Annotated in this window: 115 protein-coding genes and 4 tRNA genes (1 of these 119 running past the window's edge); 56 read left to right on the forward strand and 63 right to left on the reverse strand. The window is 71.6% G+C overall.

Features of this window, described 5'->3' with window-relative positions:
• Positions 1-446: 446 nt before the first annotated feature.
• Together K4B79_RS17580 and K4B79_RS17585 are read right to left on the reverse strand one after the other, a co-directional pair.
• Entirely contained in the window at positions 447-2,468 is a 2,022-nt protein-coding gene (locus K4B79_RS17580) for an FtsX-like permease family protein (protein WP_232027625.1), read from the reverse strand.
• Positions 2,469-2,783: 315 nt separating this feature from the next.
• Positions 2,784-3,467, reverse strand: a complete 684-nt coding sequence (locus K4B79_RS17585; protein ID WP_232027626.1) for an ABC transporter ATP-binding protein — start codon at positions 3,465-3,467, stop codon at positions 2,784-2,786.
• A 272-nt stretch (positions 3,468-3,739) separates the two neighbouring features.
• Between K4B79_RS17585 and K4B79_RS17590 the strand changes: the two genes are divergently transcribed.
• Entirely contained in the window at positions 3,740-4,609 is an 870-nt protein-coding gene (locus tag K4B79_RS17590; RefSeq protein WP_232027627.1) for a hypothetical protein, read from the forward strand.
• A gap of 57 nt (positions 4,610-4,666) precedes the next feature.
• Here K4B79_RS17590 and K4B79_RS17595 read toward each other — a convergent pair whose 3' ends face one another.
• Positions 4,667-5,569, reverse strand: a complete 903-nt coding sequence (locus K4B79_RS17595; RefSeq protein WP_232027628.1) for an NmrA family NAD(P)-binding protein — start codon at positions 5,567-5,569, stop codon at positions 4,667-4,669.
• 49 nt (positions 5,570-5,618) lie between these two features.
• Complete coding sequence (locus K4B79_RS17600) at positions 5,619-6,686, reverse strand: helix-turn-helix transcriptional regulator (RefSeq protein ID WP_232027630.1); 1,068 nt, start codon at positions 6,684-6,686, stop codon at positions 5,619-5,621.
• Between the two features lie 97 nt (positions 6,687-6,783).
• On the opposite strand from K4B79_RS17600, the gene K4B79_RS17605 reads away from it, so the two are divergent.
• The gene (locus tag K4B79_RS17605) at positions 6,784-7,188 is read left to right on the forward strand and encodes a hypothetical protein (RefSeq protein WP_232027631.1); all 405 of its coding nucleotides are present in this window, start codon (positions 6,784-6,786) and stop codon (positions 7,186-7,188) included.
• Between the two features lie 88 nt (positions 7,189-7,276).
• Complete coding sequence (locus K4B79_RS17610) at positions 7,277-8,023, forward strand: response regulator transcription factor (protein ID WP_232027632.1); 747 nt, start codon at positions 7,277-7,279, stop codon at positions 8,021-8,023.
• A gap of 18 nt (positions 8,024-8,041) precedes the next feature.
• Here the strand turns inward: K4B79_RS17610 and K4B79_RS17615 are convergent, their stop codons facing one another.
• The 4 genes from K4B79_RS17615 to K4B79_RS17630 form a co-directional block, all read right to left on the reverse strand.
• Positions 8,042-8,404, reverse strand: coding sequence for a hypothetical protein (locus K4B79_RS17615; protein ID WP_232027633.1), 363 nt, complete (start codon positions 8,402-8,404; stop codon positions 8,042-8,044).
• Between the two features lie 62 nt (positions 8,405-8,466).
• Complete coding sequence (locus tag K4B79_RS17620) at positions 8,467-9,345, reverse strand: glycine betaine ABC transporter substrate-binding protein (RefSeq protein WP_232027634.1); 879 nt, start codon at positions 9,343-9,345, stop codon at positions 8,467-8,469.
• Positions 9,346-9,381: 36 nt separating this feature from the next.
• Entirely contained in the window at positions 9,382-10,032 is a 651-nt protein-coding gene (locus K4B79_RS17625) for a hypothetical protein (RefSeq protein WP_067435718.1), read from the reverse strand.
• Positions 10,033-10,227: 195 nt separating this feature from the next.
• Positions 10,228-13,974 carry an nSTAND1 domain-containing NTPase gene (locus K4B79_RS17630; RefSeq protein WP_232027635.1) on the reverse strand — a complete coding sequence of 1,249 codons (3,747 nt, stop codon included), beginning with the start codon at positions 13,972-13,974 and terminating at the stop codon, positions 10,228-10,230.
• A gap of 115 nt (positions 13,975-14,089) precedes the next feature.
• Between K4B79_RS17630 and K4B79_RS17635 the strand changes: the two genes are divergently transcribed.
• A complete protein-coding gene (locus K4B79_RS17635; RefSeq protein WP_232027636.1) occupies positions 14,090-14,254 on the forward strand; it encodes a hypothetical protein in 165 nt (54 codons plus the stop codon).
• 145 nt (positions 14,255-14,399) lie between these two features.
• Positions 14,400-15,365 carry a sigma-70 family RNA polymerase sigma factor gene (locus tag K4B79_RS17640; protein ID WP_232027638.1) on the forward strand — a complete coding sequence of 322 codons (966 nt, stop codon included), beginning with the start codon at positions 14,400-14,402 and terminating at the stop codon, positions 15,363-15,365.
• Here K4B79_RS17640 and K4B79_RS17645 read toward each other — a convergent pair.
• Complete coding sequence (locus K4B79_RS17645; protein ID WP_232027640.1) at positions 15,348-15,761, reverse strand: ATP-binding protein; 414 nt, start codon at positions 15,759-15,761, stop codon at positions 15,348-15,350. The two genes, K4B79_RS17640 and K4B79_RS17645, sit on opposite strands and share 18 nt — an antisense overlap.
• A 155-nt stretch (positions 15,762-15,916) precedes the next feature.
• Here K4B79_RS17645 and K4B79_RS17650 point away from each other — a divergent pair, with 155 nt between their 5' ends.
• Genes K4B79_RS17650 through K4B79_RS17660 form a run of 3 tightly spaced genes read left to right on the forward strand, consistent with a single transcriptional unit; the run spans position 15,917 to position 17,180 of the window.
• A complete protein-coding gene (locus tag K4B79_RS17650) occupies positions 15,917-16,780 on the forward strand; it encodes a helix-turn-helix domain-containing protein (RefSeq protein WP_232027642.1) in 864 nt (287 codons plus the stop codon).
• Positions 16,777-16,980 (forward strand): DUF397 domain-containing protein, encoded by a 204-nt coding sequence (locus tag K4B79_RS17655; RefSeq protein ID WP_232027644.1) that lies wholly within the window; start codon positions 16,777-16,779, stop codon positions 16,978-16,980. The genes K4B79_RS17650 and K4B79_RS17655 overlap by 4 nt, the downstream gene beginning before the upstream one ends.
• Positions 16,977-17,180 carry a DUF397 domain-containing protein gene (locus K4B79_RS17660; protein WP_232027646.1) on the forward strand — a complete coding sequence of 68 codons (204 nt, stop codon included), beginning with the start codon at positions 16,977-16,979 and terminating at the stop codon, positions 17,178-17,180. Before K4B79_RS17655 ends, K4B79_RS17660 begins: the two co-directional genes overlap by 4 nt.
• Here the strand turns inward: K4B79_RS17660 and K4B79_RS17665 are convergent.
• The 3 genes from K4B79_RS17665 to K4B79_RS17675 all read right to left on the reverse strand — a co-directional run bounded on the left by K4B79_RS17665 (position 17,166) and on the right by K4B79_RS17675 (position 21,347).
• A complete protein-coding gene (locus K4B79_RS17665; RefSeq protein ID WP_232027648.1) occupies positions 17,166-19,316 on the reverse strand; it encodes an MMPL family transporter in 2,151 nt (716 codons plus the stop codon). The two genes, K4B79_RS17660 and K4B79_RS17665, sit on opposite strands and share 15 nt — an antisense overlap.
• 91 nt (positions 19,317-19,407) lie before the next feature.
• Positions 19,408-20,082, reverse strand: a complete 675-nt coding sequence (locus K4B79_RS17670) for a response regulator (RefSeq protein ID WP_232027650.1) — start codon at positions 20,080-20,082, stop codon at positions 19,408-19,410.
• The gene (locus K4B79_RS17675; RefSeq protein WP_232027651.1) at positions 20,079-21,347 is read right to left on the reverse strand and encodes a sensor histidine kinase; all 1,269 of its coding nucleotides are present in this window, start codon (positions 21,345-21,347) and stop codon (positions 20,079-20,081) included. Before K4B79_RS17675 ends, K4B79_RS17670 begins: the two co-directional genes overlap by 4 nt.
• 176 nt (positions 21,348-21,523) lie before the next feature.
• Between K4B79_RS17675 and K4B79_RS17680 the strand changes: the two genes are divergently transcribed.
• From K4B79_RS17680 to K4B79_RS17690, 3 genes are all read left to right on the forward strand, one after another.
• Positions 21,524-21,955 carry a hypothetical protein gene (locus tag K4B79_RS17680; RefSeq protein WP_232027653.1) on the forward strand — a complete coding sequence of 144 codons (432 nt, stop codon included), beginning with the start codon at positions 21,524-21,526 and terminating at the stop codon, positions 21,953-21,955.
• A gap of 73 nt (positions 21,956-22,028) precedes the next feature.
• Complete coding sequence (locus K4B79_RS17685) at positions 22,029-22,898, forward strand: DUF72 domain-containing protein (protein WP_232027654.1); 870 nt, start codon at positions 22,029-22,031, stop codon at positions 22,896-22,898.
• Between the two features lie 43 nt (positions 22,899-22,941).
• Entirely contained in the window at positions 22,942-23,223 is a 282-nt protein-coding gene (locus K4B79_RS17690) for a hypothetical protein (protein ID WP_232027655.1), read from the forward strand.
• Between the two features lie 38 nt (positions 23,224-23,261).
• On the opposite strand, the gene K4B79_RS17695 is transcribed toward K4B79_RS17690, so the two are convergent.
• The 5 genes from K4B79_RS17695 to K4B79_RS17715 form a co-directional block, all read right to left on the reverse strand.
• Positions 23,262-25,046 (reverse strand): copper resistance CopC/CopD family protein, encoded by a 1,785-nt coding sequence (locus K4B79_RS17695; protein ID WP_232028323.1) that lies wholly within the window; start codon positions 25,044-25,046, stop codon positions 23,262-23,264.
• A gap of 141 nt (positions 25,047-25,187) precedes the next feature.
• Positions 25,188-25,952 (reverse strand): SDR family NAD(P)-dependent oxidoreductase, encoded by a 765-nt coding sequence (locus tag K4B79_RS17700; protein WP_232027656.1) that lies wholly within the window; start codon positions 25,950-25,952, stop codon positions 25,188-25,190.
• The gene (locus tag K4B79_RS17705; protein WP_232027657.1) at positions 25,949-26,428 is read right to left on the reverse strand and encodes a cupin domain-containing protein; all 480 of its coding nucleotides are present in this window, start codon (positions 26,426-26,428) and stop codon (positions 25,949-25,951) included. The genes K4B79_RS17700 and K4B79_RS17705 overlap by 4 nt, the downstream gene beginning before the upstream one ends.
• Complete coding sequence (locus tag K4B79_RS17710; RefSeq protein ID WP_232027658.1) at positions 26,418-27,053, reverse strand: GNAT family N-acetyltransferase; 636 nt, start codon at positions 27,051-27,053, stop codon at positions 26,418-26,420. Before K4B79_RS17710 ends, K4B79_RS17705 begins: the two co-directional genes overlap by 11 nt.
• Positions 27,046-29,181, reverse strand: coding sequence for a penicillin acylase family protein (locus K4B79_RS17715; RefSeq protein WP_232028324.1), 2,136 nt, complete (start codon positions 29,179-29,181; stop codon positions 27,046-27,048). The genes K4B79_RS17710 and K4B79_RS17715 overlap by 8 nt, the downstream gene beginning before the upstream one ends.
• 84 nt (positions 29,182-29,265) lie before the next feature.
• Here K4B79_RS17715 and K4B79_RS17720 point away from each other — a divergent pair, with 84 nt between their 5' ends.
• The 4 genes from K4B79_RS17720 to K4B79_RS47790 all read left to right on the forward strand — a co-directional run bounded on the left by K4B79_RS17720 (position 29,266) and on the right by K4B79_RS47790 (position 31,188).
• Positions 29,266-29,988: a siderophore-interacting protein gene (locus K4B79_RS17720; protein ID WP_232027659.1), complete on the forward strand. Its 723-nt coding sequence runs from the start codon at positions 29,266-29,268 to the stop codon at positions 29,986-29,988.
• A gap of 25 nt (positions 29,989-30,013) precedes the next feature.
• Positions 30,014-30,607, forward strand: coding sequence for an HhH-GPD-type base excision DNA repair protein (locus K4B79_RS17725; RefSeq protein ID WP_232027660.1), 594 nt, complete (start codon positions 30,014-30,016; stop codon positions 30,605-30,607).
• Between the two features lie 78 nt (positions 30,608-30,685).
• The gene (locus tag K4B79_RS17730; protein ID WP_232027662.1) at positions 30,686-31,009 is read left to right on the forward strand and encodes a hypothetical protein; all 324 of its coding nucleotides are present in this window, start codon (positions 30,686-30,688) and stop codon (positions 31,007-31,009) included.
• A gap of 56 nt (positions 31,010-31,065) precedes the next feature.
• Positions 31,066-31,188: a hypothetical protein gene (locus K4B79_RS47790; protein ID WP_269463635.1), complete on the forward strand. Its 123-nt coding sequence runs from the start codon at positions 31,066-31,068 to the stop codon at positions 31,186-31,188.
• Positions 31,189-31,216: 28 nt separating this feature from the next.
• On the opposite strand, the gene K4B79_RS17735 is transcribed toward K4B79_RS47790, so the two are convergent.
• Entirely contained in the window at positions 31,217-32,842 is a 1,626-nt protein-coding gene (locus K4B79_RS17735) for a helicase HerA-like domain-containing protein (protein ID WP_374208488.1), read from the reverse strand.
• A gap of 105 nt (positions 32,843-32,947) precedes the next feature.
• Between K4B79_RS17735 and K4B79_RS17740 the strand changes: the two genes are divergently transcribed.
• Together K4B79_RS17740 and K4B79_RS17745 are read left to right on the forward strand one after the other, a co-directional pair.
• Entirely contained in the window at positions 32,948-33,244 is a 297-nt protein-coding gene (locus tag K4B79_RS17740) for a type II toxin-antitoxin system VapB family antitoxin (RefSeq protein ID WP_003999914.1), read from the forward strand.
• A 105-nt stretch (positions 33,245-33,349) separates the two neighbouring features.
• Positions 33,350-33,994 carry a LytR C-terminal domain-containing protein gene (locus K4B79_RS17745; RefSeq protein WP_232027664.1) on the forward strand — a complete coding sequence of 215 codons (645 nt, stop codon included), beginning with the start codon at positions 33,350-33,352 and terminating at the stop codon, positions 33,992-33,994.
• A 102-nt stretch (positions 33,995-34,096) separates the two neighbouring features.
• Here K4B79_RS17745 and upp read toward each other — a convergent pair whose 3' ends face one another.
• Positions 34,097-34,732, reverse strand: a complete 636-nt coding sequence (gene upp, locus K4B79_RS17750) for a uracil phosphoribosyltransferase (protein WP_067445585.1) — start codon at positions 34,730-34,732, stop codon at positions 34,097-34,099.
• Positions 34,733-34,826: 94 nt separating this feature from the next.
• Between upp and K4B79_RS17755 the strand changes: the two genes are divergently transcribed.
• The 4 genes from K4B79_RS17755 to K4B79_RS17770 all read left to right on the forward strand — a co-directional run bounded on the left by K4B79_RS17755 (position 34,827) and on the right by K4B79_RS17770 (position 36,574).
• Positions 34,827-35,006, forward strand: a complete 180-nt coding sequence (locus K4B79_RS17755; protein ID WP_232027665.1) for a hypothetical protein — start codon at positions 34,827-34,829, stop codon at positions 35,004-35,006.
• 404 nt (positions 35,007-35,410) lie between these two features.
• Positions 35,411-35,941: a tRNA adenosine deaminase-associated protein gene (locus tag K4B79_RS17760; RefSeq protein ID WP_232028326.1), complete on the forward strand. Its 531-nt coding sequence runs from the start codon at positions 35,411-35,413 to the stop codon at positions 35,939-35,941.
• 68 nt (positions 35,942-36,009) lie between these two features.
• Complete coding sequence (gene tadA / locus K4B79_RS17765) at positions 36,010-36,435, forward strand: tRNA adenosine(34) deaminase TadA (protein WP_232027667.1); 426 nt, start codon at positions 36,010-36,012, stop codon at positions 36,433-36,435.
• Positions 36,436-36,489: 54 nt separating this feature from the next.
• Positions 36,490-36,574 (forward strand) — tRNA-Ser (locus tag K4B79_RS17770).
• Positions 36,575-36,629: 55 nt separating this feature from the next.
• On the opposite strand, the gene K4B79_RS17775 is transcribed toward K4B79_RS17770, so the two are convergent.
• Positions 36,630-37,085, reverse strand: a complete 456-nt coding sequence (locus K4B79_RS17775; protein WP_232027669.1) for a hypothetical protein — start codon at positions 37,083-37,085, stop codon at positions 36,630-36,632.
• Between the two features lie 284 nt (positions 37,086-37,369).
• Here K4B79_RS17775 and K4B79_RS17780 point away from each other — a divergent pair, with 284 nt between their 5' ends.
• Both K4B79_RS17780 and K4B79_RS17785 read left to right on the forward strand, forming a co-directional pair.
• Complete coding sequence (locus tag K4B79_RS17780) at positions 37,370-38,167, forward strand: peptidoglycan-binding protein (RefSeq protein WP_232027671.1); 798 nt, start codon at positions 37,370-37,372, stop codon at positions 38,165-38,167.
• Positions 38,164-39,060, forward strand: a complete 897-nt coding sequence (locus K4B79_RS17785; RefSeq protein WP_232027673.1) for a helix-turn-helix domain-containing protein — start codon at positions 38,164-38,166, stop codon at positions 39,058-39,060. Before K4B79_RS17780 ends, K4B79_RS17785 begins: the two co-directional genes overlap by 4 nt.
• Here K4B79_RS17785 and K4B79_RS17790 read toward each other — a convergent pair.
• Positions 39,049-39,261, reverse strand: a complete 213-nt coding sequence (locus K4B79_RS17790; protein WP_232027675.1) for a PLDc N-terminal domain-containing protein — start codon at positions 39,259-39,261, stop codon at positions 39,049-39,051. The genes K4B79_RS17785 and K4B79_RS17790 overlap by 12 nt on opposite strands.
• Before the next feature lie 188 nt (positions 39,262-39,449).
• Here K4B79_RS17790 and K4B79_RS17795 point away from each other — a divergent pair, with 188 nt between their 5' ends.
• From K4B79_RS17795 to K4B79_RS17815, 5 genes are all read left to right on the forward strand, one after another.
• The gene (locus K4B79_RS17795; protein ID WP_232027676.1) at positions 39,450-39,626 is read left to right on the forward strand and encodes a hypothetical protein; all 177 of its coding nucleotides are present in this window, start codon (positions 39,450-39,452) and stop codon (positions 39,624-39,626) included.
• Positions 39,627-39,678: 52 nt separating this feature from the next.
• Positions 39,679-39,972 (forward strand): Dabb family protein, encoded by a 294-nt coding sequence (locus K4B79_RS17800; protein WP_232027677.1) that lies wholly within the window; start codon positions 39,679-39,681, stop codon positions 39,970-39,972.
• Between the two features lie 178 nt (positions 39,973-40,150).
• Complete coding sequence (locus K4B79_RS17805) at positions 40,151-40,996, forward strand: RNA polymerase sigma factor SigF (RefSeq protein ID WP_232027678.1); 846 nt, start codon at positions 40,151-40,153, stop codon at positions 40,994-40,996.
• 303 nt (positions 40,997-41,299) lie between these two features.
• On the forward strand, positions 41,300-42,181 hold the full coding sequence (locus tag K4B79_RS17810) for an RNA polymerase sigma factor SigF (protein ID WP_232027679.1): 882 nt from the start codon (positions 41,300-41,302) through the stop codon (positions 42,179-42,181).
• Between the two features lie 54 nt (positions 42,182-42,235).
• On the forward strand, positions 42,236-42,976 hold the full coding sequence (locus tag K4B79_RS17815; RefSeq protein ID WP_232027680.1) for a hypothetical protein: 741 nt from the start codon (positions 42,236-42,238) through the stop codon (positions 42,974-42,976).
• A 15-nt stretch (positions 42,977-42,991) separates the two neighbouring features.
• Here K4B79_RS17815 and K4B79_RS17820 read toward each other — a convergent pair whose 3' ends face one another.
• Entirely contained in the window at positions 42,992-43,189 is a 198-nt protein-coding gene (locus tag K4B79_RS17820) for a hypothetical protein (RefSeq protein ID WP_232027681.1), read from the reverse strand.
• A 195-nt stretch (positions 43,190-43,384) separates the two neighbouring features.
• Between K4B79_RS17820 and K4B79_RS17825 the strand changes: the two genes are divergently transcribed.
• The 3 genes from K4B79_RS17825 (at position 43,385) to K4B79_RS17835 (ending at position 47,384) form a co-directional block, all read left to right on the forward strand.
• Complete coding sequence (locus tag K4B79_RS17825) at positions 43,385-43,909, forward strand: MarR family winged helix-turn-helix transcriptional regulator (protein ID WP_232027682.1); 525 nt, start codon at positions 43,385-43,387, stop codon at positions 43,907-43,909.
• 14 nt (positions 43,910-43,923) lie between these two features.
• Complete coding sequence (locus K4B79_RS17830) at positions 43,924-46,473, forward strand: MFS transporter (protein ID WP_232027684.1); 2,550 nt, start codon at positions 43,924-43,926, stop codon at positions 46,471-46,473.
• An 89-nt stretch (positions 46,474-46,562) separates the two neighbouring features.
• On the forward strand, positions 46,563-47,384 hold the full coding sequence (locus tag K4B79_RS17835; protein ID WP_232027685.1) for a YceI family protein: 822 nt from the start codon (positions 46,563-46,565) through the stop codon (positions 47,382-47,384).
• Positions 47,385-47,399: 15 nt separating this feature from the next.
• Here the strand turns inward: K4B79_RS17835 and K4B79_RS17840 are convergent, their stop codons facing one another.
• The 3 genes from K4B79_RS17840 to K4B79_RS17850 form a co-directional block, all read right to left on the reverse strand.
• Complete coding sequence (locus K4B79_RS17840; protein WP_232027686.1) at positions 47,400-47,789, reverse strand: hypothetical protein; 390 nt, start codon at positions 47,787-47,789, stop codon at positions 47,400-47,402.
• A 66-nt stretch (positions 47,790-47,855) separates the two neighbouring features.
• Positions 47,856-48,572 (reverse strand): GAF and ANTAR domain-containing protein, encoded by a 717-nt coding sequence (locus tag K4B79_RS17845; RefSeq protein ID WP_232027687.1) that lies wholly within the window; start codon positions 48,570-48,572, stop codon positions 47,856-47,858.
• Between the two features lie 77 nt (positions 48,573-48,649).
• Positions 48,650-49,372: an ANTAR domain-containing protein gene (locus K4B79_RS17850; protein ID WP_232027688.1), complete on the reverse strand. Its 723-nt coding sequence runs from the start codon at positions 49,370-49,372 to the stop codon at positions 48,650-48,652.
• Positions 49,373-49,590: 218 nt separating this feature from the next.
• On the opposite strand from K4B79_RS17850, the gene K4B79_RS17855 reads away from it, so the two are divergent.
• Positions 49,591-49,956 carry an STAS domain-containing protein gene (locus tag K4B79_RS17855; protein ID WP_232027689.1) on the forward strand — a complete coding sequence of 122 codons (366 nt, stop codon included), beginning with the start codon at positions 49,591-49,593 and terminating at the stop codon, positions 49,954-49,956.
• Between the two features lie 9 nt (positions 49,957-49,965).
• Positions 49,966-50,439: a PPOX class F420-dependent oxidoreductase gene (locus K4B79_RS17860; RefSeq protein ID WP_232027690.1), complete on the forward strand. Its 474-nt coding sequence runs from the start codon at positions 49,966-49,968 to the stop codon at positions 50,437-50,439.
• A gap of 20 nt (positions 50,440-50,459) precedes the next feature.
• Here the strand turns inward: K4B79_RS17860 and K4B79_RS17865 are convergent, their stop codons facing one another.
• The 7 genes from K4B79_RS17865 to K4B79_RS17895 form a co-directional block, all read right to left on the reverse strand.
• Positions 50,460-51,227, reverse strand: a complete 768-nt coding sequence (locus K4B79_RS17865) for a TetR/AcrR family transcriptional regulator (protein ID WP_232027691.1) — start codon at positions 51,225-51,227, stop codon at positions 50,460-50,462.
• A gap of 143 nt (positions 51,228-51,370) precedes the next feature.
• Positions 51,371-52,870 carry an MFS transporter gene (locus K4B79_RS17870; RefSeq protein ID WP_232027693.1) on the reverse strand — a complete coding sequence of 500 codons (1,500 nt, stop codon included), beginning with the start codon at positions 52,868-52,870 and terminating at the stop codon, positions 51,371-51,373.
• Positions 52,871-53,063: 193 nt separating this feature from the next.
• Complete coding sequence (locus tag K4B79_RS17875) at positions 53,064-55,289, reverse strand: ArnT family glycosyltransferase (protein WP_232027695.1); 2,226 nt, start codon at positions 55,287-55,289, stop codon at positions 53,064-53,066.
• Entirely contained in the window at positions 55,286-56,704 is a 1,419-nt protein-coding gene (locus tag K4B79_RS17880) for a bifunctional glycosyltransferase family 2/GtrA family protein (RefSeq protein ID WP_232027697.1), read from the reverse strand. Before K4B79_RS17880 ends, K4B79_RS17875 begins: the two co-directional genes overlap by 4 nt.
• Positions 56,705-56,718: 14 nt before the next feature.
• A complete protein-coding gene (locus K4B79_RS17885) occupies positions 56,719-58,362 on the reverse strand; it encodes a sensor histidine kinase (protein ID WP_232027698.1) in 1,644 nt (547 codons plus the stop codon).
• Positions 58,359-59,099: a response regulator transcription factor gene (locus K4B79_RS17890; protein WP_232027699.1), complete on the reverse strand. Its 741-nt coding sequence runs from the start codon at positions 59,097-59,099 to the stop codon at positions 58,359-58,361. The genes K4B79_RS17885 and K4B79_RS17890 overlap by 4 nt, the downstream gene beginning before the upstream one ends.
• Before the next feature lie 129 nt (positions 59,100-59,228).
• Entirely contained in the window at positions 59,229-59,831 is a 603-nt protein-coding gene (locus tag K4B79_RS17895) for a hypothetical protein (RefSeq protein WP_232027700.1), read from the reverse strand.
• A gap of 312 nt (positions 59,832-60,143) precedes the next feature.
• On the opposite strand from K4B79_RS17895, the gene K4B79_RS17900 reads away from it, so the two are divergent.
• A complete protein-coding gene (locus K4B79_RS17900) occupies positions 60,144-61,085 on the forward strand; it encodes an NAD-dependent epimerase/dehydratase family protein (RefSeq protein ID WP_232027701.1) in 942 nt (313 codons plus the stop codon).
• Between the two features lie 278 nt (positions 61,086-61,363).
• A complete protein-coding gene (locus K4B79_RS17905) occupies positions 61,364-62,302 on the forward strand; it encodes an RNA polymerase sigma-70 factor (RefSeq protein ID WP_232027702.1) in 939 nt (312 codons plus the stop codon).
• Between the two features lie 472 nt (positions 62,303-62,774).
• Here the strand turns inward: K4B79_RS17905 and K4B79_RS17910 are convergent, their stop codons facing one another.
• Positions 62,775-63,674: a DUF2797 domain-containing protein gene (locus tag K4B79_RS17910; RefSeq protein ID WP_232027703.1), complete on the reverse strand. Its 900-nt coding sequence runs from the start codon at positions 63,672-63,674 to the stop codon at positions 62,775-62,777.
• Positions 63,675-63,734: 60 nt separating this feature from the next.
• Positions 63,735-64,121 (reverse strand): HGxxPAAW family protein, encoded by a 387-nt coding sequence (locus K4B79_RS17915; RefSeq protein ID WP_232027704.1) that lies wholly within the window; start codon positions 64,119-64,121, stop codon positions 63,735-63,737.
• An 83-nt stretch (positions 64,122-64,204) separates the two neighbouring features.
• Between K4B79_RS17915 and K4B79_RS17920 the strand changes: the two genes are divergently transcribed.
• The 4 genes from K4B79_RS17920 to K4B79_RS17935 all read left to right on the forward strand — a co-directional run bounded on the left by K4B79_RS17920 (position 64,205) and on the right by K4B79_RS17935 (position 66,782).
• Entirely contained in the window at positions 64,205-64,732 is a 528-nt protein-coding gene (locus tag K4B79_RS17920) for a MarR family winged helix-turn-helix transcriptional regulator (RefSeq protein ID WP_232027706.1), read from the forward strand.
• Between the two features lie 46 nt (positions 64,733-64,778).
• A complete protein-coding gene (locus tag K4B79_RS17925; RefSeq protein WP_232027707.1) occupies positions 64,779-65,207 on the forward strand; it encodes a hypothetical protein in 429 nt (142 codons plus the stop codon).
• A gap of 240 nt (positions 65,208-65,447) precedes the next feature.
• Entirely contained in the window at positions 65,448-65,969 is a 522-nt protein-coding gene (locus tag K4B79_RS17930; RefSeq protein WP_232027708.1) for a GtrA family protein, read from the forward strand.
• A gap of 84 nt (positions 65,970-66,053) precedes the next feature.
• Positions 66,054-66,782 carry a hypothetical protein gene (locus K4B79_RS17935; protein WP_232027709.1) on the forward strand — a complete coding sequence of 243 codons (729 nt, stop codon included), beginning with the start codon at positions 66,054-66,056 and terminating at the stop codon, positions 66,780-66,782.
• A 10-nt stretch (positions 66,783-66,792) separates the two neighbouring features.
• Here the strand turns inward: K4B79_RS17935 and K4B79_RS48295 are convergent, their stop codons facing one another.
• The 3 genes from K4B79_RS48295 to K4B79_RS17950 form a co-directional block, all read right to left on the reverse strand.
• Entirely contained in the window at positions 66,793-67,584 is a 792-nt protein-coding gene (locus K4B79_RS48295; RefSeq protein ID WP_232027710.1) for a phosphotransferase family protein, read from the reverse strand.
• Between the two features lie 58 nt (positions 67,585-67,642).
• A tRNA-Arg gene (locus K4B79_RS17945) sits at positions 67,643-67,715 on the reverse strand.
• A gap of 188 nt (positions 67,716-67,903) precedes the next feature.
• Positions 67,904-67,994 (reverse strand) — tRNA-Ser (locus K4B79_RS17950).
• Between the two features lie 231 nt (positions 67,995-68,225).
• On the opposite strand from K4B79_RS17950, the gene K4B79_RS17955 reads away from it, so the two are divergent.
• Entirely contained in the window at positions 68,226-68,705 is a 480-nt protein-coding gene (locus tag K4B79_RS17955; protein WP_232028327.1) for an SSI family serine proteinase inhibitor, read from the forward strand.
• A gap of 372 nt (positions 68,706-69,077) precedes the next feature.
• Positions 69,078-73,925 (forward strand): PAS domain-containing protein, encoded by a 4,848-nt coding sequence (locus tag K4B79_RS17960; RefSeq protein WP_232027711.1) that lies wholly within the window; start codon positions 69,078-69,080, stop codon positions 73,923-73,925.
• Positions 73,926-73,953: 28 nt separating this feature from the next.
• On the opposite strand, the gene K4B79_RS17965 is transcribed toward K4B79_RS17960, so the two are convergent.
• On the reverse strand, positions 73,954-74,535 hold the full coding sequence (locus K4B79_RS17965) for a TetR family transcriptional regulator (RefSeq protein WP_232027712.1): 582 nt from the start codon (positions 74,533-74,535) through the stop codon (positions 73,954-73,956).
• Between the two features lie 129 nt (positions 74,536-74,664).
• On the opposite strand from K4B79_RS17965, the gene K4B79_RS17970 reads away from it, so the two are divergent.
• Complete coding sequence (locus K4B79_RS17970; protein WP_232027714.1) at positions 74,665-75,858, forward strand: MFS transporter; 1,194 nt, start codon at positions 74,665-74,667, stop codon at positions 75,856-75,858.
• A gap of 109 nt (positions 75,859-75,967) precedes the next feature.
• Here K4B79_RS17970 and K4B79_RS17975 read toward each other — a convergent pair whose 3' ends face one another.
• The 7 genes from K4B79_RS17975 to K4B79_RS18005 all read right to left on the reverse strand — a co-directional run bounded on the left by K4B79_RS17975 (position 75,968) and on the right by K4B79_RS18005 (position 82,620).
• The gene (locus K4B79_RS17975; protein WP_232028328.1) at positions 75,968-77,611 is read right to left on the reverse strand and encodes a long-chain fatty acid--CoA ligase; all 1,644 of its coding nucleotides are present in this window, start codon (positions 77,609-77,611) and stop codon (positions 75,968-75,970) included.
• Between the two features lie 267 nt (positions 77,612-77,878).
• A complete protein-coding gene (locus K4B79_RS17980) occupies positions 77,879-78,505 on the reverse strand; it encodes a superoxide dismutase family protein (RefSeq protein ID WP_067435882.1) in 627 nt (208 codons plus the stop codon).
• 203 nt (positions 78,506-78,708) lie between these two features.
• The gene (locus K4B79_RS17985; protein ID WP_232027716.1) at positions 78,709-79,266 is read right to left on the reverse strand and encodes a SigE family RNA polymerase sigma factor; all 558 of its coding nucleotides are present in this window, start codon (positions 79,264-79,266) and stop codon (positions 78,709-78,711) included.
• A gap of 157 nt (positions 79,267-79,423) precedes the next feature.
• Positions 79,424-80,590 (reverse strand): lipid-transfer protein, encoded by a 1,167-nt coding sequence (locus tag K4B79_RS17990; RefSeq protein ID WP_232027718.1) that lies wholly within the window; start codon positions 80,588-80,590, stop codon positions 79,424-79,426.
• On the reverse strand, positions 80,587-81,039 hold the full coding sequence (locus K4B79_RS17995) for a MaoC family dehydratase (protein WP_232027719.1): 453 nt from the start codon (positions 81,037-81,039) through the stop codon (positions 80,587-80,589). Before K4B79_RS17995 ends, K4B79_RS17990 begins: the two co-directional genes overlap by 4 nt.
• Positions 81,026-81,988, reverse strand: a complete 963-nt coding sequence (locus K4B79_RS18000; protein WP_374208496.1) for a bifunctional MaoC family dehydratase N-terminal/OB-fold nucleic acid binding domain-containing protein — start codon at positions 81,986-81,988, stop codon at positions 81,026-81,028. Before K4B79_RS18000 ends, K4B79_RS17995 begins: the two co-directional genes overlap by 14 nt.
• 305 nt (positions 81,989-82,293) lie before the next feature.
• Complete coding sequence (locus K4B79_RS18005; protein WP_232027721.1) at positions 82,294-82,620, reverse strand: hypothetical protein; 327 nt, start codon at positions 82,618-82,620, stop codon at positions 82,294-82,296.
• Positions 82,621-82,981: 361 nt separating this feature from the next.
• Between K4B79_RS18005 and K4B79_RS18010 the strand changes: the two genes are divergently transcribed.
• From K4B79_RS18010 to K4B79_RS18020, 3 genes are all read left to right on the forward strand, one after another.
• Positions 82,982-83,851, forward strand: a complete 870-nt coding sequence (locus tag K4B79_RS18010; RefSeq protein ID WP_232027723.1) for a bifunctional DNA primase/polymerase — start codon at positions 82,982-82,984, stop codon at positions 83,849-83,851.
• A gap of 146 nt (positions 83,852-83,997) precedes the next feature.
• Positions 83,998-84,429: a hypothetical protein gene (locus K4B79_RS18015; RefSeq protein WP_232027724.1), complete on the forward strand. Its 432-nt coding sequence runs from the start codon at positions 83,998-84,000 to the stop codon at positions 84,427-84,429.
• Positions 84,430-84,507: 78 nt separating this feature from the next.
• Positions 84,508-85,047, forward strand: coding sequence for a DinB family protein (locus K4B79_RS18020; protein WP_232027725.1), 540 nt, complete (start codon positions 84,508-84,510; stop codon positions 85,045-85,047).
• A gap of 142 nt (positions 85,048-85,189) precedes the next feature.
• Here the strand turns inward: K4B79_RS18020 and K4B79_RS18025 are convergent, their stop codons facing one another.
• The 13 genes from K4B79_RS18025 to K4B79_RS18085 form a co-directional block, all read right to left on the reverse strand.
• Positions 85,190-86,368 (reverse strand): tyrosine-type recombinase/integrase, encoded by a 1,179-nt coding sequence (locus K4B79_RS18025; RefSeq protein WP_232027726.1) that lies wholly within the window; start codon positions 86,366-86,368, stop codon positions 85,190-85,192.
• Positions 86,368-86,577, reverse strand: a complete 210-nt coding sequence (locus K4B79_RS18030) for an excisionase family DNA-binding protein (protein WP_232027727.1) — start codon at positions 86,575-86,577, stop codon at positions 86,368-86,370. The genes K4B79_RS18025 and K4B79_RS18030 overlap by 1 nt, the downstream gene beginning before the upstream one ends.
• Before the next feature lie 2 nt (positions 86,578-86,579).
• Positions 86,580-87,992: a replication initiator protein RepSA gene (gene repSA, locus K4B79_RS18035; protein ID WP_232028330.1), complete on the reverse strand. Its 1,413-nt coding sequence runs from the start codon at positions 87,990-87,992 to the stop codon at positions 86,580-86,582.
• 11 nt (positions 87,993-88,003) lie between these two features.
• The gene (locus K4B79_RS18040; protein WP_232027728.1) at positions 88,004-88,216 is read right to left on the reverse strand and encodes a hypothetical protein; all 213 of its coding nucleotides are present in this window, start codon (positions 88,214-88,216) and stop codon (positions 88,004-88,006) included.
• A gap of 5 nt (positions 88,217-88,221) precedes the next feature.
• Positions 88,222-88,401, reverse strand: coding sequence for a hypothetical protein (locus tag K4B79_RS18045; protein WP_232027729.1), 180 nt, complete (start codon positions 88,399-88,401; stop codon positions 88,222-88,224).
• A 94-nt stretch (positions 88,402-88,495) separates the two neighbouring features.
• Positions 88,496-88,798: a SpdD protein gene (locus K4B79_RS18050; protein ID WP_232027730.1), complete on the reverse strand. Its 303-nt coding sequence runs from the start codon at positions 88,796-88,798 to the stop codon at positions 88,496-88,498.
• Between the two features lie 23 nt (positions 88,799-88,821).
• Complete coding sequence (locus K4B79_RS18055; protein WP_232027731.1) at positions 88,822-88,977, reverse strand: hypothetical protein; 156 nt, start codon at positions 88,975-88,977, stop codon at positions 88,822-88,824.
• 11 nt (positions 88,978-88,988) lie between these two features.
• Positions 88,989-89,177 (reverse strand): mobile element transfer protein, encoded by a 189-nt coding sequence (locus K4B79_RS18060; RefSeq protein WP_232027733.1) that lies wholly within the window; start codon positions 89,175-89,177, stop codon positions 88,989-88,991.
• Between the two features lie 18 nt (positions 89,178-89,195).
• Entirely contained in the window at positions 89,196-89,852 is a 657-nt protein-coding gene (locus K4B79_RS18065) for a DUF2637 domain-containing protein (RefSeq protein ID WP_232027735.1), read from the reverse strand.
• A gap of 77 nt (positions 89,853-89,929) precedes the next feature.
• The gene (locus K4B79_RS18070) at positions 89,930-90,109 is read right to left on the reverse strand and encodes a pRL2-8 (RefSeq protein WP_232027737.1); all 180 of its coding nucleotides are present in this window, start codon (positions 90,107-90,109) and stop codon (positions 89,930-89,932) included.
• 31 nt (positions 90,110-90,140) lie between these two features.
• The gene (locus K4B79_RS18075) at positions 90,141-90,311 is read right to left on the reverse strand and encodes a hypothetical protein (RefSeq protein WP_232027738.1); all 171 of its coding nucleotides are present in this window, start codon (positions 90,309-90,311) and stop codon (positions 90,141-90,143) included.
• A 5-nt stretch (positions 90,312-90,316) separates the two neighbouring features.
• The gene (locus tag K4B79_RS18080) at positions 90,317-91,636 is read right to left on the reverse strand and encodes an FtsK/SpoIIIE domain-containing protein (protein WP_232027740.1); all 1,320 of its coding nucleotides are present in this window, start codon (positions 91,634-91,636) and stop codon (positions 90,317-90,319) included.
• Between the two features lie 2 nt (positions 91,637-91,638).
• Entirely contained in the window at positions 91,639-91,965 is a 327-nt protein-coding gene (locus K4B79_RS18085; protein WP_232027742.1) for an SCO3933 family regulatory protein, read from the reverse strand.
• A gap of 131 nt (positions 91,966-92,096) precedes the next feature.
• Here K4B79_RS18085 and K4B79_RS18090 point away from each other — a divergent pair, with 131 nt between their 5' ends.
• On the forward strand, positions 92,097-92,870 hold the full coding sequence (locus K4B79_RS18090; protein WP_232027744.1) for a GntR family transcriptional regulator: 774 nt from the start codon (positions 92,097-92,099) through the stop codon (positions 92,868-92,870).
• A 13-nt stretch (positions 92,871-92,883) separates the two neighbouring features.
• Complete coding sequence (locus K4B79_RS18095; protein ID WP_232027747.1) at positions 92,884-93,396, forward strand: GNAT family N-acetyltransferase; 513 nt, start codon at positions 92,884-92,886, stop codon at positions 93,394-93,396.
• A gap of 1,418 nt (positions 93,397-94,814) precedes the next feature.
• Here K4B79_RS18095 and K4B79_RS18100 read toward each other — a convergent pair.
• Positions 94,815-94,901, reverse strand: a tRNA-Ser gene (locus tag K4B79_RS18100).
• A 144-nt stretch (positions 94,902-95,045) separates the two neighbouring features.
• Between K4B79_RS18100 and K4B79_RS18105 the strand changes: the two genes are divergently transcribed.
• A complete protein-coding gene (locus K4B79_RS18105) occupies positions 95,046-95,387 on the forward strand; it encodes a hypothetical protein (protein WP_232027748.1) in 342 nt (113 codons plus the stop codon).
• Between the two features lie 24 nt (positions 95,388-95,411).
• Here K4B79_RS18105 and K4B79_RS18110 read toward each other — a convergent pair whose 3' ends face one another.
• Positions 95,412-96,920, reverse strand: a complete 1,509-nt coding sequence (locus K4B79_RS18110; RefSeq protein WP_232027750.1) for a S1C family serine protease — start codon at positions 96,918-96,920, stop codon at positions 95,412-95,414.
• A gap of 279 nt (positions 96,921-97,199) precedes the next feature.
• Here K4B79_RS18110 and K4B79_RS18115 point away from each other — a divergent pair, with 279 nt between their 5' ends.
• From K4B79_RS18115 to K4B79_RS18125, 3 genes are all read left to right on the forward strand, one after another.
• Complete coding sequence (locus K4B79_RS18115) at positions 97,200-98,027, forward strand: glycerophosphodiester phosphodiesterase (protein ID WP_232027752.1); 828 nt, start codon at positions 97,200-97,202, stop codon at positions 98,025-98,027.
• 239 nt (positions 98,028-98,266) lie between these two features.
• A complete protein-coding gene (locus tag K4B79_RS18120; protein WP_232027754.1) occupies positions 98,267-98,905 on the forward strand; it encodes an ATP-binding protein in 639 nt (212 codons plus the stop codon).
• A 169-nt stretch (positions 98,906-99,074) separates the two neighbouring features.
• On the forward strand, positions 99,075-100,040 hold the full coding sequence (locus K4B79_RS18125; RefSeq protein WP_232027756.1) for a DUF5926 family protein: 966 nt from the start codon (positions 99,075-99,077) through the stop codon (positions 100,038-100,040).
• A 267-nt stretch (positions 100,041-100,307) separates the two neighbouring features.
• On the opposite strand, the gene K4B79_RS18130 is transcribed toward K4B79_RS18125, so the two are convergent.
• Positions 100,308-100,928: a hypothetical protein gene (locus K4B79_RS18130; protein ID WP_232027758.1), complete on the reverse strand. Its 621-nt coding sequence runs from the start codon at positions 100,926-100,928 to the stop codon at positions 100,308-100,310.
• 54 nt (positions 100,929-100,982) lie between these two features.
• Positions 100,983-101,648, reverse strand: a complete 666-nt coding sequence (locus tag K4B79_RS18135; protein WP_232027760.1) for a bifunctional DNA primase/polymerase — start codon at positions 101,646-101,648, stop codon at positions 100,983-100,985.
• Positions 101,649-102,141: 493 nt separating this feature from the next.
• Between K4B79_RS18135 and K4B79_RS18140 the strand changes: the two genes are divergently transcribed.
• The 4 genes from K4B79_RS18140 (at position 102,142) to K4B79_RS18155 (ending at position 108,064) form a co-directional block, all read left to right on the forward strand.
• Positions 102,142-103,653, forward strand: a complete 1,512-nt coding sequence (locus K4B79_RS18140; protein WP_232028331.1) for a PP2C family protein-serine/threonine phosphatase — start codon at positions 102,142-102,144, stop codon at positions 103,651-103,653.
• A 94-nt stretch (positions 103,654-103,747) separates the two neighbouring features.
• Positions 103,748-105,217, forward strand: a complete 1,470-nt coding sequence (locus K4B79_RS18145) for an aminopeptidase P family protein (protein WP_232027761.1) — start codon at positions 103,748-103,750, stop codon at positions 105,215-105,217.
• A gap of 61 nt (positions 105,218-105,278) precedes the next feature.
• Entirely contained in the window at positions 105,279-106,625 is a 1,347-nt protein-coding gene (pdxR, locus tag K4B79_RS18150; protein ID WP_232027762.1) for a MocR-like pyridoxine biosynthesis transcription factor PdxR, read from the forward strand.
• Positions 106,626-106,723: 98 nt separating this feature from the next.
• The gene (locus tag K4B79_RS18155) at positions 106,724-108,064 is read left to right on the forward strand and encodes an MFS transporter (protein WP_232027763.1); all 1,341 of its coding nucleotides are present in this window, start codon (positions 106,724-106,726) and stop codon (positions 108,062-108,064) included.
• Here K4B79_RS18155 and K4B79_RS18160 read toward each other — a convergent pair.
• The gene (locus K4B79_RS18160; protein WP_232027764.1) at positions 108,027-108,533 is read right to left on the reverse strand and encodes an ATP-binding protein; all 507 of its coding nucleotides are present in this window, start codon (positions 108,531-108,533) and stop codon (positions 108,027-108,029) included. The two genes, K4B79_RS18155 and K4B79_RS18160, sit on opposite strands and share 38 nt — an antisense overlap.
• Before the next feature lie 230 nt (positions 108,534-108,763).
• Between K4B79_RS18160 and K4B79_RS18165 the strand changes: the two genes are divergently transcribed.
• Positions 108,764-109,268 carry the 5' portion of a hypothetical protein gene (locus K4B79_RS18165; RefSeq protein ID WP_232027765.1) on the forward strand. Its footprint extends 365 nt past the window's final position, so only the first 505 of its 870 coding nucleotides appear in the window; it begins with the start codon at positions 108,764-108,766; the stop codon falls past the right edge of the window.

Below are 109,268 nucleotides of genomic sequence, written 5' to 3' on the forward strand. Positions count from 1 at the left end.
CAGCGACCATCCGGTGCCGCCAGGACCGGCGACAGCACCCCCCGGATCATCAAGGACAGGGGCAACGAGTCATACCGGCCCCGAAGGCCACGAGCCCGAACCGGGCTCTACAACGAAGGTAATGGGCGGCCGGTATGTGATGCCGCGCAGGTTCCTCATCGGGGTGGTCGGGGGTGCGACCGCTGTCACGGCTCTCTTCGGTGTGGGTACGCACGCGTTGGCCGGGACGGAGTCGACCACCAGGCTGGACGAGTACAGCGCGGTGTCCGTCGGTGGCCACAGGGCGCCGGCCGCCAGTCAAGGCCACGAGTGACTCCGTCACCTGGAGGTTCGAGCGGTAGGAGGCCAGCGATCACGGGCCCGCCCGGGTGCCCGCCCGAGTCTTTGAGCACGCACGATGGGCTCCGCCGGTGATCGGTGGAGCCCATCGTGCGTGTTCAGGGTCGTCAGTCCGCCGCCGTCTGTGGGGCGTCGGTCGTCACCTTTCGTAGGAGGGGTCTGCTGCAGCCGATCGCGGTGAGCATGGCCAGGGCGCCGACGGCGACGCAGACGGCGAGTTGGACGGCGCCGGAGGTGTTCATCGAGACGCCGGCCACCTGGTTGAACTGGTACGCGCCGTAGACGCCCATGCCGGTGGTGCCGCCGGCCAGGACGACCAGGGGGAGGACGGTCTCGCGGACCCGCGCGCGGTCCAGCAGGCGCAGCGGGGTGCCGGCCAGGCGCAGGAGGCCGTAGACGCGGCGGCGGTCGAGGACGTTCGCGGCGGCGGTGAGACCGGCGGAGGCGGCCGCGACGAGGAAGCTCATGACCAGGGTGGCGATGCCGACCACGCCGATGCGGTCCGCGATCACGTTGTCGGGGGCGCTCACGTAGTCCTGGGTGAACGGCAGCCGGCCCGCTCCGAGGGGGGTCAGCGCGGTGACGGCGGTGTCCACCTGTTCCTGGCCCCCGGAGACGTGGGCGATCAGGCCCGGACTGCCACTCAGTACGCTGTCGAAGTCGTCCTCGGAGGGGACGTCGACCTTGGCGGTGACACCCGCTTCGCGGAGCAGGGTGCGGGCCTCGGTGGCCGCGTGCCGGGCGGCGGCGCTGTCCGCGGTCACCACGGCGACCTGGCCCTGGTGGGCGGAACCGTCGATGTCGAGTCCGATGACGGCGAAGAAGCCGGCCACGAATCCGGCCAGGACCAGGCCGCTGACGGTACGCCAGGCGCCGCGCGGGTCGTCGCTGAGCCGGCGGGCCGCCAGCAGCGTCGCCGGGCTGCGGGCGAAGCGGCCCGCGATCCGGCCCAGCCGGTCCACGACCCACGGGCCGAACAGCCAGAACGCTCCGTAGAACAGCGCCAGCAGGGCGATCAGCTGCCGGGTCGTGAGCCCGCCGCCCTGCGTGGAGATCAGGACGTACCCCAGCACCACGGCGAACAGCACGAGGCGGATCATGCGGGTACGGCGCGGGTTCGCCTGCTGGGCGACGCCCAGGGGGGAGGTGGCCACCTGGCGCAGCATCGACACCGCGCTGACCGTGATGAGCGCGGTGACCGCCGCCACCACCGCCGTGAACCAGGGCAGTCCCACCCACAGGTGGCCCGTGTACCAGCCGCCGATGCCGTAGGGGATCCGTGCGAGGGCGGGCAGCAGGGCGGCGTAGGCGAGAGCGCCTGTCAGTGCTCCGGCCGCGCCGACGGTCGCCGACTCCGCGGCGGTCATCGCGAGGATCTGGCGCGGGGTGGCCCCGGCCAGCCGGAGCGCGGCGAGGCGCTGCTCGCGCCGGGCGGCGCCCAGTCGGCCGGCCGCCGCGGACAGCACGATCACGGGCGCCACCAGCAGTGTCACACCCATCAGCGCGGTCTGCTGGTCGCTGCCGGTGAAGATGCTCGGCCTCGGCTTGGCCGCGGAGAACCCGGAGACCAGGGCCCGCTCGGTCTGCCCCTCGTCGAACCAGTTGCCGCCGCCTGCCGCCTCGGACATCGCCGGGTCGGACGGCGCCCGGCCGATCACGGCGACCAGTTCGTCCGGGGAGGCGAGTCCGGCGGCCTCGATGGTGCCGTAGCGCGCGGGCTTCGGGAGGCGGTCGGCCAGTTGGCTCGCGGGGAGCTTGTGGATCAGGTCGGCCAGGGCGGGGGAGAGATACACCTCGCCCTTCTTCGGGAAGGTGCTCAGGCCGGGCGGGGCGGGGGTCGCCGCGCGGCCGGGCAGCTGGGCCAGTGACACCACGGAGACGGGGTCGTGGCGGACGTAGGTCGTGGTCAGGGCCTGGACGGCGGTCGCCCGCCCGGCGGGCACGGCGGCCGGGGTGCGCCAGGTCGTGTGGTCGGCGCGTTCGCCGGAGCCCAGGCTGACGGCGATCATGACCAGCAGGACGAAGGCGCCGACCGCGGCGGCGCCGGCCGCCAGCAGGTGGCTCTGGAGGCCGCGGCGGCCGGAGGATCTGGTCAGGTGCCAGGTCAGGGGCAGGACGGGGGAAGGCATGGGGGTCTCCGGGGCGCTGGGGTAGATCAGACGCTGGGGTAGATCAGACGCTGGGGTAGGCCAGGCGCTGGGGTAGGCCAGGCGCTGGGGTAGGCCAGGCGCTGGGGTAGGCCAGGCGCTGGGGTAGGCCAGGCGCTGGGGTAGATCAGACGCTGGGGTAGATCAGACGCTGGGGTAGATCAGACGCTGGGGTAGATCAGACGCTGGGGTAGATCAGACGCTGGGGTAGATCAGACGCTGGGGTAGGCCAGGCGCTGGGGTAGGCCAGGCGCTGGGGTAGATCAGACGCTGAGGTAGGTCAGGCGCTGGGGTAGGTCAGGCGACGGTGTACTGGCTGTGGCCGCTGATGCGGCCGTCGCGGACGTGGAGGATCCGGTCGCAGTGGGCGGCGACGTCGGCGTCGTGGGTGACCATGACCAGGGCGGCGCCCTGCTCGCGGGTGACGGAGGTGAGCAGGCGGACGACCTCGGTGCTGGTGGTCTGGTCGAGGGCGCCGGTGGGTTCGTCGGCGAAGACCACGTCGGGCCGGACGGCCAGGGCGCGGGCGATGGCGACGCGCTGGGCCTGGCCGCCGGACAGCTGGCCGGGCCTGCGCTGCTCCAGTCCTGCGAGGCCCAGGGGTGCGAACCAGCGGCGGGCCTGTTCGACGGCCTGTCGGCGCGGGGTGCCCTCCAGCATCAGCGGCAGCGCGGCGTTCTCCTCGGCGGGCAGTTCGGGCAGCAGCTGGCCGGACTGGAAGACGAACCCGAAGCGCTTGCGGCGCAGGGCGCTCAGCTTGTTCTCGCCGAGCTTGTCGATGCGCTCGCCGCGCAGCAGCACCTCGCCGCCGTCGGGGCGGATGATCCCGGCGAGGGTGTGCAGCAGGGTGGACTTGCCGGACCCGGACGGGCCCATGATCGCGAGGGAGTCCCGTTCGCCGACCTGGACGTCCACCCCGGCCAGCGCGGTGGTGGAACCGTACGTCTTCACCAGGCCATGACCGGCCAGAACGATGCTCATGATGGGCTACTCCGAGGTCGGTGTCGGCGCTGGAAGGTCCAGGAACCGGCTCCAGCCTCGCCCGCGGACACCGCCGCCCGCCTCGGTCGAACGGTCGGCTTCCGCACCGGGCTCCTCGTCCATTCGGCCGACCGGCCGGGTCGGCCTGTGTACGGAGGGGATCGGCCACTGGATCATGGGCGCACCCGGGGGTTACGGGGATGACGAGGGTGACGGGGGCTATGGGGGTTATGGGGATGGCAGGGGTTATGGGGACGGCAACGCGTGGTTCCGTGCCGCGCCGAGTCGCGGGCGTGGTGTTCGCCGTCGTGGTGCTCGGTGGGGGGACGGTTGCCTGTGGGGAGGGTTCCGCGAGTGAGGGCCGGGCCGCGGTGACTCCCGGGGCGGCCGTGGCGGAGGCGGCGAGGCATGCCGGGGACATCTCGTCGCTGCGCTATCGGGTCACCGGGGTCCTTCCGGAGAAGGGCCGGGTGGAGGCCGAGGCGTCCATGGGCACGGAACCGTCGGTCATGGGTATGCGGATGACCACGACCGAGCAGGGCGCGGAGCACCGGCTGGAGATCCGGTTCGTCGGCGACGCGATGTATGTCGGAGGGAGTGCGCTCGCCTCCGAGAAGCTGGACGGCAAGGGGTGGTTCAGTGCCGAGCCGGCCGCGTGGGGCCGGGGCTCGTGGGACAACAACTCCTACGGTGTGCTGCCCAGGCAGCTCGAAGGGAACCCGGCCGTGCAGTCCACGTTGCTGACCGGCTCGAAGGACCTCCGGGAGACCGGGACCGAGACGGTCGAGGGCACCAGGACCACCCACTACCGGGGGACCGTCACCCGTAGCGGCCTGGGCGCCGCCCGTGACGCGGCCGCCGACAAGGAGACCCGGCTGCACCGGATCGAGAGCCTCGATCAGTTCATCGGGCTGTACCTCGCCGACACGCTCACCATGGACCTGTGGGTCGACGACGACCACCACACGAAGCGGTTCCGTCTGCGGGGCGACGTCCGCGCCTCCCGGGGTGTCGCCGAGGGTGAGCGACTGGACCTGACCTTCACCTTCCTCGACGTCGACCGGCCGGTGACCGTCGAGGCCCCGCCGGCCGAGGACACCGCCGACCTCGCCGCGGCGGCGGACGAGGCGGCGGCGGGCTGAGCGACGTCGGGGAGAGCCGAGCGACATCGAAGAGAGGTGAGTGCCCGGCCGTGGTCGTCAGGCGGGCTGAGTCGTGAACGCCTCCGCGTGTTCCGTCGCCCACTGGGTGAACGTGCGGGCGGGGCGGCCGGTGACCTTTTCGACCGTGTCGACGACCGTGCGGCCGACCTCCGGGGTGTTGCCGTAGGCCTCCAGGAGGAAGGCGACAACTTCCTCGGGGTGGCCGGAGGCGCGCCACTGGGCGACGGCCTGGTCCTCGGTGAGTTCGGTCAGGGTGATCCGGCGGCCCCGGGCCTGCGCGATCGTCCGGACCTTGTCCTGAACGGTGAGCAGGTCGGGGCCGGTGATGACGTACTCCTGGCCGGCGTGGCCCGGCTCGGTGAGGGCGACCGCGGCGACGGCGCCGATGTCGGACTCGTGGACCATGGCACTGAGGCGGGTGACGAAGGGTTCGCGGACCTCGTCCGAGGCCACGATCCCCGGCGCCCATTCCAGGGCGTTGGCCATGAACTCGACCGGCATGAGGATCGTCCAGTCGATGTCCGCGGTGGCGCGTACGGCGTCCTCCAGCAGGGTCGGGCCGCCGCCGTGGAGCACGGTGACACGGCATACGCCCGCCTCGCGGGCCAGGTCCAGGATGCGGGGGCCGGTCTCCAGGGGCGCGAAGTACGGGCCGCCGAAGGTGATCAGGTGGAGGCCGGTGACGTCCTTCAGGGCCGGGATCAGGGTGTCGGGGTCCGTCAGGTCGCCCTGGACGACCTCGACCTCCGCCGGGAGGCCGGCCTTCGCGGCATCCCTGGTGAGGGCGCGGACCGCGTGGCCCCGGGCCAGCAGTTCGGCGACCACCCGACGGCCCACGGTGCCGGTCGCGCCGGTCACGAGGACCCTCTGCGGAGGTGCCTGCCTTGCCTGTGTCGTCCGCTCTACCTGCGTTGTCTGCGTCGCCTGTGTCTGCGTCATGGGACGACCGTAGGAAGGCTTGCGGTCAGCTACTGTCCGCAAGCCGTTCTCAGGCTCCCAGGGCCCTGGCCAGCAGCATGCCCCTGGTGTTCGTCGACGTCTTGGCGAAGACGGACTTCAGGTGGTCCTGGACGGTGTGCTCGGACAGGGACATGTCGCGGGCGACCGTGTGGCTGTCGCTGCCCTTGGCCAGGTGGCCCAGGACGTCGGCCTCCCGGGGGCTCAGGGCGAAGGCTCTGGTGAAGAGGGTGAGGCGTTCCGCCGGAGAGGTCTCCTCGATGGTGACGGCGATGGTGTTACGGCGGCCGGAGGGGAAGGCGTCGCCTATGCGGGCGGCGCTGAGGGTGAGCCAGAGGCCGTCGGCGAGGTGGACGCGGGAGCGGGGCGGGCCGGGGTCGACGCCCGCCTCGACGGCCAGGAGCTGGGCGGCCACGTCGTAGACGCTCGCGTGCACCGCCGGGCGGCCGGGCTCGGGCGGGGTGAGCAGGCTCAGGCAGGCGTCGGTGTCCGGGGTCTGGGCGAGGACGCGCAGGTCGGGGGAGAGCAGCAGGGCCAGCGGACTCGTGCGGCGCGTGTGGGGCGGTCGTACGACGAAGGTGCCGGCCTGGCTCCGGCGCAGGGCCGCGGTCACGGGGGCGGTGAGGTGGGCCAGGTGGGCGGCTTCGGCGGAGGTGAAGGGGCGGTCGTAGCGGTAGAGGTCGAGGTGGCCCCAGCAGCCGAAGCGGTCCTTGAAGACCAGGGAGGCGATGTCGCGGACGCCGTGGGCGTGGAGGAGGTCGTGCCACAGGAGGTGGCGGGCGGGGTCGGGGAGGTCGCTGAGGAGGGCGATGCCGTCCAGGGCCGTCCAGCGGTGGACCGCGGTCAGGTACTTGAGGCGGGTCATCCTGGGCAGCTCCCGCGGGCACGGGATGTCGGCGAGCGGGGAGCAGCCGACCGCGGTCTCCGGGTCGGTGAGGAGGAAGGCGTGGGCGTCGAAGGGGACGGTCGCGCGCAGTACGCCTAGGAGCCGTCTGCGCAGGTCCCGGGTGTCGCCGCCGGTCTCGCAGAGGCGGATGACCCGCTCGTGCGACCGTGCGTACGAGACGGCAGGGCCGGCAGGAACAGCGGGAACGGCCATGATTCGAGCGTACGTCGCAAATCCCCACATTTCTGGGATGGGCTGTGCTCCGCACCAGGTCAAGCATGGAGACATGCATCGGACCTAGGAGCCACCGATGAGCATCAGAACAGCATTCCCCGTGGTCGCGGCCGCCGCGGCGCTCGCCTTCGCCACCGCCGCCCCCACCGCCGCGGCTCAGCCCACCGCCACCCAGCAGGGCACGGTCTACGCGTGGATCAGCGACGGCTGGGGCGGCGGGACCGTCACCAGCAGCCCCGCCGGGATCACCTGCCATACGACCGCATGGGACCCGTACGCCGAGAACGCGAACGCGCCCTATCCGGCCGGCTCGTGCGAGGCGAGTTTCCCGGTCGGTACGCGGGTCACCTTCACCGCCACGCCCGACCCGGGGTCGTACGTCAACGGTGAGCCCTACCCCACGTCGTTGACGGTGGTGGCCGGCTACAACTCCGTGTGGGTCATGTTCTGCCCGGACGAGGGTCTGTGCACGAGTTGGTGACGGGCCGCCCCGATCGCGGGCCCGGGGGATTGTCTTCGCTGGTCGGGAGGGCTTCGTAGACAACGGTCCGGTCGTCAGGGTGGGTCCCGTGACCTACGACTCGTGTGTACCCGACCATCCGTACGTGCTCGTCGGCCAGGAGGCGATCGAGGCATCCGAAACGCTCGTCATGGCGTTGCGCTTCCTCGGCTTCGACGCGCACGTCGCGGCCACGGGGGCCGATCTCCTGCGTGAGGTGTCCCGCCGCAGGCCCGACGCCGTCCTGCTGGACACGACCCTGCCCGACGGATGCGGGGTCGAGGTCTGCCGGCGGCTCCGGGCGGCGGGGGTCGACGCCCCGGTGATGTTCCTCAGCTCCCGGAGCGACATCGAGGGCAAGTGCCAGGCGCTCGCCATGGGCGGCGACGACTACGTCACCCGGCCCGCCGATCTCACCGAGGTGAGCGCGCGGATCCGGGCACTGGTCCGCCGTTCCCGGGCCGGGGGCCCGGCCCCGTCACCGGCCGCCCACAAGCTGCGCGCGGCCGGCGTCGAGCTGGACGAGAACACCCGGGACGTGTCGCTGCACGGGCGGGCCGTGCGGCTGTCCGCGACCGAGTTCGCGCTGCTGAGGCTCCTCATGCGCAACGCCGGGCGGGTGATCTCCAAGGGGGAGATCCTGGACAGCGTCTGGAACTACGGCTTCCAGGGCGAGTCGGGGGTCGTGGAGACGTACGTCTACTACCTGCGGCGGAAGCTGGGCGACTCCCGGCAGTCCGTGATCCGCACGGTGCGCGGGGCGGGGTACATGGTGTGCGCCGGGGATCCGGCGCACACCCACGGCACCGTGGCCTGAGGAGCAGGGCCCGTCACGCTAGCCGATGTGCAGCGTGATCGTGCTGCCGTTCTTGTTGCCGTTGGCCGGCAGCACCCGCGGCTCCCAGCGCCAGCCCGTGCTGGGCTTGCGGTGGTGGAACTCGACCGAGCGGCCCAGCGTCCACCAGTAGTCGGAGGCCGTGGTGCAGCCGTGCGGCGCGATCTCCCAGAACCGGGAGCCGGCCCAGTCGCCGTGCTGGTTCTCGCCGACGAGGAAGAACTTGACCGTCTCGTTCGAGCCGCTGCACACCCGGACCTGGCCGTACTTGGTCGCGGCCGAGGCCGTCGCGGGCATCGCGATACCGCCGAGCGTGGCGGCCGCGGCCAGCACTCCCACGGTGACTTTCCTGCTGAGCTTCATGAGCTACCACCATTTCTTGGATGAGCTTGGATGAGCTTGGATGAGTGACGCGCTGGTGCGCGTCAGTGGGTCGTCCCGGCACGCAGCCACGCGCGTGCCGTCTTCGAGGGGTCCTGGCCCGCCGCCACGGACGAGGCGAGGCTCGCCAGTTGTCCGGTGGTCAGCGCGCTGTCCAGGCGGGCCAGGGCGTTCCTGCCGTCCACGTCCGCGCACGCGGCGCTGATCAGCGGGAAGACGTGTTCGGGCGGGACGACGCCCCGGGAGTCGGTGAGCACCACCAGGTGCTCCCGGGCGATCAGGGGGTCGGTGCCCCGCAGGACCAGCACGTCCGCCGTGTTCGACGTGCCGGCCGGGGTGAGCGTGACGCCGTAGACGCGCCGAAGTGCGGTCGCCGTCGGGGCGTCGGGGTGGCCTGCGGCCGATCCGCCGAGCCGGAGGCCCTTGATTCCCCCGAGGTCGGTGAGATCGCGCAGTCCGTGGCGGTGGGCCGTGGCCGGGGTGACCGCGAGGACGACACCGTTCTGGGCCGCCGCCGGGGGCAGTGCGTCGATCCCCGGCGGCAGGGCCATGCTCAGCGTGGTCGCCAGGTCGCCGGGCACGGTCTGGCCGCCCGGCAGGGCCCGCAGTGTGGTCGTCTCGTACGCCGGGGCCAGGTCGAGCCTGCCCTCGACCACGGCACGGGCCGTGTCCGCGGGGGACGCGTACCGGGTGTCCGAGATCCGCACCCGCTTGCCGGCGCCCGTGAGCAGCTCGCCGTAGAGGGCCCCGACGACCCGGCCCTCGGCCGAGCCGTCGGTACCGATCACGGCCGGCGTCGAGCAGTCGGATCCGGCACCGGAACCGACCGGAGAGCCGGATCCGGAGCCCTCGTCACCGCCGCCGATCGTGCAACCGGCCGCCCCGCCGATGAGCAGGACGAGCGAGCCGACGGCGATGACCAAGGGCTTCAGCGAAAGGGAATTCCCTGGCATGACGGGTCAGCGGTGGCAGTGTTCGTTGCGTTCCTGCCGTGTCATCGGCTGGCTGTGCATGTTGATGTAACCGCCGCCCGGATTACCGACGTCCCAGCCGGACTCCGTGTAGTTCTTGACGTACCAGACGAAGTGGCCGTAATAGCGCTTCTTGAACTGGATCTCGTACCAGCCGGTGGCCTGCCGCTTGGGCGTGCCGCGTTCCATCCAGCCCTTGTCCCAGGGGTTGAGGTGCTTCTTGCGCTCGACGGTGTCGGTGTGGCTGCGCTCCCAGGTGCGGTTGTAGCTGGTCTCCAGGCCCACCTCGAAGACCTTCGCGAACCCGGCGCTGGCGGTGATCGTGATACCGACGTTGTCGGAGGAGCCGGTCGTGTCCTGACCGCCGACGCTGAGTTCGCCCGCGGTGTTGTCGCAGTTGTAGGTGGGTTCGCCGACCCGGTGTGCCGGTCCGGTGTAGGTGCGGAACGACTGCGGGTGGAAGGCGCAGAAGCTGCTGGTGGTGTTGCACTGCTGCAGCAGCTCCCGCACGGAGGGCTTGTCGGCCGCGGAGGCCTGCGGGGCGACGAGCAGAGTGGTGCCGACCGCTACGGCGGCGACCGCTCCGGCGGTTCGCGCGAATCTCTTCTTGTTCTCGGGCCGACGGCGCTCGAATACCATGGCCAATTCCTTCCAGAGGTGGGGTGCCGGTGGAATTCCCCAGCGACTGGAACAAGTACACAGTCAGCGCCTGGATCGGCCATCAATGTTCTCTCAGAGAACAGTTCAGAATTTACTGTGCGAGTGATCGGCGTTCGATCGTATTCAGATCGGAGTCGGATCGGAGTCGGATCGGAGTCGGATCAGAAAAGCCGGTCAGTTCCCGCACACCGTGCGGTAGGGCGCGTCCGGGACGTACGCCTTCCACTGGGCCCTCGTCAGGTTCGTGCCGCCCAGCCGCGCGCAGATCAGCTCCACGGCCCTGGCGGGGTCGACGGTGTAGCGCTGGAGCGGGACGTGGGTGCCGGCCGCGTAGAGGGTGCTGCTGTCGGCGGAGAAGGCGAGGGAGGTGATCGCCTCGCCGGGGGTGGGCAGCGGGCCGCCGAGGGGCTGTTGGGTGGCGGTGTCCCAGAGCTGGAGGGTCCCGGCGTCGCCGCCGACGGCGAGGGTGCTGCCGTCGGGGCTGATCGCGAGGGCGCCGACCGCCTCGGGGGCGTCGCCGAGCGGGGTGGGGAAGGCGTTGCGGAGCACACCGGCGCGTTGGCGTACGTCCTTGTCCCACAGGCTGACCCGACCGGTCAGGTCGCCGGCCGCGAGGCGGGAGCCGTCGGGGGCGAAGGCGAGGGCACCGACGCCCCCGCCCTGCACGAGGTCGGAGCCGGTCGTGGTGCCGGAGGGCAGGCGTACGGCGCTGTCCTCGGCGACGAGCAGCCGTCCGTCGGGGCGCAGGGCGATGTGGACGCTGTCGGTCCGGTACACGGCGGTCCGCCGGCGGCTCACGGTGTCCCACACCTCGGTGCTCAGCCGGCCCAGGCCGGGGACCCGGACCGCGTACAGCGTGCGGCCACCGGCACCGAGCGCCAGCCCGGCCACGGATCCGGGGGTCGAGCGTGGGGACAGGCCCAGTGTGGCGCTACGACGGTCCAGGCGCCGGTCCCAGACCGTGACGCGCTGGATGAGGCCGTCCCGGCCGGGGACGGAGACGCCGTAGGCCAGAGCCGTGCCGTCGGCGGTGAACGCCAGCAGGGGCAGCATGTCGGGAGGGTCGACGGTCGGACCGGAGGGATCAGAAGGACCGGACGGGACAGGAAGCGGCGGAGTCGGCAGCGTGCGCACCACCCTGCCCGAGCGGGTGTCCCGGAGTTCGACGCGGTACGTCGCGCCCGTGCGCCGCGCGGTGGCGAGCGCGCGACCGTCCGGGCTCAGCACCGCCGCGGTGAGCGGGTGTCCGGACCAGGGCGCGGTGACGGTGGTCGTGAGGTCCAGGGTGTGCACGGTGCTGCCTTCGAGGTAGCGCAGCAGCGGGCGGTCGGGGTCCCAGACGGGGAGGTCGGAGAGGTGCTGGTTGTTCAGGGCGTGCCGGAAGACCGGGGTGCCCGGGTCCGACAGCCGCCAGATCTTGATGTCCTCGGCGTCGGTGGTCGCCAGGAAGGCGCCGTCCGCGCTGAAGGCGGCCGTCGAGAGCCGGGGAACGTCGAGGTCGGCGATCCACCGTCCCGTGCGGATGTCCCAGACCCGCACCCCACGCGCGGACGCGACGGCGAACCGCCCGTCGGCGCCGAACTCCAGCAGCGTGTGGTCGTCGTCGCAGACGCCGTCGCTCTCCTCCTCCCATGGCCCGGCCACCGCTCCCCCGCCGCCGACCTCGTAGACCCGTGGGCTCTCCCCGGACGGGCAGACCGCCACCAGCCGTCCGTCCGGGCTGGCCGTCACCTCCGTCAGCGTGGGCAGATCCGTCTCGAAGCGCACGCGGCCGTCGGTGGTCGAGCGCAGGCGGACGCGGTCGCCGTCCATGTCGTTCTCGGAGTAGAGGCCGCCGCCGGTGAAGAGTTCCAGGCTGCCGGGAGGCAGGGCGGGGGTGGGGGCCCAGTGGCCGGTGGTCGTGTCCCACAGGCGGGTGTCGCCGTCCGGGCCGAGGACGGCGAGCAGTCGGCCGTCCGGCGCTGCCGTGGCGACCCGGCCGCGCGGCAGCCGGCCGGAGCCGAGGGGGCGGTGGGTGGCCACGGACCAGGTCCGCCAGGTCCGGCCCTCGACGCCGAGGAGCGTACGGCCGGAGTCGACGAGGTACCGCGAGGGCTCGTGGCCCTGGGCGGGGGCGGTGAAGGTGTCGGTCTCGGGCTGGCCGAGGGCGCCGATCAGGGCGCGGCGGGTCTCGGGCAGCCGGGAGACGCGCCAGGCGGCGACGCCGAGGAGCTGGGCGGTGCGCGGGTCGGTGGTGCGCAGGGCGTCGGCGACCTCGGCGACCCGGCGGGCGGCGTCGTCGGTGGTGCGGCGCCGGTTGTCGGCGTGCTGCTGCCAGGCGACGAGCCCGGCGACCAGGGCCACGGCCAGCACCGCGGACAGCGTGGTCAGCAGGGTGCGGGCCCGGCGCCGGGTCCGGGCGGCGGCCCGTGCCTCCGCGTCCCGGGCCTCGAACGCGGCGATCAGGAAGGCCCGTTCGGTCGCGGTCAGCGCGGGGTCGTCGAGGTGGCCCGGGAAGAGGTCCCCGGCGCGGGCGAGCCGGCTGCCCCGGTACAGCGCGCCGGGGTCGCGGTCGTGCTCCCGCCACACCCGGGCGGCCTCGGTCAGAGCCCGGTGGTGGCGCAGCCGTTCGCGGTCCTCCTCGATCCAGTCGTGCAGCCGGGGCCAGCAGGTGATCAGGGCCTCGTGGGCCAGCTGGACGCCGTCGTCGTCGCCGGTCAGCAGCCGGGCCCGGGTCAGCCCCTCCAGCACCACCCGTACGTCCGGGTCGGACCACTCCTCCAGCTCGGCGCGGGGCAGCGGGCGCCGGGTGTCGGGGGTGCCGCGCCCCGGTGCGATCATCCGCAGCAGCAGGCGCCGGGCGGCCCGCGCCTGCGCGGGCGTCAGCCGCCCGTACGCGTCCTCCGCGCTGGCCGCGATCGCGCCCCGCACCCCGCCGGCCGCCTCGTACGCGGCCAGGGTCAGCATCCGGCCGCGGCGCCGCCGCCAGGTCTCCAGCAGGGCGTGGGAAAGCATCGGCAGACCGCCGGGCTCGTCCAGCACCTCGTCCACGATCCGCGCGGTCAGCTCCCGCTCGACGATCAGTCCGGCCGTCTGCGCGGGCCTGATCACCACGTCCCGCAGCTCGTCGGCGCTCATCGGCCCGACCAGCAGCCCGGCGCCGCGCAGGACCGCGGCCAGTTCCCGGTGCTCGCCGCAGCGGGCGTAGAAGTCGGCGCGGACGGCGATCAGGACGCGCAGCCGGGAGCCGGGGTCGCGGGAGGTGAGCAGCAGGTCGATGAAGCGGGCCCGCTCCGCCCGGTCGCGGCAGAGGGTGAAGACCTCCTCGAACTGGTCGACCACGGCCCAGACCTCCGGCTCGCCCTCGGCCGGGGTCAGCAGATCCGCGTACGTCTCGGCGGGCCGGGGGCCCGGGGTGAGCACCCGCAGCACCGCCGACTGCCTCCGGCCGCCGATCTCGTCCCGCAGCCGGGGGATCAGCCCGGCCCGCAGCAGCGAGGACTTGCCGCTGCCGGACGCCCCGAACAGCACCGCGAACCGGTGATCGCACACCAGTTCGTGCAGCTCCTCGATCAGCCGGTCCCGGCCGAAGAAGACCTCGCGGTCGTCCGGCTCGAAGCGCGCGAGGCCGCGGTACGGCGGTGCCACGTCCGCCGCGTCCTCGCGCGGTACGCCCGCGGCCTCGGTCTCGGCCTCCTTCCACCGCGGCTCCCACTCGGCCGGATCGCCGCCGCAGGCCCGCACATACCCCTGGAGCACGTCGAGCGAGGGCAGCCGCTTGCCGGCGGCGGCCTGGGCCAGGGCGGCGGTCGAGAAGTGGGCGCGCTCGGCCATCACGCGGTAGGTCGGCCGTCCGGCCTGTTCCCGCAGCACCCGCAACTCGTGGGCGAGCCGCTGCACGGGACCGGCCGTCGGATCGACCGGCCTCTCCGGACGCCCCACCGGCACACCCACTTCCACGCATGCTCGACACAGCGAACAAAAACGACACTCGGGACGAGCAAGATACGTTTCGCCCCGATCGAACGTCATGCGAATCCTGCGGAATGTGGCCTTGATGACAGGGGGCGTCCGGGATGCGGGCATCGTCCTGTGGCTCCCGCGCCCGGGCCTCACGGTGGCCCTGCCGTGGTTCTACGACGATCAGGACCGGGGACTCGACATGCGCGAGCACGGTCCGCCGCCGGCCGGGGCTGCGATGCGGGCGCCCGGCGACGCGTGAGGCGCCGGGCGGCCTCCTCGTCGCCCGGCGGAGTCCGGCGAGGCTCGCGCCCGCCACGGGCGACACCGCCCGCACCACCACCGCGGCGGTCCGCCTCCGGCTCGACCGGTTCCCCCGGAGCCACGGCTGAGTACAGTGCCGTGGCATGGGGGATGTCACCACGACCGATGATCAACTGGAGACCTACCGCTCCGAGTTGACCGGCTACTGCTACCGGATGCTCGGCTCGGTCTTCGAGGCGCAGGACGCCGTGCAGGAGACCATGGTCCGGGCCTGGCGGAGCCTCGACCGGTTCGAGGAGCGGTCCTCGCTGCGGTCGTGGATGTACCGCATCGCCACCAACGTCTGCCTGGACGCCCTGGCGGCGGGCAAGCGGCGGGCGCTGCCGATGGACCTGTCCGGCCCCACCTCCGGCGCCGTCTCGCCGGGCACTCCGCTGGACAGCGGCACCTGGATCGAGCCGTGCCCGGCCGGCCTGACCGGCGCGGACGGTGACGACCCGGCCGCGGCGAGCGTGGCCCGCGAGTCCGTCCACCTGGCCTTCGTCGCCGCGCTCCAGCTCCTGCCGCCCAAGCAGCGGGCCACGCTTCTCCTGCGGGACGTGATGGCCTTCTCCGCCCGCGAGGTCGCCGACCTGCACTACACGACCGTCGCCTCGGTCAACAGCGCGCTCCAGCGGGCCCGCGCCACCCTCGCCGCCCACCGCGCCGAGCGGGCCGACCCCGCGCCCGATTCCGCCCAGCGCGTCCTGGCCGACCGGTACGCCCAGGCCTTCTCCCGCTTCGACATGGTCGAGCTGAGCATGCTCCTCCACGTCGACGCCACGCTCTCCCTGCCGCCCTACGCCCTCTGGATGCGGGGCGCCTCCGACATCCAGGCCTGGCTGAACGGCCCCGCCATCGGCTGCAAGGGCTCCCGCCTCCTCCCCACGATCGCCAACGGCTCCCCCGCGTTCGGGCAGTACCGGCCCCGCCCCGACGGTCCCGGGTACGACCCCTGGGCCCTGCAGGTCATCGAGTACGGCCCCGACCGCATCACCGGGATCAACGCCTTCCGCGACACCGACCGGCTGTTCCCCCTGTTCGGGCTCCCCTCACACCTCCCCGACTGACAGCTCCGCCCACACCGTCTTGCGCGGGCGCGGGCCGTGGCTGACGCCCCACTTCTCGGCCAGCGCTTCCACGAGGACGAGCCCCCGGCCCGACTCCGCGTCCACGTCCGGGACTTGGACGCGCGGCTCCCGGTCACCGCACGTGTCGGTCACCTCGATCCGCAGGGTGCCTCCCACGACGTAGAGCGTCAGCCGGAAGTCCCTCCCGGGGATACGGCTGTGCGTCGCCGCGTTCGTCGCCAGCTCGGCGACGATCTGGCGTGCCGGGTCCAACGGGATGTGCCAGGTGCGGAGTTGTTCGGTGGCTAGGAGTCGGGCGAGGCGGGCGGCTCGGGGGGTGGGGGAGAGCTGGACGCTGTAGTTGCGGATGTGGGTGGGGGCGGATTTCTGGATCACGTCACTCAGAGTGGCGGTGGATGTTTACCGTGAACAGTGACGAATCCGTTGCGTACGGTGACTGTCCGGACATTGTCCAGTGGTGTCCAGTCTGTCGAGACCGGCCGTACGGGTAAGGGGCGTCGAGGCACGGTCGTACGACGGAGGGGTACGGAATGCAGCAACAGCAGCTGAAGACCGAGGCGGACGAGCCGGGTTGGGAGGTCGACCCGGACGACGACTGGGGCGTGGCGGTCATCGCGACGGTGGGGCGGCAGCTGAAGCTGCGGCGCGAGGCGGTGGGCATGCGGGCCGGCGCCTTCGGCGAAGCGGTCGGGTACGGCGAGGACATGGTCTACAAGATCGAGGGCGGCAAGCGGATCCCCCGGCCCGAGTATCTGGACATGGCGGACGAGGTGTTGGGGGCGGGCGGACTGCTGGCCGCGATGAAGGAGGACGTGGCGAAGGTCCGGTACCCGAAGAAGGTGCGGGATCTTGCGCAGTTGGAGGCGAAGGCGGTCGAGCTTCAGCTGTACGACCCGCTGAACATCCATGGGCTGTTGCAGACGCCGGAGTACGCGCGCGGGCTGCTGCTGATGCGGCGCCCCGCGTACACCGCGGACGAGGTGGAGCGCTTCATCGCCGCGCGCGTGGCTCGGAAGGCGATCTTCGAGCGGGATCCTGCGCCCGAGCTGAGCTTCGTCCTGGAGGAGTGGACGCTGCGGCGCCCGCTCGGCGGGAGGGAGGCGCTGCGGAGCCAGCTCGAACATCTGCTGACGGCAGGGCAGTTGCGGAACGTCGAGCTTCAGGTGATGCCGATGGACCGTGAGGAGCACGCAGGGCTGGCCGGTGGCATCGAGGTACTGAAGTTCGCCGACGGGTCGGCCGTGGGGCGTTCCCCAGCCGTGGCCAACGGACGCCCGGTGCCCGATCCCAGGCAGCTCCGTATCCTTGAGCTGCGCTATGGCATCATCCGGGCGCAGGCTCTCACGCCCCGTGAGTCAACCGCCTTCATCGAACAACTGCTGGGGGAAACATGATCCGCGACGCCTCTGAACTGGCGTGGTTCAAGAGCAGCTACAGCAGCAGCAGCGAAGGTGACTCCTGCGTCGAACTCGCCATCACGCCCCGCACCATCCACGTCCGGGACTCCAAGCACCACATCACAGGCCCCCAACTCGCACTCACGCCAGAGGCCTGGGCCGACTTCGTGGCGTACGCCTCAGGTCAACGCTCGTGATCCACAAGGCCGCCTCTGAGCTGGCGTGGTTCAAGAGCAGCTACAGCAGCGGCAGTGAGGGCGACTCCTGCGTCGAACTCGCCCTCACCCCCCACACCATCCACATCCGCGACTCCAAGCACCGCACCACAGGCCCCCAGCTCGCACTCACGCCAGAGGCCTGGGCCGAGTTCATCTCCTACGCCTCAACCACCCGCTGACGGCGTACGCCCCTCCAGGGCCACCCGCGGCAGGCGGCGGGACAGGGACCCCGGGAGCCACCAGGCCCGGGGTCCGAGGAGTTGCATCACCGCCGGGACGATCAGGCAGCGGATGACGACCGCGTCGAGCAACACCGCCACCGCCAGGCCCAGGCCGAACTGTTGGAGCATGCGGCTCGGGCTCAGGATGAACGCCGCGAACACCACGATCATGATTGCTGCCGCGGCCGTGATGACCTGGCCCGTGGCCGCGAGGCCCTCGCGGACCGCGTGGGCGTGGTCGCGGGTGTGCTCCCACTCCTCGTGGATGCGGGAGACGAGGAAGACCTCGTAGTCCATGGAGAGCCCGAAGACGATGGCGAAGATCATGACCGGGATGAACGCCTCCACCGGTCCCGGCTGGACGCCGAACCAGCCCTCCTGGAAGACCAGCGTGATCACGCCCAGCGCGGCGGAGATCGACAGCAGGTTGAGGAGCGCCGCTTTCAGAGGGATCAGGAGCGAGCGGAAGACCAAAAGGAGGAGCAGGGTCGACAGGCCTACGACGATCGTGAGGAACAGCGGGATCCTCGACGACACCGCGTCCGCGAAGTCCTGGGCCGCCGCTGTCGGGCCGCCGATCAGGTAACGCGCGCCCGTGCTGTCCGCGAGGGGCGGGAGGATGTCGTCGCGGAGGGTGTGGACGAGGTCGGCGGTCCGCTCGGACTGGGGCGCGGTCGTCGGGTAGGCGATGAGGGTCCGCAACTCGCCGTCGGAGGACGGGAAGGGCGGGGTCGTCGCCACGATGCCCGGCGTTGAGTCCAGCGTCTCGCGCAACTGCGCCGCCGCTGCCGTGTCTCCCTCGGTGACCAGGATCAACGGGCCGTTGAAGCCGGGCCCGAAGCCCTCCGCGAGGAGGTCGTAGGCCTTGCGACTCGTGGACGTGGGCGAGTCGTTGCCCGCGTCGGCGAAACCGAGGCGCATGCCCAATGCCGGGGCGGAGAGCGCGAGGAGGGCGACGACCGCGATCAACAGGGCCGGGAGCGGGCGGCGTTGGACCGCCGTGGCCAGGCGGCGCCAGCGGTGGCCCTCCTCGCGGCCGCTCTTCGCCGCCCGCTTGCGGACGTGGCGCTGGATGCGGGGGCCGAAGAAGGAGAGCAGGGCGGGGAGGAGGGTCAGCGAGGCGGCCATGGTTACCAGGACCGTCAACGCCACCGCCAGGGCCACTCCCTGCAACGAACCCAGGCCCAGGGCTACCAGGCCCAGCAGCGCGATGATCACCGTGCAGCCCGCGAAGAAGACCGTGCGGCCGGCCGCGTCGAGGGCGGTGCGGGTGGCGGCCTGGGGTTCCGCGCCGCGCATCAGCTCGTGGCGGTAGCGGTAGAAGATCAGGAGGGCGTAGTCGACGCCGACGCCCAGGCCGACCAGCATCATGATCGGCGGGGTGAAGTCGGCGACCGTGAAGACGTGCGAGGCCAGGCCGATCAGACCGATCGCGCCGCCGACCGCGAACAGGGCCGTGATCAGGGGCAGTGCGGCGGCGACCAGGGAGCCGAAGAGCAGGACGAGGATGACCAGTGCGGCCAGCATTCCGGCGCCCTCGGACGCGCCGCCGCCCTCCTCCTCGGCGCCGCGGACCGGGTCTCCGCCCAGCTCGACGGTCAGGCCGTTCCCCTCGGCGGCGCGGGCCGTGTCGATGAGCCGGGTGACGTCCTCCCGGGGCACCTCCTCCGCCTTGCCGTCCAGGACGACGGTGGCGTAGCCGACGGTGCCGTCGTCGGAGAGGGCGCCGGGACCGTCGTAGGGACTGCGGACGTCGGTGACGGAGGGGAGGGTGCGGACGTCGGCGAGGAGGCGGTCGACGGTCGTGCGGTCGGCGGCGAGGCCCCCGTCGTCCTGGAGGACGATCTGCACGCTGTCGCCCGCCTGCGTCGAACCGTGCTGTTTCAGCAGGTCGGTGGCGGCCTGGGAGTCGGTGCCCGGGAGGGAGAAGTCGTTGCGGTAGGCGCTGCCCGCGCTCTGCGCGCCGGCCGTGACGGCGGCGACCACGACGACCCACAGGAGGAGGGCACGCCAGCGTCGGCGCTGGGACCAGGCGGCGAGGCGGAGGAGGAGGCCCCGGGGGTGTTCGCGGGTGGTGGTAGTGAGGGTGGTCATGTCCGGCAGCGTCCGGCCCCGGTGTGCCCCACGGCATCGGCCCTGGGCGGACACCTGGCGTACCCCAGGAGTTGCGAGGCGCCGCGCCCGGCTACTTCCCGGGTTGCAGCCAGCCCGGGGTGACCATGCCGGACTCGTAGGCGAGGACGACGAGTTGGGCGCGGTCGCGGACGTCGAGCTTGGTCATGATGCGGCTGACGTGGGTCTTGGAGGTGGCCGGGCTGAGGACCAGGCGGGCGGCGATCTCGTCGTTGGACAGGCCCGCGGCGACCAGGCGCATGACCTCGCGTTCGCGGTCGGTGAGGGCGTTCAGGCGGGGGCTCGGCCCGGGGGCGCGCACCCGGTCCGCGAACTCGGCGATCAGACGGCGGGTGACGGACGGGCTGATCAGCGCGTCGCCCCGGGCCGCGACCCGGATCGCGTGCACCAGCTCCTCCGGCTCGGTGTCCTTGACCAGGAACCCGGCCGCACCGGCGCGCAGGGCGGCGTACACGTAGTCGTCGAGGTCGAAGGTGGTGAGGATGACGACCCGGACGGCGTCGAGACGGGAGTCGGCGGCGATGTCCCGGGCCGCCTGGAGGCCGTCGACGCCCGGCATGCGGATGTCGAGGAGGACGACGTCGGGGAGGCGGTCGCGGCAGACGGCGAGGGCCTCGGCGCCGTCGCCCGCCTCGCCGACGACCTCGAAGTCGTCCTCGTCCTCCAGGATCGACCGGAACCCGGCCCGCACCAGGCGCTGGTCGTCGGCCAGCACGACCTTGATCATGACAATCCCCCGGGCGACCCTACGGACGGCGCTCCGGGCGGACACGGCAGACAGGCCCGGACCGTGAAGCCGCCCTCCGGTCCCGGACCCGCCGTCAGTTCGCCGCCCAGCGCGCGGGCCCGCTCCCGCATGCCGGTGATGCCGCTGCCGGACGGTCCTCCGGTGGCCGCGGGCCCCCGGCCGTCGTCGGTGATCTCGACCGTGAGCCGGTGCGGGCCGCGCTCGGTGCGGACGGTGACCCCGGTGGCGCGGGCGTGCCGGGTCACGTTGGTCAGGGACTCCTGGATGATCCGGTAGGCGGCCAGGTCGAGTTCGGCGGGCAGCGGCCGGTCACCGTCGCCGGTGGATTCCAGTCGTACGTCGAGACCGGCCAGGCGGGCGGACTCCACCAGGTCGCCGAGCCGGTCGAGGCCGGGCGCGGGCGCGGTGGGTGCCGCCTCGTCGACCTGGCGCAGCACGCCCAGGGTGGCCCGCAGCTCGCGCAACGCCTCCCTGCTGGTCTCCTTGATCGCGCCGAGCGCCTCCTCGGCCCGCTCGGGGCCGCCCGCCGGGTCCTTGCGCAGGCGGCGCAGGGCGGCGGCGGACTGGACGTTGATCAGCGAGATGTGGTGGCCGACCACATCGTGCAACTCCCGCGCGATCCGCAGCCGTTCCTCGCTCGCCGCCCGCTGCTCCGCCTCCCGGGCCAGCGCCAGCCGGTTGTGCCGCACCCAGCCGAGGGCGACGACTCCGACGAGCCAGCCGGCCAGCATGAACAGGGCGACGCCGTTGACGTCGTGGTTGCCGCGCAGGGTGCCCGCGCCGGTCAGCGCAAGCGCCAGAGCGGCCAGGACGGCCGCGGCCCGGATCCGGCCGGCGGCGGCGACCGCGTACAGGGCGACGACGAACGCGAGCATGAGGGGACCGTCGTAGAGGCTGGTCAGGTAGTAGGCGATGGTGAGGACCAGGACCAGGCTCGCGACGGCCACCGGGCGGCGGCGGCACAGGTACAGCGCCCCGCAGGCGGCCGTGAGCAGGGCCCAGTCGACCGCCACGGCCTGCCAGGGCTCCGTCCCCCCGCCGACCAGCGAGCGCATGCTGCCGATCGCGACCAGCACGAAGACGGCGGCGGCGAGGGCGGCGTCCGCCGCGTGCCCGCGCGGGCGGCGCGGCCGGCGGGACTGCCACGGCCGACGCCGCCCGCGTGGGCCGCGCGGCTCGCGCGTCTTTCGCGGCCCGGGTGAGAACACCGGCCGCAGCCGACGGGACACCGTGACCGACACCATGCCGCCAGCGTAGGCAGACGGCGTCCACCTCGCCGTCCTCCCGGCGGTGGAGGACCGGACGGGCCACCTCGCAACTTCAGGGGTACGAGGGGCTCGGCGCCCGCAACCTACGGGGTACGCCAGGTGTCCGCCCCCGGCCGACGCCCGCCCGGCGACCGGCCGCCCACCCTGGGGCCATGACCACCGACCTCAGTCCCCCGCTCGCCCTGGCCCGGCGGCTGCGCCGGGTGAACCGGCCGCTGGTGGCCGCGCTGACCGCCACCGCGCTGATCCGGCCGCTGTTCTCGGTCACCGGTCTGAGCGACGCCCTCGGCCGGCCCGTCACCGCGCTCGTCCTGACCGCGGTCATCGCGCTGACCTGGATCCTCGCCGTCGGCCTCACCCGCGTACCCGAACCCCTGCTCACCCTCGTGCTGGTCGGGGTGGCCTACGCGCTGGCCGTCCTGGTCGGCAGCGCGGTCCTCTCCCCGCTCCTGGACGGGGAGCTGCGCGGCCCGGCGGCCAAGCCGTACGCGATCGTGCCGCTCTTCGTCGTCAACGGGTTGTGGGGGGCGTTCTGCGGGGTGTGCGCGATGGGGGTGCGCGCGCTGCGGAGGATCGGTCGGTGAGGAGGGCCGGTCGGTGGGGGGGGATCGGCCGGTGAGGGGGATCGGTCGGTGAAGAGCGGGTAACCGGTGCCGCATGGCTGAGCGGATCCTCGTCGGCACGTGCTCCTGGACCGACCGCGCGCTGGTCGGCAGCGGCTGGTATCCGGCCGGGCGGCGGGACGCCGAAGGGCGACTCAGGTACTACGCCGAACGGTTCGGGGTGGTCGAGGTCGACGCGAGCTACTACGCCCTGCCCGGCGAGCGGAACAGCCGGCTGTGGGTGGAGCGCACCCCGGACGGCTTCGTCTTCGACGTGAAGGCGTTCTCGCTGCTCACCGGGCATCCGACCCGGGAGGCGGTGATGCCGGGCGGGCTGCCCGCCGATGCCCGGGACCCGGCGGTCCTGGACGAGGTGTGGGCGCGGTTCGCCGACGGGATCGCACCGATCCGGGCGGCCGGACGCCTGGGCTGCGTGCTGTTCCAGTTCCCGCCCTGGTTCCGGCCGGGGGCGCGGGCGGAGGCGTTCCTGACGGAGTGCGCGCTGCGGACGGACGGGTGGCCGGTGGCCGTGGAGTTCCGGCACCCGGAGTGGTGGGCCGAGCGATCGGCGACCGAGGTGCTGCTGACACGGCTCGGCTTCAGTGCCGTGGCCGTCGACATGAACCGGACCCTGCCCTTCTCCGTCCCGCCCGTCACCCCGGTGACCTCGCCCCGGCTGTCCGTCGTGCGGTTCCACGGGCGCAGTATTGCGTGGGGGACGGGGAGCAAGGAGGACCGTTTCCGGCACGACTACGCCCGGGCCGAACTCACCGAGTGGGTGCCTCGCTTACGGTCCCTCGCCTCCCAAGTCGACGCTCTCCACGTCCTGTTCAACAACTGCTGCGGCGACTCGGCGGTACGCGCCGCCGAGGAGATGGCACGCCTCCTCCAGGGCTCCCCTGCTACGATCGATCACAAGAATTGAACGTGTTCAGTACTGGAATACGGGCAACCGCAGGGGGAAACGCATGTCCGGAACCGCCACACCTCGCCAGGACGACTCACCCGCCACCGCGCTCGGCCCGGTCGCCCTGTTCCTCGGCCTCGTCGCCGCCACGGGAGCCTGGCCCGCGCTGATGGCCGCGACCCTCCCGTGGTCGGTCATGGCCGGCGGGCTCGCCGTCACCTTCGGCGCGACCGGCATCCACTACGCCCGCCAGGGCATCGGCCGCATGTGGACCGCCGTGACCGGAACGACCCTGGGCGCGGTCGGGCTGGCCGGCGTGTACACCCTCGTAGGGTTCGCCTAGGTCTAGGTCTAGGTCTAGGTCTAGGTCTAGGTCTAGGTCTAGCCGATCCGTACCGTCTTCGTGACGCTGACCTGGTCGATGTCCGACACCCGCACGGTCACCTTCATCTCCCAGTCACCGGCGATGGGCAGCGTGAGCGCGTTCGTGCCCCAGTAGCCGCCCTTGTCGGTGACCTCGGCGTCGATCGGGCCGATGTCCTGGGCGGGGAGGGTGAAGGACAGCCGCAGTTCGGGGACGGTGGCGATACCGCCGTCGGGGGTGAGGACCACGGCCTCCACGGCGTTCTCGCCCTTGCGGCCGGGGTCCAGGGTGACCTGCACCTTGCCGCTGGCCCGGCCCACCTGGAAGGGCACGTACGACACGGACGCGGTCGGCAGGCCTGTCGCCGAGGCGTCCTTCGCCGCCTCCGCCGCGGCCCGGCCCGGCAGGGTACCGGCGAGGATCGTGCTGAACACCAGCACCGCGACCGCGATGACCACTTCCACCAGCACGGACCGGCGCAGGCCGCGCCGGAAGGGGTCGTCCGAGGGCGGACCGGTGGACTCGGGGGGCGGGGTCGGCGCGCTCACGGGAGCTGACGGTCCGCCCACCGTCTCCGGCACCTTCTCTGACACCTTTTCCGGCGCCTTCTCCTCGACGACGGCCCCTGCCGGCTCCTCCGTCACCAACCGTGCCGTCCACTGCCGGGACAGTCCCGCCATCCCCAGCAGCAGCACCACGGCGACCAGCTTCAGGAGCAGGAGCCTGCCGTACGTCGAGTCGGTGAAGGCGGACAGGGAGCCCAGGCCCCGCCAGGACTGGTAGACGCCGGTGACGACGAGGACGGTCACGCAGGCGAAGCCAAGGCGGGAGAAGCGGGTGACCATGGCGACCGGGGCCTCCGACGCCGACGACGATCGGGACAGCGTGATCAGCAGGGCCGTGAGCCCGCCCAGCCAGACCGCCATCGCCAGCACGTGCAGCACGGACGAGGTCATCGCCACCGGCACCTGGATCCCGGCGGACGCGTGCTCGGCGGCGGCCCAGGTCAGCGCCAGGGCCACGGAGAGGACGGCACCGCCCGCGAGCCAGGCCCGCGACGACGCCCCGCGCCGCAGCAGTCGTACGACGAGGAAGGCGGCCACCGGCAGCAGGGCCAGGCGGAACAGCAGGGCCTCGCCCGGGCGAGTGGTCAGGATGCGGGTGAAGGACGAGAGGTCGAAGGCCGCCGCCGGGCTCTCGCCCGACTCGTACGGTGCGCGCAGCACCAGCAGGACGAGCGTGGCGCCGCACAGGGTCCACAGCCCCGCCCACAGCGGCCTGCGCAGCGGGCCGGAGTCCGGCGGGCGGCAGACCGCGACGAAGGCGGCCGTGCCGATGAGCAGGGCGGCGCCGAGATGGGCGAGCCAGCGGGCGATGTTGTAGAGGCCGCCGGTCGCCGGGTCCTCCACCGGGCCCGTGTCGATCGTCGCCGTCGTGGGGGAGGGCTTGCCGACGGAGAAGGTGAAGGCACCCGAGACCGGGTGGCTGTCGGCGGACACCACCCGCCAGGCCACCACATAGGTGCCCTCGCCGAGCTTCCCGGGCAGGGTCGCCCGGATCGTGTCGCCACCCTCCGGACCGTGCGCGACCTTCGTCGGACGCAGCCGCCGGTTCTCGGGGTCCAGGACCCGGAAGGAGTCGTCGAGCAGGCCGACGGACTCGGTGAACGTCAGGGTGATGTCACGCGGGGCGGTCTTGAGGACGGTTCCGTCCCGGGGGTCGGTGGCGCGGAGGGCCGCGTGCGCGGACGCCGTTCCCGCGCCGCCGCCGAGGAGCAGGACCAGCACGGTGCCCAGCAGCACCAGCCCTTGAAGTCCCCGGTGCCGTCGCCCTGCGCCGCGCTCACCCTCACGCTCCACGTGTGTACTCCGTATCCGGAACCGCCGCCTTCCCGAGTGGTACGGACGCGAGGGCCACCGTGCTCACCGGCGGGTCCGTGGCGTTCACCACGTCGGGCGCGCCGACACGCCCCCGTCCACGACCAGGTCGTGCCCGGTGATCCAGGAGGCGAGCGGCGAGGCCAGGAAGACACACGCGTCACCGATGTCCTCAGGGCGCCCGAGACGCCCGAGGGGAGCCGCCTCCCGCCACCGCCGTACCCCGTCCGGCCAGGCGTCCTCCAGGCCCTCCCGGTCGACGAGCCCCGGCGAGACCGTGTTCACGCGGATGCCGAGCGGGCCGTACTCCAGCGCCGCGGACCGGGCGTGCATCACGACGGCCGCCTTGGACGCGGAGTAGTGGGCGTGGTCCGGGGCGGGCCGGCTCGCCTCGATGGAGGCGATGTGGGTGATCGATCCGCCCCGGCCCCCCTCCCGCATGACCACCGCCGCAGCCTGGGTGCAGGCGAAGACGCTCGACAGGTTGGTGTCCACGACCTCCCGCCACTCGGCGACCGTCATCCCGGGCAGCGCCCGCGTCGGCTGCACCCCCGCGTTGTTGACCAGGGCGGTCAGCCGCCCGCCGCCCCACTCGGCCGCCTCCCGCACCAGGCGGCGGCACGCGTCCTCGTCGGTGAGGTCGGCTTCCCGTACGACGGCCCGGCCGCCCAGGTCACGGATACGGCCCGCCACTTCCCGCGCGGAGCCGGAGGACGTACGGCAGTGCACGGCCACCGCCGCCCCCTCCCGCGCGAACCGCAGCGCGATGCCGCGTCCGATGCCGCCGCCCGCGCCGGTGACCAGCGCGACCTGTCCTTCCAGAAGTCTCATGGACGGCACAGTCCCGCGATCCGCTCGGCGTGTGCCGGATAACGCGCCGTCAACTCCCGGGCGTCCCCGTGCTCGTAGCCCTCGTAGGTGAACCCGGGGGCCATGGTGCAGCCGAAGAAGGTCCACGCGCCGCCGGCCACGACCCGGCCGCCCATCCAGGTGCCCGCCGGGACGGTGAGCTGGAGGTGCTGGCCGGCGAGGACGTCGGGTCCCAGGACGGGCGTCGAGGACGTGCCGTCCGGGGCGAGCAGGAGGAGCTGGAGCGGGTCGCCGAGGTAGAAGTGCCAGATCTCGTCCGTGGGCAGGCGGTGCAGGGCCGAGAAGTCGTCCGGCGCGGCGGTCAGGAGGGCGACGATCGCGGAGCCCTCCGGTCGTCCGTCGGGCCGTTCGGGTCCCGCCCAGGTGCGTCGGAAGAGCCCGCCCTCACGCGGGATGGGCTCCAGACCGTAGTGGGCGACCAGATCGTCAGGAGTCACCCGGGAAGGCTACCTCCCGGCGCAGGAACGCCAGTTGGGCGTGCTTCTCGGGCAGGTACACGTCCGGGAGGTCGATCTCCGGCAGGACGACGGCCTCCCCCGCCTCGAAGCCCTGCTTCAGGAAGCGGGCGATCGCCTTGTGGTTGCGCACGTCGGGGTCGACCACGACCCGTCTGCGGTCCAGGCCGAGCAGGACGTACGAGGCGACGGCGCGGAGCAGCGCGGACGACCAGCCGGGCCGGGCCGCGCCCTCGTCCGCGGGCGCGAGCAGCAGGTGGACGCCGATGTCGCCGGGCTCGACCTCGTAGCACTCGCTGACGCGGTCGGCGTCCGGCTCGTAGGTCTGGAGGAGGCCGACCGGGTCGGCGTCCTTCAGCAGCAGGAAGGCGTGATGGGTGTCGAGGGTGTCCAGGTGCGCGTAGATCTCGGCGACCTGGTCCCGGGTCAGCCCGTTCATGCCCCAGAAGGCCGCCCGCTCCTGGCTCACCCAGGCATGGACGGTCCCGGCGTCGGCGTGCGCGTCCAGGGGCAGGACGCGGACGGTGCCGTAGCCGTCGACGGTCTGCTCGTGGACGGGTTCACGGGTGGGGGTGGAGGTCTGGGCGGGGGCGTGGGTGTCAGACATCGCTTTCCTTCTCGAGCCGGTCCCAGTCGGTGACGACCGGGACGAGGTCCCCCTCGGTCCACAGGGGGAGTTGATCACGGTGATGGGCCGATCCGGGCACGCCCGAGGCGCCGAAGGGCACCACCCACAGGCTGTCCTCGCGGCGGGCCAGGTCCCACACGTACCGGGCGGCCGGACCGCGCGCGCTCACATCGCTCCAGCCGGGCACGGCCGAGGTGCACAGCACGCAGTCGTGGTCGCCGGAGAGCCCGGGCTCGTCGTCCGTGGCGCCGGGCAGCGCGCGCCAGGGGTGGAGGCGGTGGGTGTCGCCCCAGGTGGCGTTGGATTCGGCCTTTTCGGCGGCCACCCGCTCGGCGGCCACCTCCTCCACGGCCGCGCGGACGGCCTCGGCCCGGTCGACGCCGTACAACTCCTCGGCCCGCAGCAGGTGTTCGAGCGCGAAGCCGATGCGCGGTACGAGGTTCATCCAGGGGAGGAGCACCTCCGGATAGGCGGGCGGGGTCGTCAGCGCGGCGAACGCGGGGTGCGCCGCGAGCTGTCGTACGACGGCACCGCGTACGGCCGCGTACAGCGCCGCGTCCGTGCTGTCCGCGTCCATGTGGCGGTCCCAGCGCAGCAGGGTGTCCCGCACCCCGGCCGCCTCGGGAGACAGGCCGTCCAGTTCCGCCAGGCGGTCCAGCAGCGGTACGGCGGAGGCGAGTCGGGTGTCCGTGTGGATCACCGGCATGTCGGCGGGCGACCAGCGGTCCTTGCCGTCGAGCAGGGCCGCGATGCGGTCGGCGCGGTGGGTGGGGGCGAACTCGACGCCCAGCGGGGCCGAGGGTCCGCGCTGGTTGGCCATCACCGCGATGCCGTCGGTCAGGCCCGCGCGGGGCATCTCGTGCCAGCCCCGCCACTCGTGCCCGGGCTCCCACGCGGGCACCGGACGGACCCGGTTCGCCTCGGCCCGCTCCGGCACCCGGCCGGCCACCCGGTGCAGCAGGCCGCCCTCGGTGTCGGCGGCCATCACGACGTTGACCGGTTCGGCCCAGACGTCGAAGGCCCGGTCCACGTCGGCGACCGTGCGGGCCCGCAACAGCGGGAGCAGGGCGCCGAAGCCGAGGTCCTCGGTGACGCGGGGCGGGTAACGGAGGCTGACGGCGAGCGGGGCGAGGACCTCCTCGCCGCTCTCCGGGACACCGCCGTCGAGCCCCTCCGGGCCGCCCACGATCACGGGGCCGCGCTCGGTCTCGATCACCTCCACCTCGACCGGCTTCCCGCCCGCGCACTCGACGGTCTCCGTGTGCCGGGCGGCCCGGCGCCAGACGCCGTCCGGGCCGAGGGACTCGACACCGGCGCCGGTGCGGCGCAGGCGCTCGCGGTAGAGGTCCTGGTAGTCGGCCATGGCGTTGGTGATGGCCCAGGCGACCGTGCCGGTGTGGCCGAAGTGGGCGATGCCGGGGACGCCCGGGACGGCCAGGCCGACGACGTCGAACTCCGGGCAGGACAGGTGGATCTGCTGGTAGACGCCGGGTTCCTCGATGAAGCGGTGCGGGTCGCCGGCGACGACCGCCCGGCCGGTGGTCGTGCGCTCACCGCTCACCAGCCAGCCGTTGCTGCCGGAGGTACCGGGCCCGTCGGTGGCGAACAGGCCGACGGCCTCGGGGCCCAGGTGGCGGACGGCCTGCTCGCGCCAGAGTTTGGCCGGGAAGCCGGCGAAGAGGATGTGGGTGGAGAGCCAGACACCGAGGGGGGTCCAGGGCTGCCAGCGGCCGGGGGTGAGACCGGCCCGGGCGAATTCGGGAGCGTCCGGTGCGAGCCCCTCGTCAGCGTCCGGTGTGAGCCCCTCGTTGACGCCGTCGACGTAGGCCCGGACCCAGTCGGCGGTCTCCGGGTCCCGTCTCTCCAGGGCCGTGAAGCAGCGTCTCGCGGTGTCGTCCAGGCGGGCCTGTCTCGCGAATCCGTCCCAGGCCAGGGCGTCGGCGCCGAGGAACGCTGCCGAGGTGCCCCGGGCGCGGTGCCGCTCCACCTCCAGCTGCCAGGCGCGGTCTCGGGCGGTCACCAGGCCCTGGGCGCGGGCGAGTTCCCTCGCGCTGCCCGCACGGAGATGGGGTATCCCCCAGGCGTCGCGGTAGATCCCTGTGATCACCCTGTATCCCTTCACGTTTTTAGGTTAGGCTCACCTAACTAGAGGCTCGATGTGTGGGAATCGTACGTGAAGGGTGAAAACGCCATGGCGCAGGGGCACGGCTGGGAGGGCGCGGTCCTCAAACTGCTGCGTGCGAAGGACTTCGTCCTCACCGTCACGGGCGCCGAGGACGTCACCGAGCACTACCGCCGCGTCCACCTCACCGACGGCGGCATGCTCGCCGAGACCGGCATCCACCCGACCATGTGGGTCCGGCTCTGGTTCGACAACGCCGGCAAACCCCACCAGCGCGCCTACACCCTGGTCGACCCCGATCCGGCGGCCGGCACCTTCTCCCTGGAGTTCGCGCTCCACGAGGGGTGCGCCAGTGACTGGGCGCGGGCGGCGAAGCCCGGGGACACGATCGAGGCGACCGTGCACGGGACGGGCTTCCAGCGGCCCCGGCCCGAGCCCTCGCACGTCTTCGCGATCGGAGACCCGGCCTCGCTGCCCGCGCTCAACTCCCTCCTGGACGAGCTGGGCGGGGCCCCGGCCACCGTCTGGTTCGAGTCCACCCTCGACGACCTCCCCTTCCGCACCGACCCCACCCGCCACGACGTACGGCCCGTCCCCCGCCAGGACTCCGGCGCCCATCTCGTCGCCGAGGTGAAGCAGTCCCTCCCGGACCTGCTCAAGGCCAGCCCCGAGCCGTACGTCTGGATCGCCTGCGACACGGCCACGACCCGCACGCTGTCGTCGTACGTCCGCAAGGAACTGGGCGTGCCGAAGCAGCGGGTGCACGCGCTGGGGTACTGGCGGGCGGGCTGAGCCGGCAGACGGCATGATCGGGGGCATGGACGTCACGCTTCACCTCGCCCAGGACCCCGAGGCCGACGCACTGCTCGGCCGGTCTCCGCTCGCCGCGCTGGTCGGGATGCTGCTGGATCAGCAGGTCCCGATGGAGTGGGCGTTCAAGGGCCCCCGCACCATCGCCGACCGCCTCGGCGCGGACGACCTGGACGCGCACGACATCGCCGCCCAGGACCCCGAGGCCTTCGCCGCCCTGCTCTCCGACAAGCCGGCCGTGCACCGGTACCCGGGGTCCATGGCCAAGCGGATCCAGCAGCTGTGCCAGTACCTCGTCGAGCACTACGACGGGAACGCCGAGCTCGTCTGGAAGGGCGTCACCGACGGACCCGAGCTCCTGCGCCGCCTGGAGCAGCTGCCCGGCTTCGGCAAGCAGAAGGCCCAGATCTTCCTCGCCCTCCTCGGCAAGCAGCTCGGCGTCCGGCCCCAGGGCTGGCGCGAGGCCGCCGGCCCCTACGGCGAACCGAAGTCCTACCGCTCCGTCGCCGACATCACCGGCCCCGAGTCCCTGACCAAGGTCCGCGCCCACAAACAGGAGATGAAGGCGGCGGCGAAGGCGGCCAAGGCAGCGGGGTCGTAGCCGCCCCCTGTCCGCCGAACGGGCGGTTCTCGGCGTCGACCGCCGGGCGCCCGGCGGGGTGCGGGGAGATCACCTCGTATGAGCACCGCACCCAGCCCGCCGCGCCGTCGTCGCGCCTGGCTGCGGGTGCTGGTGCTGCTCGTCGCGCTGGTGCTGCCGGGCGCGCACACCGGGACGCACGCGGCACCCGTGCCGCCGCCGGCCGGTGAGGCGGTCGAGTACGACCTGCTCGACACCGCCCTGCGGCTCCCGGGGCGTGCCGCCCAGCGGCCCGTCGTACCCCTGCGTCCCGCGCCCCGGCCCGAGCCGGTGCCCGGCGTCCCGGCGGGCGCTCCGCTCCCGGCGCCGCCGAGGCCGTCGTACGCCTTGGTCGCCCTGCGGACGGTGGTCCTGCGCTGCTGAGGGGACCGGCCCTCTCCGGTCCCCCGGTTCATCAGCACGACGCAAGGAACACAGACATGGCCATTGACCCGTACGCGGTCCTGCGCGCCCTGCTGCGCGCCGAGGCCGCTCGCAGCGCGCCGAAACCGCAGGTGAAGGAAGCGAGGCCGCAGCAGCCCGGCAAGGAGCACGGGCGCTGATCCGCCGGCGGGGGCGGGGCCCCAGGGGTCACCGCCTCCGCCGGGCCGTCCCGAAGAGCGAGCGGGTGATCTCACGGCCGATCTGGGTGCCGAGGGAGCGGGCGAGGGACTTGAACATGCCGCTTCCCACGACCTGCTCCACGACCGAGGGCTCCCGGCGGGGGGCGTCGGGGGTGTCCCCCGAGGGGGCCAGTTCGTCCGGGTCCTTCGCGCCCCGGGACCCGGCCCCGGTCAACCGCTCGTACGCCGACTCCCGGTCCACAGCCTGTGCATAACGCGCGTGGAGCGGGGACGCCGTCACCGCCCGGTCCAGGACCGCCGGGTCGACCGGGCCCATCAGGGACTCCGGCGCGCGCAGCCGGGTCGCGGCGACCGGGGTCGGGGCGCCCTTCTCGCCGAGGACGGTGACGACGGCCTCGCCGGTGCCGAGGCCGGTGAGCAGCTCCTCCAGGTCGTAGGACGAGTCCGGGAAGGTCCTCACCGTGGCCTTGAGGGCCTTCTGGTCGTCCGGGGTGAAGGCGCGCAGGGCGTGCTGGACGCGGTTGCCGAGCTGGGCGAGGACGTCGGCGGGTACGTCCTTCGGGGTCTGCGTCACGAAGAAGACGCCGACCCCTTTCGAGCGAATGAGGCGCACCGTCTGCGTGATGGAGTCCAGGAACGCCTTCGAGGCGTCGTGGAAGAGCAGATGCGCCTCGTCGAAGAAGAAGACCAGCTTCGGCCGGTCGACGTCCCCGACCTCGGGAAGGTCGTGGAAGAGATCGGCCAGCAGCCACATCAGGAACGTCGAGAACAGCTGCGGTCTGTCCTGTACGGCGGGCAGTTCCAGGACCGAGACCATCCCGCGGCCGTCCCGCGCCGTCCGCAGGAACTCGGCCGTGTCGAACTCCGGTTCCCCGAAGAAATCGGCCATTCCCTGGGCCTCGAAGGCGGTCAGCGACCGCAGGATCACCCCGGCCGTCGCCGTCGACAGCCCGCCGATGTCCTTCAGCTCGCCCTTGCCCTCGTCCGAGGTCAGGAAGGCGACGACGGCCCTGAGGTCCTTGAGGTCGATCAGCTCAAGACCCTTGGTGTCGGCGTAGTGGAAGATCAGGCCGAGGGACTGCTCCTGGGTCTGGTTGAGCCGCAGGATCTTCGACAGGAGCACCGGCCCGAAGCTGGTAATCGTGGCGCGGACCGGAATGCCGTGACCGAGACCGCCGAGCGCGTAGAACTCGGCGGGGAAGCCGGTCGCGGTCCACCGCTGGTGGACTTCCCCCGCCCGGCCGCGCACCGTGTCGTTCTCCACGCCCGGCGCCGAGATCCCCGACACGTCCCCCTTGATGTCGGCGAGGAAGACCGGCACCCCTTGGGCCGACAGCTGCTCGGCGATCAGCTGGAGGGTCTTGGTCTTGCCGGTGCCGGTGGCGCCCGCGACCAGGCCGTGCCGGTTGAGCATGGGCAGCGGGATGCGGACCTGCGCGTCCGGCAGGCACCGGCCGTCCCAGAGGAGGGCGCCGAGATCGAGGGCGGGGCCGGTGAAGGCGTATCCCGCGGCGATCTCCAGCGCGGGGGCGGGGAGGGCGGGGGCGCCGGACGGGGCACCGCGTGAGGCATCGGGCGGGCGGGTGGACATGGCTCCGGAAACTGCCTCCGGCATGGTCTCTCTGTCCCTCATGACGGGCCCCTGTTTCCCTTATTCGCCCTTTTGCACCATCTTTTCCAGCCTCGCACTCCGTCGCCATGGCTGCGCCCGGAAGGTCTTGACCGGTAGGCTTTCCGTGTGATCTTCAAGCGCATCGGAAACGGCCGGCCGTACCCCGACCACGGCCGGGAAAGCACCCGGCAGTGGGCGGATGTCGCGCCGCGCCCGGTCCGCCTCGATCAGCTCGTGACGACCAAGGGCCAGCTCGACCTGGAGACCCTGCTCGCCGAGGACTCGACCTTCTACGGCGACCTCTTCGCGCATGTCGTGAAGTGGCAGGGCGACCTGTACCTGGAGGACGGGCTGCACCGCGCGGTCCGTGCCGCGCTCCAGCAGCGCCAGGTGCTGCACGCCCGGGTCCTGGAACTCGACTGACACCCACGGCTCACCCGGCACCCGCAGTGGGCCTTTCGGGTCTACCGGACGGTGTCCAATGATCATCTAGTAGGCATCGCCGCCCAGGCGCACTACGCTGCGCCCATGAGCATGCTGACTCCCCCCGGCATGGGCGGGAAGTACCGGATCACGGGCGACAAATACCCCCGGATGCGCCGATCTCGGCGCCGCGGCAGGCTCGTGGTCGGGGTGGTCGCCTCCGCCGCGGCCCTCGGCCTGGTCGGCTGGGGCACCTTGCAGCTCATCGACGTCTTCACCGGCGGCGGCGACAAGGCGACGGCGGCCGGACCCAAGGCCGACTGCGCGACCCGGGCCACGCCGTCCCCGTCCGCCTCCGCCTCCCCCGGCGCCGTCGTGATCAAGCCAAACCGGATCACCGTCAACGTGTTCAACGCGACGGCCCGCAGCGGTCTCGCCAAGAAGACGGCGGACGAGTTGAAGAAGCGCGGGTTCAAGATCGGGGACGTCGGCAACGCGACGGCCGAGTACGACAAGAAGGTCAAGGGGACGGGGCTGCTGCTCGGGCCGCCGGCGTCTCTGCGTACGTCCTTGCCCGTGCTCGCCACGCAGCTGAGCGGGGCGGAGCAGCGGCCGGACGGGCGTAAGGGTGCCGACGTCGACCTGGTCATCGGGGACGGGTTCAAGGCGCTGAACAGTAAGGCGGTGGCGGACAAGGCGTTGGCCGCGTTGTCGGCGCCTGAGCGGGCGCCGGTGAAGAAGAGCTGTTGAGCGCCTGTTCGCCGTAGGGGGGCGGGTTGTTGTGCGACTGCGGGTGCGTTGTGGCTTGTCGCGCCGTTCCCCGCGCCCCTGTGGGGGCGCTCCCATCACCGTCTATTCAGCGGCGCCGTAGAGGCGGTCTCCCGCGTCTCCCAGGCCCGGGATGATGTAGCCGTGCTCGTTGAGGTGGTCGTCGACGGCTGCCGTGACGACGGTGACCGGGGTGCCGGCCAGCTCGCGTTCCATGAGTTCGACGCCCTCGGGGGCGGCCAGGAGGACGACGGCGGTGACGTCGTCGGCGCCGCGCTTGATGAGCTCGCGGATGGCCGCGACCAGGGTGCCGCCGGTGGCGAGCATCGGGTCGAGGACGTACACCTGGCGGCCGGAGAGGTCCTCCGGCATGCGGGTGGCGTACGTGGAGGCCTCCAGGGTCTCCTCGTTGCGGATCATGCCGAGGAAGCCCACCTCGGCCGTCGGCAGGAGCCGCATCATGCCGTCGAGCATGCCGAGGCCGGCCCGCAGGATCGGGACCACCAGCGGGCGCGGGTAGGAGAGCTTGACGCCCGTGGTCCGGGCGACCGGCGTCGCGATGTCGACCTGCTCGGTCCGCACGTCACGCGTGGCCTCGTAGGCGAGCAGGGTGACCAGTTCGTCGGCCAGCCGGCGGAAGGTCGCGGATTCGGTGCGCTGGTCGCGCAGCGTGGTGAGCTTGTGAGCGACCAGGGGGTGGTCGACGACGTGGAGACGCATGTCCACAACAGTAACCGGGCCGCATCCCTGCTCGCGCTGGCATCAAACCCGCCGTCCGGGGGAAAGTGGAGGGACGGACCAGGGTGGTGATCCGATGCCTGACCTGCCTGAGCGCGAAACCGCACAGGAGACGGACGCCGAGCGCCGACGGCGTCGCGCCAAGTTCCTGCGCGACCTGGCCGAGGCCCGCGAGCTGCGCGACCGCGTCCAGCCCCGCCGCGCGAAGACCGCCCGGCTGCGGCACGCGATGCGCATGCGGACCTTCCGGTGGTGACGGAGCACGGTGGCCCGGCACGGGGACGGGACAGAGCGCCTGAACACGGCGGCGCGGTACCGCGAGGTCGCTCGTCGGTAAGGCGGCGGTAAGCGCGGGGACACGCCGACGGGGCCGGAGTTGGCAAGATCACTTCACGCGCGGGCCCGGGTCGGGAGTCCGTGCGCGGGCGCCCGGAAAAGCCGCGTACGATCCGCTGTTGGCGGCGACGAGTGCGCTGGTGAGCCCTCCATGAACACGAGATCGGCGGCAGCCGGACACACAGGGAGCCGAAGACGTCCCCTGAGCGCCTGGTTTCTGCCACGATTCCGAGTGGGTGGGGCTCGGAGCACAGCTCTCCCCGCCCGCAACCTCCGCCGGGGGGACCCCCAACCGGCACACCTATGACCAGTGGGAGAGTCACGGTGTACTTCGCCGCACTGCTCGCGCGCACCGAAGACGGGTGGGAAGCGAGCGACACAGAACTCCTCGACAATGTGGAGACGCTGTCGGATCTGGCCGACCTGGCACGTGAGGCCTCGCCCGAGGACGACACGGTGCTGGTGCTCATCGAGCAGGAGGACGCCTGGTTCGGCGTCGTCCGCATCGACGGCGAGGAGGACCCTCGCATCTACGTCTCGGACGCCGCCGCCGCCGCTCGCAGCAGTTACGGCGAGATCCTGCTCACCGACGAACTGCTCGGAAGGGAGCCCGGGGACGACGAACCCGACCTGGACGCCCTCGACCTCGACGGCACCGAGGACGGTGAGGACGAGGACGACGACTCCGAGGAAGGCGGCACCGGCGAGGCCGTGCCGCACGGCCCGGTCGGCGACGCCGAGATCCTCGACGACCTCGGCGTCGGCGAGAAGGAACTGAAGGCGCTGTCCGCGGACGCGCTCACCGAGATCGCCGAATCCCTCGGCGCCTCGGAGGTCCTGGAGACCGTCCGCTGACCTCATCGACCACGGAACCGACACCTGACCCGCCCCCCGACCCGGTACGCGACCGGTGGCGGGCCGCGATGCGGCTCGCCCTGGACGAGGCCGGACGGGCCGGCCCGGACGTGCCCGTGGGAGCCGTCGTCCTGGGACCGGACGGCACCACCGTGCTCGGGGCCGGACACAACGAACGCGAGGCCACCGGCGATCCGACCGGTCACGCCGAGGTCCTCGCGATCCGCCGTGCCGCCACCGAGCTCGGCGCCTGGCGGCTGACCGGCTGCACGCTGGTCGTGACGCTGGAGCCCTGCACGATGTGCGCGGGCGCCCTCGTGCAGTCCCGGGTCGACCGCGTCGTCTACGGCGCCCGGGACGACAAGGCGGGCGCGGCCGGCTCCCTGTGGGACGTCGTCCGCGACCGGCGGCTCAACCACCGGCCCGAGGTCGTCGAGGGCGTGCTCGCCGAGGAGTGCGCCCGGCTTCTCACCGACTTCTTCCGAAGCCGCTGACGGCCCCGCATACCGATTTCAAACCACGCCCCGGCGTGCTGTAAAGTCTCCCTCGGTAGCGTGTCCGAGCGGCCGAAGGAGCTCGCCTCGAAAGCGAGTGTGGCGCAAGTCACCGAGGGTTCAAATCCCTCCGCTACCGCACTGGACGAAGGGTCCGGCTCATCGAGCCGGACCCTTCGTGTGTCTTCGGGGTGTCAGGGGCGCCAGCCGTCATTGATGCGGCCCTGTCGTACCTGGTTGGTGCCGCTGCACTTCCCGTCGTCGCTCCAGATCTTGATGGCGTCGGCTTCGAACGCCCAGCTGTCGCCGCCGGGGTGCGTGTAGTTGCCGAGGTTGGCGGGGGTGTTCGCGGGGATGCAGATGTACGCGTCCGGGGAGGCGCCCTGGTCGATCAGCCAGACCGAGTCGTCGTTACGGGTGTTGACGACCGCCACCACCCGGTTCCCGCCGCCGAGGATGGACTGGTAGGTGGTGTCCTGGTACCAGCCGTAGGGGTTGCCTCCGGAGTAGGCGTCGTCGTAGACACACACCCTCGGGTACGAGCAGCCGTGCATGCTGCTGGCGGAGGCGGACGGGGCCGTCAGCGGGATCGCGGTCGCGGCCAGGCCGACGGTGAACAGGGTCGCCGCCGTCTTTCTGTTCAGCTTCATGGGAGCACTCCTGAGTGAGGTGGCACGAGCGGAGCCGACCACGGCGGCCGGCTCCGCAACGAGACTGCGGGTTCGGCGAGTTGTCCGGCCACAGGTGCCGAGGAAGTGGCCTCGTCCCGGGACGTCCCACGAGCTGACCTGCGCGGATGTCACCCGCCGAGTCCCCGCGGCGGGACTCGTACGCGGGCGGGATGCCTGCTCTGTGATCTCTGTGACGGCTGATGCACAATGAGGCCGGGGCACGGGGGCCGGGCCTTGCGGTCCCGAACGCGAGTGGGGGAAGCGTGTCGCGCTGGAAGGCACTGCCCGCAGAACTGCATCCACACGTCCACCAACTGGTCGTGCGACTGCGCAGGCTGAAGGACCACAGCGAACTGAGCACACGGCAACTGGCCGCGAAGACCGGGTACAGCGCGAAGTCGTGGCAGCGCTATCTGAACGGCAGGTCGCTGCCGCCGCGGGAGGCCGTCGAGGCGATGGCCCGCGTCGGCGGCGACGATCCGGACCGGCTGCTGGCGCTGCACGAGATCGCCGCCCACCACTGGGCGGAGGGACGGACGGTCACCACCGACGCCGCCGGGAATCCCGCCGCGACACCGGCGGACGGCCCGGTGGAGCGGCAGCGGTACAGGCGTCGCCTGCGCGTCGCGGTCGCGGTGGGGTCCGTGGTCACCGTGCTGTCGGTCTCCGCGGTGTTCGTGCTGGCCGTGCGGCTCACCGAGGCCCGTGCCCAGCTCGCGCGCGACCGCGGCGACACCGTCCCGACGGCCCCGGCCACCGTGTCGGCGTCCCTGGTGCCGGTCATCTACACCTGCCGGCTCCAGCAGCGCGACGGCCGCTGGTACGCGGGCCTGAGCCGGACCCGGGACCTCCTGCTGTCCAACACCCACATCGGGCTCGAAGTGGCCGAGGCGCAGTGCCTGCTGCGCCGGGCGGGCAGTCCGCCCGGGGAGATCGACGGCGTCTTCGGCCCGAAGACCCGGCGCGCGGTCGAGCGCCTGCAGAAACGGAACGGCCTGATCGTGAACGGCGTCATCGACCCGCCGACCTGGCAGGCCCTGCGGGAGGCGGATCCGACGTGAGACCGGAACACACCCCGCTGTTCGCGGCGCTGCGGGAGCTGCGGGCCGGTGCGGGGCTGAGCCTGGCGGCGCTGGCGGAGCGGACGCCGTACAGCAAGTCCTCGTGGGAGCGTTACCTCAACGGCAAGAGCCTGCCCCCTCGCCAGGCCGTACGCGAACTGTGCCGGCTCGCGGGCGAACCGGACGGGCGGCTGCTGGCCCTGTGGGAGATCGCCGAGTCGCACTGGAGCGGACGCGCGGCCCCCGCGCCCACCCCGGCCGCGCCCACCCCGCCCACGGACGAGTCGCCGCGGCCACGTCCTCAGGAGGCTCCGCCGTCCGCCGGGGCCGGGCTGCGGCGGCTCGGCGGGAGCAGGCTCCTGGTGGTGCTGGCGTCGGCGTACACCGTGATCGTCGGCGGTACCGCCGCCCTGCTGTTCGTCCTGCTGCCGGACTCGGAGGCCCGGGAGGCCGGGCCGCGACCGGGGCCCGTCCCGTTCTCCCTCGCTCCCCAGTGCCACGGGGCGGCCTGCGAGGGCCGGGACCCGATGCGTCTGATCTGCGGGATCGGCCCCGCCACGCTCGCCTCGTACCGCACGGCCACCGGCGCCCACGTCGAGCTGCGGCACAGCGAGAAGTGCGGTGCGAGCTGGGTGCGGGCCTGGGGGACCGAGGTCGGCGACCGGCTGGACGTCACGGCGGGCGGCCCGACCCACGGCGTGCGCATCAGGAACGAGGACGACGCGGCGACCTTCGTCTACACCGAGATGACCGAGGTCCGCACCGGCAGCACCGTCCGGGCCTGCTTCCGGCCCGCGTCGGCGGGCGGCGGGCAGGAGTGCTTCGAGGCCCGGGTGGGCGGGGCCGCCACCACGACCCGGCCGCCCTCGCCGCCGGTGGCGTCAGGCCGGTGACAGCGACGACACCTCGCCCGCTCCCTCGGGCCGCTTGCCGAAGTAGGTCCAGACGAGGGCACCGAGGATGGGGGCGTGGAGGAGGAAGAGCAGCCACAGCAGCTTCGGTACGTAGCGGACCTGCGCCGCCGGGGTGCGGACGCAGTCGAGCAGGGCCTGCACGTACAGCACGGTGATGACGGCCACGAGTCCCAAGGTCATCCATGTCAGCATCGGTCTTCTCCTCTTCCGCTGCCGCCCCGTGCCCCCTGTGGACCGGCGCTCACCCCCTCATCGGACGAGACCCCCCGCACGGTTCACACATCGCCCCCGTCGTCAGACCGACCCCTTCGTGCGATCATGTGCGCTCGTTGGCGCATTTGTGACAGGGGAGACAAGGGGAGGCCGCGATGGCGGTGAACGCGAAGAAGATCGCCGTCTATGTGCTCGTGGTCTTCGTGCTCTACGTGATCATCACGGACCCGGCCAAGGCCGCGGACTACGTGCAGATAGGGTTCGAGGGCATATCGGACGCCGCCAAGTCCATCGGCGACTTCTTCACCTGGCTGGCCGACGGGGCGAAGTAGCCGACGGGGCGCAGCGGCGGCGCGGCAGCCGTGCGGCAACCAGGGAGTGCAGATGATCCGCCACCTCGTCCTGTTCAAGCTCAACGAGGGTGTCGAGCGCGACGACCCACGGGTCGTGGCGGGGGAAGCGGCCTTCCGGGCCCTCGGTGAACAGATCGAGGAGCTGCGGTTCTGGGAACTCGGCTGGAACATCAGCGAGCGGCCCATCGCGTACGACTTCGCCATCAACTCGGCGGTCGAGGACACCGATGCCCTGAAGCGGTACATCGAGCATCCGGCCCATCAGGAGGGCGTCGCCCTGTGGCGGGAGTTCGCCACCTGGGTGGTCGCCGACTACGAGTTCTGAGGGCCTCGCCCGCGAGCCCCCTGCCGGGAACGGCGGGGGGCTCTTCCGCGTCCTATGACCCAACTCGTCACCCCACTTGCTCCCCAACACGGCGTAACACGCAATTATGCGGTGCTTGCACACAGTGCACATGTCTTGTGATGCTATGACCGCTTTTGACGGATGAGTTGACCGATGAATGACCGATGAAGAGGTGGCGTTGACCGTGTCGGCCAGTACTGCGCCGCCCCAAGAGGTTGCGGCAGCCACTCCCCAACGCAGCCGAGGCGCCGACACCCGGGCCCTCACCCAGGTGCTCTTCGCGCAGCTCAAGGGCCTGCAGCCGGGCACCCCGGAGCACAACCGGGTGCGCGGGGCCCTCATCGAGGCCAACCTCCCGCTCGTGCGCTACGCGGCGGCCCGCTTCCGCTCCCGCAACGAGCCGATGGAGGACGTCGTCCAGGTCGGCACCATCGGGCTGATCAACGCCATCGACCGCTTCGACGCGGACCGCGGGGTGCAGTTCCCGACCTTCGCCATGCCGACCGTCATCGGCGAGATCAAGCGGTACTTCCGGGACAACGTCCGCACGGTCCACGTACCGCGCCGGCTGCACGAGCTGTGGGTGCAGGTCAACGGCGCCACCGAGGACCTGACAACCGCCTTCGGGCGCACTCCGACGACCGCCGAGATCGCCGAGCGGCTGCGCATCTCCGAGGAGGAGGTGCTGTCCTGCATCGAGGCCGGGCGGTCGTACCACGCCACCTCGCTGGAGGCCGCGCAGGAGGGTGACGGGCTGCCGGGGCTCCTCGACCGGCTCGGCTACGAGGACCCGGCGCTGGACGGCGTGGAGCACCGCGACCTGGTCCGGCATCTGCTGGTCCAGCTCCCGGAACGGGAACAGCGAATTCTGCTGCTGCGGTACTACAGCAATCTCACCCAGTCACAGATCAGCGCGGAACTCGGCGTCTCCCAGATGCACGTCTCACGGCTACTCGCGCGTAGCTTCCAGCGGCTGCGATCGGCCAATCGGATCGAGGCATAAGAGGCGCACAGGGCGCACGCTCGGGAACACCGCAGATCGCAAGCGCGAGCGAGGTATCACCGGCGCGAGCGAATCGCTCACCGGCGCTGATCTCTGCATTTCTGCGCCGAAAAACCGTCAGACCCCCTTCATCCAGGGCGTATTCACGTCTCGCATGTCGACATGTCACTACAGCGTGTTGCCGACATGTGACATTCTGCGGGAAGCGCGTTTGCCGGGGCTTCGGCTCCGGTATTCAGGTGAAGGCATCGTTCCTCCATGGGGCGTTCGCCGCGACCGTCCTCGCGACCCAAAGGGGGTGGCATGTCCGCAGACCAGGGCAGCTCGAAGGTGCTCACGCTCACGAAGAGCGAGGCTGCGCCCGCGCTCGACGACGTTACGGCCGTTGAGGCCGCTACGGCCCCGGCCCTCCCGACCTCGGGAGCCATCGACACCCGCACCCTGTCCCGCTCCCTGTTCCTGCGGCTCGCCGCACTCGACGAGAACAGCCCCGAGCGTGCCTACGTCCGGGACACCCTCATCGAGCTGAACCTCCCGCTCGTCCGCTACGCGGCGGCCCGCTTCCGCTCACGGAACGAGCCGATGGAGGACATCGTCCAGGTCGGCACCATCGGCCTGATCAAGGCGATCGACCGCTTCGACTGCGAACGGGGCGTGGAGTTCCCGACGTTCGCGATGCCGACGGTGGTCGGCGAGATCAAGCGGTTCTTCCGCGACACCTCGTGGTCGGTGCGCGTCCCGCGCCGCCTGCAGGAACTGCGGCTGGCGCTCACCAAGGCCAGCGACGAGCTCTCCCAGAAGCTCGACCGCTCCCCCACGGTGGCCGAACTCGCCGCGGTGCTGGGCGTGTCCGAGGAGGACGTCGTCGACGGCCTCGCGGTCGGCAACGCCTACACCGCCTCCTCGCTGGACTCCCCGGCCCCGGAGGACGACGGCGGCGAGGGCTCCCTCGCGGACCGCCTCGGCTACGAGGACACCGCGCTGGAGGGCGTGGAGTACCGGGAGTCGCTGAAGCCGCTGCTGGCCAAGCTGCCGCCCCGTGAGCGGCAGATCATCATGCTGCGCTTCTTCGCCAACATGACCCAGTCGCAGATCGGCGAGGAGGTCGGCATCTCCCAGATGCACGTCTCGCGGCTGCTCACCCGCACGCTGGCCCAGCTGCGGGAAGGGCTCATCTCCGACTGACCGGATCCCCGCACGGGGGTTCCGAATTGACGGGGCGTCAGCCACCATGGCGCGATGCTTCGATCACCGAGGTCGACGACACGGACATCCGGCCGTCGGGGCGCCTTCATCGGCGCGTCGGCGGCGGTCGTCTGTCTGGGCGGGGTCCTGGCCGGCTGCGCGGGCGGATCCGGCGGCGGATACACCGCCACGGGCGCGGCGGGCGGCCCGCCCCGCGCTCCCGGTACGGTGGCACCGACCGGGGGTGTGCGGTTGGTGCCGCTCGACGGGACACCTTCCGCGTCGTCCCGGCCGCCGCGGCCTGAGCGGGGTGCGGGCAACTCGCCCGGCGGGAGCGGCACTTCCCGGAGCGTCCAGGAGCCGGGACCGAGCAGTGGTCCGGACCTCGGCCCCAGAACCGGCACCGGCCCGGGCTCGCCGTCGGCCGACGGCGCCGAGTCCGGTCGTACGACGGCGGATCCGTCGGACTCGCCGACGCCCGCGGCCGGTCCCGCCGTCCTCGTCGTGGGCGACCCCGTGCGGACGGCGACGGACGAGCGCCGGTGCGAGGACGTGACGCTCGGCTTTCACAACACGGGGGGATCCGCGGTGCGTTCGGGCACGGTGACCTTCGGGACGCACGTCATCGGCGCACTCGGCGTCGACTGGGCGACGGTCGAGTCCACCGAGGAACTTCCCGCGCCGATCGGGGCCGGGGCGCGGGAGGAGAAGACCTGGACGGTGTGCGTCGACGCATGGCGCGTGCCTCTGGGCATGCGCATCGAGACGCGGGACGTGTCCGTCCGGTGGAGGTAGGAGTGGCCGGCGGGGTTACTTCAGCGCGAGCCAGGCCACGGCCGCGACGACCGCCACCGCGACGACCACGCCGATGATCAGGCCGAGACGCGGACCGCCGGAGGCGACGGCCTGCTGCTGACGGGCCTGAGGGGCCTCGTCGACGAACGCGCGGAACATCTGGGTGCTGCCTGCGGGGTCGTTGGTGCCCTGGGGGCCCTGGGTGTTAGCCATGCCCCGAGACCCTAGCGAATCCGGGGGTGTGACCCAAGTGGGGGTCCGCGCTCCGTACCACATCCCCCGACCTGCATATTTACGGTCGCAATACTTGCCTTTGCCAAGTTTTGAGCCGCGACCCCCGCCTTTTTATTTGCCTGTAGCAACCAACCGCTTCTATGGTTGCCCTGAGCAACGAATCCGGGAGGTGTGATGGCCGAGCAGGCGCAGTACGAAGAGCTGGTCCGCCAGTTCAGTGCCTTCGGCGCCGTGAAGCGGGAGTTGGGACGGATCATGCCGTCCGACTGTCCGAGCGGTTCCGGTGCCGTGCTGACCCTGCTGGGGCGTCACGGAGACATGCGCATGAGCAAGCTCGCCGAGCTGCTCGCCGTGGACATGTCGGTCACCAGCCGCCATGTGGCCCATGTCGCCGAGCGGGGCTGGCTCCAGCGCTCCCCCGACCCTGCGGACAAGCGCTCCCGCATCCTGCGCCTGACGCCCGCGGGCCGGGCGCAGCTGGAGGAGCTGTCCCGGCGGACCTGCCGGCTGCTGGCCGAGCGGCTCGGCGACTGGAGCGAGGAGGAGGTGGCCCAGCTGACCGCGCTCATGGCGCGGCTGCGGGCGAGCTTCGACGACTCCCGCACTCTGCCCGCGCCGCTCCCCGCCGACACGGAGCCGCGGCCCCCCGCATCCCCCGTTCTCGAACCGTCCCCCCGTACACCCGCGACCACCCAGTAAGAGAAGGAAGCTTCATGGCAACGACCACACCGGCCGGTGTGCGGGCCCACGCCAGGCATTCGGGAGGGCCCTCCGCCGACGGCGCCCCGATGACGCACCGGCAGATCATGGAAGCGCTCTCCGGGCTACTGCTCGGGATGTTCGTGGCGATCCTGTCGTCCACGATCGTCTCGAACGCCCTCCCGGAGATCATCGGTGACCTCGGCGGCGGCCAGTCCGCCTACACCTGGGTCGTCACCGCCGCCCTCCTGTCGATGACCGCGTCCACCCCGCTGTGGGGCAAGCTCGCCGACCTGTACAGCAAGAAGGCGCTCGTCCAGATAGCGCTCGTCATCTACGTGCTCGGTTCGGCGGCCGCCGGTCTGTCGCACAACGCCGGCACCCTGATCGGCTTCCGTGTCGTGCAGGGCATCGGCGTCGGCGGTCTGTCCGCCCTCGCGCAGATCGTGATGGCGGCGATGATCTCCCCGCGTGAGCGCGGCCGTTACTCCGGCTACCTCGGCGCGACCTTCGCCGTCGCCACCGTCGGCGGCCCGCTGCTCGGCGGTGTCATCACCGACACCAGCTGGCTGGGCTGGCGCTGGTGCTTCTACGTCGGCGTGCCCTTCGCGGTGATCGCGCTGATCGTGCTGCAGAAGACCCTGCACCTGCCGGTCGTCAGGCGTCAGGTCAAGGTCGACTGGGCCGGCGCGTTCTTCATCTCCGCCGCGGTCTCGCTGCTGCTGGTGTGGGTCACCTTCGCCGGTGACAAGTACGACTGGCTGTCCTGGCAGACCTACTCGATGATCGGCGGCTCGGTCCTGCTCGGCCTGATCTTCGTGCTGGTCGAGTCCAAGGCCAGTGAGCCGATCATCCCGCTGCGGCTGTTCCGCAACCGCACCATCACGCTGTCCTCGCTCGCCTCGATGTTCGTGGGCGTCGCGATGTTCTCCGGCACGGTCTTCTTCGCCCAGTACTTCCAGCTGGCCCGGGACAAGTCCCCGACCATGTCCGGTGTCCTGACGATCCCGATGATCGCCGGACTGTTCGTCTCCTCGACCGTCTCGGGGCAGTTCATCACCCGCACCGGGCGCTGGAAGGCCTGGCTGGTCAGCGGTGGCGTGCTCATCACGGCGGGTCTCGGGCTGCTGGGGACCATCCGGTACGACACCCCGTACTGGAAGATCGCGGTCTTCATGGGCCTGCTCGGTCTCGGCATCGGCATGATGATGCAGAACCTGGTGCTGTCCACGCAGAACCAGGTCGCCCCCGCCGACCTCGGCTCGGCCAGCTCCACGGTCACCTTCTTCCGGTCCCTCGGCGGTGCGATGGGCGTCTCGGCGCTCGGTGCCGTCATGGCCCACCGCATCACCGACTACGCCCAGGACGGCATCGCCGGTCTCGGCCCCAAGTACGCCTCCCTCGCCTCCGGTTCGAGCTCCACCGGCGAGATCCCGGACATGGGCAAGCTGCCGGCGCCGCTGCGCACGGTCATGGAGAGCGCGTACGGCCACGGCATCGCGGACGTGTTCCTGATCGCCGGGTGCCTGGCCGCCGTCGCCTTCCTCATCACGCTGTTCATCAAGGAGGTTCCGCTGAAGACCAAGGGCGCGCTGGCGCAGAGCGCGGAGCAGGAGAACCCGGCCCCGGCCGAGGCCGCCGCTGTCGCTGCCGTACAGGCTCCCGCCGGACAGCACGTCCCGAGCTGGGCCGTCGCCGAGTCCGTCACGGAGACCACGGAGACCGCCGACACCGGTGCCGAGGGCACGCAGCGGCTTTCGGCCGTGGCCACCATCGCCCGGCCCGAGGAGGCCGCCGGCTCCGGCGGTGTCCCCGTGCACGGCTTCGTGCGGGGCGCGGAGAGCGCGCCGGTGCCGCGGGCGGCGGTCACGCTGATCTCGCTGGGCGGACGGCAGTTGGGCCGCGCGGTCGCGCAGGCCGACGGGTCCTACGCGCTGAGCGTCCCCGGAGCGGGCTCCTACGTCCTGATCGCCTCCGCCGACGGGTTCCAGCCGCAGGCGTCCACCGTCGTGGTCGGCGAGGAGCCGGTGTCGTACGACATCCTGCTCAGCGGCACCAGCGGGCTGAACGGTCTCGTGCGGGCCGCTCTGGGCGGGGAGGCCGTCAAGGGCGCCATGGTCGTCGTCACCGATGTGCGCGGGGACCTGCTGGCCAGCGGATCCACCGGTGAGCAGGGCGAGTTCGCCTTCGCCGAGCTGGTGCCGGGTCCGGTGACCGTCGCCGTCAACGCCGCCGGGTTCCGGCCGCGGGCGCTGCCCGTCGAGGTCGGCGGGACCGGGGTGACCCGGATCGAGGTCGATCTCGACGCCGGCGCGCACCTCCAGGGTGTCGTACGGGCACCGCACGGTCCCCTCGGTGACGCCCGGGTGACCCTGGTCGACGCCGCGGGCAACGTGGTCGGCACCGCCACCACGGGTCCCGACGGGGCGTACGCCTTCACCGACCTGGACGGCGGCGACTACACGGTCATCGCGACCGGCTACCCGCCGGTGGCGACGGCACTGACGGTCGACGGCCGCGGAACCGACGACCACGACATCGAACTCGCCCACCACAGCGAGTAGTTCAAGCCCCGGCCCGTGGCGGTGGGCGCGCGCTCTGAGCGGAGGCGTGCGAGCCGCCACGGGCCGGTTTCATGTGAGGAGTTAACGAGATGGGACTGACCGCGAAGATCCGTACGCGGGACGGGTGGGCCGTGTCGCACGCGGTCGTCACGGTGACCGACATGACGGGCGCGCAGGTGCTGCGGGCCGAGGCGGACGGTGAGGGGGCCGTGCGGGACGAGACCGTGCTGGTGCCGGGGGCGTACACGGTGATCGTCACGGCCGTCGGGTACGCGCCGGCCGCCGCCAGCGCGATCGTCACCGCGAGCGGGCGGGCCGAGGTCGGGACGGTGACCCTGGCCCGGCAGGGCGGCACCGAGCTGCCGCCGCCAGGGCCCTGGACGATCGACCCGGCACATTCCAGCGTGGCCGCGGTCGCCCAGCATCTGGGGATCTCCAGTGTGCGGGGCCGGTTCACGGAGTTCTCCGGGGCGATCGAGGTGGCGCCGGACGACGTGGCCAAGTCCCGGGTGGAGGCGGTGATCCGGGCCGCGTCCATCGACACCGGCAACGGCATGCGGGACACCCACCTGAGGTCGGCGGACTTCCTGGACGTCGAGCGGTTCCCGGAGCTGACCTACCGGTCCACGGGGCTCACCCCGGCCGGGTCCGACCGCTGGACCGTGCACGGCGAGCTGAGCCTGCACGGCGTGGTGCGGCCGGTCGACCTGGACCTCGCCTACCTGGGCACGGGCGCGGATCCCTGGGGCGGCACGCGGGCGGCCTTCCGGGCCACGGCCGAACTGCACCGGGAGGACTTCGCCATGAACTACAACCAGGTCGTCCAGGCCGGCATCGCCGCCATCGGGACGACCCTCAGGGTGGAGCTGGACATCCAGGCCGTACAGGGGGAGTCGCTGCCGCAGGGCTGAGGGCCCCCGGCCCGCTCACATCAGCCCGACGATGCGGGGCGGGGCGAACAGGTGGCGGGCGCGGTGCTCCTCGGCCGCCATGGCGGCTCCTCGCAGCAGGTCGGGGCTGCTGCGGGCCCTCCTGTCCACGGACTCCCGGTGCTCGGCGCAGGTCCGGCAGGAGGGGTCGTAGTCGGGCAGCGCCTCGCGGTGCGCGTCGGCCAGATGACGGCTCAGGCTGATCTGCGTCCCGACGATGCTGTCGGTGACGTCCCAGTCGACGCCGGGGTCCTCGGCGGTCAGCCCGGCGATGACGGCCTGGACGTGCTTCATCGCCTCGTAGCGGCGGACGCACTCGGCGCAGTCCCACATCCAGGCGGGCGGCAGCGGCCACTGGTCCTCGGGTCCGAGGTCCGATGCGCTCATGGGAAAACGGTAGGGGGTCGGGGGAGACCTTCGCAGGCGTCCGCGCGAACCCACCGCGCCCCGCCCTCAGTTACGGCCGTTGCGCGCGTCCGTCGGGCGATCGGCACCGCTCACCCGGGCCACCAGGTCGGTGCACAGGTCGCGGAGTTTGACGTTGCGGTCCTGGGAGACGCGGCGCAGCCGGTCCAGGGCGATCCGGGCGTCGATCCGCTCGCGGGCCATCAGGATGCCGATCGCCTGGTCGATGACGCTGCGGGAGAGCAGGGCGGTGCGCACGTCGGCGGTGGACTCGCGGCGGCGTTCGACGCGCAGCGCCACGTTGATCGCGTCGGCCGCGCGGACCGCGAACGCGCGGGCCGCGTCCCGGCCCCGGCCCAGCGCGTCGGGCTCCACGCCGTAGAGGTTGAGCGCGGCGCCTCTCTCGCCCTCCACCTCGATCGGCACCGCCAGCACACTGCGCACCCCGACGGAGAGCGCGTACGACGTGTACGCGGGCCAGCGGGTCTCCGCGGCCAGGTCGGGGGCGTACTGCTCGGCGTCGGTCGCGGCGGCCTCCACGCACGGCCCCGAGCCGTTCTCGTACTGGCGCATGTCGAGGCCGCTGGGCAGGCCGCGACTGCCGGCCAGGGTCAGCAGCCGGTCGGCGCGACGCACCGTGATGCTGCACGCGGCCGCTCCGGGCACCGCCTGCACCGCGCGGTCGGTGAGGTCGCGCAACAGCGTGTCGAGGCCGCTGCTGCGCACGATGGCCATTTCCAGCGTGTCGGACGTGTCAGGGCTCATGACCGTACGGATATCCCGTCAACGCCCGTTAACGCCCTGGGCGGTCCGTCCCGTCATGTGGCGTTGTTCGCATCGGCTCATGTGGCGTTGTTCGCATCGACGATGCGGCGGGCGAGGTCGCGCAGCTTGATGTTCTCCCGCTGCGAGGCCTTCACCAGGGAATCGAAGGCCTCCGCCGCGTCCATGGTCATCCGCTCCATCAGGATCCCGGTGGCCTGCCCGATCAGGTCCCGGGTCCGCATGGCCTCCGTCAGCTGCTCCCGTACGGTGGCCGAGTCCAGGGCGAGGCTGACGTGCGCGGTGAACAGCCGGCCGACCCGGGTGGCCGCCTCGTCGAAGACGCGCGGCTTGTGGGCGTACGCGGTGAGCACGGTCAGCCGGCGGCGGTCGGCGCGCAGCCGCAACGACAGCGCCGAGCGCAGGCCCACCTCCGACAGCACCCGCCCGCCGTCGTCGGCCTCGCTGTCCGCCACGCGTACGACGGGCGCGGTCCACAGGTCGTCCCAGTACGGGGGCCGTTCGCGGTCCGTGTGCCCGGACTCGGCCGACCGCACGACCTCATCGGTCCAGGCGACCGTACGGCGGTGGTGGGGGCGTTCGATCACCGAGATGCCGGCATGGTCGGCGCCGGGCAGGAGGTGCACCGCGAGACGGACCGCGGTGCGCAGGGTGCTCTGCGGGGTGACCGTGTCGTGCAGTTGCTGAGCTGCCACCGTCAGCGCTTCCGCCAGATCGAAACCGGCAGGAAAAAGGGGCAAATCAGGAAACTCGGACGCAGCCACCACGAACCTCTTCGGCATGCACGGTCACAGACCGTGCGCAGGAGAGCTCCGCAGCACATTCCCGACTGCGAGCACAGGACGGACAGCACTTTATCTGCTCCGTTGCCTCCAAGTGACGTTCGGTCGACCAAGCCGGGACGCCCTTCCGGCCGCCCCCGCGCCCGTGGTGGAATGGTGGGGACACGGTCAGGAAGTGGCCACCCGGAATCCGGACGAACGTCTACCAGGTGAGTGCCATGACCTTCCTCCCGAGTCCGTGCGAGCTGCGCGGTCTGCGTGACCTGCCCGGCTGCACCACCCTTGTCTCCCTGCCTCCCGAGATCGACCTCTCCAACGCCGTGCCGCTGTTCGACCGTGTCATGAGCGCAGTGGAGGCCCGCGACGACCGGCTGCGGCTCCTGGTCCTCGACCTGACCGACACGCACTTCATGGACTCCCAGGGCGCCCGTCTCGTCGAGGACGTCCGCCGCCGGCTCCGGCCGGGGGTGCGGTGCGTGGTGGCCGCGGATCCCGAGGGGGTGTGCAGCCGGGTCATGGAGCTGACCGGGCTGCGGCGGGACGTGCCGGTGTACGACGGGCTGGCGGAGGCGCTGGCGTCCTAAGGTGGGCCCATGGCACCGAACATCGCGACGAACAAGGCCGTATCCCTCGACGAGTTGCTGGACTTCGTACGACCCCGGCACCGGGCCGTCCTGCTGACGCGGCGGGCGGACGGCTCCCCGCAGGCCTCGCCCCTGACCTGCGGGGTCGACGACTCGGGCCGGATCGTCGTCTCCACCTACCCCGAGCGGGCCAAGACGCGTAACGCGAAGCGGGACGAGCGGGTGAGCCTGCTGGTGCTCAGCGACGACTGGAACGGGCCGTGGGTGCAGGTGGACGGGACGGCGGAGGTCATCGACTCGCCCGAGTCCGTGGAGCCGTTGGTGGAGTACTACCGGAACATCGCGGGGGAGCATCCTGACTGGGACGAGTATCGCGCGGCGATGATCAAGCAGGGGAAGTCGATTATTCGGGTCACGCCTGAGCGGTGGGGGCCGGTTGCCACGGGTGGTTTTCCGGCGCGGTTGGCTTCGCCGGACGCCTAGTAGCTCGGGGGGCGTGGGCGTCACTCCCCCCTTGTCACCATCGCCTCGATGCCCGCCACCAGGAGTTCCAGGGCGAAGGTGAAGTCTCGGTCCATCATTTCCTGGACCGTGTCGCCGCCCCGGGCTTGCATGATCTCGGTGGACTCCTGGGCTACTTCGGCGACTTCGGGGAGGTCGGTGAACTCGTCCAGGGCGGTGCGGAAGTACTCGTCGGGGGTCATACCGGTGTCGGTGACGCGGGCGTGGAAGTGGCCCTCGATGGTGCCGTAGCCGTAGACGAACTGGAAGACGGCCGAGATGGCGCCGGTGACGCGGTGGACGGGCAGGCCGGTCCTGCGGATGACCTGTTGGACGGTGCGGGCGAAGGCCAGGTAGCGGGGGCCGATGTTGAGGAACCGGCCGGCCAGCGGGGACACCCAGGGGTGGCGGACCAGCATGGTGCGGTACTCCTGGGCCAGCGTGCGCAGTTGGTCGCGCCAGTCCTCGTCCGCCGCCGTCACGTCGGGCAGCTCCATCTCCGCCATGACCGCGTCCAGGGCGAGTTCGAGCAGGTCGTCCTTGGTGTCGACGTACCAGTAGACGGACATCGCGGTCACGTTCAGCTCCGCGGCCAGCCGCCGCATCGAGAACTTGGCCAGGCCCTCCGTGTCCAGCAGCCGCACGGACACCGTGGTGATCCGCTCCCGGTCGAGCCCCGACGGCTGTCCCCCGCCGCGCCCGCTCCGGCGCGCCTTGTCCTGAAGCCAGACGCTGGTCCGGCCTCCGCCCTGTGGGCTCGCGTTCGCCATGGCGCACCTTCCTAGACATGCAATCGCCGGTCGGTCCAAGCGCCCTCAGGGGCGCGGGGCTGTGTCGATCTGCGGCTCCGCCGCGTGGGCGCGACCAGCCACAACGTACCCGCAGCCGCCCAACTACCCAGCCACCCGAGCTCTTAGGCAGCCACGGCAACCCGCTCAGCCCGCCGCAACAACACCGCGGCGACCAACCCCCCGAGCAACACCGCACCCGCCCCCACCAACTGACTCGTCTCCAGGCCGGAGGCGAACGCCTCGGTGATCTCCCGCCGCTCCGCCGCCGACCCGGCTTCCGCCAGCGCCGCCGGCAAGGACGCCGCCGCCACCGAGACCAGCGCCGCGAACCGGGAGTTCAGCACCGCGCCGAGCACCGCGACACCCAGCCCCTGCCCGAACTCCGCGAGCGTGCCGTTGACGCCCGCGCCCACCCCCGCCTTCTCCGGCGGAATCGCGCTCATGACGGCGTTGGCCATGGCCGGCATGGCGTAGGCGACACCGGCGCCCATGACGATCAGGCCGAGCAGCATGCCGCCGTAGCCGTTGCCGCCGAGGAGGGCGATCGCGGCGAGGCCGACCGCGAGGCAGGTCATGCCGACGGCGATCGTGGCCGGCGTACCGATCTTCGGCAGCAGCTTGGCGCTCACGCCGGTGAGGTTGAGGGCGACGATCGTGAGGGCGAAGGGTGCCGTGCGCAGACCCGCCTCCAGGGGGCCGTAGCCGAGGACGAACTGGAGGTGCTGGGTGAGCAGGAAGAGCGAACCGGCCATGCCGAAGGCGACGAGGATCGCGCCCGCGACGGCGCCGGTGAAGCGCTGGTTGCGGAAGAAGTGCATGTCGAGCATGGGGTACGGGATGCGCAGCTCCCACGCGGCGAAGCCGGCCAGGACGAGCAGGCCGATGGCGGCGGAGGTGAGCGTGGTCGTGGAGGTCCAGCCGTGCTCCGGGCCGGAGATGATCGCGTAGACGACGCCCGTCATACCGATCGTGGAGAGCACCGCGCCGAGCAGGTCGGGACGGTCGCCCTGGGGGTTCTTGGACTCGGGGACCATGGTCAGGACGGCCGCCAGGCCGATGACCGCCACCGGGATGTTGATGAGGAAGATCGCGCCCCACCAGAAGTGGTCGAGCATCACGCCGCCGATCAGGGGACCGGTGGCGAAACCGAGCGAGTTCACGGTGGACCAGAGGCCGATCGCCTTCACCCGCTCGGTGTCGTCGAAGATCTGGACGACCACGGCGAGGGTCGTGGTGATCAGCAGCGCGCCGCCGACGCCCATACCGGCGCGGGCCGCGATCAGCTGTGTGCTGGTGGTGGCGAGACCGGCCACGAGCGAACCGATGCCGAACAGGGCGAGCCCCGCCATCAGCAGCTTCTTGCGGCCGTAGCGGTCGGCGGCGCTGCCCGCGGTGAGCAGCAGGCCGGACTGGACGAGCGAGTACGCGTTGATCATCCACTGGATGTCGGCGGTGGACGCGTCGAGTTCGCGGGTGAGCGAGGGGATCGCGACGTTCAGCACGGTGTTGTCGAGCAGCACGGTGAGCTGGGCGAGACAGATGACGCCGAGGATCAGCCAGCGCTGCGGATGGCCGCCGTGCGGGGTCTGGGCAGGTGCCTGTTCCTGGGGGGACGTTGTCATGCTGTACACCGTAGAACATCTCCTCTACGGCGTACAACACTGTTTCTCGCCGCACGGGAAGGGGGCGCATGCGGAAGGGGCGCGTGCGGAAGGGGCGCGTGCGGAAGGGGCGCGTGCGGAAGGGGCGCGTGCGGAAGGGGCGCGTGCGGAAGGGCGGCGACCTCGGTCGCCGCCCTTACCGGTCCGGGTGCCGTCAGCTCGCCTTCTGGGTGAGGTCGTAGAAGGTGGCCGAACCGACCGTGACCTTCTTGAAGTTGGCCTCGATCCAGCTGGTGATCTGCGAGGACGTGCCGGTGCTGCTGCCTCCCATGCCGCCGCCGGAACCGCTGGAGATGAAGTAGTGGATCCTGCCGTCTTCCACGTACTTCTTGAACTGGGCCAGCGTCGGGGACGGGTCCGTGCCGTTGAAGCCGCCGATCGCCATCACCGGGTCGCCGGTGGCGAGTTGGTAGCTCGCGGCGTTCTGCGCGCCGATGGCCGCGGCCGCCCAGGTGTACTGGTCGGCGTCGGTCTCCAGCAGCTTCTTGGCCTCGGCGGTGACGTTGGCGCCGTTGAGGAGGCCGCCGGCACCGCCTCCGCCGCGCATGCCGCCGCGCTCGCCCATGGCGCCGGGGATGCCGCCCTGCTGGTTCTGTGAGTTGCCGTTGCCCTGGGAGTTGCCGTTCTGGCCGGGCATGCCGCCGCCGAAACCGCCCGTGCCGCCGCCGGGGAAGCCGTTGCCGTTGCCCTGCTGGCCCTGGGCGTTGCCGTTGCCGTTCTGCTGGTTCGGGCCGCCGCCCGGGAAGCCGCCGCCGCCCATGCCGCCGCGGCCTCCACCGGGACCGCCGCCCATCATGCTCGCGCCCGCCGGTCCCGCCGTGACGATGGAACCGGTGTGGCCCTCCTGGAGGGTGCTGAGGGTGTACGCGGTCGGGCCGGCCAGCGCGGCTGCCAGGCCCAACGACGCGGCCGCGAGGGCCAGTTGCCTACTGATCCGGCCGGCGAAGATCAGACCGAGCGCGGCGACCAGGCCGCCGATCAGGACCAGCCACTTCAGCCAGGGCAGGTAGGCGGAGGTGCGGTCGAGCAGGACGTAGCCCCAGGACGCGGCCGCCACGACGGAGGCCGCGAGGGTGAGAGAGGCCCACAGCTCGGCGCGCTTCTCCCACAGCAGACCCGCGCCCATGCCGATCACGGCCGCCATGTAGGGGGCGAGGGCGACCGTGTAGTACTGGTGGAAGATGCCCGCCATGTAGCTGAAGACGACCATGGTCATCAGCAGCGAGCCGCCCCAGACCAGGAACGCGCCCCGGGTGACGGAGGTCCTGCGGGCCTTCCGCGTCGCCCACAGGCCCGCGACCAGCAGGATCAGCGCGGCCGGGAGCAGCCAGGAGATCTGGCCGCCGATCTCGGAGTTGAACATCCGGTCCCAGCCGGTCTCGCCCCACTGGCCGGTGCCGCCCCCACCCCCGCCACCGCCGCCGACCGAGCCGGTCTCCTCGCCGTTGAGGCGGCCCAGGCCGTTGTAGCCGAAGGTCAGTTCAAGGAAGGAGTTGTTCTGCGAACCGCCGATGTAGGGGCGGGAGGAGGCGGGCCACAGTTCGACGATCGCCACCCACCAGCCGCCGGAGACCACCAACGCGAGGGTGGCCGCGGCCAGTTGACCGAAGCGCTTCTTCACGGAAACCGGCGCGCAGACCGCGTACACGATCGCCAGCGGCGGCAGGATCAGGAAGGCCTGGAGCGTCTTGGCGAGGAACGCGAAGCCGATCGCGACACCGGCCCACACCAGCCACTTCGTCCGGCCGTCCTCCAGGGCCCGGACGACGAGGTAGCAGGCCAGCGCCATCAGCAGCGCCAGCATCGCGTCCGGGTTGTTGAACCGGAACATCAGCGCCGCGACCGGGGTGAGGGCGAGGGTCACGCCCGCGATCAGGCCGGCCACGGGGCTGAACCGGCGCCGTACCGCCGCGTAGACCACGGCCACCGTGCCGACGCCCATCAGGACCTCGGGGACCAGGATCGCCCACGAGTTCAGGCCGAAGATCCTGACCGACAGTTCCATCGGCCACAGGGAGGCCGGGGGCTTGTCGACGGTGATGGCGTTGCTCGCGTCCAGCGAGCCGAAGAAGAACGCCTTCCAGGACTGGCTGCCCGCCTGGACGGCCGCCGAGTAGAAGGAGTTGGCGTATCCGGAGGCGCTCAGGTTGTAGAGGTAGAGGAGGGCGGTGGCCAGGAGCAGCCCGAGGACCGCGGGGCGCGCCCAGCGGGGGTCCTCGGGGCGGCCCCGCCAGAGTCTGCGGAGGAAGGGCTGCCGGGGTTCACCGGAGTCGGGGGCCGTGGGGGCCGTGGGGGCCGGTGGGGTCTTCGGTGCCTGGGCGGCCGTATCCGTATGGGCAACGGCCGTATCCGCACCGGTTGTCGACGTGTGGATGGTCATCGGGAGTCAGTCCCTCGGGTCGGTGTCGGTGTCGGCTGTGCCGTGGCGTACGGGTGGGCCGTCGGACGCTGGGGCAGGGGTGCGTGCGGCACCGTCGGGTACGTCGGCGAGGCCGGGTGGTGCGAGGCGACCACCGTGGGCGTTGTGCGCGCTGTGGCCCCCGTGTCGCCGTCCTCGCGGCGGTCCGGGAAGACCCAGGCGCGGAAGAGCAGGAAGCGCAGGACCGTGGCGGCCAGGTTGGCGGCGATCAGTACCGCCAGTTCGGTGGAGTGCGCCGGGTCGGGGGTCGCCGCGTTCAGGGCGGCCAGGGAGCCGCTGGTCAGCGCGAGGCCGATGCCGAAGACGACCAGGCCCTGCGCCTGGTGGCGGACGGCACCGCCCCGCCCGCGCACCCCGAAGGTCAGCCGCCGGTTTGCCGCCGTGTTCGCGACCGCCGAGACCAGCAGCGCCAGCGCGTTGGCGAGCTGCGAGCCGCCGAACTGCCGGAAGACGCTGTACAGCAGCAGATAGAAGAGGGTCGACAGCCCGCCGACGACACAGAACCCGACGAGCTGGCGGGCCAGGCCCTTCGGTACGTCCTTGATCTCGCGGTCGCGCGGATCGTCGCCGAAGGGCCGGGCGAGCCGGTCCAGCGGCAGCGAACCGCCGGCCAGCGCCTTGCCCACCCGCCACACGCCCTTGAGGTCGTCGGTCGCCGTCCGCACGATGTGGACGGTGGAGTCCGGGTCGTCGACCCAGTCGACGGGCACTTCGTGGATACGCAGTCCCGCGCGCTCGGCGAGCACCAGCATCTCGGTGTCGAAGAACCAGCCGGTGTCCTCCACCAGCGGCAGCAGCAGCTGGGCGACATCGCGGCGGATGGCCTTGAAGCCGCACTGCGCGTCGGAGAAGCGGGCCTGGAGGGAGCCGCGCAGGATGAGGTTGTAGGCCCGGCTGATGAACTCCCGCTTCGGCCCGCGCACCACCCGGGAGCTACGGGCGAGCCGGGAGCCGATCGCCAGGTCGGAGTGGCCCGAGATCAGCGGGGCGACCAGCGGGAGCAGGGCGTTGAGGTCGGTGGACAGGTCCACGTCCATGTAGGCGAGGACCGGGGCGTCCGAGGCGGACCAGACGGTCCTGAGCGCCCGGCCCCGGCCCTTCTGCTCCAGCCGGAAGGCCCGCACCTCCGGGATCTCCGCCTCCAGCCGCCGGGACACCTGGGGGGTGGTGTCCGTCGACGCGTTGTCCGCGATCGTGATGCGGAACGCGTAGGGGAACGTGCGCCTGAGATGGTCGTGCAGTCTCAGCACACACGGCTGGAGGTCCTTCTCCTCGTTGTAGACGGGGATCACTACGTCCAGGACAGGCGTACCGGCGTCGCCGGCCGGGAGGTGCTCCCGCGCCGGCAGGGTGCCGGGAGAAGAATCGGTTCGCATGCGAACGACTCTGCTCAAGCCCCCTGTTGCACCCATATGGCGGCGCTGTGCTGTGCCTGTGAGTGCGGTTGCCAGTTGGTTTCGGGCGCCGGACGGGGCGTCACGGGGCCCACCGCGGGCAGGTGGAGCGTGAAGACGGTCCGCCCGGGAACGCTGTCCACGGTCACGGCACCGCCGTGCGCGGTCGCCACGGCCTGCACGATCGCCAGGCCCAGACCGGTCGAGCCGGTGGCCCGGGAACGCGCCGAGTCGCCGCGCGCGAACCGTTCGAAGACATGCGGGAGCAGGTCCTCCGGGATGCCCTGGCCGTTGTCCTCGACGTCCACGCACATCCAGGGGCCGCGCCGCTGCACGCGCGCGGTGACCGTCGTCCCCGGCGGGGTGTGTTTGCGGGCGTTGCCCAGCAGGTTGATCAGCACCTGCTGAAGGCGGGCCGCGTCCCCGGAGACGAGCGCCGGTTCGTCGGGCAGGTCCAGGCGCCAGGTGTGCTCCATGCCGGCCGCGCGGGCGTCGCTGATGGTGTCCACGACGAGCGGGACGAGGTCCGTCTGCTCGAACTGGAGGGGCCGTCCGGCGTCGAGACGGGCGAGCAGCAGGAGATCCTCGACGAGCAGGCTCATCCGGCCCGCCTCGGACTCGATACGGCCGAGGGAGTGCCGGGTGTCGGGGCCGACCTCCTCCCTGCCGCGTCTGGTGAGTTCGGCGTAGCCGCGGATGGACGCGAGCGGGGTGCGCAGCTCATGGCTGGCGTCCGCGACGAACTGCCGTACCCGCATCTCGCTCTGCTGCCGCGCGTGCAGCGCGCCGTGGACGTGGTCCAGCATCCGGTTGAGCGCGGCCCCGACCTGACCGACCTCGGTGTGCGGATCGCACTCCGCCTCGGGCACGCGCTCGCTGAGGTTCACCTCGCCGGTGTGCAAGGTGAGTTCGGAGACCCGGGTGGCGGTCGCGGCGACCTTGCGCAGCGGCCGGGTGGCGACGCCGACGAGGACGTATCCGGCGATGACGGCGGCGCCGAGACCGGCGGCGGTGACGCTGAGTTCGACGAGGACGAGGGTGTTGACGGTGCTGTCGACCGTGGCGGTCGGGAGGGCGACGTAGTAGGCGGAGCCGTCGTTGCCCTGCACGTACATCACGAGGTAGTCGCCGAGGCCGGGGATGGTCACGGTGTGCTTGCCGGTCGTGGGCACGTCGGCGAACACGTCCCGCTGTTCCTTGCTCAGCGGTGTGGCCGACATCCGCTGCCGGGTGTCGTCGGACGCCTGCTCGGCGACGACCGCCTTGGAGATCGTGCCGTCGGCGCCGACCTTCGCGGCGACCGTCTTCAGCTGGGTCGGGCCGTAGGTGACGAAGGCGTCGAGGCGGTCCTGGACGGTGTCGGGCTTGTCGGCCGCGGTGTCGTTCGTGCTGGTGCCCGCCGTGTCATCCGTCTTGTCGTCCTCCCTGGCGAACGGAGGTCCCGACAGACGCTTCCCGGCGTCGAAGACCTGGTCACCGAGCTGGTCGTACAGATGGGACCGCAGGGCCAGGGTCGTCACCGTGCCGATCACCGCGCACACCACGGCGATCAGCACCACCGACGCGACGACGAGCCGGGCCCGCAGGGTGCGGGGCTTGCCCGGACGCTGCTGCGCACGCGGCCGTCGTCGTCCGCTCATGAGGCCGCGGGCTTGATCAGGTAACCGGCACCGCGCCGGGTGTGGATCATCGGCTCCCGCCCCGCGTCGATCTTGCGCCGGAGGTAGGAGATGTAGAGCTCGACCACATTGGCCTGGCCGCCGAAGTCGTAGGACCACACACGGTCCAGGATCTGCGCCTTGCTGAGCACGCGCCGCGGGTTGCGCATCAGGAAGCGCAGCAGCTCGAACTCGGTGGCGGTGAGGTGGATGTTCTCCCCGGCCCGCGAGACCTCGTGGCTGTCCTCGTCGAGGGTGAGGTCACCGACGACCAGCACCGAGTCGGACCGGCGGTCGGCCGCGCCGGAGCGGCGGATCAGCCCGCGCAGCCGCGCGACGACCTCTTCGAGGCTGAACGGCTTGGTGACGTAGTCGTCGCCGCCCGCGGTCAGGCCCGCGATCCGGTCCTCCACGGCGTCCTTCGCCGTCAGGAACAGCACCGGCACGTCCGGCAGCTCACGCCGCAGCCGCCCCAGGACGGCCAGCCCGTCCATGTCCGGCAGCATCATGTCGAGGACGACGGCGTCGGGCCGGAAGTCACGGGCGGTCTGCAGGGCGCCCGTGCCGTCGCCGGCACTACGGATCTGCCAGCCCTCGTAGCGCAGGGCCATGGACAGCAGTTCGGTGATCGACAGTTCGTCGTCCACCACAAGCACGCGGACGGGGCTCCCGTCCGGCCTCAGCAGTTCGGTGCGCCCCTGGGGCGAGGTCGTGGTCATGCTGGACACACTGTCGGGGCCGCCTGAGAACACCCTTTCGGCAATCTGTGATTTCCCTGAGAAACGCACAGGGAGCTCTCAGGCAATCCCTGGGAACGGCTGTCCCTGCCGGACGCCTAACCCTTGTCCCTACCCTTGACCCTTGTCCTTCGCGGCGGTGGGCGCGAAGTGGACCGGGATGTACAGGTCGTACAGGCGGTCGTTCGTGGCCGTGAAGTCCGCCCGGGTGACGACCGCGCACCGCACGGTCACATCACACGTGACCCCGTCCGCGATCTCGGGCCGCACGTGCTCCAGCGTCGTACTGAACTTGCCGCCCTTCTCGTACGGCAGCGTGATCCCGGGCGTGCCGGTGCCGGTGTCGGTGATCCGGCGCGAGGAGCCGTCCTGGTTCTCCCGGCCGGGCAGACACGGACCGGGCAGGCTCTTGTACGTCGTGGGATCGCCTACGACGACACCCTCCGGGATCGCGCAGAACGCGAGGAAGATGCCCTGCGCCCGGTTGTACCCGGCGCCCTTGACCGCGACCGTGCCGCCCGAGGCGGGCAGGACGGTCGGGCCGGCCTTGAGCCGCAGGTGGAACGTGTCTCCGGCGGCCGTGGTCACCGCACGGTGATCCTTGCCGGCGAACGACACGGCGGTGGAGGTACCGGCCAGGGGCAGCACCGCGACGAGCGCGGCGGCCGCGGCGACGGCGATGGTGGAGGGCTTGGAGGGTTTGGGGGGTTTCATGAGACGGAGGCCGTCCTCTCAGGCATGCGTTCTTCATGAACGCCGTTGATCACCATGCCTAGAACACGACTGATCAGTAGGCAACATTGGCCGTATTCCTTCACGTCTGTCCCGCCGCATCGGCACAGCCGTTCTGATGTGACGGGCTCGGATGTCACATACGCAGGGGCCGGACCGTCCCAGTGGTGAGAGCCGGTTCAGGGAACGGGACATATCGGCGCCGGGACGGATCGGGACCGGGTCGGATCGGGCCGGGACCGAGGAAGTCGGATCGGGCCGGGACCGAGGAAGCACGTCAGGAAGGTGAGCGGCATGCGGGTGTTCGTGGCGGGCGGGACGGGAGTCCTCGGGCGACGGCTGGTACCGCGGCTCGTGGCCAGGGGGCACCAGGTGACGGCCACGACGACAAGCGCGGCCAAGCTGGGCCTGCTGGAGCGACTGGGCGCCGAGGGCGTCGTCATGGACGGGCTGGACGCGATGTCGGTCGGCGAGGCGGTGGCCCAGGCCCGGCCGGACACGCTCGTGCACCAGATGACCGCGATCTCCGTGACGCACGCGGGCAAGCCCGACATGAAGCACATGGACCGCTGGTTCGCGACCACCATCCGGCTGCGCACCGAGGGCACGGACCACCTGCTCGCCGCCGCCGAGGCGACCGGCGTACGGCACGTCGTCGCCCAGAGCTACGGCGGCTGGAACGGCCTGCGCGAGGGCGGCTGGGTGAAGACCGAACAGGACCCCCTGGACCCGTACACCGGGACGGTGGCCCAGTCCGGCATGGCCGCCATCCGCCACGTCGAGGACTCCGTGGTCGCCGTCGGCGGCGCGGTGCTGCGCTACGGCTGGTTCTACGGCCCGGACGCCATGGACGACCTGACCGAGCCCCTGCGCAAGCGGCAGTTCCCGGTCGTCGGCGGCGGTGCCGGGCACTGCTCGTGGGTGCACCTGGACGACGCCACCGACGCCACCGTCCTGGCCGTGGATCAGCGGGCCCGGGGCGTCTTCAACATCGTCGACGACGATCCGGCCCCGGCCCGCGAGTGGCTGCCGCACCTGGCCGCGTGCGCGGGGGCGAAACGGCCGATGCGCGTGCCCACCTGGTTGGCCCGGCCCCTCGCCGGGGAGGTCGCCGTACGGATGATGACCGAGGGCCGCGGCTTCTCCAACACCAAGGCCAAGCGGGAACTGGGCTGGCAGCCCCACCATCCGTCCTGGCGCCGGGGGTTCGAGGAGGAGCTGGTGGGGCGGGGGTGATGCGGGGGCGCCGGCAGGTGATTCGCGGTACGGCGACGAGGGCCGTGAGCTGGGGTGCGCGGGCCGGGGGAGCGTAGGCCGAGTGGGCACGCGCGGAGCGGGAGAAGAGGCGGGCAGGCGTGGCGCGGAACCGAGGAGAGGAAGCAGACGTGACGCGGGACGGGGACCGGGGCCGGGAGCGAGCCGGGGTCGGGCGGAAGCGAGGAGGGGTCGACGTGGCGCGGGATCGAGAGCCGGCCGACGTGACACAGGGCGGCCGGGAACGAGGAGGAGTCGGCGTGAGCCGTACCGAGGAGTTCGAGGAGCTGCGGCCGCTGCTCTTCGCGATCGCCTACCGCATCCTCGGCAGCGTGAGCGAGGCCGAGGACGCCGTCCAGGAGACCTGGCTGCGCTACGAGACCACCCCCACCCAGCCCGTCTCCCCCAAGGCCTTCCTCTCGGCGGTGGTCACCCGCGTCTCGATCGACGTACTGCGCTCGGCCCGCGTACGCCGTGAGCAGTACGTCGGTCCGTGGTTCCCCGAGCCGCTGCTGAACGACCCCTACCAGGACCCGGAGCGCTCGGCGGAACTGGCCGACTCCCTGTCCATGGCCGCCCTGGTGCTGCTGGAGCGGCTCAGCCCGCTCGAACGGGCGGTCTTCGTGCTCCGGGAGGTGTTCGGGTTCGGCTTCCCCGAGATCGCGTCCGCCGTGGGGCGCTCGGAGGCCGCGTGCCGTCAGCTCGCCGTGCGGGCGCGCCGCCACATGGACGAGGGCCGCCCTCGTTTCGAGGCCGACCGCAAGGAACGCGAGCAACTCGCCGAGCGCTTCTTCGACGCCTTCCGGGAGGGCGACGTCGACGGCCTGCGCGAACTCCTCGCCGCCGACGTCCACATGGTCGGCGACGGTGGCGGCAAGGCACCCCAGTGGGCCAACGAGATCATCGGCGCCCCCAAGGTCTCCCGCCTCCTCGCCGCGATGCTCTCCGCGCTCACCGACGTCGGCGTCACGGTCGAACCCCACTCGGTCAACGGCCAACCGGGCGCCCTCTTCCGCGACCGGGACGGCAAGATCCTCAACACCCTTGCCCTCGACATCGCCGACGGCCGCATCCAGACCATCCGCTCCGTCATCAACCCCGACAAGCTGACCCACGTGGGCCCGGTGGCCGACGCCTGGGCGGTAACCCGTGAGGCCCAACGCGCCCGCCGGGCGCAGATCACCGAGGGGGGTGGCTGAGGACCGGCGACGGCCGGGGCGGGGAGGGCCCGGGTCGGGCCGGGCAGGACGGGTTCGGGTCGGTCCGGGTCGGGGCTGGTCCGGTCCGGTCCGGTCCGGTCCGGTCCGGACAGCGTCAGTCCGGTCGGATCGGTCCGGGCAGGGCCCCGGGTCGGTCGACGGCGGTCGGTCCCGAGCGGGTCGGTCCCCGCCTCACCCGAATACCTACCTGCCCCCGCCCTCGTCCCTGGGCGACCACTTCAATCGCCGGGCAACTGTCCTCACCTCAGGGGCGCGGGGAACTGCGCGACCAGTCACGATGGGCCCGCAGCCGCCTACGACCGCACGCGGCACCCCCGATGGCGCCAAGCCCCGTCCTCTCGGACCTACGACAACCCTGGCACCCTCAGGGGCGCGGGGAACTGCCTGTTCATGCCCACGTCCAGCCCAGGCCCACGTCCACACCACGGTCGGCCGCCCCCTCCCCACCCCCTCAGAACAATCCGTCCTGCACCCCCACCACCCGCCTGAACTCCCGCACGGGAAAGGTCACTTCACCCCCGCTCACCGCACCCCCGCTCGTTCCACCCCCGGAGGGAACCAGCTCCCACCCCCTCATCAACCGCGTGTCGAGCACGACCACCCCGCTCACCGTCTCCAGATGCAGGTCGGGCCCCGCGGCCGCCACCAGCCGACCGCTCACCGCGCCGCCGGCGACGAGTTCACCCACATCCCCCACGGCGGCCGGCAACCCCGAGAGCCCGAACGCCCGGACGTGGTCGACGGGTTGGCACGGCGCCGGCGCGAGCGACTCCGGCCATCCGCCGAGAGCCGTGGCCCGGGTGTGCAACTCCCTGATCTCGGCGGCCCGTTCCGCCTCCGACCCCGGCAACTCGGACCGCACCGCCCGCTTCTCGACGTACGGGATCCGATCAGGCACCCCGAGGGCGGCCCGCAGCAACTCCTCGGTGCGCCGCGCGGCCATCAGCGGCCCGGTACCCAGCCAGCTGAAGCAGACCGCTCCCTGTTCGAGCAGCCGGGCCGAGCCCCGCTCTTCGGCGGTGATCCCGACCTTGACCATGCCGGGCCCGAACCACGCCAGGTACACCCGGTAGGGCCGCGGATCGTCCGCGATGGTGTCGGCGGCGACCGAGTGCGCCCGGTCCAGCCGCGCGCACTCCTCGCACCGAGCTCCCGTACTCCGCCCCGAGACGCCCGCCCGCGCCGGACAGGGATGCCCCCGTGCCCCCACACATGTCCGCGCGCCCCCTTCCGCGACCCCGAAGGCCACCTGTTTACCCCAGGTCAGCGCACTGCGCCGCCCGCCGTCCCACGCCAGCACGGGACCGTCCGCCGCCCACCGCAGCCCCGAGCACTTCCATGCCTGTGCCATCCCTCACGAGAGTAGAGGCCACCACTGACAACGGGCTCCGAGCAACCGGCGGAGCGGGACTCACCCCCCGGTACGAGCCGCCGCCGGCTCCGCGTCCCCCACCGCGGACACAGCGGGCAAGACCTCGGACACCGCCCCCGCCCTCCGGGCCCCCCGCCCCGCCAACCGGCATCCCACGCACTCCGGATGCCCGGCCCGCGCTCCGGAGTCCCGCACTCCCATCCCCCACTCCGCCCGAGGCCGGCGCCCCGGCGGCTTTCCCCAGCCGGTGAGATGCAGGGCCCAGGTGACGAGGACGCTCACCACCACGATCGCGAGCCCGACCGCCAGGACGGGCACCGACACCATGCACACCCCCAGCCCCACCACCGAGGTCCCTGCGGTCGCGATCCCGAAACCGGTCCACCCGGCGACGGTGTGCCCCTCGTCATACTGGTGTGCACTCACTGAGCCTCCCCAGACCAGATGCCTCACTGTCTAAGAAATTTAGCCCATAAATCTCTCACGCGCTAAGAGAAACCAGGAATCCGATGCACGCCAAGCCGCGCCCCACCGCCACTGAGGCCGAAGCGCTGTCGGCGATGGACTTCTTCATCGCCACCGCCCACCTCGGCCAACAGGAGATGTCCCAGCGGCTGGGCCTGAACGTCACCGACCTGCTCTGCTTCGCCTGCGTCATCAAGGCGGCCGAGGAGGGCGAGGAACTGCTCACCGCCGGTGACCTCGCCGAGCACGCCCACGTCACCACCGGCGCCGTGACCGGCATCCTCAACCGCCTCGAACGCGCCGGCTTCGTCACCCGCGTCCCCGACCCCACCGACCGCCGCCGCGTCCGCGTCGCCGCCCGACCCGACGCGCTGACCCGCGTCTACGCCCTTTACGGCCCCTACTACGACCGCCTCAACGCCCTGTTCGCCGACTACTCCCCCGACGAGATCGCCGTACTCCACGACTGGTTCACCCGTTCGACCACCCTCGCCCTCGACTACATCGAGGAACTCCGCACCCAGGACGCCGAGGAGACGACCCCGGACGGCGGGGCGAGCGACGGCAAGTAGCGGGCCCCGGCGGCCGGATACGCCCCGGACCTGCGACAGTGTCCCGATGCTCCTGGATCCCGAGAACACCCTGTTCGTACGCGGCACGGCCACCGGCCCTCCCGTACTCCTGCTGTCCGAAGCCCCCGTCCACGACGCGCTGCCGGTACTCCCGCCCATGACCGCGCAGGACGGGTCGGTGCCCGTGTGCGAGGGCTGGCGGATAGCGCCGAAGCTCACCGTGTGCGTGGTGGACGGCCCGGGGGAGGCCGGCCTGATGATCCCCGCGCTGATGGCCCCCGTCCTCGGCGCGGACGGCGAGGGGGGCAAGAGCGACGACGTTCCCGGAGTGGCCATGTCCGCGTGGCGCGCCGACGCCGAACGGGCGGGCGGCGCGGTGGTGTTGTCCCTGGACCGGCTCCCCGAAGCGATCGACTGGTACGACCTGCTGGGCGCGGACACGACGCGCGGAGGCTTCGTACGCCTCCTGGGCTGAGCCGTACGCTGAGCCGTACACCGACAGCCCGCCCCTTCATGGTGGAGCTGGCCCTACCCCCACTTCGGGAGGCCACTCCATCGTTCCCGCCGACGGACGACGGCATCGTTTGACCCAGCCGAATCCCACTGATCCGCGCTGAAGCCCGGCTGATGCCCGGCTGAAGCCCGGTCGGTGTCGACTGAGGCCGACATAGCGAGTCCAGGAGACCCGCGCCCCGTCCCCGGAAGGGAAACCGCCATGGAGTCGCTGCTCGCACCGCAGCCGGAGAGCACCCCCGCGACCCCGGGCCCCCTCTCCTCCTTCGTCCGCTTCGTGGTGTGCGGCGGCGGTGTCGGACTCCTGGCCGGCCTCGCCGTACCGCTGCTGGCCCTGACGATGCCCTGGGCGATCGCGAACGCGGCGATCACCGTCGCGTCCACCCTCCTGTGCACCGAGCTGCACGCCCTCTTCACCTTCGGCACGGGCCGCCGCCCCGGCTGGCGCCGCCACCTCCAGTCCGCGGGCTCGGCGACGGCCGCCTACGTGATGACCTGCGCCGCGATGTTCCTTCTCCACACGGTGCAGTCGTCCCCCTCCCTGCTCCGGGAGCAGGCCGTGTACCTCACCGCATCCGGCCTGGCCGGCGTCGGCCGCTTCCTGGTCCTGCGCCTGTTCGTCTTCACGACCGACCACCACCGCAGGCCGACGACCACCGGACCGAAGAAGACCACCGACGACTGGAACCTTCCGTTTGTAAGGACAGAGGCGTTCGCCGGATAACCCCCCATTGCCCAACTAACGTGCTGACGATTGACAACTGCTCATGTGAGTGTGCACGCCGTGCACGAGGGGGGATTCCTTCACATGCGGAACGGACAGAGCACGCAGCGAGCCAAGAGACCCGGCGGGCCCCGGAAGAAGCGCGCGACACCGGCGCGACTGACCCTCGCCCTGCTCGCCGCGACCGGCATGGCGCTCGCCACACCGAGCCCCGCCCAGGCCACCACCACGGTCGACATCCCGGCACCCACACCCGACGGCGTCTCGGCGACTGTGAAGTTCTACGACACGGTCGTCCCGAAGCCCTACACCCCGGACCCCGCCGCCTACTTCGGCGACCGCAAGTGCCTGAACACCTACCACGACTACGACCCCACCCCGGGCTGCGGCGGCTTCAAACTCGCCGTCACGCTCCACAACGTCCGCGACCAGCCCGGCTACCTCGCGGGTCTGAGCAGCACGGACTACTGGTTCAAGGCCCACGCCGACACCGCCCGCACCTTCGGCTGCCTCCGCCCCGACGGCACCTTCGACCACAGCACGGCGTTCGTGGTCCGCACCACCCAGCAGGAACTCCTCCGCACCTACTACTACGCCGAGGCCAACTGGGTCCTCCACGAACACCGCCAGTCCCCCACCCGCGACGCGGGCCCCCACTTCTACATGAACTTCCCCGCCGTCACAGTGGACTGCCCCACCGGCATGACCCCCACCCAGTACGGCCTGAAGGTCTCCGACGTCCGCGTCACCATCACCGACGACAACGTCTTCGGCCATACGACATGGAGCACACCCGGCCCGTTCTACGGCTAGCCGCGCGGCCTCAGCGCAGAGCCGCCGCGAAGACCTCACGGTGGGCCACGGTGAAGGCCCGTTCGCGCTCGGACCAGTCGATGCGCTCGACCGTCCGCCGCCGAGCACCGGCGTCATCGGCCCCCGTGAGGCGGCTCCGCCACCAACGGGCGTTGCGCTCCTGCCGGTCGACCAGGGCATCGACCAGACCGGCACGGGAGACGGCGTCGAGCCCGTAGGCATCGGCGAGAAGCCGAACCTGCGCGGCTTGGCGCCCCACGCCGGACACCGCACCCTCGGACACTCCGGCGTACTTGGAGGAAACGCACCACGTCCAGGCCATATAGCCGAGATCCTCAAGCGGTTCTCCCGGCGCGGCGGTGTCGAAATCGATCAGACCGACCGGCACGAGCCCACCCCCCGAAGCCGAGAAGACCGCATTGTTGGGCCCCGGGTCGTTGTGACAGATCACCGAATGCCGCCCGACCAGCCCACAGTCACGCGTGGCGTCATGAAAAGCACGGAGCAAGGCCCCCGCAGCGGCGACCTGCCGATCACTCCACCGCCGAAACCGCGCGGGCACCCAGCCGGGAACGTAACTGAACACATCACGGCCGAGCCCATCGCTCCCCAGATGACGCGGGGCCCCGGCGAACCCCCGCCGCTCAAGATGCCCCAACAACTCCGCGACAAACGAGGACGCCTCTGTGACAGGCCGCCGCACGGTATCCCCCACCCGCACCACCCCCGAAGTGACCCGCCCTCCGACCAGCGGCACCTCACCCGCCGCACTGGGGACGCGTGGCTCGACATTCTCGGTCACAGCTGTGCTCCCCCGAAACGCCAGAAGCCCCGGAGTGATCCGGGGCTTCTGTTCTGTGTGCACTCGGCAGGATTCGAACCTGCAACCTTCTGATCCGTAGTCAGATGCTCTATCCGTTAAGCTACGAGTGCTTGTGTTCTGTTTTTCTGTCTTCGCTTCTTGCCCGTCCGGGCCGCTCGCGGCGACAGGAAGAACATTACATGACTGCCGCCGTCATGTGAAATCCGTTTGCCATACCCCTTGTGACCTGCGGAAACGTTGGTTTGGAGGGGGTACGACGAAGCCCCGGTCCGTGGGACCGGGGCTTCGTGATCAGGTGCGGAGGCGGAGGGATTTGAACCCTCGATGGGATTGAAGTCCCAAACCGCATTAGCAGTGCGGCGCCATAGACCGGACTAGGCGACGCCTCCCGCACAGCCGCCCGCGCGAGCGCGAGTGGTGCGTGCAGATGATGACACAGTCGAGCGCGGTGTCACCAATCGCCTCCCACGGTACTAGGCAGGCGGCCCGCAGGGCAAAGCGCTTGTCGGCGCCTTCGCCGGCCCCCGCGGCGCGGTGCGCAACGTCCGTCGGGCCACGGCGTTAGTCAGGTCATGTCACACGTCACCTCACGCACCGCCCCGCACGCCACCTCACAGGTCATGTCGCGGGTCACCCGACTCCTCCTCCTCGCCGGATCCGTCGGATCCGTCGTCGCCGGGTCCGTGGTCCCCGCCGTCCCCGCCGTCGCCGTCTCACCCCTCGCACCCCTCGCACCCCCGCCCGTCCGCGACGAGGACCGGGCGGTGGTCGGGGGCGATCACCTCACCGTCACCGTGCGGAACGCGGGGGGTGGTGCGGACGGACGGTTCGAGCTGGACTGTCATCCCGCCGAGGGCAGTCACCCCGACGCCGGCGGCGCCTGTGCCGTCCTGGACCGGAACACCCGGTGGGGGAAGGACGGCCTCGCGCCGGTGCCGAAGGGGACCGTGTGCACCATGCAGTACGGCGGCCCGGCCACCGCGCACGTCACCGGGACCTGGGCCGGGCGACCGGTCGACGCGCGCTTCGACCGCAGCAACGGCTGTGAGATCGGCCGGTGGGACCGGCTCGTGCCACTGCTGCCCCGGCTGGGCGGGTAGCCCCTCCCCCGCACCAGGGTCCCTGCCGCACCGGGGCATCTGCCCCCAGAGCCCGCCGGACCGGGCCCCACCCGCTCGGTAACCCCCGCGACAGGCCCCACCCGCGCCCCCACTCTCGCCCCACCCGCGCCTCCGACCCCCGTCACCCGCATTTCGGGGCGGAATCCCCGATGCCGTAAAGGGGGGTGAAGGGCTCCCGATGCCATGACATGCGGTCACACGTTCTACGTCACTTCGTCGTGCGACCTCCCTCTCATCCGGCGTCGCGAGCGCAACCGCTGCCTTTAGACTCCCTCGCGTGACACGTCGCGGGCAGGTTGGCAAGATGGCCCGAGCGGTCGGCAAGGTGCGGTAACAGGGAGGAAGCGTCTCGTGAGCAGCAGGCCATCCCGAGGCGCTGCTCGCCTCGCAGCCATACTGGACGCGCTTCCCGATGCGTTGGTGCTGGTCAACGCCAATGGGACCGTGGTCAACGCGAACACCATCGCGCTGGAGGCCTTCGAGGCCCCGGGGACGGCTCTGGTGGGGCGGGGGCTGCTCGATCTGCTGCCGCAGTTCGACTCCAAGCTCATCCCCGGCTCGATGCGGCGCCCCGACCACATGGACCCGCGCGGCCGGACCAAGCCGACCCGGATGGTCGCGCGGCGGACGGACGGGACCGAGTTCCCGGTCGAGGTCACCAGCGCGAATCTGGAGAACGGGCAACAGGCCTACGACAGCTACGGCTACAGCGGCGACGAACTGCTGATGCTCGTCGTACGGGATCTGACCGGGACCGTGGACACCGAGGCCGAACTGGCCCGTTCGCAGCGGCAGACCGAGATGATCCTGCGGGCGGCCTCCGAGGGCGTCGTGGGGACGGACACCGACGGGCGGATCGTCCTCGTCAACCCGGCCGCCGCCCAGATACTGGGTTACCGGGCCAGCGATCTCGGCGGGCGGGAGCTGCACGATCTGGTGCTGCACTCGCGAGCCGACGGGACTCCCTTCGCGTACGAGGAGTCGCCGCTCGCCGACACCCTGCGCTCCGGGCGCAAGCACCGGGTGCGCGGGCAGGTGCTGTGGTCGAAGAAGGGCGAGAAGGTCCCGGTCGACCTGACGACCGCGCCCGTCCGCGACGGCGACCAGCTCGTCGGCGCCGTGCTGACCTTCACCGACCGGCGGCCGTACGACGCGCTCGCCGAGGAGAAGGAGACGGTCGAGAAGCGGCACGCCGATGAGCTGGAACGGCTCTCCGAGGAGCACGCCTCCGAACTCACCGCGCTGCGCCAGAAGCACGTGACCGAGCTGGAGGACCTCCAGGAGCAGCACGAGGAGGAAATCGCCGCGGGCGAGGACCGGTACGCCGCGCTCGGCGAGCGCGAGAAGGACCGCTACGAGGCCCTGTCGGGGCGGTACGAGCAGCTCCTCACCCTGCTCGGGCAGTCGCTGCGCGGCCCCCTCGACGAACTGCGCCGCGAACTGTCCGCGCTGGCCGCCGACGACGCCGGGCAGCTGTGGCCCGAGGCGAACCAGGTCCTGCACCACCTGTCCGCCGGCTACTCGCGGATCACCACCCTCATCGACAACGTCCTCGGCTACCAGCGGATCGACAACGGCACCGCCGGCATCACGCGCACCAAAGTGATGCTCGACGCGGTCGTCGCGGCGGGCGTCGACGGAGCCGTGGAGCTGATCGGGCCCGGCCGGGTGCAGTTCGCCGTGCACGCCCCGCCGATCGAGGCCGAGGTCGACCCGCGGCTGCTGGCCACCGCCCTCGCGCACTTGGTCGCGGACGTCGCCGGCGTCGACGCGACCGGCAACGCGCCCGTCTCGGCGGGCGGTTACATGGACAACACGGTCGTCGTGGCGGCGGCGCAGCGCGGTGAGGTCGTACGCATCGAGGTGCGCGGGCCGTACGCCGGCGGGGACCCGGTGCACGAACCGATCGTGCGCGGGATCGTGCGCGCCCACGGTGGTGTGCTGCAGACACATGAAGTGCCGGGCATGAGTGGGAGTGCCTACGTCCTCGAAGTGCCCATCGGTGGTGGGGCCGGAGCTGTCGCGGCCCCCGGACCGGCGGCGCTGGAGGCGGCCGGCGGCCAGAGCGCGCCTCCCGCGCAGCAAGCAGCACAGCCCGGGCAGCCTGTGTCGTCCGAGCAGGCCGGTGGCGGTCGGCGGCGGGCCCGGCGGTCCTCCACGGACGCCTTCCTCGACGCCGAACAGGCCGAGCACGGCGACGGCGAGGGTGCCGAGGCGGATCCCGCGGCACCGACCGGGCGGCGCAGGCGGCGGGCCGCCGCGCAGGTGGAGCGGGCCGTTCCGGCCCAGGCCGCGGGAGAGGGCGGCGACGGCTCCGGCGGTACCGGACGGCGCCGTGGTCGGCCTGCCGAGGACGCGGCCGGCGCGGGTGTCACCGGTGAGGGCGGCGACGCGGGTGCCGGTGTCTCGGAGGGCGCCGTCGTCACGGCCGCCGAGCACGCGGCCGGGACCGCGGCCGTCGGATCCGGGCTGGGCGGGACGGTGCCGCCGCAGGGCGTGCCCGCGCCCGGCGGACGGCAGGCCCGGAACGACGGCGGCGAGCAGCACGCGCTGCCGCCGGCCCTGCCCGCGGTGGCCTCCGGCGATCCCGCGCAGGGACAGGGCGGCGGCCCCGACGGCTCCGCCGGTGATCCTCAGCAGCCGACCGGACGGCGCCGGCGTGCGCTGGCCGCCGCCTCGGAGCGCGCCGCCGCGCAGGAGGCGGGCCCCCGTGCGGTGTTCGCCCTGCCGCCGGCCGCGGCGGACCGGCCGGACGTGAACGTGGGCCAGGCGGTGCAGGCGCAGGTTCCGGGGCAGGTGCAGGCTCCAGGGCAGCAGGCACAGGTTCCGGGGCAGGCGCAGATGCCCGGACAAGCACAGATGCCTGGGCAGGCGCAGGTTCCGGCGCAGGCCGGGGTTCCGGTCCAGGTGCCCGGGCAGGGTGGTTGCGAGGACGGGCTCGTCGACGACGGGCGGCACGATGCCGTGCCGTCCAGCCAGGCCGACGACCACACCCCGCCGCAGCCGCATCCCACCAACGCGCCCACGGGCCGGCGTCGCCGGGCCGTCGGCCAGCGGGCGGAGACGGAGGCCGCCGGCGCGCCCGCGCAGGAGATTCCGGCGCAGGGTACGGCCGGGCAGCCCGCCGGTGCGGTGCCCGTCCAGGCCGGCGTCCCGCAACCGGGCGTGCCCCAGGCCCGCCCGGCCCAGCCCGCCCCGCCCGCTCAGGTCGGTCAGGCGGGACAGGCGGCGCCGAGCGGGCAACCGGTTCCGCCCGGGACACCGGCCCAGCCGGTCCAACCAGGGCAGACCGTTCAGCCGGTCCAGCCGGGTGCCCCCGTCGTCGCCCCCGGTGCCACCGTCCACGGAGTTCAGATGGCTCCCGGGCTGCCGGTCCCGGCGCAGGCCGCGCCCGGGCAGGCGGTGCCGGCCCAGGGGACGGGGGCACCGGCCCTCGGCGGCCCCGTGCCCGTCCCCGCGCAGAACGCGCCCGGGCAGGCGGTCCCCGGCCAGGCCCACCCCGCTCAGGGTGTGCCCAACCCGGCCGGGGCCGGTCAGCCGCTTCCGGCCGAGGCCGTACCCGGGCAGCAGCCCGGTGTCCCTGGTCAACTCGCCGTTCCGGGGCAGCCGGTCGCACCCGGCCGGACCGCCGTTCCGGGCCAGGTCGCCCCTGGGCAGGCCGTCCCCGCCCAGGGAACGGCCGCCCCGGGCGTCGCCGCGCCCGGCACCCCCGCCCAGGGCACCCCGGCCCAGCCCCCGTGGCCCGGTACCGGGGACGCCTCCGGCGCCGGGACGGCCGTACCGCCGAACGGCACCGCCGCACCGGTGAACCCGCAGGCGCCCGCCGGACCCGTGCCGCCTCAGCCCTCGGCCGCGCCCTCGAACCCGCAGAACCCCCAGCCCCAGCCACAAGCCCAACCCCAGGCCCCGCAGACCCCCGCCCCCGGCACCCCCCTGCCCCCCGAGGCCGTCGCCGCGCGGCCCCGGGCGGCTCAGCCGCTGCCCGCCGAGGCCGCGGCCGAGACGCCGGTGGATCCGAACTCCACGCAGGGCAGGGCGATCAGCGTGCGGACGTTGGGGCAGGGCGTGCCGTTCACCCGGCAGGCCCAGGCGACCCAGCAGGCGGCGCCCGCGCCGCACCCTCCGCACCAGTCGACGGCCACGCCGCCGCCCAACCAGCCGGGCGGTTCGGGCCGGCGGCGCAAGCTCGGTACGCGGACCGACCCGGCCGCCGCGCAGCCGGAGCAGGCGGCCCGTCCGCATCCGACGGCCGAGCAGAGCACCGTACCGCCGCAGGCCCAGCCCTCGGTCCAGCCGCAGCCGCAGCACTCGTTGGCCGGGCAGTCCCGGCTGGCGCAGATGACCGAGGGGACCGGGCGGTCGTACGCCATAGGGGCGCCCGACGAGAACGCGGCCGAGGGGCCCGAGCCGCTGGACGGTCCCGGTGGGGCCGTCGAGGTGGCGGATACGCCGCGACCACAGCCGATGGACGACGAACTGCCGCCGGAGCCGCTGGACAATCCGCGGCGGCTGCTGGTGTGGCCGGCGCCGGACGTGACCACGCAGCAGGCGCTGAGCGACCGCGGGTACCGGCCGGTGATCGTGCACTCGCGCGAGGAGGTCGACGCCCAGATCGCGGCCTTCCCCGCCGCGCTGTTCGTGGACCCGCTGACCGGGCCGATCACCCGTACCGCGCTCCAGTCGCTGCGGCAGGCGGCGGTCGCGGCCGAGGTGCCGGTGCTGGTCACGGCCGGGCTCGGCCAGGCCTCGCGCGAGGCGGCCTACGGCGCCGACCCCGCCGTCCTGCTCAAGGCGCTCGCGCCGCGGGACAGTGAGCAGCACCCGCCGCGGGTGCTGCTGATCGAGGAGCACGCGGAGATCGCGCTCGCGCTGACCGCGACGCTGGAGCGGCGTGGGATGCAGGTCGCGCGGGCGGCGAGTGACGCGGACGCGGTGACGCTGGCCGGGCAGCTGCGGCCGAACCTCGTCGTGATGGACCTGATGCAGGTGCACAAGCGGCGGGCCGGGATCGTCGACTGGCTGCGCGCGAACGGGCAGCTCAACCGCACCCCGCTCGTCGTCTACACGGCCGCCGTCGACCAGGCCGACCTGCCGCGGCTGGCGTCCGGCGAGACGGTCCTCTTCCTCGCCGAACGGTCGACCAGCGCCGAGGTTCAGGCCCGGATCGTGGACCTGCTCGCGCGGATCGGTACGAACTAGCCCCTCACCGGGAGGGGCCGGCGGACCGCTACTTCGCGATCAGTCGCCGTGCCGCCTCTCTCACCGAGGCTCGTAGGCGTTCTCGGTCCGCGGGCTCGGCGCCGACCAGGATGCGCCTCATCTGCGGGACGACGGCGGTCCAGTTGGCCAGGGCGATCAGCAGGAACAGCAGGTCGCGGGCCGGGATGGCGTCGGTGATGATGCCGCGGTCCTGGCCGTCCCGGAGGCTGGCGACCTTGCGGCGGTAGTGCTCCTGGCGTTCGGCCTCGTCGGGCAGCTCGGTGGTGGCGCCGTACTCCAGGCCCTCCCAGAAGAGCAGGCGCAGCACCTCGGGGTGGACCTCGTGGTAGTCCATCACTCGGTCGATCCAGCCCTCGATGTCGTCCGGGTCGACGGGGACGGCGACGGCCAGGTCGAGCATCGCCTTGCCCAGGACCTGCGTGAACAGCTCCGCCTTGTTGCCGAAGTAGGCGTAGATCAGCTGCTTGTTGGCCTTGGCATCGGTCGCGATGCGGTCGATGCGGGCGCCGGCGATGCCGTGGCGGGCGAACTCCGACACCGCCGCCTCGAAGATCCGGGCTCTGGTGGCCTCGGGGTCCCTTGCTGCCATGGAGCCAGGGTAGCGCGGTAAGTAACCAACCGTTTGGTTGACAGGGAATCGACGGACGTCCCAGACTGTTGTGCTGTTCCAACCAACCAGTTAGTTGTTATAGCTCGCTCTAAGGAGACAGGTCCGGTCATGCCGACAGCCACCGTCGCCGCCCGGCGGTCCGCCCGGGTTCCCACGCGCCGCGCGGACTCGCTCCTCCTCGTCCTCATCGCGCTCTGCACCGCCGTCACGGCCGCCAACATCTACCTCGCGGCCCCGCTGTTCCCCCTCATCGCCCACGACTTCGGCTCGACCCCCTCCGCCGTGGCCTGGATCGCCTCGGTCGCGCAGTTCGGCTACGCCGCCGGCCTCCTCGTCTTCGCCCCGCTCGGCGACAGCGTGAACCGGCGCCGCCTGGTCGCCGCCCTGTCCCTCGTCGCGGCCGTGGCGCTGGGCGTGGGCGCGATGGCCTCCGGGACCACGGCGCTGGCCGCCGCCGTCCTCGTCGCCTCCGCGGCCACCGTCGTCCCGCAGCTGCTCGTCCCGCTGGTCGCCCAGCGCGCCCCCGCCGACCGCCGCGCCCGCCATGTCGCGGCCGTGATCGCGGGCCTGTTCACCGGCATCGTGGCGGCCCGCGTGCTCGGCGCACTGGCCGGGCAGGCCTTCGGCTGGCGGTGGGTGTTCGTGGGCGCGGCCGCACTGACCGCCGTCCTCGGCCTGGCCACGGCCTACGCCCTGCCCGTCGAGGAACGCCGCCGCTCCGGCCCGCTGTTCTCCGGGCTCACCGCCCTGCCGTCCGTCGTCCGCCACTCGCCCGACCTGTGGCGCGCGTGCGTACGCCAGGCCGGGATGTTCGGCGCCTGGAGCGCCCTGTGGACCTCCCTCGCCCTGCTGCTCACCGGGTCCGCGTACGGCCTGTCGACCGCGACCGCCGGTCTCTTCGGCCTCTTCGGGCTGGCCGCCACCGTCGTGGCGCCCCTTGCGGGCGGGTTCGTGGACCGGTTCGGCGCCGCCAAGGTCGTACGGTCCGCCTACGCCCTCGCCGCCCTGTCCGTGCCGCTGTTCTGGCTCGGCGGGCACGTGATGTGGGCCCTCTTCGTGGCCGCGATCGCCGTCCACGCGGCCCTCGTCGCCTCCCACGTCGCCAACCAGACCCTCGCCCTGACCACCACCTCCACCCCCGCGACCGCCAACACCGCCTACGTCGTCTCCGGCTTCGCCGGCGGCGCCATCGCCTCGGCCCTCGCCGGCTCGGCCTTCACCCACTTCGGGTGGACCGGCGTGACCGTGGTGGCGGGGGCGTGGCTGGTGCTGGGGTGGGGGACGACTTCGGTACGGCGGTGAGGGGACGGACGGGGGTGGTTCAGTGGTTCAGTGGTTCTGCGGGGGGGGGCAGAAGCGCGTCGGTGCTTCTGCCCCCCGTCTTGTGCCATACCGCTTCTATTGGGGTGGGTCAGAGCTTGGTGATGTCCAGCTCTCCGGCCGCGTACTGCCTGCGCAGGACCTTCTTGTCGAACTTGCCGACGCTCGTCTTCGGGACCGCCTCGATGATCGTCCAGCGCTCCGGGAGCTGCCACTTGGCGATGTGGCCCTCGTCGGCGAGGAAGGCGCGCAGGGTGTCGAAGTCGGCGGTGGCGCCCTCCTTGAGGACGACGGTGGCGAGGGGGCGCTCGCCCCACTTGTCGTCGGGGACGGCGACCACGGCGGCCTCTGCGACGGCCGGGTGGGACATCAGGGCGTTCTCCAGCTCGACCGAGGAGATCCACTCGCCGCCGGACTTGATGACGTCCTTGGCGCGGTCGGTGAGGGTGAGGAAGCCGTCGGGGGAGATGGTGCCGACGTCGCCGGTCTTCAGCCAGCCGTCCTCGCTGAACTTGTCGGCGGGGCGCAGCGGGTCGGCGTCCGGGCCGTTGTAGTAGGCGCCCGCGATCCAGGGACCGCGTACCTCCAGCTCACCCGCCGACTCGCCGTCCCAGGGCAGGCGCTCGCCGCCGGGGCCGGTGAGGCGGGCCTCGACGCTCGTCGGGAAACGGCCCTGGGTGATCCGGTAGCCGAACTCCTCCTCCGTACCGATGGTGTGGGCCGGCGGCCGGGCGACCGTACCGAGCGGGGAGGTCTCCGTCATGCCCCAGGCGTGGCAGACCCGCATGCCCAACTTGTCGAACGCCTCCATCAGCGAGGGCGGACAGGCCGAGCCGCCGATGGTGACCTGCCCGAGCGTCGAGACGTTCCGGGGCCTGGCGGTGAGTTCGGCGAGCAGGCCCTGCCAGATGGTGGGGACGGCCGCCGCGTGCGTCGGCCTCTCCCGCTCGATCATCTCGGCGAGGGGCGCGGGCTGGAGGAAGCGGTCCGGCATCAGCATGTTGACGCCGGTCATGAAGGTCGCGTGCGGCAGACCCCAGGCATTGACGTGGAACTGCGGGACCACGATCAGCGAGGTGTCCTGGTCGGTCAGGCCCATCGACTGGGCCATGTTGACCTGCATGGAATGCAGGTAGACCGAGCGGTGGGAGTAGACGACGCCCTTGGGGTCGCCCGTCGTGCCGGAGGTGTAACACATGGCGGCGGCCTGGCGCTCGTCCAGCTCCGGCCAGTCGTACGTCGTCGGCTTCCCGGCGACGAGTTCCTCGTACTCGTGCACCTGGACGTCCGCGCCGGTCAGCAGGCCGCGATCACCTGGCCCGGACACGACCACGTGCTCGATCGTCTTGAGGTGCGGGAGCAGCGGGGCCAGCAGCGGGAGCAGCGAACCGTTGGCGATCACGACCTTGTCCGCCGCGTGGCCCACGATCCAGGCCAGCTGCTCGGGCGGGAGGCGGAGATTGAGCGTGTGCAGGATCGCGCCCATGGAGGGGATCGCGAAGTAGGCCTCGACATGCTCGGAGTTGTTCCACATGAGGGTCGCCACCCGGTCGTCGGCGGCGACGCCGAGGTCCTCGCGCAGCGCGTGCGCCAGCTGGGCGGCTCGGGCGCCGATCTCGGCGAAGGAGCGGCGGTGGGGCTCTTCCTCACCGGTCCAGGTGATCACCTGGGAGGTGCCGTGGATGGTGGACCCGTGAACCAGGATCCTCGAGATCAGCAGCGGTACGTCCTGCATCGTGCTCAGCACGGCGTGCCTCCCGGGGCGACATTGCCTACGCGGCAGTAAGGGCTGCGGTCATTCTGCGCACATACCAATCGGTACGTCACTAGCTGCAGCGGATCGGTTTGCCGAGGTCGGGGGTTGCCGACCGGTGGGCACCGCTGGTGGATCAGCCGATCCCTCGGCTGATGGGTCAGTCGAGGGATCGGCTGAAGAGTCAGTCAGTCGAGGGATCGGCTGGTGGGTCAGTCGAGGGTCAACTGGTGGATCACCGGGGCCGGATCACATGAACGGCACGTTCACACAGGCGAGCCGAGGTCCGGCGGTACCGGCGTGACCGGCATGCGTGGCGGTGGCCTGCTCGTGGATCACCACGGAACGGGCCCCTCCGTCACGGAAGCGCCAGTCCACGGTGGCTATGGAGCGGGCGGAGCCGTCCTTGTTGGCGGCCAGGTCCAGCCACACCTCGTTGTCCGCGTTGGCGTACGCGGGGTCGACCGAGGGCTGCGTCGGGTCCGCCTTGTCCTGGTAGTGCGGTCCGGCGTCCGCCGGCAGCTTGCCGCACGGCTTGGTGTGGACGTGGGCGCCGTAGACGCGGTCGGCACCGAGGTCCCGGACGCGCAGCTCGATCCGGGTCCCGCCGTCGCGCCGCAACTCCTCCTTGACCTGGACCCGGGCGCCCACGGGCACCCGCGCGGTGTCGTACGTGACCGCCTGCGCCCACTGCGCCGCACTCACCGGGGCGAAGACCGTCCCGACGACCAGCTTGGGCACGGGGCCCTTCGCGTCCTTCGACGGCTCGTCGGCGCTGGCGCTCGCGGTGATACCGGCGGCGCCGGCCACCGCCAGGACACCGGCGGCGGCGAGGAGGATGCCCTTGCTTCTGGGCGTGATCTTGTGCCTGGACATGCGCTTTTCTCCAGTACGTGGGGGGGTGCCGCGCTGCCGCACACAGGCGGACACGGCGCGGACATACAGGCGCCGGGAAAAGAATTGGGCGCCTTATGACTTGATCCGGAGATTAGCGAGGTGAAATTGGCCCCTCAGGACTTCTACCGGGGGGTACTGGGGAGAGACCGTAGAGGCCCGCCTCTCGGCCAACCGCCGCCCACCTACCGCACGAGCTCCAGCTCGGGATCCTCCCGCAACTTCCCCAGCGCCCGGGACACCGCCGACTTCACCGTCCCCACCGAAACGTCCAGCACCTCCGCGGTCTGCACCTCGCTGAGGTCCTCGTAGTACCTCAGGACGACCATCGCCCGCTGCCGCGCGGGCAGCCGCATGATCGCGCGCCACATCGCGTCGTGCAGCGCCTGCCGCTCGGCCGGGTCGTCGCCGGCGGGAACCGGCTCCGGCTCGGGCAGCTCGTCGCAGGTGAACTCGTCCACCTTGCGTTTGCGCCACTGCGACGTGCGTGTGTTCAGCAGCGCCCGACGGACATAGCCGTCCAGCGCCCGATGGTCCTCGATGCGTTCCCAGGCGACATAGGTCTTGGTGAGCGCTGTCTGCAGCAGGTCCTCCGCGTCGCTCGGGTTCGCGGTCAGCGACCGGGCGGTACGCAGCAGCACCGGCTGGCGGGCCTTCACATACGACGCGAACGACGGGTACGGAACAGTCCGCGTCGCCGGGCCGGCGGCCTTCGAAGCGCTGGTGCAGACGGGTGTGGTCATGGCTCTACGCTAGGTACGAGGGCGGCTCCGGCGGATCGGCCGCAGGTCCCGAAGACGAGTCCCCCTCAGGTTGTAGGGGTGGGGCTGACTGCACCTCCTGAAGGTGGACGAGCGGGCCCGGGGTACTGCGGGATTACCCCTGGGGGGTCATCCGTGCTCACCGGTCCGAGGCCAGCACCAGGCCCGATGTCGGCACCCCTGTCCCCGCCGTCACCAGGACGCGCTCGGCGCCCGGTATCTGGTTCGCCGCGGTGCCCCGCAGCTGGCGCACTCCTTCCGCCATGCCGTTCATCCCGTGCAGATAGGCCTCCCCCAGTTGTCCGCCGTGGGTGTTCAGCGGAAGCTCCGCGCGCTGGACGAAGTCGGCCGCCTCGCCCTTCCCGCAGAACCCGAACTCCTCCAGCTGCATCAGCACGAACGGTGTGAAGTGGTCGTACAGGATCCCCACGTCGATGTCGGCCGGCGTGAGCCCCGAGGTCCGCCACAGCTGGCGGGCGACCACGGCCATCTCCGGCAGCCCGGTCAGGTCGTCCCGGTAGAAGCTGGTCATCTGCTCCTGCCCCCGGCCCGCTCCCTGGGCGGCGGCCGCGAGGACGGCGGGCGGGTGGGGCAGATCGCGGGCCCGCTCCACGGAGGTGACGACCAGCGCCTGGCCGCCGTCCGTCTCCTGGCAGCAGTCCAGCAGGCGGAGCGGTTCGACGATCCAGCGGGAGGCCGCGTGGTCGGCGAGGGTGATGGGGCGGCCGTGGAAGTAGGCGGCCGGATTGGTGGCCGCGTGTCCGCGGTCCGTGACGGCCACGTGTCCGAAGGCCTCCGGGGTGAGGCCGTAGGTGTACAGGTACCGCTGGGCCGCCATCGCCACCCAGGACGCCGGGGTGAGCAGCCCGAAGGGGAGGGACCAGCCGAGCGCGACCCCCTCGGCGGACGGCTCCCGGTGCTGCACGCCCGAGCCGAATCTGCGCCCCGACCGTTCGTTGAAGGCGCGGTAGCAGACCACCACCTCGGCGACTCCCGCGGCGATGGCGAGCGCCGCCTGCTGGACGGTGGCGCAGGCCGCGCCGCCGCCGTAGTGGACGCGGGAGAAGAAGGACAGCTCACCCATTCCGCAGGCCTGGGCCACGGTGATCTCGGGACTGGTGTCCATCGTGAACGTGACCATCCCGTCCACGTCGTCCGGGCGCAGTCCGGCGTCGTCCAGCGCCGCCCGGACCGCCTCCGCGGCCAGCCGCAGCTCGCTGCGCCCGGAGTCCTTGGAGAACTCCGTGGCCCCGATGCCGACGATCGCCGCCCGCCCGCCGAGGGTGTCCTTGCTCCGTATGCTCATCCCGCCTCCTCGGAGGATGGGGTGGGGAGGGCCGGGGCGGGCGGGACAGTCGAAGCCGTCGGGACAGTCACCGTCACCGTGCCGGTCACATGGCGGCCGATGGCGTTGTCGCCGACCACGCGGACCGTCGCGGTGGCGCCGTCCGTCTCCTCGGTCACCTCCTCGATCGTGGCCGTCAACACCATCGTGTCGCCCGGGTGGTTGGGGGCGCCGAGTCTGATGGCGACCTTGCGGAGGACGGCCCGGGGGCCAAAGTGGTCCGTGATGTAGCGGCCGACCAGGCCGTTGGTCGTCAGGATGTTCATGAAGATGTCGGGGGAGCCCTTCTGCCGGGCCAACTCCGGGTCGTGGTGCACGTCCTGGTAGTCCCGCGAGGCGATCGCCCCGGCGACGACCAGCGTCCGGGTGACCGGGATCTCCACCGGCGGCAGCGTGTCACCGGGTCGCATACGGACTCCCCTCGGGCTCCTCGGCGGCGCGGAAGACCGGCAGCACCAACTCCTCGTCGAACCGCTGGAATTCGAGCCGGACGGGGCGGCCGACGCGCACCTGGTCGTGCGGTATCCCGACGACGTTGCTGATCATGCGGACGCCTTCGGTGAGTTCGATCAGCGCGACCGCGTAGGGAGGGTCGAAGGCGGGGAACGGCGGGTGGTGCATGACGACGTAGGAGTAGACGGTGCCCTCGCCCGTCGCCTCCACGGTGTCCCAGTCCGGGCTGCCGCAGGAGGCGCAGCCGGGCAGCCAGGGGAAGCGCAGGGTCGCGCAGTCCGCGCAGCGCTGGATGAGCAGGCGGTGCCGGCTCGCGCCGTCCCAGAAGCCGGCGTTGTCGCGGTTGACGACCGGGCGGGGGCGCGGGGGCTTCTTCTCCGGACGGCGCGCGGGGGCGTACTTGAGGATGCGGAAGCGGTGGGTGCCGACGAGATCCTCACCCGCCCGGATGTTCATACGGGTGGTGACGAAGTAGCCCGTGCCCAGCTTGGTCCGCTTCCGCTCCGACACCGACTCGATCACCGTGTCGAAGGTGATCTCGTCGCCGGGCCGGAGGGGTCTGACGTACTCCTGCTCGCAGTCGGTGGCGACGACCGAGGTGCAGCCCGCCTCGTCGAGGAGGGAGAGGAGGTCGTCGTAGGCCTCCGTCCGTCCGGTGTGGCCGGAGAGGCCGCCCATGGTCCACGCCTGGAGCATGGTGGGCGGTGCGATGGCGTCCGGGCCGGTGTACGCCGGGTTGGTGTCTCCCATCGCCTCGCACCAGTGCCGGATCATGGGCGCGTTGACGGGGTCCTTGCCGGCGCCGGCGACGGCGGAGGCGCGCCCCTCGTAGGCCTTCAGCCGCTTCTCCAGATCCTCCTGGTCCCCCAGATCCTCCCGGTGCTGTTCCTCGTCCGCGGTTTCCACGGTTTCCACGCTTCGCCCCCTTGCCGTCCCGTGCTCTTCGTCCCCTGCCGCATCGTGTTGTCACTTCTGGTACACCGCAGCCGCCCGCCGGGTTCCCACTCTTCCCACAACGATTTCTGACTGTCCGTCAGATATGGTTCCCCGTCAAGGCCGACGGAGCCGCACGGTCAAGACCGACGAACCCGCACACGAAAACGCCTGCGCGGCGGTGCCCGAAGGCACCGCCGCGCAGACATGTCACACCCCACAGAGAACACCCCGGAGTCGGGAACCCGGCCGGGCCCGGCCGGTCCCCGCCCCTCAGATCACCACCACAGCGGGGTGAAGTTGACGGACGTGTTGTCGTTCCCCTGGTTGATGGCCGTGAACGCGGAACCGTTGACCTGGGCGGTGTTGCTCTGGTTCAAGGCCCCGGAGCCGACCGCCTGCTGCTGCGTGGTGGACGAGTTGCCGTTGTTGTCCCCGCCGACACCGCTGCCGACGATGCCCGCCGCGGCGTTCGTCACGGACGCGCTCGATCCGTCGTCCGCGATCGCGCCGTTGTCCGCCGTCGCGACGCCAGTGAAGAGCGCGGCTGCGAGCGGGAGAGCGGAGACGGCGGCGATGACACGGGCGGTACGGATGCTTGCCATGTTGTTCCTCCAGAACAGGGATTACCCACCGGCCGAAGAGCCGGAAAAGCATGAAGTACGGCTTCTACCAGGGCAGTTGGCCTACCGCCTGGTGTGGTGCTGCACGACGTCGCAAGATCAGAATGACCCACCGAATCCCCGGCGAACCACCCCGGAAGCCGTTATTCGCCCTCAAGCGTGATGACAAGTCGATAAACCCCTTTCGCGACCTACCTTCCCAGGTCAGGGTGGTAGGGGCAGCTCCACCCCAAGCGCCGCAAGAGGTGAAGCGTTCCGGCACATTTCCAGCCAATCTGTTCGGCCCGGCGAGTCGCGACCGATCCCTCTTTCTTTTTTCGAACACCTGTACGAGCATAGAGGTATGGCCACCACCGACCGGCAGGCCACGACGCTGGCCCTCGCACACGCCCTGTCAGCCGCCGAACGCGGACTGGCCGTCATCCCCCTGTCCCGGACGAAACTCCCGGCCCTGCGCTCCCCCCACCGGGACGACCCCACCGCCCCGCTCTGCCACGGCGAGTGCGGCCGCTTCGGACACGGGGTCTACGACGCCGCCACCGACCCGGCACGCATCCGCGAACTGTTCGCCGCCGCGCCCTGGGCCACCGGCTACGGCATCGCCTGCGGACTGCCGCCGCACCACCTCATCGGCATCGACCTCGACACCAAGTCCGGCACGAACTCCTCCGCCGCCCTGCGCGAACTCGCCCTGCGCCACCTGTTCACGATCCCCGACACCGTCGTCGTCCTGACCCCGAGCGGTGGCCGCCACCTCTGGCTGAGCGGCCCGCCCGACGTCGTCGTCCCCAACTCCGCCGGCCGCCTCGCCCCCGGCATCGACATCCGCGGCGCCGGCGGCTACCTCGTCGGCCCCGGCTCCCGGACGGAACACGGTGAGTACGCCACCGCCCCCGGCACCGCCCACCTCGCCCCCGCGGCCTGCCCGCCCGCACTGCTGCGCCTGCTGCTTCCGCCGCCCCGCACCCACCAGCCCGCCGCCCCCGCCTCGGTCGACGGACACGGCCAGGGCCTCGTCCAGTTCGTCCTCGCCGCGCACGAGGGCCAGCGCAACACCCGCCTGTTCTGGGCCGCCTGCCGCGCCTACGAGGACGGCATCGGGCCCGCCCTCGTCGACCCCCTCGTCGACGCCGCCCTCAACACCGGCCTCACCGAACGCGAGGCCCGCGCGACGATCGCGTCGGCGGCGCGGATGACGGGGCACCGGCCTTGAGAGGAGCGGCCGGCGGGCGCTCGGCCTGGCGCAGGCGCGGCGCGCCCCCCTGCGGCCTCAGGGAGGGAGCAACAAGCAATGGCCTCAGGGGGAGGCGTGAGAAACACAGGAGCACGATGCACCACCGCCGTCCTAGAGTCCCCACCATGTCCCTGAGCCGAATCGTCCTCACCTCCGGCCGCTCCCTCGACCTCGCCGAGCTCCGCCTGTCCTCGACGTACGGCGGGATGCTCGAGGGCTACCCCTGCAAGGTGGTCAACGAGATGAGGATCCGGGGGCTGATGCACACGGCCGAACAGGCCTTCCCCTCCACGCCGGTGCACCTCGTGCCGCCGCCGCGCGAGTATCCCGACCAGTACACCGGCGCGTTCGGGCCGGTCGAGGTGCTGCCGAGCGTGGCCTGCGTCGGGTCGTTCCGCTCCACGGCACTGGACCCGGACAACGATCCGATCCTGTACCGCTCGGCCCTCACCGTCGTCTGGTTCCAGCCCACGGCCCAGGTGCCCTCCGACTGCGACGCGGAACCCGATCTCCGGGACGTGGCGTGGGAGGAACTGGCCACAGACTACGAGCTGTAACCCCTCTCACCGCCGCCCCCGGCCGCGCTCCCGGAAATCCGGTTCAGCGGGGCGGGGGCGGTGTGCCAGGGTCGGACGGTGACCGTCTCCCGATCAGACCTGCTGCGCCGTCAGTTCGATCTCACCTGGGCCCTGTTCGAGTACCACCTCGACCGGCTGGAGCCCGAGGACTTCCTGTGGGAACCGGCGCCCCACTGCTGGACGGTCCGCCGGACCGCCGACGACACCTGGGTCCCGGACTGGGCCGACACCGAGCCCGACCCGGTCCCCGTACCCACCATCGCCTGGCTGAGCTGGCACATCGGCTGGTGGTGGAGCGTGACCCTCGACCACACGACGGGCCGCCCGCCCCGAGAACGCACCGACGTCACCTGGCCCGGCCCCGGAAAACCCACCATCGAATGGCTCCGCGGCCTCCGCACCGACTGGCTCACCGCCCTCGCCGACCTCACCGAATCCGACCTCGACACCACCGCGCGCTTCCCCCTGCCCGACGACCCCTCCTACACCGTCGCCGACATGCTGGCCTGGGTGAACGCCGAGCTGATGAAGAACGCGGCGGAGATCGGTCAGATGCGGATGCTGCGCGCGGCGCGCTCGGCACCCACTCCCGAATGATCACGCCGAAGGGGTGCCCCGGAATCGGAGCACCCCTTCGAACACCGCGGTGGGTGTGGGATTTGAACCCACGGTGACATCGCTGCCACGACGGTTTTCAAGACCTTTCACCGATCAAGGACGGTGAGGTCTCCGCCGCAGGTCAGAAGGGCACGAGCGCCCCCGCCAAGCCGCCGTCATCGTCACCGTGCCCGCTACGTGCCCCATGGTCGTGATCGTGCCCGTTGACCCACGCGTCCGAGGCTTCGGCCACCTGGTCATCGCGACCGGCGACCGGACGAGCGTAGTGCCGAGTGGTCACGCTCGCGTTCGAGTGTCCGAGGCGATGCGCGGCCGTCATCACTCCGTACTTGTCGGCCACCCAAGTCCCGTGCGAAGCCCGGAGATCATGCGGGGTCACGTCGGTGAGGCCAGCCGCTGACACGGCGGGGTCGAAGTAGGCCTTGCGCCACTGGTTGTAGTGCAGGGGCTTGCCCGCGGGGGTGGTGAACAACAGCGCAGCCCCATCGTCCGGCAGGGCCTCCATGTGCTTCCCGAGCCGCTTCGCCAGGGTGGGTGCCACGCGCAGTAGTCGCTTCTGGTGCGACTTCGGAGTGTCGAAGACCAAGGCGCCGTTCGCCTCGGCAAGGTTCTCGTCGACGAGCACCGTGCCGCCCGCCACATCAACATCGTCGCGGCGCAGCGCGAACGCCTCGCCAATCCGCAGGCCAGCAAAGGCCAGGAGCGCGATCAACAGGTCATGGGGCCTTTCAGCCTTCCGCACGAGGCTCGAGGCTTCCAGCGGCGTCAGGATGTGCGGCTCGGTCTGTGGCATCCGAGGCAGGCGCACACCTCGGCAAGGCGTCTGCGCAATAAGACCGTTGTCTACCGCCGACGCCATGACCTGCGACAACACCCGGTACGCCTGCCGGATACGCGACGGGCTAAGCCCCTTGGTTCGCATCTGAGCAACCCACTCAGTCACCGTGATCGGCCGCAGGCTCGACAGCTCACGATCCCCAAGCGCCGGGTTGATCTGCGAATTGATCAACGATCGGTACGAGGCCTGCGTCTTGTGCTTGAGCTGCGGTGAAACGGCAGCCAGCCAGCGCGCCGACCAGTCCCGGACCGTCGTCTGTCCCTCAGCCGGATCGATCCAGCGGCCCTCTTCGATCTCGATACGTTTCTTCGCTAGCCACCGATCAGCATCGGTGACCGTGGGGAACGTCCGATCCGCAGGCCGAAGCACACCATCAGGCCCCGGATACCGAGCTTGGTAGCGCCCTGAGGGCAGCTTCCGAATCCGACCGAAGCCACGGCGAGACTTGCGTTTCCCGGCCATCAGGCAGCCCTCCTGAGGCTCGTTGGCCGGAGGAGCACCGGTTCCACGGTGTTCGCGGCCACGTAGGCCTCCAAGGCCCGTTCTGGGATGCGGACATGTCGGCCGACCTTCACGAAGGTGATCCGGCGCTCTTCGATCAGCCGACGCGAGAAGCGCACGGTAGTGCCGAGGCGTTCTGCGACCTCTTGGACGTCGAGGAGTCGCTCCATGGTCACCACTCCCCCTCTGCGCCGGAGTCAGGCAGGTCTGCGAGGGCTTCGCGTGCGGTTTCGCGGTTGTGCTGGATGTCGCGGTGGATGTTGGCGGCGAGCCAGGATTCGCCGGGGGTGTGGCCGTGTCCGGCGTAGGTCCAGTGGGCGAGGGTGAGCGTGGTTGCCTCCGGTTCGTCGTCGGGGTCTGGCAGGCCGAGGGCTTGGCGTTGCTGCTGGGCGCGGTAGTCGGCGCGGACCTGCCGGAGGGCGCCGAGGGTGGTGGAGTAGCGGCGGGACTTGGTGGAGAAGTGGCCGCGGAAGCCGAGCATGTGGGCCCAGTCGCGCAGCTTCCTGTCCGGGTAGAGCGTGTGCAGGTCGAGGCAGGCGGCAATGAGCCGGGCAGGGTGGTCGGGCACATCGAGCAGGACCAGGGCTTCCTTGTTGCCGATGCGGCGGTCGACGGTGCCGGTGGTCTCGGCGGCTTTGGTGGCGTACTTGGCGACGTAAGAGGCGACAGCGGCTTCGGTGATCTCTTCGCCGTGGCCGAAGGCGCCGATCGGCTGCACATCGAACTGTGTGCCCCACCGCAGAGTGCGGGCCGGTTGGGTGAGGGCCGGTTGCTTCGGGTCCGGCTGATAGCGGGCCGGGGGCACGTCGACCGCGACGCGGGCAGCAGCCGCACGGATCGCGCCGTCGAGGAGGTCAAGGGTGGCCCAGGCCGGGGGCGCATCGTCGGGCCCCTCGGGTCCGTCGAAGCGGATGACCGCGTGAAAGTGCACCGCCCCACGCTTCTGGTACTCGGCGACCTTCCCGAAGGACACTCGGGACTGCTCCCGAGCAGCCTTCTGAGTGAGTCCGGCCCGCTTCGCGATCTCACGACGGAGGTAGATCGTGAAGTAGCGCCACAGCTCCGAGGCGTGGTTGTTCCACAGCACCGCGCCCGCGTAGTCATACGTCGCCGCATCGAGCGGGGTGCCGAGCTCGGGAGCATCCTCACCGTGGCGTTGGCCGCAGCGGCAGGGCCGGTTGCCGGGGCGGTTGTGGACCGGGCCGAAGGAGGGCGCGGTGAGGGTGGCGAAGACCCGCGGGTGATCCCGGACGGTGGGCGGGGTGCCCTTGGCGGGGTCGCCGACGAGTCCGGCGCGGATGAGGTGGTAGGTGTCTCCGGCGTAGGTCCAGGCGCAGGCCGGGCAGCGGGAGGCGCGGCGGTTACCGCAGGCGATGCGGAGCATGCCGCCTGGCTCGTGCTCGGTCGTGTAGGCGTGCAGCACGGTCTTGGTTGCCGGGTCGATTGTTTTCGTGGCGCCCATGAGGCGGATCGGGTCGGAGCATCCACCTGTGCGCCTGATCTGGTCTTGCCAGCGGTCGAAGTCAGCCCGACCGGCCACCCTCAGCACGTCGGTGAGGGTGGCCGGGTCGAGGCCCGCCGCCATGGCGGGGTTGGTCACCGGGTCTCCTTGCGGTGGGCGGGGCCGTGGTTGGCGGTGTAGTCGTCGACCAGGGCCTTGACGTCCCTGTCGCCGTTGGCGTGGTCCTCGATGCCGCAGCCGCCGCACACGTAGTCGCCCTGGGCGCTGGTGTACTTGGTGGGGCCCTTGACCCGCAGGCCGGGGCTTGCCTCGGTCGGGGTGAGGTCGGCGGGGAGTTTGCGGAACATCCCGGTCACCTCCCGGCCCGGACGAAGGCGACACGGGACGCGTGGCCGGTGCCCTTGCAGGTCAGGCAGATGACGTTCAGGGTCACGCGGGTGCCGTCGCCGTGGCGGTCACCGGTGGTGATGGCGACGACGGGGAAGCCGTCGCAGTTGCGGCAGACGGGCGTGTTCCGGGCGTGCTGGGGCATGATGGGGCTTCCCTTTCGGGTCCGTTGGATCAGGAATGGGTGCAGGCGCCCGGAGCGGCGGAAGTTTGGCGACCGAGGCCGCTCCGGGGGCCCTTCAGCGGTCCTTGTCGAGGTCCTTGAGCAGCGAGCGCAGAACGACCGCGACCACGGCCACCGACATACCGGTGACGGCGACCGCCAGGAGCAGCGAGACCAGCACGGCGCCGACGACGAGGACCACAGCGCCACCGCCCGCGGCGAGAGCAAGCGCACTGCCGGGGGTGAGCTGGATCGTGGGCCGGTTCGCGACCGGGGCGACCGGGGCCGGGGCCTGCGGAGCGGGCACCAGGGCATCGGCGGTCGGAGCGTGGGTGGGGGCGGGGGCGGTGTCCCGCGGCGGGTACTTCGGGGTCAACACGGCTGGTTTCCCTTCGAGTCGGGTTACTTGACGACGGTGCCGACGGCGGGGCCAAGGACGCTGCCCGCGAGGAGGTAGCCGCCGAGCAGGAGCAGGACGACCAGCCACGCGGGCGGGCGGGTGAGCTTGATCCCGAGCCAGCCGACGACGATGACGACGAGCCAGAACGGAACGTCCATGACGGGGCCTCCTAGGCCTTGCAGCGGTGGGTGTTGGCGGCGAGTTCGGCGGCAGAGCGGTCGGTGTAGTCGGCGGAGAAGCCACAGCCGGGGGCAGTGCACGCGGCGGCGTGCTTGTCGCGGCCACGGCCGTCGTAGTAGGTGGCGACCTCAACGGGGCCGATACGGCGCCGGTCGCGGAAGCGGCGGTAGGCGGTCACGGTGAACTTCCCTTCTTCTCAGGCGAGTTGGAGTTGCTTGGCGATCGCGGCAGTCATGGGCGCGGGCAGTTGGAGGCGGGCGGACAGGGCAGTAGCGGGCATCGGCGATCCGGTCTCGGCCCGATGGGCGTCAGCGATCTTCCGGGCGTGATCCAGCAGCGCGGCGGGTACCGCAGGCACCTCGGCCGTCACCGGTTCAGGTGCAGGGGATAGCTCCGGCACCGCCTCAGCCGTCGGGGTGGGGGCGTCGGCGCGGTGCGTCTCGACTTCCGGCGCGGCCGGGACATCCACAGGCTCTGCGGAAACGGCCGGCACGTCGGGCGAGTGGACCAGGAGAGTGCCGCCGAGGAAGGCAAGCGCAGGCCAGCCAGCCACGAGAATCCGCAGCCAGGCAGGCACATGCTCCAGGTCGAGAAGTCCGGCGGTGGCGACGTTGGCGCCGAGCGAGGCGCAGAGCGCGATCGCGAACCAGGTCCACGCGGAGCGGTCCCGGCGAGCGCTACGCAGCCGACGCCACGCGGCGACCAACAGCAAGTCGACCGAGACCGGGTAGGCCCAGGCCTTCCACCCCGACTGTCCGGCCGCGTATGCGAGATCGTGGAGGTGGGCGAAGGACAGGGCGCCAGCGATAACGGCCTGGATCAAGACGGCATCTGGGCGAAGTACGCGGTTCATGATCTGTACCTCCCTTCACAGGGGGTCGGGCCAGGAACGGGCGGGAACCGGTGTCCGGTCGCCCGGCCCCGGCGCGGTCAGTGGCGGTTGAAGCCGGGGCAGCCGTTGACCATGTGGTCCACGCACTGCGGGCAGTCCCCGCGCAGGCCCCGGTGCACCGTGCGGTCGTAGGCGTGCCTCCAGCACTGCGGGCACTCGCCCTGGGGCGTGGACGCGGACGGTGCAGCGGTACGCGGCGACTTTCCGAACAGACCCATCACGGGCTCCTCTCTTGTGAGCAGCGGCTGTTCAGTCCTGAAGCGCTTCGCCGGAGCCGAGGCAGGTCAGGCAGATGCCGGTCTGCTGTCCGACCGCGCGGCGCTTGCGCCCGACATAGACGGCGCGGGAGACCTCGCCGGAGCCCTTGCAGGTCGGGCACTTCGCCGGTCCGGCGGTCGCGGGTGTCTTGGATGCCGCCATGGCGATCACTTGACCAGCGACGGAGCGTCGGCAGGCGAGGCGGGAACGTGGGGCCGGAACGGTGCGAGGAACGGCAGATCCGGCACCAGATACTCGAAGTCCCGGCAGATGTCGGCGACTTCTTCGCGGGAGACCTGCGGGGTGCGGATCCGGCACCAGCCGCCGCCCGCATCGGTGGCCACGGCCGTGCCGGGCCGGTTCGCGGGGATCACACACGCGGCAGGGACGGCAGTCGGGGCCACGTCCTTCAGCCCCATCTCCGCGGTTTCCTTGTCGTTGACCCGGTGCACCACCCGGCCCGTGAGCTGGGCACGGAGCATGGTGGCGCCCTTGCCCAGGTCGGAGCCGAAGCGCTGCCCGCAGATCTCCAGGTAGATGCCGACCGCACGGGCCATCTGCGCCAGCCGGATCAGCGCCGTGACGATCCGCGTGCGCCGCTCCTCATCCTCCTTGCGGGAGATCAGGAACAGTTCGGCGATCTCATCCACCAGCACCACGACCGGGGCCGGACGCAGGTCCTCGGGAAGTTCCCAGATGTCCGAGACGCCGTACAGGTGCAGCAGGTCAAAGCGGTCTTCCATCTCCGTGACCAGCACATCGGCCAGCGAGGCGGCATCATCCGGAGTCGTCGCCAGGGCCGACAGCCGCGGCGCGAACGCGGACTGTTCCACCCCGCGCTTGCAGTCCATCCCCACCAGCGCGACCGGCAGTTGAGCCAGCCCCTTGATCAGGTTGCGCTGATACATGGACTTGCCTGAGCTGTTCGCACCCAGCGTGAGCCCCATCGGCGCCTTGAGGTAGTCCCGCTCGAACGCGGTCCCGTCATCGCGCAGCGCGACCGGCACGGCCATCCCATGCGGCTGTGCCTTGCGCGGCATCCGCACCCGACGCAGCACGTCGTAGCCGGTCATCCGCAGTTCCACGAACCCCGGCTTGGTCACCACGACCCGTATCGCGTGCACACCCCAGGCATGCCGTAACCGCTCCGTGGAGGCGATCACGTCGGCAGGCTCCAGACCGGCCGGAAGGCGAAGCGTCACCCGCAGTCCGGTCGAGGTGCCCCGCACCCGGCGGATCTTCGGTGCGACCGGCTGCACCTCGCGACGGGCCACGTTGCGTGCCATGAACGCCCGCAGGCCGGACGGCTGGACCGTCAGACCGCACACGTCCATCGTCGAGCGGTAGGAGAACGTGAACCGGCACCACGTCGCGGGCAGGCCGACCAGCGACCAGTACACGCGCGGCGCACGGTACTTCGCATAACCGAGGCCACCGGCCCCCGCTACGGCCCCCGTGGCCTCCAGCCACATCGTCAGGTCGGCCATGATCAGGCCGCCGGGGTGATCGCGACGGCACTGAACGAGATACCCGAGCGCTTCTCGCCCTTGATCACGTTCTCCCAGTCCCGAGCCTTCAGGCCGATGACCTTGACCGGCATGCCCGGGGCCAGAGCCTCCGGGTAGCCGTTCTCCGGGATCGAGACCTTGAGGAGGTTGCCCTCCCCCTCGTCCGAGACCAGCAGGCCCACGGTCGACATGGGCTTGCCCTCCTGGTTCACGGCCCGCTCGCCGGTCTGGAAGTTCTTCACCTTGGGTTCCGGCGCAGTGGCCACGAACACCAACGCAGTCGAAGTGTCGATCTTGAAGGACGGCATGCGTCACTCCTTGGTCGTGGCACACCTCCGGTGCGCCAACTGGCTTGAGCCACTTACTGGCTTAAGCCAGTTGAGCACATGGAGGCGTTCGGGTCAACAAGGTGGCTTGAGCCAGTTGCTATGCTGCCGACATGACGTCCGCCCGCCCCTCGACCCCGCAGCCGCCCAGCCGACGTATCGCCGAAGACCTCCGACGTCAGATCGAGTCCGGAGAACGCAGCCCCGGCGACAAGCTGCCGTCGGAGCGCGCGCTAGCCGAGGCGTATGGGGCAGCTCGAAACACCGCTCGCGAGGCCATCCGGATACTCGCCGAGCAGGGACTAGTCACTGCGAAGCACGGCAGCGGAGTCTTTGTCCGCGAACCCCAGAGGCTGTTCCGCTTCGGCAGCGATCGCTACTCGCTCAAGAACCGTGAGACGGGGCTGACGCCTTTCCGGCTGGAGGCCAAGAAGCAGGGCAAGGTGGCGAGGATCGAGGTTCCGTCCATCGCTCGCGAGAAGCCGCCGGTCGACGTCGCCGAACGTCTGAAGGTGCCTGCGGATGAAGAGAGCGTGGTTCACCGCGAGAACCACTACTTCGCAGATGACGAGCCTGTCCAGATCGTTTCCACGTACCTGCGCTGGGATGAGGCTCAGGGGACGTTGCTCATGCAGCCGAAGACTGGCAAGGACGGCATCTACGGTCGCCTAGAGGAGCTCGGGCATGTCATGACGCGCGTGCGCGACGAGATCAGCGCACGGATGCCCACACCTGAGGAGGCGGCGACCCTCGAACTCTTGCCGGGCGTTCCGGTTCTAGAAGTGCTGCACACGAGCCTGGACCAGGACGGTATCCCCTTCGAAGTCTCCCGGTACGTGCATCGAGCGGATCAAACCGGCCTGCTCTACGAACTGCCAGTCGAGTAACGAGGAGCTGCACGTGAAGCCTGCGATCGTCCGTCCCTTCGAAAACGCCGATCTGGCCGACGCGGCAGCGGCGTTGACTGAAGTGCACTCCACCGACGGGTATCCCGTGGAAGGTGTCGATCACCCCGAAGCCTGGTTGCGCTCGGATGACGTGATCGCTGCATGGGTGGGGGAAGTCGACGGTGCCATCGTTGGACACGTTGCAGTGATGCGCCCGCACGGAGAGGACGCGGTAGCGCTGTGGATGCAGCAGAGCGGCGACGAGGAAGCTCGAATCGCGGTGCTGGCCAGGTTGTTCGTCGTCAAAGCCGCCAGGAAGCATGCCGTCGGTGAACGCCTCATGCAGGCCGCTATGGACTACGGCCGTGAGCGTGGGATTCGCTTGGTCCTGGACGTGATGACGAAGGACACAGCCGCCATACGCCTCTATGAACGCCTCGGATGGCGCGAGATCGGCCGGACTCCACACCGCTACGGAAACGGCCAGACCATCGACGCGGTGTGCTTCGTCGCCCCGCAGGCCTGAGCTGTTACAGGTTTCTCTACCTCATCAAGGGCCCGCGCAAAGCGCGGGCTGGCCCCTTGGGCCTGGCCCTCTGCGCCTTCGGCGCCGGGCCTGGCCCCTGGGGCCGCAAGCATGTTACGGCCCAGACGGTAGAGCCCTAGACGGGCAGGCCACGGTCAAAACGATGCCTCCGGCGGGGGATCGGCCGGCACCGGGATGGAGGGGGCGCCGTACGCGACCGCGGGTTCGTAGTGGCGTGCGCGGTAGGGCTTCCATCCCGACCACCATCGACCCAGGCAGAGCCGAGCAGACGCGGCCCATGGCGTCCAGGTCGTTCGTACAGTGGCGCGCTCCACCTGGACGCCATGAACCACGCCCGCTCCACGGTGTGTGGGTCGACGGCGGACGGGATGGAAGCTGGGGTGAGTGGTGGGTTGCTGAAGGAGCGCATGGCGGTCCCAAGTTCAGTAGCCCACCACTGGACGCCTCAGCGGTGATGCCACCAGTAGAGCGCAAAGGTCGCGGCCCCGCTCAAACTGGCTTTCACGGCCGTGCGCATGAGCTCGTCCGAGGCAGAGCTCAAGAGCCTACGGAAGTGGCGACGGGCACCATATTCCACCAGGTGGGTGCGGATCTGGCGGGCTTCCCGGGATGTGCGTGCGGCTTTGCGTGCGGGTCGCTGACGGCGGCAGCGCCTACACTTTCGAGTGCTGGGAATGTCGACCTCCGACGGTTGGCATTTCTGACGGTGTTAGCGGCCTCCTGCGTAGGACCAGGGGGCCGCCGCCGTTACCGACGGAAGCCCAGGCCCTGCGTTAGGACCAGGGGCCGCCGTTTCCGGGGGCCATGGCCGCACAAACCATTCTGAGGCAGCGCACTGACACTGTGACGCCGTAAGCACCAAGCGCTCTGACCTGCGTATTTTTCCGTTTATCCACTGACGGCCAGTCAGTTTTGTCAAACTACGTTGATGGCCACACGCCCAATGCGTATCGAGCACGGTCGGACTCCCGTTGCCGACGAGATCATGCGAGACCAGATCCGGCGAGCGTCCAAGCACTCGGGCGACACGAGCGCCGGTTACCGCCTCCTCATTGCGACCATCCTTCGGGATGCTGCCGAGTCCGTCCTCCGCGAAGAGGTCATGGCGGCCCGAGAGGTGCACGACCTGACCTGGAAGGAGATCGGTGAGGCCTTGGGAGTCTCGGCCCAGGCTGCACATCACAAGTATGCGCAACCAGCAGAATCGTGATGATCGTGCTTGTCTACGTCCTCAGCGCGCAGATCCAGGCCCTACCGTCGCCCCCCGAGGACAACCTCTGACCGTGCCCTTGCCGTGCCCGAGCACCCGGGAACTGACGGGGAATCGCGGTGAGTAGCGGACAATACGCAAGAGAACGGCCCCCGACCGATTTGCCTGGTCAGGGGCCGTTCACGTGCGGTGGGTGTGGGATTTGAACCCACGGTGACATCGCTGCCACGACGGTTTTCAAGACCGTTTCCTTAGGCCGCTCGGACAACCCACCTCTGCCCCGGCCCACCAGGGGTGGAGCGGGTACAGCGTACCGGCCTCGTCGGCGGCGCGGGGGCCGGACCGGGCGGCGCGCTCTGAGGGCGCGCCGCCTGATCGATCCGCTGCCGTACGGGGCCGGTGCCAGTACGGTCGGTTCATGCCAGCCGACCTCGAACTGTTGACGACGCAGATACGTGATCTGCACAACGCATTCGACCTCGGCCAGTGGGAGCCGAGCCCCGTCGAGCATGCCTGTGCCGCCCGGATCCTGGAAGCCGTCGCCTCGCGTCCTCTCGATGACGCGATCGTCCACGCCCTGCGAGCGGCGCCTCCCGGGGGAACTCTGCCCGAGGACTCCTACTTCGCGTCCACTACGGTCTCCTGCGCCGTCTACTTCCGCCGCTCGGTGGCCCCGACAGCGGAGACCGGTCAACAGGTTCACCACAGCTTCCTCGACCTGCTGCGGAAGATCACAGGTGACCCGGCCGCTCCCCGCTGAAGGGCCCCGAGAGTTCCTTGGGGGTCAGCTGTCGCCGGTGCGGGAGGCGAGGGTGAGTTCCACGGTGCGGGTCTTGCCGTCGCGTTCGTAGGTGACGGTGACCTTGTCGCCGGGCTGGTGGGTCCAGATCTCGCCGATGAGGGTGGGGCCGGAGTCGATGACGCGGTCGTCGAGCTTGGTGATGACGTCGCCGGGCTTGAGGCCTGCCTTGGCGGCGGGGCCGCCGGCCTCGACCGGGTCGGTGCCGCTCGCGCCCTGCCGGCTGATCTGGGCACCGCCGGTGCCCTCCTCCAGGGAGACCGAGGCGCCGATCTTGGCGTAGACGGGCTTGCCGGTCTTGATCAGCTGCTGGGCGACGTACTTGGCCTGGTTGATCGGGATGGCGAAGCCGAGGCCGATCGAGCCGGACTGACTGGTGCCGCCCAGGCCGCCGTTGCTGCTGGACTGGATCGCCGAGTTGATGCCGATCACGTTGCCCTGGGCGTCGAGGAGGGGGCCTCCGGAGTTGCCCGGGTTGATCGAGGCGTCCGTCTGGAGGGCGCTCATGTAGGAGGCGGAGGCGTTCGAGCCGCTGCCGTCGCTGGAGGCCACGGGGCGGTTCTTCGCGCTGATGATGCCCGTCGTCACCGTGTTCGAGAGGCCGAAGGGGGCGCCGATCGCGATCGTGGAGTCGCCGACCGCCACCTTGTCGGAGTTGCCGAGGGTCAGCGGCTTGAGGTCGCTCGGGGCGTTCTTGAGCTTGATGACGGCGACGTCGTAGCCCTGTGCGTGGCCGACGACCTCGGCGTCGTACTTCTTGCCGCTCGGGAAGGTGGCCGTGAGCTTGCCACCGTCGACCGCGTCCGCGACCACGTGGTTGTTGGTGACGATGTGGCCCTGGGTGTCGAAGACGAAACCGGTGCCGGTGCCGCCCTCGCCGCTGCTGCTCTCGGCCTCGATCGTGACGGTGCTCGGCAGCGCCTTGGCGGCCACCCCGGCGACCGTGCCCGGGTCGCGCTTGACGGAACCGCCGCTGTCGGAGGCGGTGACGGTGGTCGAGGAGCCGTTCTCGTTGTTCTTGGCCAGGGTGTAGCCGAGGCCGCCGCCCAGGCCGCCCGCGACCAGCGCGGCCACCAGGATCCCGGCGACCAGTCCGCCACGCCCGCCGCGCGGCTTCGGCTCGGGCTGCTGATAGGCGGCGCCCCACACACCGGTGGTGCCTCCGGAGCCGCCGTCGGCGTACGACGGGGTGGCCGGAGGCGGCGGGGGCGGCCAGGCGCCCGCGCCCTCGGGGCCGGAGCCCTGGCCCTGGGGCGCGCCGCCGGAGCCCGCGGCGGCGTAGGCGGGCGCCTGGCCGGCGTGGACCCGGTGGTCCTGGTCCGGCCGCTGATCGTCGCCGGGGGTGCCGGACGGGGCCGGCGGGAGGGGAGTCATCGGGGCGTCCGAACCGGAAGCGGTGTGCTCCTGGGGCGCCGAAGCAGCAGGAGCATCCACCGGCACGGGGGGTGCGGACGGGGCCGGGGGTACCGCGGTGCCCTCGTTCTCGGTGCTCACAGCTTGTCTCCTCGATCCACGGCTGTTGTTGTCGGTCGCACTCGGTCACGCTCTTCCACGCTGTCGACTGTCACGCTGCCGACGCTCGTCGACGGTCCGGCGCGAATCAGCTGTGCATGCTTTTGTATGTCGTCAGCTTTTCCCATGGGCCGTCAGAGCACCATAAGCGGTGCCTGTGGGTCCACGACCATTCTTTATATAGGTCATCAAGGACATAGCGGATGCAACTTCGAGACCTCCGTCCGCACGCGTACCCGCGCGCGGTGGCACCATGACGCGGTGACCCACGCACGACAGCACCATCCACAGGTGGTCGCCCACCGCGGAGCCTCCGAGGACGCTCCCGAGCACACGCTGGCCGCGTACCGGAAGGCGATCGAGGACGGCGCCGACGCCCTCGAATGCGATGTACGCCTGACCGCGGACGGACATCTCGTCTGCGTCCACGACCGTCGCGTCAACCGTACGTCCAACGGCCGCGGAGCGGTCTCCGCGCTCGAGCTCGCCGACCTCGCCGCGCTGGACTTCGGCTCCTGGAAGACGCGGGACTCCTGGCGGACCCGGGACGAGGAACCGGACTGGGAGCACCGCCCGGAGGACCGGGAGGAGACCTCGGTCCTGACCCTGGAACGGCTGCTGGAGCTCGTCGCCGACGCCGGGCGCCGGGTGGAACTGGCCGTCGAGACCAAGCACCCCACGCGCTGGGCGGGACAGGTCGAGGAGCGGCTGCTGCTGCTCCTGAAGCGGTTCGGGCTCGACGCCCCGGCCTCGGCCGCCGAGTCGCCGGTGCGGATCATGAGCTTCTCGGCGCGTTCGCTGCACCGGGTGCGGGCGGCCTCGCCGACGCTGCCGACGGTCTATCTGATGCAGTTCGTCTCGCCCCGGCTGCGCGACGGGCGGCTGCCCACGGGGGTCGGGATCGCGGGGCCCTCGATCCGGATCGTGCGCAACCATCCCGCGTACATCGAGCGCCTGAAGGGGGCCGGTCACCAGGTCCACGTCTGGACGGTGAACGAGCCGGAGGACGTCGACCTCTGTCTCGACCTGGGCGTCGACGCCATCATCACCAACCGCCCGCGCGCGGTGCTGGACCGCCTGGGCCGCTGAGCCGCGATGCGTCGACACCGGCACGTCTCCCCACAAGGACGCAGTGGCCGATGACACAGCGGCCGATAAAGGCACCTTTGTCGCCGATCGATAAAGAGCCGACTGGTAAAGACCTGTGAAGAACTCTTGACCCATCCGTCCCTTTGACGACATTCTCCAGCATCGGCACACCGTCGAAATCCAGCCAGGCGGTTACGGGGAGTGCTCCGGCGCGTTCGGTCCGTATTCGATCGGGACGAATGCGTCGGCGGAGGTCGATCGACCGGTTTCCGGTACAGGCCAATGGGGCATCCACACCGTGGCGTGGGGCGAAGGAGGTCTCGGGGGTGGCGTTGGTGGTGGCACAGGAGGTGCCCACGTCGTCGAGCATGGCCGTACCCCATGGCCCTGCGGGCGTGGGCAAGGCAAGACACCGTATGCGGACGCAGTTGCGCCGTGGCGGTGTGTCGGAATCGGTCATCGACGACGCCGTGCTGATTCTGTCCGAACTGTTGAGCAACGCGTGCAAGCACGGTCGGCCGTTGGGCGACGCCCTGGCCGGGGACGGCGATGTGCGCGCCGCGTGGCGCGTGGACCAGGGCGGCAGGCTCACGGTCGAGGTGACGGACGGCGGTGGGCCCACCCGCCCGGCTCCGGCCACGCCCTCGGTCACCGCGCACGGCGGCCGCGGGCTGAACATCATCTCCGCGCTGGCCGACGACTGGGGCGTCAGGGACGACGCCCGGGGCGAGGTCACGGTGTGGGTGGTCGTCCACGAGGACGTTCATGATCCGGATGCCGGGCACCGCCGCGACGACTTCGCTACGCGCGTCACGGCGCCGTCGGTCTCCGCCCTGCCCGGCATGGACTTCGCGGACGCCTTCGACGACCTGGACTGAGACCGGCCCGCGCGAACCCGGCCCGCGTGAACCCGGGCCGCGCCACCCCGGGCCGGACCGTCCACAGGTCGGCGCGGCGGCCGCCGTTGTCCACAGGCCCCCTTCGGCCGACGCGCGAACGGCTAGGCTCGCGCCGTACGAGACGAGCCGTAACCGGGAGACACCCACCATGGCCAAGAAGCGACCCCAGACGAAGGCCAAGCGGCCTCAGCTCACGGACGGGGAGGTCCCGGTCGTCGGTGCGCGCGAGCCCTGCCCCTGCGGCAGCGGCCGCCGGTACAAGGCCTGCCACGGCCGGGCCGCCGCCCAGGCCGTGACCGAGCTGGTGCAGCGCCCCTTCGAGGGCCTGCCGGGCGAGGGCGACTGGGTGGCGCTGCGCGAGCTGGTGCCGGCCGCGACCGTCGAGCTGACGCTGAAGGGCGGTCTCCCCGAGGGCGTCCCGTCGGTCACGCTGGGCACGGTGCTGCCGATGGCCTGGCCCGCGCTGCGCCGCGACGACGGCTCGGTCCTGCTGGGCCTGCAGAACGACACGGCGTCGGGCGACATCAGCCGCGACCTCGCCGACACCCTCCAGCGCGCGCTGACCGCGCCCCCCGGCACCCCGGTGGAGAGCCGCCGCGCCCCCGCCGACGGTCCGCGGCTCCAGGATCTGCTCGATCCCGAAGGCGTGTTCGAGCCAGTTGTGCACGCGGGCTTCGAGTTCTGGGTCCCGGACGCGGAGAACGCCACACCGGAGGTGACCGCCTCCCTGGAGCGGGCCAACGCCGCGGCGATCCCGACCGTGCGCCTGACCGGTGTGGACGCGGCCTACTGGTGCGAGACGCCGGAGAAGAACCACCTGCGCTGGGTCATGCCGCACCCCGAGGAACAGCTTCTGGACGCCCTCGCGCGACTGCACGTGGCGGGCCGTTCGAATCTGGGTGACGGCACGCGTCTGGTGGGTTCCTTCCGCGCTCACGGACTCACCGTCCCGGTCTGGGACCTGCCGAGCGAGATCACCGCGGAGGACATCGAGAAGCCGGCCGCGGAGTTCGCCGAGCGGCTCGCCGGCGCCCTCGCGAGCGACGCACCGCTGACCGCCGAGGAGCGTCGCGCGCGCGGCGGTCTGACCAACCGGCAGGTCACGCTCAGTTGACACAGCCGGTGCGGCTGACCGGTCGGTCAGCCGCACCGGAGCCTCGGTGGCACGTTGACTCCGATTCCAACTCCCGCTCGGGACAAGCCAGTCGGTGTCCGAATAGCCGAGGGGAAATCGAGATCGAATTTGCGAACAGCCGATCTCTTGTTACCGTTCCATTAGCCCGGTTGCTGGTGCATCCCCCGTCGCCAGCAACCGGGTCTTTGCGTGTCCGGGTTCCGCCCCGGGTTCTGTCCGGGTTTCTTTACGGAGCGGCGCCGAACGTCAACTGCCCGTAGGCGCCCCGGAGTTGCTCCCGGCGCGCAGCAGCAGCGGCCCCTCGCCGGGAGCCGCCGCGAACTCCGCGACCGCCGTGTACCCGTCCGGTCCCGCGAGGGTGCGTTCCCTGGGTGTCTCACAACTGCCCGGCTCGTCCTCGGGCCCCACGACGCAATGCATCTGCACGGTGCGGCCACCGGGGCCCATGAGACTCAGCACGGCATCCAGCGCGCCGCCCGTCACATTGCGGTAGTAGGTCCGCGCCCAGGTCTGCTCACCCTGCGTCAGGACACAGGTCTGCGCCTCGACACCGTCGGCGGAGGTGAGTTCGGGACCGCAGCGGGCGGCGGTGGCCAGACCGAGGCCGAGCAGACGAGTGGGGCCGCCGGCGGAGACGCCGGGCCCCTTGTGATCGTCGCGCGCGGAAGGCCGTAGAGAAGGCCCCGGAGAAAGCCGCGCAGAAGGCCGTACAGAAGGCTGTGCGGATGGCCGTACGGACGAGCGAACGGTGTCGGGCTCCGCCGGGCGGCGCCCCTCGTCACCCACCTGTCCCGCGGACGCCACGGCCAGCGGCAGCGCGACCGCGCACACCACGACGCCCGTGAGGGCGAGCAGACGAACGTTCATAGGCGGAAGATAACGACCGCGCGCGGGCGGCGGGTCCGCCCGCGCCCGACACCCCTACAACTCGGGTGCGCTCACACCCGTACGAGTGAGGGCCTCGACCACGGCGTCCACCACGGCCTCGACGTCCGGCACCCAGGGAGCGGCCGAACCGGGCAGCGGCGCGCGCTCCCAGCGGATCTCGCCGAGGCCGGTCTCGGACGGGGGCAGGGTGATGTACCCGCCCTCGCCGTGGAAGCGGAGGGAGCCGGGGACGAAGTCCTTGGCGTACAGCAGTTCGCCCAACTGCTCCATGGAGTACGGCTTCACCAGGATCGCCCAGCGGGTGGGCGAGGCGACGACCGGGCCGAGGCGCATGCCCTGGCGGTCGAGGACGCTGAGGGCGCGGGCCGCCGGCAGGGCCGGAAGGCTGACCGCGCAGGGGGCGGTATCCCCCGTGGCCAGCACGATCGGCGCGGCGGGCCGGTTGGTCCACCACCAGCGCACCATGCGCGCGTCGGTGGTGGCCGCGAGGAGACCGGGGTCGAAGGGGTGGGCACCGGGGACCGTGCACTCCGGGTCGGGGCAGCCGCAGCGGGCCCGGCCCTCTGGGTCCGGAGCCACACCGGGGAGTACGGGCCACTGCCATTCCGTGGCGAAGGTCAGGGCCGCGCTGATCAACTCAGGCCTCCCGTCGCTGCGCTGGGACAGGAGCCTGCGTCGCCTTCCGAGGATCTCGCGCATGAGCGCTCGTTCCTTTCCGTTGCACCGCTGGCAACACCGTGGACCACATCACACCATGTGTCGATCACTTCACTGTGCGTACCTGTTGGCGCATCACACCCCTGTCGGAGACAAGGGGAACCCCTATGGGCCGAACACGGGCTGCGCCGTGGCAGCCGCGCCCATACTGCGGTCTATCAAAAGCATGAGCCTGGCGCGGGGGTGGCGAAGTCTGGCGTTTGCCGTCACGCGTATTTCTCTTCGCCTCCGCCACGGGAGGATGGGGCTCGGTCGTCGGTGGCTAAGACGCCCGGGTCCGTCGCCAGGTTCCCGGGTGATTCCCAACCACCCCTGGCCTTCTCCGAGTACGTACCCATCACGACCGCTGTGACGCTCTGTGGAGCAAGGCCAGTCGACCGCAATAAGCCCTTGCCTGAGGCAGTTTTAGGCCAACTTCGTTTTTTGGCAAGTGGTGCACCACCGTCCCATGGACACCAGGAATCCCGGCAGGACAATGCTGGACATCCCCTCACGAGTGCGTGTACATGTGGAGACACTGCTAGCGGCGCAGAATGACATGGGGGTTTGCGATGCTTTTGAGCAATACGCACCGGTCGGAAAGCCGGACGCCATGAACGCCCCTCACCCTCCGAAAGTGGCTGGAATCGATTCAACGGTTCCCGCTCCCGCACACACTGTCGCGCCCGCGCCAGCCGCCTCGGGCACCTCAGCGGTGCTCGCACCGAACGCACCGGGCGCCCTGCTCCAGGACCGTCTCGCCGGCTGGGTCTCGGACCTCACGACCCTGCACGAACTCACCGAACGCCTGGCCCGCACGGACGTACTCGCCGACGCCCTCCAGGAGGTGCTGCGCGCCGGAGCCGCCCTGGTGGGCGCCCGCCGCGGCCTCGTCGTCCTGGAACCCGGCGACGGCCTCGGCCCCGACACCACCATCGGCCTCGGCCTCGCCCGCGCCGACCTCGGGCACATCGAGACCGTGCCGCGCAGCGCGATGCCGTACGGCAGGATCCTCGACGGCCTGCCGGGCGGCGACGGTGAGATCGCCGAGCCCGACCTGCTCTCCGAGGACGGCCTCGACCCCCGGCACCGCGAGGTGGCCGCCCGCCTCGGCTACGCCGCCTGCTACGCGCTCCCCCTGACCACCGAGGACCCCTGCCGGCTCGGCGCCGCCGTCTGGCTCTACGACGAGCCCGCCGAGCCGAGCGAGCGGCAGCGCCACCTCGTCGGGCTGTACGCCCGCTACGCCGGCGAGCACCTGGCCCGGCTCGTCGAGGTGGAGCGCACGCGCGCGTGCATGGCGACCATGACCGAGGAGCTGCTGCCGTCCCGGCTCCCGCGCGTGGCCGGCATGCGGCTGACCGCCCGGCACCGCACCTGCGCCCGGGGCGGCGGCGACTGGTACGACGCGCTGCCGCTGCCGGACGCCGCCCTGGGGCTCGCGGTGGGCTCCGTGACGGGGTCCGGGCCCAGCGCGATCGCCGCGATGGGACGGCTCAGAGCCTCCCTCAGGGCGTACGCCGTGATGGAGGGCGAGGACCCGGTCGCCGTCCTGTCCGACCTGGAGCTGCTGCTCAGGCTCACCGAGCCGGCCCGCTCGGCCACCGCGCTGTTCGCCTACTGCGAACCCGCGCTGCGCAAGATCACGCTGGCCGGTGCCGGGCACAGCCCGCCACTGCTGATCGGCGAGCGGCGCACGGAGTTCGTGGAGACGTCCGTGTCCGCGCCGCTCGGGATGCTCGCCTGCTGGGAGGCGCCGAGCGTGGAGCTCCAGGTGGAGGCGGGGGAGACGGTTCTGCTGTACACCGACGGGCTGCTGCACCGCACCGGCGACCCCACGGACCGCGCCTTCGCCCGCCTGCACGCGGCGGCGGCCGGTGTGCCGAAGGCCCAGCGCGCCGACCCCGACGCCGTCGCCGACCACGTGCTGCGGACCGTGCTGCCGGACGGGCTGGACTCGGCGGACTCCGAGGAGGACGTGGTGCTGCTCGTCGCTCACTTCGAGTAGCGGCCCGCACCCGCCCCGGTAACAGGTCCAACGGCCCTGGGCCCCCTTCTGTACGACCGTACGATGGACGGGGTCCAGTGCCGTATCTAGGAGGATGACCGTGGCGGAGGAGCTCACCCCGGAGACCCCGGAGACCGAGTCCGAAGAGCCGATCAAGCAGCGGAAGAACGGACTGTATCCGGGCGTGTCCGACGAGCTGGCGGAGAACATGCAGTCCGGCTGGGCCGACACCGAGCTGCGCGGCCTGGAGCCGGTTCCCCAGGCCGCCGAGACCGCCGCGCGCCGCGCCGCGCTGTCGGCGCGGTTCCCGGGCGAGCGTCTGGTGATCCCCGCGGGCAACCTGAAGACCCGCTCGAACGACACGGAGTACGCGTTCCGGGCGTCGGTCGAGTACGCGTACCTGACCGGCAACCAGACCGAGGACGGCGTGCTCGTGCTGGAGCCGGCCGCCGCCGGCGGCCACACCGCCACGCTGTACCTGCTGCCGCGCTCCGACCGGGAGAACGGCGAGTTCTGGCTGTCCGGCCAGGGCGAGCTGTGGGTAGGCCGACGCCACTCGCTGACCGAGGCGTCGACCCTCTACGGCGTCCCGGTGTCGGACGTGCGCGAACTCACCGACAAGCTGCGCGAGGCCACCGGTCCGGTCCGGGTCGTCCGCGGGTACGACGCCGGCATCGAGGCCGCGCTCACCGACAAGGTCACCGCCGAGCGCGACGAGGAGCTGCGGGTCTTCCTCTCCGAGGCGCGGCTGATCAAGGACGCGTTCGAGATCGGGGAACTGCAGAAGGCGGTCGACTCGACCGTGCGCGGCTTCGAGGACGTGGTGAAGGTCCTCGACAAGGCCGAGGCCACCTCGGAGCGGTACATCGAGGGCACGTTCTTCCTCCGCGCGCGCGTGGAGGGCAACGACGTGGGCTACGGCACGATCGCCGCGGCCGGGCCGCACGCGTGCACGCTGCACTGGGTGCGCAACGACGGGCCGGTGCGCTCCGGTGACCTGCTTCTCCTCGACGCGGGTGTCGAGACGCACACGTACTACACCGCCGACGTCACGCGGACTCTGCCGATCAACGGTCGTTTCAGCGACCTCCAGAAGAAGATCTACGACGCCGTGTACGACGCCCAGGAGGCCGGGATCGCGGCCGTGAAGCCCGGGGCGAAGTACCGGGACTTCCATGACGCGGCGCAGCGGGTGCTGACCGAGCGGCTCGTGGAGTGGGGGCTCGTCGAGGGGCCGGTCGAGCGGGTGCTCGAACTGGGGCTCCAGCGGCGCTGGACGCTGCACGGCACGGGCCACATGCTCGGCATGGACGTGCACGACTGCGCTGCCGCGCGGACCGAGGCGTACGTCGAGGGGGTGCTGGAGCCGGGGATGGTGCTGACCGTCGAGCCCGGGCTGTACTTCCAGGCCGATGATCTGACCGTGCCTGAGGAGTACCGGGGTATCGGGGTGCGGATCGAGGACGACATTCTGGTGACCTCGGACGGCAATCGGAACCTTAGCGCTGCGCTGCCTCGGCGGTCTGATGAGGTGGAGGCGTGGATGGCCTCGCTGACAGGCTGAGTCTCGGCTACGGGTAGTTCGTGGCTGGTCGCGCAGTTCCCCGCGCCCCTAGGGGGGTGCAGTGGACCTGCATCTAGAAGCCACCCCTGGCGAAGGGCGTCGTGCTGGGCTTGAGCGGGCTCTGCGCGATGCCGTTCGTGATGGGCGGTTGTCTCCTGGGGCTCGGTTGCCTGCCACCCGGCGGCTCGCGGAGGAGTTGGGGGTCTCGCGGGGGACCGTGAAGGCGGCCTACGACCAGTTGGTGGCCGAGGGGTATCTGACCGCCCGGCAGGGGGCGGGGACGCGGGTCGCCCAGCTGCCCGCCCCCGACGCCGAACCGCCGGGGGCATCCGCACGCGCGCGTGTGCCGCGTTTCGATCTGCGGCCCGGGAGTCCGGACGTGGGGGCGTTCCCGGCCGCCGCCTGGCTCAGGGCACTGCGGCGAGCGGTCGACGCCGTGCCGTCCGCCGCCTACGACTACGGCGATCCCCGGGGGCGCATGGAACTGCGGACCGCGCTGTCGGGGTACCTGGGGCGCGCCCGGGGGGTCGTCGCGCCGCCCGAGCGGATCGTCGTCACCTCCGGGTACGTGCAGGGGCTGGCGCTGCTCACGCGGGTGCTGGGCGGGGCCGAGATCGCCATGGAGGATCCCGGGCTGCCGTTCCACCGGGAGGTCGTGCGGCGGGGCGGCGGGCGGGTGGTGCCCGCGCCGGTGGACGAAAGAGGCGTACGGGTCGAGGAGCTGGGGGACTCGGCGGCCGTCGTCGTCACGCCCGCCCACCAGTACCCGACCGGTGTGACGCTCCATCCCTCGCGGCGGCGGGCGCTGACCGACTGGGCACGCGCGCGTGGGGCCCTGGTCGTCGAGGACGACTACGACGGGGAGTTCCGCTACGACCGGCAGCCCGTGGGCGCGCTCCAGGGGATGGCGCCGGGGCAGGTCGTCTACATGGGGACGGCGTCCAAGACCCTCGGGCCCGCGCTGCGGCTCGGCTGGATGGTACTGCCGCCCGACCTGGTCGACGCGGTGGCCGACGCCAAGCTGCACAGCGACCACCACACCGAGTCCCTCGGCCAGTTGGCCCTCGCCGAGCTGATCGGCGGTCACGCCTACGACCGTCATGTGCGCGCGAGCCGGCTCAGGTACCGCGGGCGCCGGGACCGGCTCGTGGAACGGCTGGGGGCGCGACGGCGGGTGCGCGGGATCGCGGCCGGGCTGCACGCGCTGGTGGACGTCGAGGACGAGGCGGGGGTGCTGGAGCGGGCGGCGGCCGCGGGGCTCGCGGTGGGGCGGCTCGGGGAGCACTGGCACGTACCCGGCACCGAGGGGCGGCCGCAGGGGTTGGTCGTGGGGTACGGGACGCCACGGGAGGGGATGTACGCGGAGGCGTTGGAGGCACTGGGCGAGGTGTTGGACGCCGAGGTGTGAGGGGGTGACCGCGGCCTCCGGGGGTGGCCGATTGGGCCAAGAATTGGGCCTCTGATTGGGTCTGCTCGGCGGCCCAATGCGCTTCTACTGTCGTTCGCATGACGAACTCCCTCGTCCCGCCCGCGGGGCCGCAACGCGTCCTGGCCCTGGCCCAGTTGACCAACTCCGTCGGTGACGGCGCCTACTACGTGACCTCGGCGCTCTACTTCACCCATGTCGTCGGTCTCGCCCCCGCGCGCGTGGGGCTCGGGCTCACCCTCGGGTGGGCGGTCGGCTCGCTGGTGGGGGTGCCGCTCGGGCGGCTCGCTGACCGGCGCGGGGCGCGTGGTACGGCGGTGCTGCTGGCGCTGGCCACCGGGCTCGCGGTGGCGTCCTTCCTGGTCGTGCGGGACTTCGTGCCCTTCGTGCTGGCGGCCTGCGCCTACGCCTCCGCCCAGTCGGGGCTGGCCGCCGCCCGGCAGGCGCTGCTCGCCGGGCTGGTGAGCGCCGGGGAGCGGACCGGCCTGCTGGCGCATCTCCAGTCGACGCTCAACGCGGGGCTCGCGGTGGGCGCGGGGCTGGGCGGGCTCGCGCTGCACGCCGGGACGGAGGCCGCCTATCTCGGGGTGTTCGCGCTGGACGCGGTGAGTTTCCTGGTGTGCGCGGGGCTGTTGACGCGGGTGCCGGCGGTGCGGGCTCGGGTTCCGGAGAAACGGCACGGTACGAGTGTGGTCCGCGACCGCCCGTACGTCCTGCTCACGCTGCTCAACACCGTGCTCCTGCTGCGGATGCCGCTGCTCAGCCTCGGGCTGCCGCTGTGGATCGCGGAGCGCACGGACGCGCCGACGTGGCTGGTCTCGGTGCTGTTCGTGCTCAACACCGGGGCCGTGATGCTGTTCCAGGTGCGGATGGCGCGCGGGATCGGCGGACTCGCCTCGGCCACGCGGACGGTACGGCGGTCGGGCTGGGTGATGCTGGCGGCCTGCGCGGTGTTCGCGTTGTCGGCGGGTGCCTCGCCGTGGGTGGCCGTGGCCGTTCTGACGGTGGGCGCGGTGCTTCAAGTGATCGCCGAGATGGGGCAGTCGGCCGGTTCCTGGCAGCTGTCCTTCGACCTGGCACCGGCCGAGCGGGTCGGCGAGTACCAGGGGTTCTTCGGCACCGGCGTGACCGTCGCCCGCACGCTGGGCCCGCTGGTGCTGACCTCACTGGTGGTCGGGTGGGGGACGCCCGGGTGGCTGCTGCTGGGCGCGGCGACGCTGGGAGCGTCGTACGCGATGGGGCCGGCGACGCGCCGGGCCCACGGACGGGTCGGTCTTGAGCGGGTCGGTCCGCAGGTCGGTCTTGAGCAGGTCAGTCTGCGGCGGTCCGTGCCGGTGAACCGTACCGACCGCTGTCAGGACCGCGCGGGCTCCCCTGCCGCCGCTACACCGCCATCAACGGCGCGTCCTTCTTCCACTTGAGGATCTTGTCGAAACTGACCACCGCGCCGCGTCGTCCGGGTTTGTTGCCGATGTGGACGTGGTCGGCGAGTTCCTGGATGAGACCGAGGCCTCTGCCGTTCTCGTCCTCGTCGGAGACGAGGCGGACGGACGGAAGAGCCTGGGCCTGGGCCGGCGTCTGGGCCTGCGTCGAGGCCTGGGCCTTGGGCGCCTGGGCACGGGCGAATCCGGGGCCCGAGTCGGTGACTTCGATACGGCACTTCTCGCCGTCGAGGTAGGCCGTGACCCGGTACGCCTCCGACGGGCCGCCCTGCCCGGAGTCCCCGCCGTGCTCGACGGCGTTCGCGCAGGCCTCGCTGAGGGCGACGGAGAGGTCGTAGGAGATGTCGGGATCGACGCCCGCGGTCTCCATGGTGCCGAGCAGCAGGCGCCGTGCGAGCGGCACGCTCGCGGCTTCACGCCGCAGATGGAGTGACCACCAGATGCTCATGCTCCAGCCTCCAGGCCGCGGCTCGACATACCGTTACGTATTGCCGCCCGTGCCCGGGTGTAAGCACAGAGTTGACGTGATGCCGCCCATACGGGGGATGTGCCGTGGGTGCCGATCGGTGTATGTGGGGCACTGTGTGGCAGAGGAGACCTTCCGGTCGTACCGCTCGTACGCCATCTTGCGGACCTGCCGTATGGCGTCCATGAGGCCAGTGCGATGATTGCCCCGCCATGACTGCCCCCCACACGCGCTCCGGAGGAGATCTCCGGGTTCTGCGGGCCGCGGTGTTCGCCGCGGTCTGCGTCGTGCTGGCCGCGGCCGGTCATGCGCTCGCCTCCTGCGCCGCCATTCCGCGGTGGACGCTCGGCGTGGGCTTCCTGGGCACCGTCCTGCTCGTGGCACCGCTCGCCGGGCGGACCCGCTCGCTGCCCGGGATCGCCGCCCTGCTCACGGTCGGACAGACCGCGCTGCACGTGGTGTTCGGGCTGGGACAGCACGGTACGACGGCGGCCTCGGCCACGGGTGCGGCGGTCCGTACGGCGGCGGCCGGTGCCGCCCCGGTGTCCGACGCCTCGCTGGTCGCGCAGGCCGCGCGGCTCGTCTGCGGGACCACCGCGGCGGCGATCAGTCCCGCGCAGGCCCAGAGGATCCTCACCAACGCGCGGATCCAACCGGCCGGCGGCACGGACATCCGCGGCACGGCCCTGAGCTCCGCGCACCACCCGGCGGACGCCA

It is taken from the genome of Streptomyces lincolnensis (assembly GCF_021173675.1).
Classification (GTDB): domain Bacteria; phylum Actinomycetota; class Actinomycetes; order Streptomycetales; family Streptomycetaceae; genus Streptomyces; species Streptomyces lincolnensis_B.

What these genes read in the sequence shown, in the direction of transcription:
- K4B79_RS17745 (WP_232027664.1), top strand. Translation starts at nt 33,350, where the DNA reads ATGAGCATGCTGACTCCCCCCGGCATGGGCGGGAAGTACCGGATCACG.
- upp (WP_067445585.1), bottom strand. Translation starts at nt 34,732, where the DNA reads ATGCGTCTCCACGTCGTCGACCACCCCCTGGTCGCTCACAAGCTCACC.
- K4B79_RS17650 (WP_232027642.1), top strand. Translation starts at nt 15,917, where the DNA reads ATGCAGCAACAGCAGCTGAAGACCGAGGCGGACGAGCCGGGTTGGGAG.
- K4B79_RS17635 (WP_232027636.1), top strand. Translation starts at nt 14,090, where the DNA reads ATGACAGGGGGCGTCCGGGATGCGGGCATCGTCCTGTGGCTCCCGCGC.
- K4B79_RS18085 (WP_232027742.1), bottom strand. Translation starts at nt 91,965, where the DNA reads ATGCCGTCCTTCAAGATCGACACTTCGACTGCGTTGGTGTTCGTGGCC.
- repSA (WP_232028330.1), bottom strand. Translation starts at nt 87,992, where the DNA reads ATGGCGGCGGGCCTCGACCCGGCCACCCTCACCGACGTGCTGAGGGTG.
- K4B79_RS17880 (WP_232027697.1), bottom strand. Translation starts at nt 56,704, where the DNA reads ATGCGAACCGATTCTTCTCCCGGCACCCTGCCGGCGCGGGAGCACCTC.
- K4B79_RS18065 (WP_232027735.1), bottom strand. Translation starts at nt 89,852, where the DNA reads ATGAACCGCGTACTTCGCCCAGATGCCGTCTTGATCCAGGCCGTTATC.
- K4B79_RS18055 (WP_232027731.1), bottom strand. Translation starts at nt 88,977, where the DNA reads ATGGACGTTCCGTTCTGGCTCGTCGTCATCGTCGTCGGCTGGCTCGGG.
- K4B79_RS17900 (WP_232027701.1), top strand. Translation starts at nt 60,144, where the DNA reads ATGCGGGTGTTCGTGGCGGGCGGGACGGGAGTCCTCGGGCGACGGCTG.
- K4B79_RS18045 (WP_232027729.1), bottom strand. Translation starts at nt 88,401, where the DNA reads ATGCCCCAGCACGCCCGGAACACGCCCGTCTGCCGCAACTGCGACGGC.
- K4B79_RS17965 (WP_232027712.1), bottom strand. Translation starts at nt 74,535, where the DNA reads ATGGCAGCAAGGGACCCCGAGGCCACCAGAGCCCGGATCTTCGAGGCG.
- K4B79_RS18155 (WP_232027763.1), top strand. Translation starts at nt 106,724, where the DNA reads ATGACGAACTCCCTCGTCCCGCCCGCGGGGCCGCAACGCGTCCTGGCC.
- K4B79_RS17885 (WP_232027698.1), bottom strand. Translation starts at nt 58,362, where the DNA reads ATGAGCGGACGACGACGGCCGCGTGCGCAGCAGCGTCCGGGCAAGCCC.
- K4B79_RS17955 (WP_232028327.1), top strand. Translation starts at nt 68,226, where the DNA reads ATGTCGCGGGTCACCCGACTCCTCCTCCTCGCCGGATCCGTCGGATCC.
- K4B79_RS17860 (WP_232027690.1), top strand. Translation starts at nt 49,966, where the DNA reads ATGGCACCGAACATCGCGACGAACAAGGCCGTATCCCTCGACGAGTTG.
- K4B79_RS17985 (WP_232027716.1), bottom strand. Translation starts at nt 79,266, where the DNA reads ATGACCACACCCGTCTGCACCAGCGCTTCGAAGGCCGCCGGCCCGGCG.
- K4B79_RS17615 (WP_232027633.1), bottom strand. Translation starts at nt 8,404, where the DNA reads ATGAAGCTCAGCAGGAAAGTCACCGTGGGAGTGCTGGCCGCGGCCGCC.
- K4B79_RS17990 (WP_232027718.1), bottom strand. Translation starts at nt 80,590, where the DNA reads ATGAGCATACGGAGCAAGGACACCCTCGGCGGGCGGGCGGCGATCGTC.
- K4B79_RS17870 (WP_232027693.1), bottom strand. Translation starts at nt 52,870, where the DNA reads ATGACAACGTCCCCCCAGGAACAGGCACCTGCCCAGACCCCGCACGGC.
- K4B79_RS17830 (WP_232027684.1), top strand. Translation starts at nt 43,924, where the DNA reads ATGGCAACGACCACACCGGCCGGTGTGCGGGCCCACGCCAGGCATTCG.
- K4B79_RS18030 (WP_232027727.1), bottom strand. Translation starts at nt 86,577, where the DNA reads ATGGAGCGACTCCTCGACGTCCAAGAGGTCGCAGAACGCCTCGGCACT.
- K4B79_RS17935 (WP_232027709.1), top strand. Translation starts at nt 66,054, where the DNA reads ATGCGGAACGGACAGAGCACGCAGCGAGCCAAGAGACCCGGCGGGCCC.
- K4B79_RS18135 (WP_232027760.1), bottom strand. Translation starts at nt 101,648, where the DNA reads ATGCGCGAGATCCTCGGAAGGCGACGCAGGCTCCTGTCCCAGCGCAGC.
- K4B79_RS18105 (WP_232027748.1), top strand. Translation starts at nt 95,046, where the DNA reads ATGCCAGCCGACCTCGAACTGTTGACGACGCAGATACGTGATCTGCAC.
- K4B79_RS17640 (WP_232027638.1), top strand. Translation starts at nt 14,400, where the DNA reads ATGGGGGATGTCACCACGACCGATGATCAACTGGAGACCTACCGCTCC.
- K4B79_RS17600 (WP_232027630.1), bottom strand. Translation starts at nt 6,686, where the DNA reads ATGGCCGTTCCCGCTGTTCCTGCCGGCCCTGCCGTCTCGTACGCACGG.
- K4B79_RS17920 (WP_232027706.1), top strand. Translation starts at nt 64,205, where the DNA reads ATGCACGCCAAGCCGCGCCCCACCGCCACTGAGGCCGAAGCGCTGTCG.
- tadA (WP_232027667.1), top strand. Translation starts at nt 36,010, where the DNA reads ATGCGGCTCGCCCTGGACGAGGCCGGACGGGCCGGCCCGGACGTGCCC.
- K4B79_RS17790 (WP_232027675.1), bottom strand. Translation starts at nt 39,261, where the DNA reads ATGACCTTGGGACTCGTGGCCGTCATCACCGTGCTGTACGTGCAGGCC.
- K4B79_RS18120 (WP_232027754.1), top strand. Translation starts at nt 98,267, where the DNA reads ATGCGTCGGCGGAGGTCGATCGACCGGTTTCCGGTACAGGCCAATGGG.
- K4B79_RS17725 (WP_232027660.1), top strand. Translation starts at nt 30,014, where the DNA reads ATGGACGTCACGCTTCACCTCGCCCAGGACCCCGAGGCCGACGCACTG.
- K4B79_RS17720 (WP_232027659.1), top strand. Translation starts at nt 29,266, where the DNA reads ATGGCGCAGGGGCACGGCTGGGAGGGCGCGGTCCTCAAACTGCTGCGT.
- K4B79_RS17840 (WP_232027686.1), bottom strand. Translation starts at nt 47,789, where the DNA reads ATGAGCGCATCGGACCTCGGACCCGAGGACCAGTGGCCGCTGCCGCCC.
- K4B79_RS18145 (WP_232027761.1), top strand. Translation starts at nt 103,748, where the DNA reads ATGACCGTGGCGGAGGAGCTCACCCCGGAGACCCCGGAGACCGAGTCC.
- K4B79_RS18140 (WP_232028331.1), top strand. Translation starts at nt 102,142, where the DNA reads ATGCTGGACATCCCCTCACGAGTGCGTGTACATGTGGAGACACTGCTA.
- K4B79_RS17930 (WP_232027708.1), top strand. Translation starts at nt 65,448, where the DNA reads ATGGAGTCGCTGCTCGCACCGCAGCCGGAGAGCACCCCCGCGACCCCG.
- K4B79_RS17995 (WP_232027719.1), bottom strand. Translation starts at nt 81,039, where the DNA reads ATGCGACCCGGTGACACGCTGCCGCCGGTGGAGATCCCGGTCACCCGG.
- K4B79_RS17580 (WP_232027625.1), bottom strand. Translation starts at nt 2,468, where the DNA reads ATGCCTTCCCCCGTCCTGCCCCTGACCTGGCACCTGACCAGATCCTCC.
- K4B79_RS17625 (WP_067435718.1), bottom strand. Translation starts at nt 10,032, where the DNA reads ATGGTATTCGAGCGCCGTCGGCCCGAGAACAAGAAGAGATTCGCGCGA.
- K4B79_RS17690 (WP_232027655.1), top strand. Translation starts at nt 22,942, where the DNA reads ATGTCCGGAACCGCCACACCTCGCCAGGACGACTCACCCGCCACCGCG.
- K4B79_RS17595 (WP_232027628.1), bottom strand. Translation starts at nt 5,569, where the DNA reads ATGACGCAGACACAGGCGACGCAGACAACGCAGGTAGAGCGGACGACA.
- K4B79_RS17925 (WP_232027707.1), top strand. Translation starts at nt 64,779, where the DNA reads ATGCTCCTGGATCCCGAGAACACCCTGTTCGTACGCGGCACGGCCACC.
- K4B79_RS18160 (WP_232027764.1), bottom strand. Translation starts at nt 108,533, where the DNA reads ATGAGCATCTGGTGGTCACTCCATCTGCGGCGTGAAGCCGCGAGCGTG.
- K4B79_RS17875 (WP_232027695.1), bottom strand. Translation starts at nt 55,289, where the DNA reads ATGACCATCCACACGTCGACAACCGGTGCGGATACGGCCGTTGCCCAT.
- K4B79_RS18090 (WP_232027744.1), top strand. Translation starts at nt 92,097, where the DNA reads ATGACGTCCGCCCGCCCCTCGACCCCGCAGCCGCCCAGCCGACGTATC.
- K4B79_RS17980 (WP_067435882.1), bottom strand. Translation starts at nt 78,505, where the DNA reads ATGTCCAGGCACAAGATCACGCCCAGAAGCAAGGGCATCCTCCTCGCC.
- K4B79_RS17835 (WP_232027685.1), top strand. Translation starts at nt 46,563, where the DNA reads ATGGGACTGACCGCGAAGATCCGTACGCGGGACGGGTGGGCCGTGTCG.
- K4B79_RS17710 (WP_232027658.1), bottom strand. Translation starts at nt 27,053, where the DNA reads ATGTCTGACACCCACGCCCCCGCCCAGACCTCCACCCCCACCCGTGAA.
- K4B79_RS17665 (WP_232027648.1), bottom strand. Translation starts at nt 19,316, where the DNA reads ATGACCACCCTCACTACCACCACCCGCGAACACCCCCGGGGCCTCCTC.
- K4B79_RS18015 (WP_232027724.1), top strand. Translation starts at nt 83,998, where the DNA reads ATGTCCCTGAGCCGAATCGTCCTCACCTCCGGCCGCTCCCTCGACCTC.
- K4B79_RS17730 (WP_232027662.1), top strand. Translation starts at nt 30,686, where the DNA reads ATGAGCACCGCACCCAGCCCGCCGCGCCGTCGTCGCGCCTGGCTGCGG.
- K4B79_RS18070 (WP_232027737.1), bottom strand. Translation starts at nt 90,109, where the DNA reads ATGGGTCTGTTCGGAAAGTCGCCGCGTACCGCTGCACCGTCCGCGTCC.
- K4B79_RS18130 (WP_232027758.1), bottom strand. Translation starts at nt 100,928, where the DNA reads ATGAACGTTCGTCTGCTCGCCCTCACGGGCGTCGTGGTGTGCGCGGTC.
- K4B79_RS17845 (WP_232027687.1), bottom strand. Translation starts at nt 48,572, where the DNA reads ATGAGCCCTGACACGTCCGACACGCTGGAAATGGCCATCGTGCGCAGC.
- K4B79_RS17680 (WP_232027653.1), top strand. Translation starts at nt 21,524, where the DNA reads ATGACCACCGACCTCAGTCCCCCGCTCGCCCTGGCCCGGCGGCTGCGC.
- K4B79_RS47790 (WP_269463635.1), top strand. Translation starts at nt 31,066, where the DNA reads ATGGCCATTGACCCGTACGCGGTCCTGCGCGCCCTGCTGCGCGCCGAG.
- K4B79_RS17795 (WP_232027676.1), top strand. Translation starts at nt 39,450, where the DNA reads ATGGCGGTGAACGCGAAGAAGATCGCCGTCTATGTGCTCGTGGTCTTC.
- K4B79_RS17800 (WP_232027677.1), top strand. Translation starts at nt 39,679, where the DNA reads ATGATCCGCCACCTCGTCCTGTTCAAGCTCAACGAGGGTGTCGAGCGC.
- K4B79_RS18080 (WP_232027740.1), bottom strand. Translation starts at nt 91,636, where the DNA reads ATGGCCGACCTGACGATGTGGCTGGAGGCCACGGGGGCCGTAGCGGGG.
- K4B79_RS17820 (WP_232027681.1), bottom strand. Translation starts at nt 43,189, where the DNA reads ATGGCTAACACCCAGGGCCCCCAGGGCACCAACGACCCCGCAGGCAGC.
- K4B79_RS17865 (WP_232027691.1), bottom strand. Translation starts at nt 51,227, where the DNA reads ATGGCGAACGCGAGCCCACAGGGCGGAGGCCGGACCAGCGTCTGGCTT.
- K4B79_RS17735 (WP_374208488.1), bottom strand. Translation starts at nt 32,842, where the DNA reads ATGAGGGACAGAGAGACCATGCCGGAGGCAGTTTCCGGAGCCATGTCC.
- K4B79_RS17700 (WP_232027656.1), bottom strand. Translation starts at nt 25,952, where the DNA reads ATGAGACTTCTGGAAGGACAGGTCGCGCTGGTCACCGGCGCGGGCGGC.
- K4B79_RS17855 (WP_232027689.1), top strand. Translation starts at nt 49,591, where the DNA reads ATGACCTTCCTCCCGAGTCCGTGCGAGCTGCGCGGTCTGCGTGACCTG.
- K4B79_RS17605 (WP_232027631.1), top strand. Translation starts at nt 6,784, where the DNA reads ATGAGCATCAGAACAGCATTCCCCGTGGTCGCGGCCGCCGCGGCGCTC.
- K4B79_RS17810 (WP_232027679.1), top strand. Translation starts at nt 41,300, where the DNA reads ATGTCCGCAGACCAGGGCAGCTCGAAGGTGCTCACGCTCACGAAGAGC.
- K4B79_RS17825 (WP_232027682.1), top strand. Translation starts at nt 43,385, where the DNA reads ATGGCCGAGCAGGCGCAGTACGAAGAGCTGGTCCGCCAGTTCAGTGCC.
- K4B79_RS17755 (WP_232027665.1), top strand. Translation starts at nt 34,827, where the DNA reads ATGCCTGACCTGCCTGAGCGCGAAACCGCACAGGAGACGGACGCCGAG.
- K4B79_RS17675 (WP_232027651.1), bottom strand. Translation starts at nt 21,347, where the DNA reads ATGGTGTCGGTCACGGTGTCCCGTCGGCTGCGGCCGGTGTTCTCACCC.
- K4B79_RS17670 (WP_232027650.1), bottom strand. Translation starts at nt 20,082, where the DNA reads ATGATCAAGGTCGTGCTGGCCGACGACCAGCGCCTGGTGCGGGCCGGG.
- K4B79_RS18125 (WP_232027756.1), top strand. Translation starts at nt 99,075, where the DNA reads ATGGCCAAGAAGCGACCCCAGACGAAGGCCAAGCGGCCTCAGCTCACG.
- K4B79_RS17895 (WP_232027700.1), bottom strand. Translation starts at nt 59,831, where the DNA reads ATGAAACCCCCCAAACCCTCCAAGCCCTCCACCATCGCCGTCGCCGCG.
- K4B79_RS17655 (WP_232027644.1), top strand. Translation starts at nt 16,777, where the DNA reads ATGATCCGCGACGCCTCTGAACTGGCGTGGTTCAAGAGCAGCTACAGC.
- K4B79_RS17805 (WP_232027678.1), top strand. Translation starts at nt 40,151, where the DNA reads ATGACCGATGAAGAGGTGGCGTTGACCGTGTCGGCCAGTACTGCGCCG.
- K4B79_RS17970 (WP_232027714.1), top strand. Translation starts at nt 74,665, where the DNA reads ATGCCGACAGCCACCGTCGCCGCCCGGCGGTCCGCCCGGGTTCCCACG.
- K4B79_RS17685 (WP_232027654.1), top strand. Translation starts at nt 22,029, where the DNA reads ATGGCTGAGCGGATCCTCGTCGGCACGTGCTCCTGGACCGACCGCGCG.
- K4B79_RS17585 (WP_232027626.1), bottom strand. Translation starts at nt 3,467, where the DNA reads ATGAGCATCGTTCTGGCCGGTCATGGCCTGGTGAAGACGTACGGTTCC.
- K4B79_RS17775 (WP_232027669.1), bottom strand. Translation starts at nt 37,085, where the DNA reads ATGAAGCTGAACAGAAAGACGGCGGCGACCCTGTTCACCGTCGGCCTG.
- K4B79_RS18025 (WP_232027726.1), bottom strand. Translation starts at nt 86,368, where the DNA reads ATGGCCGGGAAACGCAAGTCTCGCCGTGGCTTCGGTCGGATTCGGAAG.
- K4B79_RS18040 (WP_232027728.1), bottom strand. Translation starts at nt 88,216, where the DNA reads ATGTTCCGCAAACTCCCCGCCGACCTCACCCCGACCGAGGCAAGCCCC.
- K4B79_RS18010 (WP_232027723.1), top strand. Translation starts at nt 82,982, where the DNA reads ATGGCCACCACCGACCGGCAGGCCACGACGCTGGCCCTCGCACACGCC.
- K4B79_RS17890 (WP_232027699.1), bottom strand. Translation starts at nt 59,099, where the DNA reads ATGACCACGACCTCGCCCCAGGGGCGCACCGAACTGCTGAGGCCGGAC.
- K4B79_RS18075 (WP_232027738.1), bottom strand. Translation starts at nt 90,311, where the DNA reads ATGGCGGCATCCAAGACACCCGCGACCGCCGGACCGGCGAAGTGCCCG.
- K4B79_RS17850 (WP_232027688.1), bottom strand. Translation starts at nt 49,372, where the DNA reads ATGCCGAAGAGGTTCGTGGTGGCTGCGTCCGAGTTTCCTGATTTGCCC.
- K4B79_RS18005 (WP_232027721.1), bottom strand. Translation starts at nt 82,620, where the DNA reads ATGGCAAGCATCCGTACCGCCCGTGTCATCGCCGCCGTCTCCGCTCTC.
- K4B79_RS17975 (WP_232028328.1), bottom strand. Translation starts at nt 77,611, where the DNA reads ATGCAGGACGTACCGCTGCTGATCTCGAGGATCCTGGTTCACGGGTCC.
- K4B79_RS17910 (WP_232027703.1), bottom strand. Translation starts at nt 63,674, where the DNA reads ATGGCACAGGCATGGAAGTGCTCGGGGCTGCGGTGGGCGGCGGACGGT.
- K4B79_RS17815 (WP_232027680.1), top strand. Translation starts at nt 42,236, where the DNA reads ATGCTTCGATCACCGAGGTCGACGACACGGACATCCGGCCGTCGGGGC.